Annotated in this window: 96 protein-coding genes and 1 riboswitch (1 of these 97 running past the window's edge); of the genes, 52 read left to right on the top strand and 44 right to left on the bottom strand. The window is 41.8% G+C overall.

All coding sequences use genetic code 11. The features are described from left to right. Positions 1–296, bottom strand: the 5' portion of a protein-coding gene (locus B5X76_RS11185; RefSeq protein WP_079643205.1) for a DUF2911 domain-containing protein. It extends 217 nt beyond the left edge of the window; only the first 296 of its 513 coding nucleotides appear in the window; its start codon is at positions 294–296; its stop codon lies off the left edge, out of view. An 87-nt stretch (positions 297–383) separates the two neighbouring features. Further along, on the bottom strand, positions 384–617 hold the full coding sequence (locus B5X76_RS11180) for a hypothetical protein (RefSeq protein WP_079643204.1): 234 nt from the start codon (positions 615–617) through the stop codon (positions 384–386). A 431-nt stretch (positions 618–1,048) separates the two neighbouring features. Here B5X76_RS11180 and B5X76_RS11175 point away from each other — a divergent pair, with 431 nt between their 5' ends. After that, positions 1,049–1,402 carry a hypothetical protein gene (locus B5X76_RS11175; protein WP_079643203.1) on the top strand — a complete coding sequence of 118 codons (354 nt, stop codon included), beginning with the start codon at positions 1,049–1,051 and terminating at the stop codon, positions 1,400–1,402. Positions 1,403–1,434: 32 nt separating this feature from the next. Further along, on the top strand, positions 1,435–1,902 hold the full coding sequence (locus B5X76_RS11170; RefSeq protein WP_217699649.1) for a ClbS/DfsB family four-helix bundle protein: 468 nt from the start codon (positions 1,435–1,437) through the stop codon (positions 1,900–1,902). 14 nt (positions 1,903–1,916) lie between these two features. Here B5X76_RS11170 and B5X76_RS11165 read toward each other — a convergent pair whose 3' ends face one another. After that, on the bottom strand, positions 1,917–2,249 hold the full coding sequence (locus B5X76_RS11165) for a DMT family transporter (RefSeq protein ID WP_079643202.1): 333 nt from the start codon (positions 2,247–2,249) through the stop codon (positions 1,917–1,919). A gap of 175 nt (positions 2,250–2,424) precedes the next feature. Between B5X76_RS11165 and B5X76_RS11160 the strand changes: the two genes are divergently transcribed. From B5X76_RS11160 to B5X76_RS11135, 6 genes are all read left to right on the top strand, one after another. Further along, on the top strand, positions 2,425–2,976 hold the full coding sequence (locus tag B5X76_RS11160; RefSeq protein ID WP_079643201.1) for a Crp/Fnr family transcriptional regulator: 552 nt from the start codon (positions 2,425–2,427) through the stop codon (positions 2,974–2,976). An 84-nt stretch (positions 2,977–3,060) separates the two neighbouring features. Further along, positions 3,061–4,296 carry an MFS transporter gene (locus B5X76_RS11155; protein ID WP_079643200.1) on the top strand — a complete coding sequence of 412 codons (1,236 nt, stop codon included), beginning with the start codon at positions 3,061–3,063 and terminating at the stop codon, positions 4,294–4,296. Between the two features lie 98 nt (positions 4,297–4,394). Continuing rightward, positions 4,395–5,042: an NAD(P)H-binding protein gene (locus tag B5X76_RS11150; protein ID WP_079643199.1), complete on the top strand. Its 648-nt coding sequence runs from the start codon at positions 4,395–4,397 to the stop codon at positions 5,040–5,042. Between the two features lie 96 nt (positions 5,043–5,138). Then, positions 5,139–6,419, top strand: a complete 1,281-nt coding sequence (locus tag B5X76_RS11145) for an adenylosuccinate synthase (RefSeq protein WP_079643198.1) — start codon at positions 5,139–5,141, stop codon at positions 6,417–6,419. Positions 6,420–6,468: 49 nt separating this feature from the next. After that, positions 6,469–7,041: a Crp/Fnr family transcriptional regulator gene (locus B5X76_RS11140; RefSeq protein ID WP_079643197.1), complete on the top strand. Its 573-nt coding sequence runs from the start codon at positions 6,469–6,471 to the stop codon at positions 7,039–7,041. Between the two features lie 100 nt (positions 7,042–7,141). Continuing rightward, positions 7,142–7,702, top strand: coding sequence for a DUF4256 domain-containing protein (locus B5X76_RS11135; protein ID WP_079643196.1), 561 nt, complete (start codon positions 7,142–7,144; stop codon positions 7,700–7,702). 43 nt (positions 7,703–7,745) lie between these two features. Here B5X76_RS11135 and B5X76_RS11130 read toward each other — a convergent pair whose 3' ends face one another. Then, complete coding sequence (locus tag B5X76_RS11130) at positions 7,746–8,312, bottom strand: NADPH-dependent FMN reductase (protein ID WP_079643195.1); 567 nt, start codon at positions 8,310–8,312, stop codon at positions 7,746–7,748. Positions 8,313–8,328: 16 nt separating this feature from the next. Then, a complete protein-coding gene (locus tag B5X76_RS11125; protein ID WP_217699648.1) occupies positions 8,329–9,408 on the bottom strand; it encodes an LLM class flavin-dependent oxidoreductase in 1,080 nt (359 codons plus the stop codon). A 306-nt stretch (positions 9,409–9,714) separates the two neighbouring features. Between B5X76_RS11125 and B5X76_RS11120 the strand changes: the two genes are divergently transcribed. Then, positions 9,715–10,356: a hydrolase gene (locus B5X76_RS11120; RefSeq protein WP_079643193.1), complete on the top strand. Its 642-nt coding sequence runs from the start codon at positions 9,715–9,717 to the stop codon at positions 10,354–10,356. A 99-nt stretch (positions 10,357–10,455) separates the two neighbouring features. On the opposite strand, the gene B5X76_RS11115 is transcribed toward B5X76_RS11120, so the two are convergent. After that, complete coding sequence (locus tag B5X76_RS11115; protein WP_079643192.1) at positions 10,456–12,324, bottom strand: TonB-dependent receptor plug domain-containing protein; 1,869 nt, start codon at positions 12,322–12,324, stop codon at positions 10,456–10,458. A gap of 81 nt (positions 12,325–12,405) precedes the next feature. Here B5X76_RS11115 and B5X76_RS11110 point away from each other — a divergent pair, with 81 nt between their 5' ends. Together B5X76_RS11110 and B5X76_RS11105 are read left to right on the top strand one after the other, a co-directional pair. Beyond that, on the top strand, positions 12,406–13,890 hold the full coding sequence (locus B5X76_RS11110; RefSeq protein WP_079643191.1) for an aminotransferase-like domain-containing protein: 1,485 nt from the start codon (positions 12,406–12,408) through the stop codon (positions 13,888–13,890). Positions 13,891–13,926: 36 nt separating this feature from the next. Next, on the top strand, positions 13,927–15,651 hold the full coding sequence (locus B5X76_RS11105; protein WP_079643190.1) for a tetratricopeptide repeat protein: 1,725 nt from the start codon (positions 13,927–13,929) through the stop codon (positions 15,649–15,651). A 26-nt stretch (positions 15,652–15,677) separates the two neighbouring features. Here B5X76_RS11105 and B5X76_RS11100 read toward each other — a convergent pair whose 3' ends face one another. Together B5X76_RS11100 and B5X76_RS11095 are read right to left on the bottom strand one after the other, a co-directional pair. Continuing rightward, entirely contained in the window at positions 15,678–16,322 is a 645-nt protein-coding gene (locus B5X76_RS11100; protein ID WP_079643189.1) for a hypothetical protein, read from the bottom strand. A 44-nt stretch (positions 16,323–16,366) separates the two neighbouring features. After that, positions 16,367–19,282, bottom strand: coding sequence for an FAD-binding and (Fe-S)-binding domain-containing protein (locus tag B5X76_RS11095; protein WP_079643188.1), 2,916 nt, complete (start codon positions 19,280–19,282; stop codon positions 16,367–16,369). 235 nt (positions 19,283–19,517) lie between these two features. On the opposite strand from B5X76_RS11095, the gene B5X76_RS11090 reads away from it, so the two are divergent. Together B5X76_RS11090 and B5X76_RS11085 are read left to right on the top strand one after the other, a co-directional pair. Next, positions 19,518–19,997 carry an Lrp/AsnC family transcriptional regulator gene (locus B5X76_RS11090; protein WP_079643187.1) on the top strand — a complete coding sequence of 160 codons (480 nt, stop codon included), beginning with the start codon at positions 19,518–19,520 and terminating at the stop codon, positions 19,995–19,997. A gap of 2 nt (positions 19,998–19,999) precedes the next feature. Then, positions 20,000–21,097, top strand: coding sequence for an EamA family transporter (locus B5X76_RS11085; RefSeq protein WP_079643186.1), 1,098 nt, complete (start codon positions 20,000–20,002; stop codon positions 21,095–21,097). Between the two features lie 86 nt (positions 21,098–21,183). Here B5X76_RS11085 and B5X76_RS11080 read toward each other — a convergent pair whose 3' ends face one another. The 4 genes from B5X76_RS11080 to B5X76_RS11065 are packed head-to-tail and all read right to left on the bottom strand — an operon-like array spanning position 21,184 to position 25,631. After that, positions 21,184–22,461 carry a M16 family metallopeptidase gene (locus B5X76_RS11080; RefSeq protein ID WP_079643185.1) on the bottom strand — a complete coding sequence of 426 codons (1,278 nt, stop codon included), beginning with the start codon at positions 22,459–22,461 and terminating at the stop codon, positions 21,184–21,186. Beyond that, a complete protein-coding gene (locus B5X76_RS11075) occupies positions 22,454–23,704 on the bottom strand; it encodes a M16 family metallopeptidase (protein WP_079643184.1) in 1,251 nt (416 codons plus the stop codon). The genes B5X76_RS11080 and B5X76_RS11075 overlap by 8 nt, the downstream gene beginning before the upstream one ends. A 21-nt stretch (positions 23,705–23,725) precedes the next feature. Then, positions 23,726–24,622, bottom strand: coding sequence for an oxygen-dependent coproporphyrinogen oxidase (gene hemF / locus B5X76_RS11070; RefSeq protein WP_079643183.1), 897 nt, complete (start codon positions 24,620–24,622; stop codon positions 23,726–23,728). Between the two features lies 1 nt (position 24,623). Beyond that, positions 24,624–25,631: an NAD(P)H-dependent glycerol-3-phosphate dehydrogenase gene (locus B5X76_RS11065; protein WP_079643252.1), complete on the bottom strand. Its 1,008-nt coding sequence runs from the start codon at positions 25,629–25,631 to the stop codon at positions 24,624–24,626. A gap of 115 nt (positions 25,632–25,746) precedes the next feature. Between B5X76_RS11065 and B5X76_RS11060 the strand changes: the two genes are divergently transcribed. From B5X76_RS11060 to B5X76_RS11025, 8 genes are all read left to right on the top strand, one after another. Beyond that, a complete protein-coding gene (locus tag B5X76_RS11060) occupies positions 25,747–26,367 on the top strand; it encodes a sugar O-acetyltransferase (protein WP_079643182.1) in 621 nt (206 codons plus the stop codon). A 270-nt stretch (positions 26,368–26,637) separates the two neighbouring features. Next, positions 26,638–26,735: riboswitch (TPP riboswitch) on the top strand. A gap of 75 nt (positions 26,736–26,810) precedes the next feature. Then, entirely contained in the window at positions 26,811–27,023 is a 213-nt protein-coding gene (gene thiS, locus B5X76_RS11055) for a sulfur carrier protein ThiS (RefSeq protein ID WP_079643181.1), read from the top strand. 12 nt (positions 27,024–27,035) lie between these two features. Next, on the top strand, positions 27,036–28,856 hold the full coding sequence (gene thiC / locus B5X76_RS11050; RefSeq protein WP_079643180.1) for a phosphomethylpyrimidine synthase ThiC: 1,821 nt from the start codon (positions 27,036–27,038) through the stop codon (positions 28,854–28,856). Next, positions 28,857–29,438 carry a thiamine phosphate synthase gene (locus B5X76_RS11045; RefSeq protein WP_079643179.1) on the top strand — a complete coding sequence of 194 codons (582 nt, stop codon included), beginning with the start codon at positions 28,857–28,859 and terminating at the stop codon, positions 29,436–29,438. 26 nt (positions 29,439–29,464) lie between these two features. After that, positions 29,465–30,082, top strand: a complete 618-nt coding sequence (locus tag B5X76_RS11040) for a thiamine phosphate synthase (protein WP_079643178.1) — start codon at positions 29,465–29,467, stop codon at positions 30,080–30,082. Next, the gene (locus B5X76_RS11035; RefSeq protein ID WP_079643177.1) at positions 30,082–30,858 is read left to right on the top strand and encodes a thiazole synthase; all 777 of its coding nucleotides are present in this window, start codon (positions 30,082–30,084) and stop codon (positions 30,856–30,858) included. Before B5X76_RS11040 ends, B5X76_RS11035 begins: the two co-directional genes overlap by 1 nt. Continuing rightward, complete coding sequence (gene thiH / locus B5X76_RS11030; RefSeq protein WP_079643176.1) at positions 30,858–31,970, top strand: 2-iminoacetate synthase ThiH; 1,113 nt, start codon at positions 30,858–30,860, stop codon at positions 31,968–31,970. Before B5X76_RS11035 ends, thiH begins: the two co-directional genes overlap by 1 nt. 153 nt (positions 31,971–32,123) lie before the next feature. Beyond that, positions 32,124–32,837: a HesA/MoeB/ThiF family protein gene (locus B5X76_RS11025; protein WP_079643175.1), complete on the top strand. Its 714-nt coding sequence runs from the start codon at positions 32,124–32,126 to the stop codon at positions 32,835–32,837. A 667-nt stretch (positions 32,838–33,504) separates the two neighbouring features. Here the strand turns inward: B5X76_RS11025 and B5X76_RS11020 are convergent. Both B5X76_RS11020 and B5X76_RS11015 read right to left on the bottom strand, forming a co-directional pair. After that, positions 33,505–34,152, bottom strand: a complete 648-nt coding sequence (locus tag B5X76_RS11020; protein WP_079643174.1) for a hypothetical protein — start codon at positions 34,150–34,152, stop codon at positions 33,505–33,507. A gap of 92 nt (positions 34,153–34,244) precedes the next feature. Further along, positions 34,245–34,856: a WbqC family protein gene (locus B5X76_RS11015; RefSeq protein WP_079643173.1), complete on the bottom strand. Its 612-nt coding sequence runs from the start codon at positions 34,854–34,856 to the stop codon at positions 34,245–34,247. 212 nt (positions 34,857–35,068) lie between these two features. Between B5X76_RS11015 and B5X76_RS11010 the strand changes: the two genes are divergently transcribed. From B5X76_RS11010 to B5X76_RS10975, 8 genes are all read left to right on the top strand, one after another. Further along, on the top strand, positions 35,069–35,941 hold the full coding sequence (locus tag B5X76_RS11010) for a lysophospholipid acyltransferase family protein (RefSeq protein WP_079643172.1): 873 nt from the start codon (positions 35,069–35,071) through the stop codon (positions 35,939–35,941). Next, positions 35,938–36,978: a glycosyltransferase family 2 protein gene (locus B5X76_RS11005; RefSeq protein WP_079643171.1), complete on the top strand. Its 1,041-nt coding sequence runs from the start codon at positions 35,938–35,940 to the stop codon at positions 36,976–36,978. Before B5X76_RS11010 ends, B5X76_RS11005 begins: the two co-directional genes overlap by 4 nt. A 100-nt stretch (positions 36,979–37,078) precedes the next feature. Beyond that, entirely contained in the window at positions 37,079–39,100 is a 2,022-nt protein-coding gene (gene ligA / locus B5X76_RS11000; RefSeq protein WP_079643170.1) for an NAD-dependent DNA ligase LigA, read from the top strand. Between the two features lie 36 nt (positions 39,101–39,136). Next, the gene (gene dapA, locus B5X76_RS10995; protein ID WP_079643169.1) at positions 39,137–40,015 is read left to right on the top strand and encodes a 4-hydroxy-tetrahydrodipicolinate synthase; all 879 of its coding nucleotides are present in this window, start codon (positions 39,137–39,139) and stop codon (positions 40,013–40,015) included. Between the two features lie 136 nt (positions 40,016–40,151). Next, a complete protein-coding gene (locus B5X76_RS10990) occupies positions 40,152–40,559 on the top strand; it encodes a hypothetical protein (protein ID WP_079643168.1) in 408 nt (135 codons plus the stop codon). A 36-nt stretch (positions 40,560–40,595) separates the two neighbouring features. Further along, positions 40,596–41,915, top strand: a complete 1,320-nt coding sequence (locus B5X76_RS10985) for a type IX secretion system plug protein (protein WP_079643167.1) — start codon at positions 40,596–40,598, stop codon at positions 41,913–41,915. Between the two features lie 8 nt (positions 41,916–41,923). Continuing rightward, positions 41,924–43,363 (top strand): amino acid permease, encoded by a 1,440-nt coding sequence (locus B5X76_RS10980; protein ID WP_079643166.1) that lies wholly within the window; start codon positions 41,924–41,926, stop codon positions 43,361–43,363. 265 nt (positions 43,364–43,628) lie between these two features. Further along, on the top strand, positions 43,629–44,054 hold the full coding sequence (locus tag B5X76_RS10975; protein WP_079643165.1) for a nuclear transport factor 2 family protein: 426 nt from the start codon (positions 43,629–43,631) through the stop codon (positions 44,052–44,054). 97 nt (positions 44,055–44,151) lie between these two features. Here the strand turns inward: B5X76_RS10975 and B5X76_RS10970 are convergent, their stop codons facing one another. Continuing rightward, a complete protein-coding gene (locus tag B5X76_RS10970; protein ID WP_079643164.1) occupies positions 44,152–46,344 on the bottom strand; it encodes a S41 family peptidase in 2,193 nt (730 codons plus the stop codon). 408 nt (positions 46,345–46,752) lie between these two features. Here B5X76_RS10970 and B5X76_RS10965 point away from each other — a divergent pair, with 408 nt between their 5' ends. Next, entirely contained in the window at positions 46,753–47,178 is a 426-nt protein-coding gene (locus B5X76_RS10965; protein ID WP_079643163.1) for a nuclear transport factor 2 family protein, read from the top strand. Positions 47,179–47,265: 87 nt separating this feature from the next. Here the strand turns inward: B5X76_RS10965 and B5X76_RS10960 are convergent, their stop codons facing one another. After that, entirely contained in the window at positions 47,266–47,985 is a 720-nt protein-coding gene (locus tag B5X76_RS10960) for a LytR/AlgR family response regulator transcription factor (protein ID WP_079643162.1), read from the bottom strand. A 1-nt stretch (position 47,986) separates the two neighbouring features. Beyond that, positions 47,987–48,994: a sensor histidine kinase gene (locus tag B5X76_RS10955; protein ID WP_079643161.1), complete on the bottom strand. Its 1,008-nt coding sequence runs from the start codon at positions 48,992–48,994 to the stop codon at positions 47,987–47,989. Positions 48,995–49,147: 153 nt separating this feature from the next. Here B5X76_RS10955 and B5X76_RS10950 point away from each other — a divergent pair, with 153 nt between their 5' ends. Further along, a complete protein-coding gene (locus B5X76_RS10950; RefSeq protein ID WP_079643160.1) occupies positions 49,148–51,289 on the top strand; it encodes an outer membrane beta-barrel protein in 2,142 nt (713 codons plus the stop codon). 365 nt (positions 51,290–51,654) lie between these two features. Here the strand turns inward: B5X76_RS10950 and B5X76_RS10945 are convergent, their stop codons facing one another. The 7 genes from B5X76_RS10945 to B5X76_RS10915 all read right to left on the bottom strand — a co-directional run bounded on the left by B5X76_RS10945 (position 51,655) and on the right by B5X76_RS10915 (position 60,138). Further along, positions 51,655–52,611 carry a Gfo/Idh/MocA family protein gene (locus tag B5X76_RS10945; protein WP_079643159.1) on the bottom strand — a complete coding sequence of 319 codons (957 nt, stop codon included), beginning with the start codon at positions 52,609–52,611 and terminating at the stop codon, positions 51,655–51,657. 2 nt (positions 52,612–52,613) lie between these two features. Continuing rightward, positions 52,614–53,813, bottom strand: a complete 1,200-nt coding sequence (locus tag B5X76_RS10940; RefSeq protein WP_079643158.1) for a M20 metallopeptidase family protein — start codon at positions 53,811–53,813, stop codon at positions 52,614–52,616. 22 nt (positions 53,814–53,835) lie between these two features. Beyond that, positions 53,836–55,401 carry an SLC5 family protein gene (locus B5X76_RS10935; protein WP_079643157.1) on the bottom strand — a complete coding sequence of 522 codons (1,566 nt, stop codon included), beginning with the start codon at positions 55,399–55,401 and terminating at the stop codon, positions 53,836–53,838. Beyond that, positions 55,391–56,770: a hypothetical protein gene (locus B5X76_RS10930; protein WP_079643156.1), complete on the bottom strand. Its 1,380-nt coding sequence runs from the start codon at positions 56,768–56,770 to the stop codon at positions 55,391–55,393. The genes B5X76_RS10935 and B5X76_RS10930 overlap by 11 nt, the downstream gene beginning before the upstream one ends. A gap of 4 nt (positions 56,771–56,774) precedes the next feature. Further along, positions 56,775–57,542, bottom strand: a complete 768-nt coding sequence (locus B5X76_RS10925) for an SDR family NAD(P)-dependent oxidoreductase (RefSeq protein WP_079643155.1) — start codon at positions 57,540–57,542, stop codon at positions 56,775–56,777. A gap of 10 nt (positions 57,543–57,552) precedes the next feature. Next, positions 57,553–58,731, bottom strand: coding sequence for a galactonate dehydratase (dgoD, locus tag B5X76_RS10920; RefSeq protein ID WP_079643154.1), 1,179 nt, complete (start codon positions 58,729–58,731; stop codon positions 57,553–57,555). Positions 58,732–58,815: 84 nt separating this feature from the next. Continuing rightward, a complete protein-coding gene (locus B5X76_RS10915; protein ID WP_079643153.1) occupies positions 58,816–60,138 on the bottom strand; it encodes an aspartate aminotransferase family protein in 1,323 nt (440 codons plus the stop codon). Between the two features lie 216 nt (positions 60,139–60,354). Here B5X76_RS10915 and B5X76_RS10910 point away from each other — a divergent pair, with 216 nt between their 5' ends. Further along, positions 60,355–61,155, top strand: a complete 801-nt coding sequence (locus B5X76_RS10910; RefSeq protein WP_079643152.1) for an SMP-30/gluconolactonase/LRE family protein — start codon at positions 60,355–60,357, stop codon at positions 61,153–61,155. 36 nt (positions 61,156–61,191) lie between these two features. Here the strand turns inward: B5X76_RS10910 and B5X76_RS10905 are convergent, their stop codons facing one another. Genes B5X76_RS10905 through B5X76_RS10880 form a run of 6 tightly spaced genes read right to left on the bottom strand, consistent with a single transcriptional unit; the run spans position 61,192 to position 71,120 of the window. Continuing rightward, positions 61,192–61,830: a GntR family transcriptional regulator gene (locus B5X76_RS10905; protein ID WP_079643151.1), complete on the bottom strand. Its 639-nt coding sequence runs from the start codon at positions 61,828–61,830 to the stop codon at positions 61,192–61,194. Between the two features lie 44 nt (positions 61,831–61,874). Beyond that, the gene (locus tag B5X76_RS10900; protein WP_079643150.1) at positions 61,875–64,634 is read right to left on the bottom strand and encodes a hypothetical protein; all 2,760 of its coding nucleotides are present in this window, start codon (positions 64,632–64,634) and stop codon (positions 61,875–61,877) included. A gap of 20 nt (positions 64,635–64,654) precedes the next feature. Next, on the bottom strand, positions 64,655–65,638 hold the full coding sequence (locus tag B5X76_RS10895) for a DUF4466 family protein (RefSeq protein WP_079643149.1): 984 nt from the start codon (positions 65,636–65,638) through the stop codon (positions 64,655–64,657). 12 nt (positions 65,639–65,650) lie between these two features. Next, the gene (locus B5X76_RS10890; RefSeq protein WP_139375279.1) at positions 65,651–66,049 is read right to left on the bottom strand and encodes a hypothetical protein; all 399 of its coding nucleotides are present in this window, start codon (positions 66,047–66,049) and stop codon (positions 65,651–65,653) included. A gap of 34 nt (positions 66,050–66,083) precedes the next feature. Further along, complete coding sequence (locus B5X76_RS10885; RefSeq protein WP_139375278.1) at positions 66,084–67,940, bottom strand: RagB/SusD family nutrient uptake outer membrane protein; 1,857 nt, start codon at positions 67,938–67,940, stop codon at positions 66,084–66,086. Between the two features lie 9 nt (positions 67,941–67,949). Further along, positions 67,950–71,120 carry a SusC/RagA family TonB-linked outer membrane protein gene (locus B5X76_RS10880; protein ID WP_079643148.1) on the bottom strand — a complete coding sequence of 1,057 codons (3,171 nt, stop codon included), beginning with the start codon at positions 71,118–71,120 and terminating at the stop codon, positions 67,950–67,952. Positions 71,121–71,498: 378 nt separating this feature from the next. Between B5X76_RS10880 and B5X76_RS10875 the strand changes: the two genes are divergently transcribed. The 4 genes from B5X76_RS10875 to B5X76_RS10860 are packed head-to-tail and all read left to right on the top strand — an operon-like array spanning position 71,499 to position 76,346. Beyond that, entirely contained in the window at positions 71,499–73,019 is a 1,521-nt protein-coding gene (locus B5X76_RS10875; RefSeq protein ID WP_079643147.1) for a PQQ-dependent sugar dehydrogenase, read from the top strand. A 5-nt stretch (positions 73,020–73,024) separates the two neighbouring features. Beyond that, on the top strand, positions 73,025–74,263 hold the full coding sequence (locus B5X76_RS10870; RefSeq protein ID WP_079643146.1) for an Nramp family divalent metal transporter: 1,239 nt from the start codon (positions 73,025–73,027) through the stop codon (positions 74,261–74,263). Positions 74,264–74,274: 11 nt separating this feature from the next. Beyond that, positions 74,275–75,294 carry an NAD-dependent epimerase/dehydratase family protein gene (locus tag B5X76_RS10865; protein WP_079643145.1) on the top strand — a complete coding sequence of 340 codons (1,020 nt, stop codon included), beginning with the start codon at positions 74,275–74,277 and terminating at the stop codon, positions 75,292–75,294. Next, positions 75,294–76,346, top strand: a complete 1,053-nt coding sequence (locus tag B5X76_RS10860) for a dihydrodipicolinate synthase family protein (RefSeq protein WP_079643144.1) — start codon at positions 75,294–75,296, stop codon at positions 76,344–76,346. Before B5X76_RS10865 ends, B5X76_RS10860 begins: the two co-directional genes overlap by 1 nt. Positions 76,347–76,429: 83 nt before the next feature. Here B5X76_RS10860 and B5X76_RS10855 read toward each other — a convergent pair whose 3' ends face one another. The 8 genes from B5X76_RS10855 to B5X76_RS10820 form a co-directional block, all read right to left on the bottom strand. Beyond that, a complete protein-coding gene (locus B5X76_RS10855) occupies positions 76,430–77,917 on the bottom strand; it encodes a redoxin domain-containing protein (protein ID WP_079643143.1) in 1,488 nt (495 codons plus the stop codon). Between the two features lie 19 nt (positions 77,918–77,936). Continuing rightward, positions 77,937–79,385: a PKD-like family lipoprotein gene (locus B5X76_RS10850; RefSeq protein ID WP_079643142.1), complete on the bottom strand. Its 1,449-nt coding sequence runs from the start codon at positions 79,383–79,385 to the stop codon at positions 77,937–77,939. Between the two features lie 9 nt (positions 79,386–79,394). After that, positions 79,395–80,102, bottom strand: coding sequence for a DUF4843 domain-containing protein (locus tag B5X76_RS10845; RefSeq protein ID WP_079643141.1), 708 nt, complete (start codon positions 80,100–80,102; stop codon positions 79,395–79,397). A 2-nt stretch (positions 80,103–80,104) separates the two neighbouring features. Beyond that, a complete protein-coding gene (locus B5X76_RS10840) occupies positions 80,105–81,538 on the bottom strand; it encodes a RagB/SusD family nutrient uptake outer membrane protein (protein ID WP_079643140.1) in 1,434 nt (477 codons plus the stop codon). Between the two features lie 16 nt (positions 81,539–81,554). After that, positions 81,555–84,857 carry a SusC/RagA family TonB-linked outer membrane protein gene (locus B5X76_RS10835; protein WP_079643139.1) on the bottom strand — a complete coding sequence of 1,101 codons (3,303 nt, stop codon included), beginning with the start codon at positions 84,855–84,857 and terminating at the stop codon, positions 81,555–81,557. 94 nt (positions 84,858–84,951) lie between these two features. Continuing rightward, positions 84,952–86,193: a FecR family protein gene (locus tag B5X76_RS10830; RefSeq protein WP_079643138.1), complete on the bottom strand. Its 1,242-nt coding sequence runs from the start codon at positions 86,191–86,193 to the stop codon at positions 84,952–84,954. A gap of 129 nt (positions 86,194–86,322) precedes the next feature. Continuing rightward, complete coding sequence (locus B5X76_RS10825) at positions 86,323–86,919, bottom strand: RNA polymerase sigma factor (protein ID WP_079643137.1); 597 nt, start codon at positions 86,917–86,919, stop codon at positions 86,323–86,325. Positions 86,920–87,105: 186 nt separating this feature from the next. Continuing rightward, positions 87,106–87,555, bottom strand: coding sequence for a GNAT family N-acetyltransferase (locus tag B5X76_RS10820; RefSeq protein ID WP_079643136.1), 450 nt, complete (start codon positions 87,553–87,555; stop codon positions 87,106–87,108). A gap of 257 nt (positions 87,556–87,812) precedes the next feature. Between B5X76_RS10820 and B5X76_RS10815 the strand changes: the two genes are divergently transcribed. From B5X76_RS10815 to B5X76_RS10775, 9 genes are all read left to right on the top strand, one after another. Next, the gene (locus B5X76_RS10815) at positions 87,813–88,238 is read left to right on the top strand and encodes a nuclear transport factor 2 family protein (RefSeq protein ID WP_079643135.1); all 426 of its coding nucleotides are present in this window, start codon (positions 87,813–87,815) and stop codon (positions 88,236–88,238) included. A 358-nt stretch (positions 88,239–88,596) separates the two neighbouring features. Continuing rightward, positions 88,597–89,190, top strand: a complete 594-nt coding sequence (locus B5X76_RS10810; RefSeq protein ID WP_079643134.1) for an RNA polymerase sigma-70 factor — start codon at positions 88,597–88,599, stop codon at positions 89,188–89,190. An 80-nt stretch (positions 89,191–89,270) separates the two neighbouring features. Beyond that, positions 89,271–90,419 carry a FecR family protein gene (locus B5X76_RS10805; RefSeq protein WP_079643133.1) on the top strand — a complete coding sequence of 383 codons (1,149 nt, stop codon included), beginning with the start codon at positions 89,271–89,273 and terminating at the stop codon, positions 90,417–90,419. A 235-nt stretch (positions 90,420–90,654) separates the two neighbouring features. Beyond that, complete coding sequence (locus B5X76_RS10800) at positions 90,655–93,918, top strand: SusC/RagA family TonB-linked outer membrane protein (RefSeq protein WP_217699647.1); 3,264 nt, start codon at positions 90,655–90,657, stop codon at positions 93,916–93,918. 11 nt (positions 93,919–93,929) lie between these two features. Beyond that, positions 93,930–95,372 (top strand): RagB/SusD family nutrient uptake outer membrane protein, encoded by a 1,443-nt coding sequence (locus B5X76_RS10795; protein ID WP_079643131.1) that lies wholly within the window; start codon positions 93,930–93,932, stop codon positions 95,370–95,372. A 37-nt stretch (positions 95,373–95,409) separates the two neighbouring features. Then, the gene (locus B5X76_RS10790; protein ID WP_176141044.1) at positions 95,410–96,240 is read left to right on the top strand and encodes a DUF4843 domain-containing protein; all 831 of its coding nucleotides are present in this window, start codon (positions 95,410–95,412) and stop codon (positions 96,238–96,240) included. A 19-nt stretch (positions 96,241–96,259) separates the two neighbouring features. Then, positions 96,260–97,822, top strand: a complete 1,563-nt coding sequence (locus B5X76_RS10785) for a PKD-like family lipoprotein (protein ID WP_079643129.1) — start codon at positions 96,260–96,262, stop codon at positions 97,820–97,822. Between the two features lie 21 nt (positions 97,823–97,843). After that, positions 97,844–98,959 carry a TlpA disulfide reductase family protein gene (locus B5X76_RS10780; RefSeq protein ID WP_079643128.1) on the top strand — a complete coding sequence of 372 codons (1,116 nt, stop codon included), beginning with the start codon at positions 97,844–97,846 and terminating at the stop codon, positions 98,957–98,959. Positions 98,960–99,046: 87 nt separating this feature from the next. Beyond that, complete coding sequence (locus tag B5X76_RS10775; protein WP_139375277.1) at positions 99,047–99,511, top strand: hypothetical protein; 465 nt, start codon at positions 99,047–99,049, stop codon at positions 99,509–99,511. Between the two features lie 552 nt (positions 99,512–100,063). On the opposite strand, the gene B5X76_RS10770 is transcribed toward B5X76_RS10775, so the two are convergent. The 3 genes from B5X76_RS10770 to B5X76_RS10760 form a co-directional block, all read right to left on the bottom strand. Continuing rightward, positions 100,064–100,342, bottom strand: a complete 279-nt coding sequence (locus tag B5X76_RS10770) for a hypothetical protein (RefSeq protein WP_245801025.1) — start codon at positions 100,340–100,342, stop codon at positions 100,064–100,066. Between the two features lie 14 nt (positions 100,343–100,356). Then, the gene (locus B5X76_RS10765) at positions 100,357–101,844 is read right to left on the bottom strand and encodes a hypothetical protein (RefSeq protein WP_079643126.1); all 1,488 of its coding nucleotides are present in this window, start codon (positions 101,842–101,844) and stop codon (positions 100,357–100,359) included. A gap of 210 nt (positions 101,845–102,054) precedes the next feature. Then, the gene (locus B5X76_RS10760) at positions 102,055–103,152 is read right to left on the bottom strand and encodes a hypothetical protein (RefSeq protein WP_079643125.1); all 1,098 of its coding nucleotides are present in this window, start codon (positions 103,150–103,152) and stop codon (positions 102,055–102,057) included. 313 nt (positions 103,153–103,465) lie between these two features. Between B5X76_RS10760 and B5X76_RS10755 the strand changes: the two genes are divergently transcribed. The 6 genes from B5X76_RS10755 (at position 103,466) to B5X76_RS10730 (ending at position 107,788) form a co-directional block, all read left to right on the top strand. After that, positions 103,466–103,849, top strand: a complete 384-nt coding sequence (locus B5X76_RS10755) for a hypothetical protein (RefSeq protein ID WP_079643124.1) — start codon at positions 103,466–103,468, stop codon at positions 103,847–103,849. A gap of 229 nt (positions 103,850–104,078) precedes the next feature. Next, positions 104,079–105,176: a hypothetical protein gene (locus B5X76_RS10750; RefSeq protein WP_079643123.1), complete on the top strand. Its 1,098-nt coding sequence runs from the start codon at positions 104,079–104,081 to the stop codon at positions 105,174–105,176. A gap of 119 nt (positions 105,177–105,295) precedes the next feature. Next, positions 105,296–106,015, top strand: coding sequence for a hypothetical protein (locus tag B5X76_RS10745; protein ID WP_079643122.1), 720 nt, complete (start codon positions 105,296–105,298; stop codon positions 106,013–106,015). A gap of 104 nt (positions 106,016–106,119) precedes the next feature. Continuing rightward, positions 106,120–106,503 (top strand): hypothetical protein, encoded by a 384-nt coding sequence (locus B5X76_RS10740; protein ID WP_139375276.1) that lies wholly within the window; start codon positions 106,120–106,122, stop codon positions 106,501–106,503. A gap of 414 nt (positions 106,504–106,917) precedes the next feature. Next, a complete protein-coding gene (locus B5X76_RS10735; protein WP_079643120.1) occupies positions 106,918–107,388 on the top strand; it encodes a MauE/DoxX family redox-associated membrane protein in 471 nt (156 codons plus the stop codon). A gap of 7 nt (positions 107,389–107,395) precedes the next feature. Then, positions 107,396–107,788: a hypothetical protein gene (locus B5X76_RS10730; RefSeq protein WP_079643119.1), complete on the top strand. Its 393-nt coding sequence runs from the start codon at positions 107,396–107,398 to the stop codon at positions 107,786–107,788. Positions 107,789–107,860: 72 nt separating this feature from the next. Here the strand turns inward: B5X76_RS10730 and B5X76_RS10725 are convergent, their stop codons facing one another. Genes B5X76_RS10725 through B5X76_RS10715 form a run of 3 tightly spaced genes read right to left on the bottom strand, consistent with a single transcriptional unit; the run spans position 107,861 to position 115,083 of the window. Continuing rightward, complete coding sequence (locus B5X76_RS10725) at positions 107,861–109,417, bottom strand: TlpA family protein disulfide reductase (protein ID WP_079643118.1); 1,557 nt, start codon at positions 109,415–109,417, stop codon at positions 107,861–107,863. A gap of 23 nt (positions 109,418–109,440) precedes the next feature. Next, positions 109,441–110,781 carry a RagB/SusD family nutrient uptake outer membrane protein gene (locus tag B5X76_RS10720; RefSeq protein ID WP_079643117.1) on the bottom strand — a complete coding sequence of 447 codons (1,341 nt, stop codon included), beginning with the start codon at positions 110,779–110,781 and terminating at the stop codon, positions 109,441–109,443. A 3-nt stretch (positions 110,782–110,784) separates the two neighbouring features. Further along, a complete protein-coding gene (locus B5X76_RS10715) occupies positions 110,785–115,083 on the bottom strand; it encodes a SusC/RagA family TonB-linked outer membrane protein (RefSeq protein WP_079643116.1) in 4,299 nt (1,432 codons plus the stop codon). On the opposite strand from B5X76_RS10715, the gene B5X76_RS10710 reads away from it, so the two are divergent. Then, positions 115,059–115,343: transposase (locus tag B5X76_RS10710; protein ID WP_139375275.1), on the top strand; the 285-nt coding region annotated here is incomplete at its 3' end. The two genes, B5X76_RS10715 and B5X76_RS10710, sit on opposite strands and share 25 nt — an antisense overlap.

The raw sequence follows: 115,343 nt of genomic DNA, 5'->3' as shown, positions 1-115,343 counted from the left end.
GTCGAAAGACTATATTTACCGGCTTTAAGCACTTTGTCATTCCACCGAATGTCCTTGTCAATCTCAATAGTAGTGGCTTCGTTGGCTCCTGTACGCCAGCGTTTGCCCAAAAAGACAATGTCGACCCCGATCTCCCTACCCTTTAACGAAGGTCTTGAGTAGTCTACACGGATAGCCACACCGTCTGTCGTAGTGATTTGAACAGAATCCGGTGGACTAGGTCGCTTGCTCTTGTCCGTTTGTCCAAAAGAAGTATGTGCTATCAAACACATCAGGGCGATTAAAAAAGTTCTCATAATTACAATCTTGTTGATTTACAGATAAATATAAGATATAGATTATAAAAACACAAATAGAAAGCCCTTTTTTACAATGGACTCAAATTAGTAATCGCGCTCTTCACCTGCTAAAGAAAATTTGATTGCTTTTTGTGGGTAATCTTCTATACTCTTTCCACTGGTATTCCCAACAATTTTTTTGATACTGACCTTATCGCCTAATTTAAAATTGGCTTCTGTCATTTTGTAGTCTAACAAGTAGGGACCACAGAAATAATTTCCCTTTTCATCACGTTCGATGAATCCTTGATATAGCCCTCTTTTTGTTTCTCTTGGCATGTTATTTTAATTATAGCTCCAAAGATACGAAGAGTAAAATCATTTATACTGTATTAAATTGTATTAGCATAGATCATAGCCCCTACTTTCAGAAATTGAATTAAATGGGATGTCACTTGCTATATAGAGGCAGAATAGCTGCAAAAAATATTGTACCATTAAAATCTTATTATTAATTTTAAGTTTCACATAACAATAATGTGATCCTATGAAAAACCTATTATTTTTACCGATGCAACGTAGATCATATCTATTTGTCGTTCTTAGATGTATACTTAGCAGCTAGCTATGAAAACATGTCATAGTCTTACTTTAGCTGATAATAAATGGGTTTTGGAGGAGGCGTATTTCGATATGCGAGCCCATATTTTAAGTATGTAAGGCAACAGTATTATTTTAATTAATAGTAACAGACATCAATAACCATAACCATGAATAAATACGGGCTTAAAATCAAAATCAATGAACAGTTAGTTTCAAACGCCGGATTTAATAAAGATAATTATGTACTGACAGGAGGTATCACATTTGTACGAAAGAAAGGTAGCTGTGAAGATTGTTATTTTAATATTGGAGGGTTGGACTCCGACGAAGGCGAACATGTAGACTGGTACCGTACCGAAGTCCGCGTCGGGGATGTTATTACGATGGAAGTTATTGATGGTCCCTTTGACGCCCCAAGTCATCGCTATAAAAACGAATTGAGTCCAGAGGAAATAATTCAAAATAAAATAGAGTGCTATAATAGGCTGAAAGAAGAATTGAAAGAACATATAAACACTTAAAAATTATGGCTAGACCAACAACTCGATAGGAATTGCTCAGACTGGGTGAAACGAGTTTTAACCATGTCTTAGATATAATAGCTACAATGCCTAATCCAGATGCCGAGTTTCCAAAGGGAACGATGAATAGAAACGTAAGGGATATACTCGCACATTTGCATTATTGGCATCTGTTGTTCTTAAATTGGTATGAAATCGGGATGGGCGGGCAAAAACCCATAATGCCAGAGGAAGGCTATAGTTGGAAAGATACGCCCGAACTGAACAAGAAAATATGGCTTGATGCGCAGTGTCTGTCGCTACCGGAAGTTATGATCTCAATAGAAAAATCCTATGCTAAGATTCGAAATATTATCGGGTCTCATACGAACGAAGAGCTTTTCGAAAAAAGACGATACAAATGGACAGGGAGTACTTCACTGGGCTCATATTTGATATCTGCAACTTCAAGTCATTACGACTGGGCTATAAAGTTGATCAAGAAAACGCAGCGAATATGATCTTAATCATACAATTAATGAGCACCTGACTTCGAAAACAGATTGATGATTACTACACCTGCCACGATAAAGGCTATCCCCAATATAGCTGGCAGATCCAGTGCCTCTCTATACACGAAATAACCAACTGCCGATATAATCACAATTCCAAAAGCCGACCATATGGCATAGGCTATTCCGATAGGTACACCCTTTAATGCAAATGTGAGCAAATAAAAAGAAAGTGCTAAAGAGCAGACAAATATGACTGATGGCACAGGCTTTGTGAATTGTTCGGTTTTTTTTAGAAAAGAGGTACCGATTACTTCAAAAAGAATAGCTGCTGCTAGAAATAGATAATGTTTCATATATGCTCCTATTGTAAATAGATTTTCCAAAGGTAGCCATTTCAGAATTGTATGAGGATGATCATTGTGTTTTATGGGCAGATCATTTTATCTATATTAGAGGCTATAAACATAGGAAATGGAAAAAAATAGCCGAAGATGGCTATCGATAAGAATCGATTTAACAGTATAAGCTATGGAGACATTGATCCCTATTTTGTGCCAAAAATATAACGTACGCTCCGAATTGATCTCTCTTCTTCTTTCTCATATGGAAAAGAAATACTTTAGCGATCATGAAATCGTTATGGGGCAGCATGAAAGAAAACAGTGCTATTACATCATCAATGAAGGCGTGTGGAGAGGGTATCGTGTTTTCGATGGAGATGAACGAACACTTTGGTTTGAGCGTTATGGAGACATTCTCTACTCAGAAGCTTCCGATGACTATATCATCGAATCCTTATCAGAAAGCTCTGCTTATGTAATTTCAAAAGCTGAGTTGGATGCATTATGTCAGGAGTCTCATGAAATATCCAATCTCGTACGTACTATCCTCGAAAAATACTATTTCCAGATCACCGAATGGTTGGTTTGGCTATGTCAACCTACGGCCAAAGCACGATATCTGACCATATTAGAAAAGGATCCCGAAGTATTTCAGCTTGTACCCCAGAAGTATATTGCATCATGTCTCGGCATGACTCCGCAGTCGCTGAGTCGTATTCGTCGACAACTTGTCAAGTAGCATCCGAAATTACCAAATGTTCACGTTGGTAGCTTTGTAAGATCCTAATTTTGTTGCCTTATCTCAGGAAAGGAATAAAATACAATGGAAGCAAAGGTTGAATTACATCATTGGAGGAAAAAATTTGTAATCATATGGTCGGGACAGCTATTTTCTATACTAAGCAGTGCTACAGCACAATTTGCCATTGTGCTTTGGATCGGTATACAGACAAATTCTGCGGAAGCTCTAGCGTATGCCACAATAGCGGGGCTGCTCCCACAGATACTTTTTGGTCCCTTCGCCGGGGTATTTGTTGATCGTTGGGATCGTAAGTGGACCATGATAGCTGCGGATCTATTTGTTGCATTTTGCTCCGCTTTAATCGCCCTCTTCTTTTACTGGGATATGGTCGAACTATGGATCATCTATATCTTATTAGGTCTACGATCCGTTGGTAGTGCATTTCACGCACCAGCGATGAAATCGTCTATACCTCTTCTCGCTCCACGCTCTGCATTGGTGCAAATTGCTGGAATTAATGAAGTTATACAGTCTATCTCTATTATTTGTGGACCCATTCTAGGAGCTGTCGGACTGCTGAACTTTGGCGTGGGTACAGTAATGTTGTTAGATGTAGTGGGAGCTGTTATTGCTTGCTCAACGCTAGGTTTTGTAAATATTCCAAAAGTCAGGCAAAAAGCAACTTCGGCCAAGCGTATATGGCGAGACATGGCCTCGGGCATTATCGTTATATGGAAGAATAAAGGTATGTCCTGGTTAATGGGCAGCGAGATAATTGTCAATTTTTTCGTTATGCCTATAGTCGCCGTGATGCCCTTGATGACCTTACAGCATTTTAAAGGAAGTCCCTATCAGGTTAGCCTGATAGAAGGGCTTTATGGGGCTGGCCTACTGATTGGTGGTCTGGTACTTAGTACCTGGAATCCCAAAATAAGAAAGACAGTACTTATCGCTATTGGCTTTTCGGCTTTAGGGATAGCATTGGCTATCTGTGGCACTTTGCCGCCATCCTATTTTGCAGTATATGCTATATTTACTGTAGTACAGGGGTTAGCAGTGCCTTTCTTTACAGGTCCATATACTGTACTCGTACAAACACAGTTTGTGCCGAAGTATCAAGGCCGTATTTTTGCTATTTCAAGTAGTGTAGTTCAATTGCCAGCTATGCTTGGGTTGTTATTTGCTGGCGTTTTGGCTGATCAGATCGGTGTTGAAAAGATATTTCTAATTGGTGGTGTCGTCGTTATGCTTACAGGACTGTTCCTGATAACCATACGGGTGGTTCAGCAATTAGAAGATCCTTCGAGGAAAATATAGAAATATTATAAATGAGCTATAAATGTGTTTTCATACAGCTAGGAATGATAGCCAAATACTTTTTGTATTTTTGATTTGGTCAGAAAACTAATGTCAACATGAAAGCTCTTTTAATAGGTGCCACAGGTGCTACTGGATCAGATTTATTGAAATTATTATTGAAAGATGAGGCTTTTGATCGCGTCGATATTTTTGTAAGAAGATCTATCGCTATACAACATGAAAAGCTCCATGTCCATATCATCAATTTTGATCAGATATACGAATGGCAACATCTGATACAGGGCGATGTATTATTTTCCTGTTTGGGTACTACACTAAAAGCTGCTGGAAGCAAGGAGGCACAGTGGAAAATTGACTACGATTATCAGTATGCCGTTGCAAGAGCAGCTCGAGATAACGGTGTGCAAAATATGGTGTTGGTATCTGCAGCGATGGCCTCTCTACACTCTAGGTTCTTCTACAGTAGAATGAAAGGGCAATTGGAGCTTGATATTAGAGAGCTGGGTTTCGCGCATTTGCATATATTCAATCCGCCAATGCTACTCCGTAAAAACAGTGACCGAAAAGCAGAAGTGTTTGGATCAAAGATAATCAGGGTATTGAACAGTATCGGTTTATTAAAATCACAGACTCCTCTTCCAACCGAAATATTGGCGCAGGCTTTAATCCGTGCTTCTAAAGATAGGAAAGGCAGTGTGCAGCAATACGAGGGCAAAGCCATTTGGAAATTGGCGGCAGTGTAGATCACGACCAAGCTCTAAATGTTTTTTTGTCAAATGACAATTGGTAGCTCATACACCTGACCTACTTTTGTGCTATCAATCAAATTCATATTTAAGATGGCTAAAATAGATATTCTTGTAGGTTTACAATGGGGCGACGAAGGTAAAGGTAAATTTATCGATCGTATGTGCCCTAATTACGATATTGTGGCGAGGTACAATGGAGGAGCTAATGCAGGACATACGATCTACTGGAACAATAAGAAAGTGACGTTAAAACTCCTGCCCTCAGGTATTTTCTATTCGCATATTACCAATGTAATCGGTAGTGCAGTTGTAATAGATCCAACACAACTGCGACAGGAAATAGAGCAACTGGCTGCTGTATCTCCAGAGATATCTTTCGAGAGTCAACTTATAATCTCCCAAAAGGCACATTTGGTGTTGCCTACCTATAAATATCAGGATATATACGCAGAAAATTCAGGAGCCTCCAGGAAAATAGGTACCACAAAAAATGGTATTGGTTATGCCTATTCTGCGAAGACTCTACGACAGGGGTTTAGGGTTGCTGATATCTTTGTTCCGGATTTTGCCGAGGAGGCAGCCACAGTGATGCGTCGGGAATATTTACAGTTAGAAGCTCTGGGACAAAAGATGATAGGATTTGATGAGTTACTGACAACATTTTTGAACGATGTAGCCTACCTCAAACAGTATACAATAGCAGATACTGAATTGTTGATCAATGCTGCCCTTAAGGGAAACAAAAGAATATTGGCCGAGGGCGCTCAGGCTACTATGTTAGACATTGATCACGGTACTTATCCCTATGTGACATCCTCAAATACGATTGCTGCAGCTGCATGTGTGGGCCTTGGAGTACCTCCGCAGAAAGTGGGAGAAATTTACGGCGTGATCAAAGCATATAATACCCGTGTAGGCGAAGGACCTTTTCCGAGTGAAATTAATGACCATATTGCAGAGACTATTCGAATAAGAGGAAATGAATTTGGCTCTAATACCAAACGTCCGAGAAGAATCGGTTGGTTGGACTTACCCGCATTAAAATATGCAATCATGCTGAATGGGGTGACCCAATTAATCATGACTAAATCTGACGTTCTGAATGGTATGGAGAGTATTGATCTATGTACTCATTATCAATTAGATGGAGGTTTGCAAGAAATCTACCCATCGGGACAGGACCTCGGTAAAGCGACACCCTGTTGGAAATCATTTCCAGGCTGGGACATTGATTTTTCAGCGATTACATCAAAAGAACAACTACCGTACGAGCTTAAGTCTTACATCGAATACATAGAGTCTGAACTAGAAATACCACTCGCTTATCTTTCAATAAGCCCTAAGCGTGACGATATTATCGAGATGAGGTAAAAACAATAGAATTATTCGTAAATTTCACATCAGAATCACAACGATTATTATGAAGGAGCTCATTTCTTTTGTTGAGAAGTTTGGGGGAATCAATGAGGGCGAAAAGGCAATCATTGGCAATCTATTCAAACGTACTGCTGTCAAAAAGGGTGATTATTTTGTTGAATGTGGCAATACAAGCAAGAAGATTGCCTTTGTAGAAGATGGTGTGTTTCGTTCGGTCTATTACAATAAGAAAGGAGATGATTTCACTCGTTATTTTATCTACGAAGGACGTTTTATAGGAGATCTTTACAATTTTCAAATTCAAGCTCCGTCTGATGATTGCATCGAGGCCGTGACAGATGCTACTATATGGTATATTGATTATGAAAATTTTTCAGTTTTAGAAAATCAGGTCGCGATATGGCCGTTATTAATCAGCAAACTCTATGCTTTTGTAGCCGAAAGCAAATTGAAAATGGCAAGCACGATGAAAAACCTAGATGCCAGTGCGTGTTATGAGCTGTTTTTACATCATTATCCCGGTCTTGCGAATAGAGTACCTTTGAGTATGTTGGCATCTTACCTTGGAATCACGGCATCATCACTTAGTAGAATAAGGCGTGCATATGACAGATAAAAGTTAAACCGATCCACCAGCTGGCGGATCATGAAATAAATGCGAAGCATTCATGAGTTCCATCGAGAAAACAATTAAATGAACGAATAATTATACATATATGAAAAACAGTATTTTATCCGCTGATCAGATCAACGAACTCGGAGTTGTATTAAAAAAAAGGTTCGAAAAGAATATGCATCGCCATCCAGAGTTATCCTGGGATGTGATCTGGGGTCGCATAATAGAGAATCCAGATAAGATACAGTCGCTCTACCAGATGGAACAAACCGAAGGAGAGCCAGATGTGATCGGCTATGACCCGAACAGTAAAGAATATCTTTTTTGTGATTGTGCTCCAGAAAGTCCTAAAGGACGTAGATCGACTTGTTACGATCAGAGCGCGCTAGACTCACGTAAAGAGCATAAACCTAAAGATAGTGCGGTGAATATGGCTGCGGCAATGGGGATTTCATTGCTTACCGAAGAAGAATACCGACTATTACAAGGGGTGGGCAAATTTGACAGTAAAACTTCCAGTTGGTTGACCACTCCTGAAGAAATTAGAGCGCTTGGAGGTGCTATTTTTGGCGATTGGCGATTCGGTCGTGTGTTTGTGTATCACAACGGTGCAGAATCCTATTACGCAGCCAGAGGCTTCCGTGGTATGCTGCGGGTATAAGATAAGTATGAAGGGTTAATAAGTTCTTATTAACCCTTCATACTTAAAAATCGTAAGAATCCTCTTTGCGTTGTAGTAAGATCTTATAACTATCTATACTATCCAATGTATCTTGCGCCAATCGCTCTAGTCTAAAGCTGATCTCATCTGCTACAATTTCACCCGCTCGGTAGTGTTTGTCTTCCAAAAACACATATTTTGGAACTACGATAGCTTTCATATAGTACAGTATAGGTTTTAGCTGATACTCCGCCGAAAGATAATGTTTTTCCGATCCAGCAGTAGAGATAATAGAAATGACTTTATCTTTAAAGCTATCTACTGGCAATAAGTCAAAAACATTCTTTAAGACTCCAGGGATTGAAGACTGATACGTTGGTGTTCCTATTACATACGCATCAGCTTGTATTAGCTTTTCGATAAGCTTTTTCGTATCTCCAGTATAATCCCGGTAATCTCTCCCATCACTGAACTCCATGTTGTAGTCGGCTAAATCAACAAGCTCTACCTCCATCTCGGGACTAAGTTCTTTTATCTTTTTTAAGGTATAATTTACCGCAATCCGTGTTTTATTTCCGGCAATTGAACCTGACAAACCGATGATCTTCATATTATCTCCTTTTCATTTATTTATTATCCACAGCAGGGGTTACTTTTGTCGCTTTTTTAACGACAGGCAATACTTCAGTCGCTAACAGTTCTATTGTATTCGCGACCTTGTCGTAGGGTACTCCTCCAAAATCTATCTGTAACAATATACGATCGTGTTTATAGAGCTCGTATTGGTACAACATTTTATCAATAATCTGCTGGGGGCTGCCGACCATCATAGCATTTTTTGTGCTAGCTGTTTCGGCAAAGGCAGATTTAGGGTAGTCTCCACCACGGATATGCTGCCAGGCATGATTTAAATACGGATAATATTCCCGCATAGCCTGCTGTGAATCTTTATTGATATAGGCCAATGTAGTGGTTCCAACGGGTAATAAAGCCGGATCGTGCCCAGACTCTGCTGCGATATGACGATACACATCGACCGATTCTTTAAAAACGGCAGAGTGCCCTCCTAGCGTTGTTAGCATCATAGGTACCCCTTGGTAGCCAGCCTTGATTGCACTAGAAGGCGGCCCTCCTACACCTCTCCATATCGGCAACTTACCAGCGTAAGGACGTGGATAGATTACAGCATTCTCCAATGAAGCCCGATACTTGCCTTCCCAATTGATTATCCGCTCGGTATTAAGCTTGATTAATAGCTCCATTTTTTCTTCAAAAAGAGCTTCATAATCATTTACATTATAGCCCAGTAATTCAAACGCTCCAAGGCGAGAGGCCCTGCCGGCGACGATCTCTGCTCTACCCTCGGACAATAGGTCTATGGTTGCATATTCCTCGTACACTCTCACAGGGTCAGCGGTACTCAATACAGTTACAGAACTAGCAATCTTAATCTTTTCAGTAGCTTGTGCTATAGCACCTAGTACAACTTGATTGGCCGACGTGATGAAAAACTCCTGATGGCTCTCTCCTATTCCTATAACGTCCAGGTCAGCATCTTCAGCCAGTTGGGCTGTCTTTATAATTTCGCGAAGTCGCTGCGCCTCGCTAACCTTTGTCTCCCCCTGAGCATCCGGAAAATGATCACCCAAAGAATAAAGACCTATTTCGATACCTTTGCTTCTATCTATTCTATATGATTCCATCATATCTACCTTTATATTTTATACTACAAATTTAAGGTCATTTGGCGCTCTGAAAATTAACCTACATTAATAAATCCGTAAACTAGACAATTCAATAGATCAATTGTTTATTAGGTTTTATTACCTCTTGTATTTTGTGTTTTTTCAAACAATATCCCATCCTAGCACCACGTTATAATACACCTGCGCGGATTGCAAAATAGATTTACATAATTTCTTATTCTACATTAATATTTGGAACCGCGTATCAACTTAGATTTGTTGTAAATAATAGAAATATACATTCATCAATTTTAATTTTTTAGACCAATGAGTTCATTACCAATTCGTAATCAAGTGGAAGATCACTTACTTACAGCACAGAATGCAGCCCTAATCGTTATCGATTACCAACCTGTACAGGTTAACTCTATTGCTTCCATGGATAGGCAGTTACTTATTAATAATATCGTTGGCGTTGCCACAGCGTCAAAAGTTTATAACTTACCAACGATACTATCTACAGTAAATGTTAAGACGGGATTTAACAAAGAGACGATACCTCAATTAAAATCTGTATTGAAGGATTTGCCTTCATACGACCGTACGACGATCAACTCTTGGGAGGATAAGGAATTTGTCGAAGCAGTTAAAGCGACAGGTCGTAAAAAACTGATCATGACAGCACTATGGACAGAAGCCTGTTTGACGTTTCCTGTACTCGATGCCTTAAAGGAAGGATACGAAGTGTACATCGTAGTAGATGCAGTGGGTGGTACCTCATTGGCAGCACACGATGCAGCTATTCGTAGGATGGAACAAGCTGGAGCTATTTCCATTAGTGTGGCGCAATTGTTCTGTGAGCTTCAGCGTGACTGGAATCGTTCAGATACAGTTCCAGACTTTATGAAGTTATTCATCGAAACTGGAGGAACAGCGGGGATTCAATTTTCCTATGATAAAGCCGAATAATCTTATCTCCGAGTGTTAGAAAATTGAAGCAAGTTTTTTTTATTTACCTGTATTGCTTTTACTAAGCAATACAGGTATTGGAAAAAAATCTTCTACTCCTTATCGTTTCCACTGATAACGTACTCCTACACTGTACCAGCGTTTTGGAAGGTATACAGCAGCAACTTCCTTATAGGTTTCATTCAACAAGTTATTGCCTTCTGCATAGAAATTCCACTTTGACAAGCTGTATCCGACCCGCAGATCTGTAATAAAATACGGGTCATTCAATTCGCGCTTTATCCATCTACCGCCCAGCGTAAAATCAAGCTTGTCGACTTGATACAACACACGTAGTAATGCTTGGTGTTTCAAACTCTCAACGATATACTTGGAGATCACATCCTCGGCATAGTGCATTTCTTTTGGCCGGAGATAGTTATAGCTGAGATCATATTTTAAACGCTGGCTGCCAGACAACGTAAACACTTGTCCAAGACTTAGATTGACACCTGTCGTCTTGTTTGTCCCGAAATTGAACGGCTGATAAGGATCACTCGAATTATCCCGTATCCAATCTATAAAGTTTTCTATATTCCGGTAGAATACTCCTCCTCGAACATAAATATTCTGTTTTTCATAGCGCATAGCTAATTCATATTGCCAAGCATTTTCCGATTTCAGGGCGGGATTGCCTATGTTTCCAGTTTGTTTGAGGTATAGATCCGTATACGAAGGAATGCGCTGACTAGAGCCAACGCTCAAAGATGCTTTCCAGTGACTGTCAATTGCATACCCAAGGTCTAATCCCGGAAATACCTGCCAACCATATTGCGTATTATAATTTAGATAAGTACCTATATTTAGCAAAAGCTTATTAATAGCTTCTGTTTTATACTCCGCATATACACCATGATTGTATCGGTTATGATCTCCTAGATTTGTACTTTCGATCTCTTCATAACGACTTTCTAATCCAAAGCCGAAATCTCCTATCCTTGTGTGTAGGGTGCTATTTAACTCAGCCGTATATACATTTGACTCGTGTTGCGAGCGCCCTTTGGTGAGATCATTTCTGAAATATCGATAGTCGTCTTTATTCCCTCTATAGCTAAGTCGTGGCTTAAGGTAAAAATTTTTGTGCAGCTGGTGTACGCTCCCTACCGATACAATTCCGGTCTTGACAATTTCATAGGATTCTTTGTCACCAGGTGCCGCATAATAGCCGTTTGCCCCAAACTCATTATGAATGTATCCGGCCATTACATCCATACTGTTTCTCTCGTCGAAAGTGTATTTACCTTGATAGAAGGCCTTAATATCTTCGGTGCGACTGTTGTAGCGCTGTCCATTTGACTTATGTCCCCCAACAGAAATTAGATTTTGCGTATTCCCTTTAGAAAGGTTCGCGACAGCTTGTACACTTGCTCCACCATATATCCCTTTGCCGTCTCCCTCCTCTTTAGATGCAAATCCAGAGCCACTTTCTACACGCACCGATAGATCCGTGTCCGAGCTGGTTTTTGTGATTATATTAATGGCGCCTGTCAGTGCATTAATTCCATAAATACGAGCTGCAGGCCCTTTTAGTACTTCGATACGCTCTATGGCGTCCAAGCTGACAGGTATATTCATGGAGTGATGAGCCGTCTGTACATCCGATAGCTTTACACCATTAATCAATATAAGTGTCTGCTCGAAAGAGCCCCCATCGATACTGATATCAGCCTGTGTACCAAATGGTCCACGTTGCCTTACATCCACTCCTGGGATATAGCTCAATACTTCATTGATCGAGCGTACGGGTAGCTTCGCAATATCTTCTTTTTGAATGATCTGTATGTTGCGGTTCCGCTTGTTGAATGGAATTTGTAATCTGTTTTCTGCAATAACGACCTCATTTATGGACGTAGTATCAGAGACACCAGACTGTGCATGGATCGCTAAGGAAATGCAACTTAAGGGAAGAATTAAAAATAATCGTTTCATTAAAGTATCAAAATGTATTTGTTTTATTGCTCGCAAAAGTCCTATCTTTCCGGAACATTTAGATAGTCCACTTTTTATAATATGGGTAGTCCGGTTTTACTTTCTTTATCAAGTTTTGTACATCTAGACAGAAATAGCTCCACACCTATTTTCGTTCAACTAACTCAACAGATCATTAACGGAATCCAACGAGGATTTCTTATCGTCGGTTCCAAAATGCCAGGCACGCGACAGGTAAGTTCGGCCTTGGATTTGCATCGCAAAACGGTAATCGCCGCGTACGATGAACTGCAAGCACAAGGTTGGATAGATATTGTACCGAATAAGGGAACTTTTGTATTGCAACAAAATCAGCGCAAGCCCCTTTCTCTACCGGTTCAAACTCCGATATCTTCGGCACAATATCCCGCAAAGACAGGGTTTGAAGTGCATAGTTCTAATATTTTGGACAATCCATTTGAGGAAAATACATCAACTTATTTCTTTTCCGATGGCACGACGGATATTAGACTTACACAAGTCAAGAACCTATCGTTGCAGTACAGTGCTTCAATGAATAGAAAAGGAAGTCTCAAACGAATGTCGCAGTATCAAGAAGATGGAAATATCTTCTTCAAGGAGCAACTTAGCAATTTTCTAAATCTGTCAAGAGGGCTTCATATTTCAAAGCAGAACTTATTAATTACAAGAAGTTCGGAAATGAGTCTCTATCTCATTGCCAAAGTACTACTACAGCTTAACGATAAAGTTGTCGTAGCAGAACTAAGTAACTTTGCTGTAAATATGACGTTGCTTCAAGCGGGGGCCCAGTTGGATACCATACCATTAGACAGTGAAGGGATTTGTGTAGCCTCTTTAAAAGACAAGTTAGAAAAAGGACCTATCCGAATGCTTTATATCACGCCGCATCATCATTATCCTACTACGGTGACATTGAGCGCACAACGACGTCTTGAATTATTACAATTGGCCAATCACTACGGATTTATAATCGTAGAGGATGACTATGATTATGATTTTCATTATGAAAAGTCTGCTGTGCTACCTCTTGCAAGCGCGGATCTAAACGGGATGGTCATTTATACCGGTACTTTTGGACAGTCATTGGCCCCTGCCTTTCGTACTGGATTTGTGGTAGCTCCACCCAACTTGATACAGGAGATGAACAAGTACCTCAGTATAATAGACAGGCAAGGTGATGTGATCATGCAACAGGCACTTGGCGAAATGATCGATGAGGGTGAAATCCATCGGAATCTAAAGAAATCGCTTAAGGTTTATAAGGAAAGACGGGATACGATGTGTGGGATCTTGCGCAATATCCTGCCGGATGAGGTCGCGGTAGACCCTCCCAGTGGCGGGTTAGCACTTTGGCTGGAGTTGCCTCAAAACAAGTCCTTGTTTACGCTCAAAAAGGAGTGCCAGCGCCAAGACCTATTCATCCCGCGACATATCCTCTATCAAAATAAACAGCTCTGCGCCATGCGGCTTGGCTTTGGTCATATGGACAACGAAGAGATGGAAAAAAGTCTTTATATCTTGAAGAGTGTATTGCAAGGTATTTGAGTTTTTTAATTTAAAAAGCTAACTTGCAAGCTATCTATGCATGCTATCAAACGCTTTATAACCTTACTTTTAATATGCTGTACATCTGCGGCTCATGCAGATGTTTTATTAGAGAAACTACAATCCATAGACAAACAGAAAGATCAAGTAGAATATTGTCTTGACCTTGGCTTGAAAAATGAAGGCAAGATCGATACGATATACCTTAAGAATAAACTGAAACCGCTGCTGCAGCATAAAAACGATGGTGTCAGATTATCGTATTACCTTCTTATGGCAGATGCGACCTCCATACTGTTCGATGGCGTAAATCAGACAACAAATTACTATTTTGAAAAAGCCGTAGCGATAGCGAAGAAGAGTGAACAAAAGGAGTATTTATTTATAACCTTGACCCGTGCTGGCTATTACAATTTTATTTATCGAGAGATATCCAATGCCCTTCCATATTTTTTATCCGCCTCCAAACTAGTGGAGCAGGTCGATTTAGAAAAGATACCCTTAGCTGCCGCTCATTTACAATATGTCGCAAACTTTTTCGGCTATATCGGCGAATCAAAGAAAGCACAGGAATACTACAAGATGGCATTGAAGCATGTGCCGACACTGAGCCGTCGAGCGATAGACCTTACAAATGCGATAGGCGTGTATTACTATCGCGATAGCCTTTATAATGAAGCCGAGCAATACTATAAAAAGGCCCTAAAGATCGCCCAAGCAACGAAGGATACCGTGTGGATAGGTATTCTGCAAGGGAATATTGGTAATATTCTGCTAGCAAAAGGTGATACGGTCGAAGCAACAAGACTTTCAGAATTAAATGTTGCCAGCTCAATCAAATATGGTGAATATAAAGATGCTATGCGTACATTATTGGGATTAGCTGAGATTGCAGTATCCCAAGGGCAATGGGAGAAAGCGAAGGCCTATGTCGCCCGGTCAGAAGTTTACTTTCAGCCTAAGCCCTATTTCGTTCCTTATAAAACAGATGCGTATCGTCTTAAAGCTAAAATCGCAGAAGCCCAAGGTGATCCGAAGCAAGCCGTCCAATATCTAAATACATTTATAGAATACAACAATGCGTTGCAGCAGCAAAAAGATGCAGAAAAACTGCAGAAGATTGTTTGGAAATGGGAATCAGAAAGATATGAACTGGCATTGGTAGAAGCAGATGATAAAAGAAAGCAGGATCGCATCCGTGATATTAGTATTGGTATGGTTGTGATCCTGAGCCTCCTGTCCATAACCTTACTGATCCATCGCTCCCGTCAAAAAATAAGGTTAAAATCTATTAAGCTAGAAAAAGAACAGTTGGCTCTGCTTCTTGAAAAACAACAGTTGGACGAAGAACTTCTTCAGTCCAAGCGAGATATGAAGGATTTTCTCGTTCGAATCAAGGAGAATGAAAATGTTATTCGAAGGCTCGAAGAGGATCTGTATAATGCACAGCAACAGCATCAAAAAGATAATGTTGTGGAGATCCAGAACAGCCTAAACCAAATGCTGGAATCACATATAATGACGGACGAACGGTGGTACAGGTTTAAATCATTATTTGAGACATCTAACCCCGGATTCTTCGATGAGCTGACATTTCGCTATCCCAATATATCGGAAAGCAATCTTAGGCTGCTAACCTTTAGTAAGTTAAACCTAAGTAATCAAAGTATAGCTCATCTTTTGGGGATATCATTGGATGGTGTGAAGAAGGCCAAACAAAGGCTGCGTAAAAAAATAGATTACGCTATAGATGATCTATAACGTAATCTGTTTTTTGATTGTAAAATCTATTTGCCTTCAAAGGCTGCTATGATCTGACTGCGGAAAGTGGCGTCTTTTTCAGATAATTCGAACGATTTGCGATAAGTATCTACCACAGCAAATACTTCCGCTGGCTGACCCGATCCATTATCAAGAAACAATTTAAAACTGTATGTAGCAGATTCAGAAAGGTCGACAGCACCTTTATTGGATGAAAATACCGTTGGTAGAATGACCTGACTAGTCATCTTGCCCGAAGTTGGTAGTTTAAACATCGTGCCTAGAGCTTTAACAAAAGCATCGGATTGCGCCCCTACCGAGGATATCTTTATCGATCCCCTTGCAAAGCCAGCTTTTTCGTCAACCGTACCGTCACTTTTCAAACCAGGCTTGATATTCTTTAGTACTTCAATTTTTAGGCCTACAGTATCTTTGTCAAACAGAGACTTTGTTGTATACACCATTGAAGAATCTGTACTTACTTCGTCTGTAAAGCGTAGGAACAAGTGCTGCTTCGCAGCATCTACCTGGTTACTTAGTTGTTCTATTGTAGGGTTTCCCTTTGTCGCATTACCGCTAGATGAATTGCCATCCTTTGGTGCGTTATTGCACGCGCTTAGTGCCAGAACAAAAGCAGTACCTAATCCTAAAAAAGAGTTAATCGATCTCATAAGCGTTGTTTTTTATTGTGAAACAATCAAGATACAATAATGTTTTATTTTATTAAAGCTTTGTACAGAATTTCTATCGGATGATATGACTTTCTACCTACGCCATCTTTGATCTGATGTCTGCACGAAGTACCAGCTGCCGCTATCACAACATTCTCTGCCGCACTGCGCACCGCAGGCAGTAAAACCAACTCCGCAACCTTCATCGAGATATCGTAGTGTTCTTTTTCATATCCAAAAGAACCAGCCATCCCGCAGCAACCTGAAGGAATCACTTCTACGGTATAATTTAGTGGTAAAGAAAGTAACTTTTCAGTAACCCCGACCAAGTGGAAGGCCTTTTGATAACAATGCCCATGCAATTTGATTACCTGTTGCTCCGAAGTGAACTGCTCTGGGTGTATATTTCCTTTTTCAACTTCTTGCATCAAGAATTCATCAATCATTAATGCGCTCTTAGCGACACGTAGAGCCTCTTCCATTTGCTCCTTATCCACCAAAGAAAGGTATTCATCTCTAAATGTAAGAATTGCTGAAGGTTCAATACCGATCAATGGCGTATGCTCGTTGATTAGCCCTTTTAATAAAGAGATGTTTTTATTTGCCAATACCTTAGCCTCTTTAACGAAACCTTTAGATAGGTACGTGCGTCCGCTTTCTTTATGCGGAGGCACGAGTACCTCATAGCCTAAAGCAGTCAATAGCTTGTAGGCTGTAATTCCTATCTCGGTATCGTTGTAGTCTGTAAATTCATCGCAAAAAAGATATACCCTCTTTTTTGTGTGTGTTGGAGACTGGCGCTTCACCCATTGCTTAAGTGTCGTCCCAGAGACTGTAGGGAGCGATCGAGCTGGGGCAAAGCCCACTATCTGTTTAATAATATTAGCGAATAAAGGCGTTTGCGCAAAGAAATTATATACAGGAGCCACCATAGATCCCAATTGCTGACTTTTGGTAAAGTTGGCAATTAATTTTGAACGGACTGGAGCTCCGTTGACATCGTAATATTGTTGAAGAAACTCCGCCTTCATTTTCGCAACATCCACACTAGAAGGACATTCGGTCTTACATCCTTTACAGCTCAAACAAAGGTCCATGACCTCCTTTATTTCTTCATGATCAAACCTATTTTTCTTTGTCGAATTGGTCAGGAACTGACGGAGCATATTCGCACGGGCCCGTGTCGTGTCTTTTTCATTTCTTGTTGCCATAAAGGAAGGACACATCGTTCCACCTGTTATTTCCGTCTTACGACAATCTCCAGAACCCGAACATTTTTCGGCTAATCGCAAGATGCTCTCGTCTTTTGTAAAATCAAAATAAGTAGGAATGGCTGTACCATCAACAGCTTTGTCATAGCGCAAGAAGGTATCCATAGGTGGGGCGTCCACAATCTTATTGGCATTAAATATACCTAGCGGATCAAAAGTATGTTTGACCTCTTTTAATAGACTATACACCTTATCCCCTAGTACCTTGCTAATGAATTCTCCCCGCAATCGACCATCACCGTGTTCGCCACTTAGAGATCCATTATATTTAAGTACAAGATCTGTTGTTTTCTCCAGTATACTGCGAAACTGCTTCTTCCCTTCGGCAGATTTTAGATTGATAAAAGGCTCGATGTGCAGCTCACCGGCACCGGCATGCGCATAGTAAGATGCATGCACGCCCTCTTCTTGCAATAGTTTTTGGACATCCGAGACATAAGCTGGTAGATCTTCCGGAGAGACTGCGCAATCCTCAATCAGATTGACAGGCTGACTATCTCCAGGTAAGTTACGAATCAAGCCGAGACCTGCTTTACGTACATCCCACACCAGATTGGTTTCCTTATCGCCGGTGATCAATGGATAGGCATAACCTAATTTTTTTGCTATGAGTTCTTCTTGCAGTCTTTGCGCCTTTTCCGCAATCTCCTGGGCTGTATTAGCCCTAAACTCAACAATAAGAAGCGCTTGAGGATCTCCCTCAATGAAAAAGCGGTTGTATTGATACGTGGGATGCCCTACTGTAAAATCTAGTATATACTTGTCGACTAGTTCGGACGCCTCAGGGGCGTGCTCCAATGCCACTACATTACCGCGCATACATTCTACCATGTCGTCAAAATGTACACATAAAAGACCTATTTCTTTGGGGGGCAATGGGCGCAATCGCAACACGGCCTCTGTTACAATGCCAATAGTTCCTTCGGAGCCAGCTAGAAGATTACAGAGATTGAAAGGTTCATCTTTATTAACCAAAAAATCCAGAGCGTACCCCGTGTTCCGTCTTGTTAAGGTCTTTTTGGGAAAACCACTTTCTATAGCTTCTATATTTTCGTTGTTGGTAAGGATTTCATTCAGTCGGCGATAAATATCACCTTCTCTCCCTTTTTTTGCTAGTTTTTCAAAATAGGCTCCTGGCGTTAGCTCTTCGAAGACTACTTCGTTAGAATCATTTAAAATAACATTTGCACGTATTAAGTTCTGACGGGTGTCTCCCCATACGATAGAGTGCAGGCCCGAAGAATTGTTACCAATCATACCGCCTATCATCGCACGGCTGGCGGTCGAAGTCTCTGGACCGAACATAAGTCCATATGGTTTTAGGTAGGCGTTTAGATCATCGCGAATCACTCCCGGTTCTACTTTTACCCAGCCTTCTTCGACATTGAGTTCGACTATTTTGTTAAAATACTTGGACACATCAACCACAATTCCCTTACCTACAACTTGGCCTGCCAATGAGGTGCCAGCTGTACGAGGGATTAGGGTTACCCTATTCTCTGCTGCAAAACGCACTAATTTGACCAAATCTCCTTTGGTATAAGGAATCGCAACTGCGACTGGTAATTCCTGATAAACAGATGCATCCGTTGCATAAGCCATACGGATGGTTTGGTGCTTAGGGTCTGAGGGGTTATAATAGAGCTCGCCCTCTATCTCATGGTTTAGTTTCTCTAACGTTGACAACATGAAGTTTGTTTATTAAATCCAATGGATAAACAAATCTAACGAATCTTAGACTATTATTTCGTATATTAGACTTAATGATTGTTATTTTTTGCAAGATAGTATATAACTATCGCAAAATAACGCACATCAACATATCCTCCCTTCTAAGCGAAACAAGTTTAATAAGTAGAATATAATTCATAAATAAATATAGTATTGTGAATTATATTCTAAAAAACGTTATCTTTGCAGAATTATGGCGAAAATAGAAATATCTTTAGATCATGTTGATTATCAAATCCTTCGTATTATGCAAAATAATGCGCGGACAAATAATGCGGATATTGCCCGCGAATTGGGCATGGCTCCTTCTGCTATATTAGAGCGAGTCAAGAAACTAGAACAACGTGAAGTAATATTGCAGTACAATGCAAAAATCAATCCATCTGCTTTAGATCAAAATTTACTGTCTTTTATTTTTATAAAGACTTCCGACATTATTGGCGAACAGGGAGTTGCTTATCTTTTAGCAGAAATACCAGAAGTCCAAGAGGTACATGATATCGCTGGAGACGACGGGTATTTAATCAAAGTACGCACCAATGATGCTGCTGGTCTAGTGGACCTCATGCGTAATACCTTAGGAAAGATAGAGGGTATAATTTCTACCCGTACCACTATCGTACTAGAGACTATTAAGGAAGAGCAAAAATTGGTAATACCGTCTAAAGATTAAGTATGAACGAAAAAAGTCCTTCTGTCGCTAGTATTGTCTTTGCATACCTCGTCGTATACATTGTGTGGGGATCAACTTTCTTTTTTATAGAGAAAGCATTGCACTCCTTTCCACCATTTGTATTGGGCTCGATCCGTTTCATCATTGCGGGATCCTTGCTTATGGGATATTGCGGGCTAAAAGGCTACAAAATATTTAATAGAAGTGATGTCAAACAAGCAATATTTGTAGGTTTCTTACTTCTGTTTATTGATATGGCTGCTATCATATGGTCTGAACAGTTTATATCCAGTGGTATCGTTTCTATCCTTTCAGCAGCTACGGCTATCTGGTTTATTATTTTTGACAAGCCCAAATGGAAGGAAAATTTCTCGAGTTTACCTATTGTTTTAGGCTTGATTTTGGGTTTCACAGGTGTTATCATGTTGTTTGCAGAACAGGTGTTCGGTCAGACCGATGATGGGGAAAGATCACAAAATCTAATTGCAATGGGAGTTCTTATCCTTGGGACCATCGGATGGACGATAGGTTCACTGACTTCGAAGTACAGCCAAAAGGAGAAAAGTGATAAACCCAAAGAACAGTCCTTGAATGTTATTGTCAAGACGGCTTGGCAGATGGTTACGGCCGGAACTGCATTTACTACTGTAGCACTGCTCAATGGGGAGTATCAGTCATTCGATTATTCAGCTGTTGCTCCTGCGGATTGGGGGGCTATGATCTATTTGGTTTTCTTCGGCTCTATCCTGGCATTTAGTTCCTATATCTGGTTGTTACAAGTACGTCCGGCTACTGAAGTCAGTACCTATGCCTATGTAAATCCTATTGTGGCTCTATTATTGGTCCATTTCTTTACCGATCATCAGGTTACCTCCTTGCAGATCTTTGGTTTAGCCGTCGTTTTATTCTCGGTGTTGTTAATGAATTGGAATCTGTACAAAAACAACAGAACTATCCGGGCTCTTCGTTATCGTAAAAAACTGAAGCGTGTAAAAAATATGGCGCCGAAAAGTAGTATACCTCGAATCATCGAAGTAGCAGATTTTAGCGCTAAAGAAAAGAAGAAACAAGCTGCCAAAGAGGCAAAAAAGGATAATTAAAAAAAACTTTCATGATCTGCCAGTTGGCGGATCATGAAAGTTTTTGATGATCTCTGAAAATATACACTTTCAGAAAAAGGGAACTATTAATACTTCCCTACAATTACTTTTACCATGTTTTCAAAATTGAAATACTGCATGGCGATCTCCTGAACACGTTTCGGAGTCATATCACGGAGGACATCCTGATAGTACCTATAATAAGAAAAGTCCAATCCGCTGAAATAAACAGCCTTAAATTTATCGACATGCGAAAAGATGCTTTCCAAACTACCAAGAAGGCTTCCCTGCATATAGTTACGTACCAGATCAATCTCTGTTTCGTCAGCTTGTTCTTCAGTCAAACGGCCAAATTCACGCTCGATTTCCACTAAAGTCGCTTTCGTAACATCAACACCCACTTCTGAGCTCAAAGTTATAAAAGCGCTGTGTTTTAGACTGATTACGGCCGACCCTATACTGTACGTGTAGCCTTTGTCTTCTCGAATATTACGCATTAGCCTTGAACCAAAAAAACCTCCAAATAGCGTGTTAACAAACTGTATAGCAGGAAAATCTGAATGATTCCGACCGACTGTATAGCTTCCCATTCGTATTGCAGACTGTAAGGCATCCTCTTTGGTTTCGATAAGTAGCTTGGAAGGGATTGATTCAGCCAGTACAATCGAACCATTCATAGCGGATTGCTTTCCTTCCCAATTTTCGCCAAATAGACGATCTACGAGTTCTCTAAGCGAGTCATCTATCTTACCGGCAATTAGCAAAGTGCAGTTTTTAGGTTGGATCTGGCGTTGAAATAAATCCAGTAATTGCTCTCTCTTTATAGAGTCGTAGTCTGCTACAGTAGCAACAGCACCATACTGATTGTCGCCGAATAGATTCTGGTAGAATAAACGACGGGCTACCACATCATTTTTTTGAAGAGCAATCTGTAAGTTTTGCTTGTTATTACGTATATAAGTATCTAGTTCCTCCTGCGGGAAAGTTGAATTGCAAAGGATGTCAGCGACAATAGGCAATACTTTATCCGCATACTTACGGATAGTGTATAGCGAGAGTGCTGTGTAGTCAAAGCTATATTCCGGCATCAGGTACGCGCCGTAGAAATCAATCTCTTCTGCGATCTGAGCACTACTCCTTGTTAAGGTACCTTCCTTCAACATAGACGATAACGCTACATTTAGGAGGGGGATTCTCGAGGTATCGTAGCTATTCTCAAACACAAATTCAAATTTCATCAGCTCTAGATCCTCTGCATGGAATAAGAAAGTGTGCAGACCGTTGATATGATTTACAGATTCTGGCTGTACCAAATCTAAGTTCTTTATCGGTTGTGCTAAAGGGGCTATTGATCGATTAAGCATTTGCGCCTCCTTTCGTTTGATACCATAATGTGGATGAGTTTTCCTTCCTGAAAATATCGGAAGAAACACGTAATAAATCTTCCGATTTGATGTTTAAATATCTAGCGCCTTCCTTATTATAATCATTAGCATCACCTAGCACTTCATAATATGCAAGGTTCATTGCTTTATCCAAGATAGACAGTTCTGCAAATAGCATGGTAGACTCAATTTTATTTTTTACTTTTTGTAGTTCGGTCTCGTCTACCAGCGTCGATTTAATATTCTCGATCTCTTCCCAGATCATAGCTTCAGCGTCAGATAGGCTTACATTTTCGGAGGGTTTGCCTTCAATTACAAATAGATTACTATCTATACTCCCCGTTACGTAAGCATTGATTTCCGAAAAGCACTGCTTCTCCTTGACCAGTGATCGATACAGTCTTGAGGAGGATCCTCTCGATAAGATATCAGAAAGCAGATCCATGGTCTGATAGTCTTCAGACGATCTTTCGTAGCCATGAAACGCGATATAGATACTGTCTACAGGAACTTCTGCCACTACAGTCTCCCGTTTAGCAATCGACTGTTGAGGTTCTTTAGGAAGATTACGTTGATAAGATTCGCCTTTAGGAATATCTGCAAACCACTTCTGTGTAAGCGATTGCACCTGCTCTACCGTAACATCTCCTGCGACAACCATGATGGCATTTTGAGGCGTATAGAACTTTTTGAAAAAAGCCTTGACGTCTTCCATCTTAGCATCCTCAATATGTTTGAGCTCCTTTCCAATAGTAGCCCATCGATAAGGATGTACTTTGTAGGCCATAGGTCTCAGTCGAAGCCAAACATCTCCGTATGGTTGGTTTAAGTAACGTTGTTTAAACTCCTCACACACAACTTGCCGCTGAACCTCTAGGCTTTGATCGCTAAATGCTAAGCTTAGCATACGATCACTTTCCAACCAAAAAGCAGTTTCCAGATTGTCAGCAGGTAGGGTAATGTAATAGTTAGTGATATCGTTGCTGGTAAATGCATTATTCTCACCTCCTACCTGTTGAAGTGGAGCATCGTAGCTAGGGATATTTACCGAACCACCAAACATCAAATGCTCGAATAGATGTGCAAATCCGGTTTGATCAGGAGATTCGTCCCGAGCTCCAACGTTGTATAAAATATTGACAACAGCCATTGGCGTCGTATGGTCTTCATGTACCAGTACAGTCAATCCGTTGTCTAAAGTAAACCTTTCAAAGTTTATCATAAGAGATCTTAAAACAAGAAATTAAATCCAGTTAATACCTTTTTTTAATAAGGCTAATGTTTTTGCTTCTGCCGAATCAGGCTTTGCAGTGAAATTGTAAAACCAATTGGCCTGAGCAGGTAAGCTCATCAAGATTGATTCGATACGACCGTTGGTTTCCAGTCCAAACCGAGTACCAGAATCATACACCAGGTTAAACTCTACATAGCGCCCTCTTCGTAACAGTTGCCAATCTTTCTCTTCCGCACTAAAGTTCTTATCACGGTTTTTATTTACCAGGTTCGCATACATTGGTGCAAAGCTTCGGCCTAGATCGCAAGAAAATTCAAAAATCTCTTCGTAGGTCAGTCCTGTTTTTTCAGGTGTTAGCTTGTCGTAAAATACGCCCCCGATACCTCTTGTCTCCTCCCGGTGCTTAATGAAAAAGTAATTATCAGCCCACGCTTTAAATTCTTCGTAAAAATGTGCTTGATGCTTATCACAAACTCCCTTTAATGTCTGGTGAAAATAGCGAGCGTCTTCTTCAACAACATAATGCGGCGTCAAGTCAATACCGCCCCCAAACCAGCGTTTCTCCTCGTTAAGCTCGAAATAGCGGATATTCATGTGTATAATAGGGACATGCGGATTATTGGGGTGGATTACGATAGATACCCCTGTCGCAAAGAAATCGTCACAATCTACACCAAAAGCTTTCTTTATAGCTTCGGGAAGCTTACCGTGCACCGCAGAGAAGTTAACACCTCCCTTTTCAAGGATATTTCCATTCTGAATAATTCGGGTTCTACCTCCGCCACCACCTTCCCTTTCCCAGATTTCCTCTTCAAATTTAGCTCCGCCATCCAGCGCTTCTAACGCTTGACAGATTTCATCTTGTATACGCTGATATTCCTCAGCGATCTTTTCTTTTAATACCATTCTATGTGAAGTCTTTGGCCAATTTCGCTACTTCCGAGCTAGCAGACTGATGATTATACAATACTTGGAATACCATATTACAGATAGGCATTTTCAATTCAAATCTCTGAATGATACTTTGTATACAGGCCGAGGCATAATAGCCCTCAGCCACCATGTTCATTTCCAACTGTGCAGACTGTACAGTGTATCCTTTGCCAATCATATTGCCGAATGTTCTATTGCGGCTGAACTGAGAATATGCTGTGACCAACAGGTCTCCCAGATACGCAGAAGCATTGATGTCCCTATATTGCGGATCCAGTGATTTCACAAAGTAAGCCATCTCCCGGATAGCGTTAGAAATAAGCACAGCCTGGAAATTATCACCATACCCCAGTCCATGGCATATTCCACCAGCCAAGGCGTATATGTTCTTCAAAACAGCCCCATACTCGATGCCGATAATATCATTGGAGGTGATCGTATTGATGTAGCGGGAAGCATAAAAACCAGCTACCAGAGCTGCTTGTTTTTCTTCACTGCAGGCAAAGGTCAGGTAGGATAATTTTTCCTGAGCGACCTCTTCGGCGTGACAAGGCCCCCCGATAGCTACAATTTGATCCAAGGGAATATCATATCGAGCGCGAAGGTATTCACCAACAATCTGATTTTCGTCCGGAATAATCCCCTTAATCGCAGATACGATCGTTTTTCCTTCAAAATCCGATGCTGTCAACCCATGCAATGCAGCTTTCAGATAAGTAGCCGGAGTATTGACAACCACGATATCACATTGTTGTACAATCCATTTTACATCAGAGCTGATGTTCGACTTTTTTACCTTGACTTCGACTGCGCTTAAATAACTCGGATTATGCTTATATTGTCGAATAAACGTTACGTCCTCGGGCTTACGAACCCACCAGAACACCTCCTTAGCCAGTATGTTGTCGGTCAACATCTTAATCATTGCCGTCGCCCAACTCCCGCTTCCGATTATACCAATCTTCAAATTTGAACTATCCATCATTCCAGGCAAAGATAATTAATATTAAATTAACAGCTGTTTTAGCCTTCGATTAATTGTATAAAAATGACTTTTCTTATCTTCACCGATATTTATCTATTGAAAGACGAATACTATGACTGAAAAGGAAAAAATGATTGCGGGCAAACCGTACTATGCCCATGTCAAAGAGTTGACCACACTGCGCTTAGCTGCACAGCGACTTTGTTATAGATATAATCAAATTGACCCCAAAAACTACAAAGAGCGTAAAGGGCTCATTAGAGGGTTGTTTGCAAAGACTGAAGCTATGTTTTGCGTCGAGCAGCCCTTCTACTGCGATTATGGATTTAACATTGAGATCGGCGAGAATTTTTTCTCCAATTATCACTTGACTATCTTAGATTGCGCACCTGTCAAAATAGGAAACAACGTGATGATGGGGCCTTCGGTCTCTATCTTCACCGCCGGACATCCTTTACATCATGAAGTACGAAATACCGGCTTAGAGTATGCGATGCCAGTAACTATCGGCGACAATGTATGGATCGGAGGTAATGTTGTGATCAATCCTAATGTAACCATTGGGCACAACTCCGTAATAGGCTCCGGTAGTATCGTGACCAAAGATATTCCCGCAAATGTTGTAGCTGCAGGAAACCCGTGCAAGGTTATCAGAGCTATAACCGACGAAGACAAAAACTTCTATTTTAAAAACCAGCGATTGGATGCCGAAAGCCTAAAAGACCTTTCATGATCCGCCAGCTGGAGGATCACCAATAGGTATGAGCCGAACCCGATTGTATCAGTACACTTTCAAAATAAAAAACCTGAAGCGGGGAGCTTCAGGTTTTTACCAAACCAATTATTAACCTAAATATGAAATTATGAAATTTTTACTTTTTGATATTAAAACGCCAACCCATCTGCATTAGTATAAAAGCCATGTGGTATTAACATTTTTTAACAACTGCGAATAAATTCTCGAAATATTTTTATTTCACAACAATATCCCTTATCCTTGTATCAAATACTTTAGGGGTGTCTGTGAAATAACAGGCTGAGATTTTACCCTTGGAACCTGATCTAGTTCATACTAGCGTAGGGAAAAGTAAGTGTACCATTCACTTTGTGGCTACCTATCTGTAGCGCTGCTTTTATAGCATTCCTAAAGTACTTTATTTAAAATTATTTAGTACTATGCAGATAAAAGTAAACAATCAACTCCATCAGTTTAGCGACGAATTTTCCCCTACGTTAGCAAATGTGCTATCCCTGTTGATGCCTGATCTAAAGACAAATGGGGTCGCTGTAGCTATTAACAGTAGCGTGATACCACGTGAAGACTGGCCCTCTACCCCTATTGCAGACCAAGACGATATACTGATCATCACCGCTACTCAAGGCGGATAAATACGATTAACTATGACAACGCAAAACACGACAATTACCACATTGCCCTTTCCTAACGCAAAGAAAGTTTACCTATCCGGAAGCTTACATCCCATCAAGGTTGCCATGCGCGAAATCACGCTATCACCTACCCGATTGAGCAATGGCCGCCTCGAAGAGAATCCACCGATAACCATATATGACACATCAGGTCCCTATACCGATGTAGACAAAGCCATTGATATCAAAAGCGGTATCGAACGTATTCGTGAGCCATGGATTCTAGAACGCGGCGATGTTGAAGTATTAGAGAATATCAGTTCAGAGTATGGCAATAAGAGAGCCAATGACCCTAAGTTAGCCGATCTACGCTTTGACTATCAGCATAAGCCCAAAAGAGCACTTGCGCAACACAATGTGACTCAGCTTCATTATGCAAAAAAGGGAATTATCACAGCCGAGATGGAATACGTCGCGATCCGTGAGAACCAGCGTATAGAACAACTGGAAAACAGTACCGAAGGGATGAACCACCAACATAGTGGACATAGTTTTGGTGCGAATACGCCGAATGGCAAGATAACCCCAGAGTTTGTTCGGGCGGAGATTGCAGCTGGAAGAGCCATTATCCCCAATAACATCAATCATCCGGAAAGCGAGCCTATGATTATAGGGCGTAATTTTTTAGTTAAGATCAACGCTAATATCGGCAATAGTGCTGTTACATCCAGTATCGAAGAGGAAGTCGAGAAAGCGGTATGGGCATGCCGCTGGGGCGCAGATACTATAATGGACCTATCTACCGGAAAAAATATCCATGAAACCAGAGAGTGGATTATTCGAAACTCACCCGTTCCAATCGGTACAGTACCCATCTATCAAGCGTTGGAAAAGGTAAATGGTATTGCGGAGGATCTCACATGGGAGATCTTCCGGGATACACTTATCGAACAAGCAGAGCAAGGTGTCTCCTACTTTACCATCCATGCCGGTGTATTGCTGCGATATATCCACCTTACTGCCAAGCGCGTTACGGGCATTGTATCCAGAGGAGGGTCTATCATGGCCAAATGGTGTCTGTTCCATCATAAAGAGAACTTTCTCTATACTCATTTTGAGGAGATATGCCAGATTATGAATCAGTATGATATCGCGTTTTCTCTTGGGGACGGTCTGCGTCCAGGATCTATTGCCGATGCCAATGATGAAGCTCAATTTGCCGAACTGGAAACATTGGGCGAGCTTACCAAGATCGCATGGCAATACGACGTACAGGTTATGATCGAGGGGCCAGGACATGTGCCGATGCATCTGATCAAGGAAAACATGGATAAGCAGCTGGCCTGTTGCGATGAGGCCCCCTTCTATACATTAGGCCCCCTTACGACAGATATCGCTCCCGGTTATGATCATATTACATCAGCCATTGGTGCGGCCATGATCGGCTGGTATGGTTGCGCAATGCTGTGTTATGTGACTCCAAAAGAACACCTAGGTTTACCCAATAAAAAGGATGTCAAGGACGGTGTGATAACCTATAAGATCGCGGCGCATGCTGCCGACCTGGCAAAAGGACACCCTGGTGCACAGTATCGAGACAACGTACTTAGTAAAGCCCGCTTTGAGTTTCGCTGGGAAGATCAATTCAACCTATCATTAGATCCCGATACAGCACGCGAATACCATGACGAGACACTACCCGCCGATGGAGCCAAGGTAGCGCACTTTTGCTCGATGTGTGGACCTAAATTCTGCTCGATGAAGATCACCCAGGAGATCCGGGAAAGCGTTGCCGAAGGAATGCAGCAGAAGTCCGAGGAATACATCGAATTAGGAAAGGAAATCTATCTCTAAATGCGTATCGTAACACTGCCTGGTCCTGTTGATAATGAAGATGCACTGATACGACAGTTTCTTTCCTGTCCTGAAGTTGTTATCCATATTCGCAAACCAGGGCTGGAATCCAAGGCAATGATGAGATTGGTAGATCAGTTTACCCCAGAAGAGAAAAAGCAGCTTGTGCTGCACAGCTGCCAGGATTTAAGCCACGAATGGGGCTTAGATCGAGTTCATTACCCTTCGTCCATTCGGGATGAAGGGCTTGATCTCGGTTTGCACAAATACGCCTACGTCAGTACTTCTACACATAGCTGGGCTGAATTTAACGCGTTGGACAGCCGCTATCACGCTGCCTTTATCAGTCCTGTATTTCCGAGCATTTCAAAGACAGACTACAGGGAGAACGCGCAACTGCATCGTACGGACAAACGTATGAATTTCTCGACTTCCCTCATTGCACTGGGCGGTATATCCAAGGAAAACATCCATTCCCTTAAATCAGATTTTGACGATGTGGCGTTATGTGGTGCAATCTGGCTTGTACAAGATCCTTTTGCAGCGTTCGAGACATGCTACACGTTGTGGCATAATCATTAAAACATAGAACACCTACTTTCAAGCATATGTACAGCAAAATACAATATATTTCTTCAGGTACCACCGAAGAACAACAACTAAACAACATTAAGTCCGTATTACAAAAAGGGATCCAATGGGTACAGCTGCGTTTTAAGACCGAAGATCATTCGGCGGTACGTAGAGTAGCTCACGCGACTAAGTTTCTAAAACAGGAATACGACTTCACCTTTATCATCAATGACTTAATCGATATTGCTCAAGAAGTGGATGCAGATGGGGTACACTTGGGCCTAGAAGATCAAGGAGTTGCGATAGCGCGACACCAGCTAGGGAGTGATAAGATTGTAGGAGGAACAGCCAACACATGGAGCGATGTACAGCAGCGTATCCTTGAAGGTTGCGACTATATAGGCTTAGGGCCGCTACGTTTTACCACGTCAAAGGCGAAGCTCAGTCCGCTACTCGGTGTCGAAGGTTACAGAGATATCTTTGATGAATTAAAAGGTAGCCCGGTACCACCTATTTATGCGATTGGAGGCGTGACATTGGAGGATATTCCATTGCTATCCTCCATCGGGGTATATGGTGTTGCTATATCAAGCTACCTTGAACGCGAAGACCTTAAGCATTTAACAATACATCACACTAACCTTACTATATAATGAAAAACCTAACAATAGCAGACCGTACGTTTCAATCCAGATTATTTATGGGTACCGGAAAATTTGGCTCCAATCAACAGATGCAAGATGCTATCACCGCTTCTGGTACGGAGCTGGTTACGGTAGCACTCAAGCGTGTTGACGATAATACTGATGATGATATATTATCCTATGTCAGTCCCTCAGGAGCACATCTTCTCCCGAATACGTCAGGTGCACGTACTGCGAAAGAAGCAGTATTGGCAGCGCAGCTGGCCCGCGAAGCCATGCAGACCAATTGGATAAAATTAGAGATCCATCCTGATCCTAGGTACCTTATGCCGGATCCCATAGAGACCTTGGCCGCATGCGAGCAGTTGGTCAAGTTGGGCTTTGTGGTTCTGCCTTATATTCATGCAGACCCGGTGCTTTGCAAGCGACTAGAGGATGTAGGTACTGCCGCCGTGATGCCTTTGGGGTCGCCTATCGGTACCAATCAAGGGCTAAAGACGATTGATTTTCTATCCATCATCATCGAGCAGAGCCATGTCCCCGTCATCGTGGATGCAGGTATTGGAGCACCCTCCGATGCGAGCAAAGCCTTGGAGATGGGCGCAGATGCTGTCTTGGTCAATACGGCAATAGCGGTATCAAATCAGCCTGTCGCGATGGCACAGGCCTTTGCCAAGGCTGTCAAAGCCGGTCGACTTGCCTACGAGGCTGGTCTAGGCTATGTCGATAAAACAGCGGCTTCCAGTAGCCCTCTTACCGCTTTTTTAAATCAAACCTATAGCTAATGGAGACTACATTCACCGGCGTATTCAACGATTACTCTTGGCAAGAGATAAAGGACAGGATATACGGGACTACGATAGATGAAGTCTACCGGTCACTACGTAAAGAAAAGCGCGATGTATATGACTTTTTAAATTTATTATCGCCAGTTGCCAAGCCCCTGTTGGAAGAGATGGCCCAGTTATCGCACAGGCTCACCATAAAGCGTTTTGGTAAAAATGTACAGCTGTATGCGCCATTGTACCTCAGCAACGAATGTCAAAATATTTGTACATACTGTGGCTTTAGTATGGACAATAAGATCCCAAGACGTACGCTGCAGCCCTTCGAAATAGAACTGGAGGCAGCAGCACTAAAGAAAATGGGATTTCACCATGTTCTTTTGGTGACCGGCGAATCCAATCACCGGGTGGATACCGATTATTTCGTACGTACGGTCACACAATTAACATCCATATTTTCAAACATATCCATAGAAGTACAGCCTTTGGATTATGAAGATTATATGTTATTGCATGAAGCCAAAGTAAACGCTGTCATGGTGTATCAGGAGACCTATCACCAGGCCGCCTATAAACGTTATCATCCGAAGGGCAAAAAGTCCAATTTTCAATATAGACTCGAAACTCCCGATCGCATCGGTAAGGCCGAAATCCATAAAATTGGCTTAGGCGTGTTACTGGGGCTGGAGGACTGGAGGGTTGATAGTTTCTTTACCGCATTACACATTGATTACCTTCAAAAGAAATACTGGAAGACCAAGTACAGTGTATCCTTTCCCCGACTACGCCCCGCGAGTGGCAGCGTAGAACCCAATTTCATCATGCAGGACGACGATCTGCTCCAATTGATATGTGCCTATAGGATCTGGAATCCAGATCTCGAGTTGTCACTTTCCACGAGAGAGCATGCCGTATTTCGGGATCATATCATTCCATTAGGGATCACCGCCATGAGTGCCGGCTCCAAGACTAATCCCGGTGGCTACGTTGTCGCTCCCGAATCACTTGAACAATTTGAAATTAGCGATGAGCGAACTCCAGCACAAATCGCTGCCTTAATCACACAAAAGGGCTATCAGCCCGTATGGAAAGACTGGGTGCCGGAGTATTAATCTTAACTACCATGAAATATCCATGTAGCAGACCTGCACAAAGAACAATAAACAAAAAATGAATATTCCATCCCGACCAGTCGGGACAGGTAAATGACAGCTAAAGAACAAATCGATCCGCCAGCTGGCGGATCATGAAATAATTTTACACATATGAAATTAACAAAAGAACAGATCTTACGCTACAAAAAGCAGATATCCTTTCCTCCAATAGGGATTCAGGGACAGACTCAAATCTGTCAGAGTCGGGTTCTTGTGATCGGTGCCGGCGGTTTGGGAGCGCCTAGCTTGATGTATCTGGCTGCTGCTGGTGTGGGGACCTTAGCCTGTATAGATTTTGACCGTGTAGAGATTCATAATCTTCACCGACAGATTATACACCGCGAAAAAAATATAAGTGTACCTAAGGTATTCTCCGCAATGGAAGCCATTCTTGCACTCAATTCAACGGTCAACTTTGAAGCAATAGATGAAAAAATAACCGAGGACAATATCGATGACTACGTAGCACAGTACGATGTTGTCTTGGATGGAACAGATAATTTTACGTCGCGCTACGCGATCAATGACGCCTGTGTCCGACAAAATAAACCACTTATCTACGGTACTGTGTTGAATTTTGAGCTTCAGCTTGCCGTCTTTAATTTGCAAGGATCCAAACATCTCCGAGATCTCTTTCCGCTCCCACCCGATCCGGATCAAGTCCCCAATTGCGAACTCAACGGAGTCTTAAATACCGTTCCAGGGATATTAGGTCTGATGATGGCACAGGAAGCCCTTGCTGTAATAACAGGTCGCCCCAGTCTGAAAAATCAACTGCTGATCCTGCGGACGGATACATGGAGTCTCAACAAAATTTCTTTCTAATACAGTTCCGTCAATCGCGATCGTAGCGCCTAAGCATAAAAAAATCCTGAAGCGGGGAGCTCCAGGATTTACCAAACCAATTATTAACCTAAATATGAAATTATGAATTTTATATTCGAAATACATATTACAAATGAGATACCAAATTGATGTTAGAACAATTATTTAACATTATTTTAACAAAAAAATATTGCCTCTCGATAAAGATATTTTCTAGCTGCTTTTTATAACGACCTTTTTTCATGCCAATGACAGTCAACTTATACTGCCAAAGCTTCATCAAATGACATTGTTCGGACTGACAAACTGCAATTAAGGCATAATAAAACTTTCATGATTTCTTTGGATCACCAACAGCCATGAACCGAACCCGATTGTAGCGGGTGAGCTCTTGAATGCCTACGATAAAGAACAATGTGATGAAAAAAGTTCTTGATGGCCATTAAACCGAGCGAAGAGAGCTCATTGATACCTTGAAGAGTTGAAACGAATCAATAATACAGACAGTTTCAGAAAAAAGAAAAATCCTGAAGCGGGGAACTCCAGGATTTACCAAACCAATTATTAACCTAAATATGAAATTATGAATTTTATATTCCCCTTAATAACGTCCACTTTTTTTTAAAATTACATAAACTGGCATGCCTTAACATTTTTTAACAAAAGACTAGGGTGCTAGGATATCCACCACCTTGTCGCTCAATCGTGTTATATCCGATTTCAATCCGACCATAAAAGTTAAGACGTGAAATGGTTGGCCCTCTACTTTGTTTACATTATACATGTAGCCGATCTCTGTTCCTAAGAAAAAGCCTTTAAACTTATAGTCCGCCCCTACGCCCAGTTTTGTGCCAAAAGCGATTGAGCGAAGGTATTCTACCTTCACAACATCTCCCACCAGATTAGATCGGGGTTCACTGGCCAATCCGATTGTGGGCCCGAGATAGACATACGTATTCAGTCTTTCAAATTGCCTTCTGCTCCCAGCCGCTAGGCTGAGCATGTAAAAACTCGATAAGCCATTTTCTATGATCGTATTAAAATCTGGATCCACATTCTTTTGATCGTATTTGAAAGACAACATGTACAGTGCGGGATACAGATAGTATTTAGGGTTTTTCAGCGTAATATCGAGTCCCATACTGCCCACAAAGAGCTTTGGCGATAGTACTTCCTTTGTTTTTCCGAGCGGGATCCCCAGTCCGGTTCCTGCAAAATAGTACACTTTTTTGTAGTGAATTGTATCCGCACCTGTCTGAGCCATCAGTCGTACAGACAAGCTGATGAGTAGTAAAATTAGTAAAATCCGATTCATTGTTCTAAAATAAAAATACCTTAACGGTTTCTATCCCTATTATAACAACGACATGGACTTATAGTTTTAGAATGAAAACGAGTTGTTAAAGACTATAAAAACATTTTACTTTGTGGTCCTTGGTTGAACAGTAAGTCGATGATACTCACCTGTGGCTGAAATCCTGTTCTGTCTTCGAATACCTGATAATATACTTTGGGATTAGGATAGACAGAAGGCCTTTTGGGGTGGATTGATTTTCTAAAATCCAATGCCTCGGGATAGCTTTCTTCGTAAGACTCCGTACGTTTTATTTCTCTCTGGATCTTTAACAATCGCAGTACTACTTGCAACTGCTCGAGATTAAAATCAAAAAGATAATCGTACTTCTTTTCATAGAATGGAGCGAATGCATCTTCGTAGTACTCAAAATATGCCGAGCTACGATACGCCGTCTGTATACTAGACCAGTGTAAGCGTTGCCAGTCATGGTCATAGCTTATCTTGACCTCTTTCATGGCCACATGTTCCTTCCTTCCATGCTGTATCGGGATGAATAGATCCAATATCCCATTGGCCGTAGCTATATGTGTTCTACTCCTATAGGTTTGTTTCGGAAAATGCTCGTGCTGATCTAAAAGGATATCTACAGGATTTTGTGCAATAGCATGAAAATACGATACCGGTGGAAGATAATTTGCAGATAATAGAACAGGGATAGACATTTTTTAACTATAATTTTGAATTTGTACGCAAAACTAATGTTATTTAGGGATATTTCCGATACAAAAAGCTTAGTAATAGTATTTAATCCTTTATCATAAAACAAGCGCCTCGAGCCAGCTGGCGGATCATGAAAGTTTTTATGGATAGGTACTGGCGAATGCTAAGCATTTTCTCTAAGTTTGCGTAACTTAAAACGTCACGATCGCTATAGATGAAGAAAAGTATATTACATTTTGTTTTACAGATGATGTCCAGGATGCCTTTTTGGATGTTATATGGGATCTCAGATGTATTGTATTTTTTGATTTATCATGTTCTCGGTTACCGAAAAAAGATCGTCTTCAAAAATCTACGGAACTCATTCCCGGAAAAAACCGAAGCCGAGATCCAGACCATCGCCAAGCAGTTCTACCGTTACTTTCCAGACATTATTGTCGAAGTAGTAAAGATGTTCAGCATCAACAAGGCGGATGTAGAAAAGCGCATCGAACTTCTTAATCCGGAGGAGGTATATAGACATTTCGATGCGGGCAAAGCGGTCATCGGTGTTACCGCGCATTACGGCAACTGGGAACTCGGTATACATCGATTATCACTGATGACAGAGTTTGCTAGACTCGTTATCTATAAGCCGTTAAACAACGAGGATATCAATCAGATATATAATGGTGTCCGAACGCGATTCGGCGCTACCATGGTTCCGATGAAGCAGATTTTAAGACACATCGTACGACTCAAAAACACACCGCATATTAGTATGTTTGTGGCCGATCAGACCCCTATGTACCAGGATTCAGATTATTACATGACTTTTCTCAATCAAGAGACATTAGTGTATACCGGTACCGAGCGTATAGCCAAGTTGACGAATAATCCTGTTGTTTTTTGCCATATCGGACGAAAGGCAAAAAGAGGATATTATTTTTGTAAATTTACCACTTTAGTAGAAACGCCATCTATGTGTGCGGATCACGAAATCACGAAAATTCATAATGAATTTACCGAGCAGATCATACGTGATACGCCGGCCTATTGGCTATGGTCACATAATAGATGGAAAAGACAGCGAAAAGATAAAGCATGACACAATACCCTAAGGTAGCCGTTGTAATATTAAACTGGAATGGCAAATATTTCTTAGAAAAGTTTTTGCCATCTGTATACAACAGTACCTACCCTAATATAGAATTTATACTGGGCGACAATGCCTCATCCGACGATTCCATCGATTTCGTGCGGGCTAATTTTCCACAGATTCGGATTATCCAAAATACGGAAAATCTTGGTTTCGCAGGTGGATACAATAGAATCCTCGAGCAAGTCGATTCCGAGTACTACGTACTGTTGAACTCGGATGTCGAAGTCAGTCCTGGATGGATCGAGCCCGTCATCGAAATGATGATCAAAGAGTCCTTCGTCGCTGCTCAGCCCAAAATACGCTCCTTTCACCAAAAAGAGTATTTTGAGCATGCGGGAGCTGCCGGCGGTTACATGGACGTCTATGGATACCCCTTCTGTCGTGGCCGTATCTTAAATACGGTCGAGATCGACTCCGGTCAATATGATACAGCAAAAGAAGTGTTTTGGGCCACAGGTGCTGCCCTATTTATAAAATCAGATGCCTGGAGAGAAGTTCAAGGCTTTGACGCAGATTTTTTTGCGCACATGGAAGAAATAGATCTCTGCTGGCGATTGAAAAAACTGGGTTACAGAATAGGCTACTGTCCGCAGAGTACCGTCTATCATGTCGGAGGTGGGACACTCAATACCAGTAATCCTAAAAAGACTTATCTAAACTTTAGGAATAACCTGGTTATGCTCCAAAAGAACCTGTCCTTTTGGTCAGCTTTATGGGTGATATTTGCTCGTCTTTGGTTGGATCTTATTGCGCTGATACATTTTCTGATTGAAGGAAAACCAAGAGACGCTTGGGCCATCAGCAGAGCGCATCAGTACTTTTTCCTGAATTTCTTTAGAAGCGCGGCAAAACGAAAAAAAACTCCTTCAACTTACAACAAAGTTGGTCTTTACAAAAAATGCATCATTTGGGAGCATTATGTGAACAAAATGCAGCGTTTCTCAGACTTGCCTGCAAATAATTTCCCTTTAAGGGACAAATAACGAATGCGACGATAGCTGCCGTCTTTTTTATGGAAAAAGACGATTAAAATAATGCCCTAAAATTATATTAGGGCATCAAAATTTCTTAATTTCGTTGCATATGTCGCAGGATATCCAATCGAAAATAGAACAATTAACAGCAGAACTTAATACATACAATTACCAGTATTATGTATTGGCAAATTCCGTAATCTCAGATTATGACTTTGATCAAAAGCTTAAAGAGCTGGAGGCTTTAGAATCTGCCTATCCCGAATATAGAGATGCCAACTCCCCTACGTTAAAGGTTGGGGGCGATATCACCTCCAAATTCAATACCGTACAGCATCGCTGGCCGATGCTCTCCCTTAGTAATACATACAGTGAGCAAGAGCTTATTGAATTTGACGAGCGCGTCCAAAAGTCAATCGGTCATGCCGTGCAGTACGTCTGTGAACTCAAGTTTGATGGACTATCTATCTCTTTGACCTATGAAAAAGGTAAATTGGTTCAAGCCGTGACCCGTGGAGACGGTGTGCAGGGCGACGATGTGACCAATAATGTACGGACCATCCGAAGTATCCCGCATCAGTTACGCTCCAAGGCAGCATATCCCGATCTATTTGAAATCAGGGGGGAGATTTTTATGCACAAATCTGCCTTTTTGAGATTAAACAACGAACGAGAAGAAAACGGTGAATCCACCTATGCCAATCCGCGGAATTTCGCATCAGGTACTATAAAATTACAAGACTCTTCCGAAGTTGCCAAACGACCTTTGGACTGCTTCCTGTACTTTCTATACATGGATAATCGGAATAGAGTATTTCAATCCCACTGGGATAGCCTGAATGCTGTACAAAGCTGGGGATTCCCCGTTTCTGATCACAGTAAACTGTGTGCTACAATTCAAGATGTTTTAGATTTTGTACACTATTGGGACACGGCACGCCATCAGCTCACTTTTGATATAGATGGTATTGTCATCAAGGTAAATGATTATGCCTACCAAGAAGAACTCGGCTTTACCGCCAAGTCTCCGCGTTGGGCTACTTCTTATAAGTTTAAGGCCGAACGTGCCGAGACCAGGCTAAATACTGTGAGTTATCAAGTCGGAAGAACCGGAGCTGTTACTCCAGTAGCCAACTTAGCCCCTGTTCTATTAGCTGGTACTACAGTAAGGCGAGCATCGCTGCATAATGCGAATGAAATAGAACGATTGGATCTACACCAGAACGATACGGTATATGTAGAGAAAGGGGGCGAAATAATCCCCAAGATAGTGGGTGTCAATCTGGAGAAAAGAATGCCGGGTGCCACTCCTATCCAATATCCGGATAGTTGTCCTGAATGCGGAGCCGGATTGGTTCGACAAGAAGGTGAAGCTGTACATTATTGCCCGAATGAAGACCATTGCGAGCCGCAGATCATCGGCAAGCTGCAACACTTTATAGGTCGCAAGATGATGGATATCCAAGGGCTGGGCGATGAGACTATCGTGTCGTTTTATAAGCAAGGCTTCTTGAGCCATATTTCCGATATTTATACCCTCAAGGACAAGCAAGATCTTTTGGTGAATATAGAACGCTTCGGTCAAAAGTCAATCGACAATATGATTGCCGGCATCGAACAGTCCAAAAACAAACCGTTTGAAAAGGTCCTGTTTGCTCTAGGTATCCGTCACGTTGGAGAGACTGTTGCCAAAAAATTGGCTTTTCATTTCAAGAGTCTTCTTCATCTTAAACAGGCTTCCATAGATGAGATTGCGGCTGTACAGGATATCGGAATACGGATAGCCGAAAGTGTCTACCATTATCTACAGCAACCGGAACATTTATCCGAACTGAACAAACTAGAAGCAGCAGGGTTAAATTTTGAGGTAACCGAAAAAGTAGTCGAACTGGCTGGAAATAGTCTCGAAGGAAAAACCTTCTTGATATCGGGTGTCTTTGCAACTCATAGTAGAGAAGATCTCACCGCATTGATCGAGTCACACGGCGGAAAGATGTTAAGCAGTATCTCTTCCAAATTAAACTATCTGGTGGCAGGAGATAAAATGGGACCTTCTAAATTAGTGAAGGCGGAAAAACTAAAAGTCCCGATTATCTCGGACGAACAACTATTACAAATGATTAATCAATAATAACTTATAACATAATTAAAATAAGTATCAACAAAAATGAATGAGATTCAGGGCGCGGGTGTAGCATTGGTTACCCCATTTAATGCAGATGGAACAATTGATTTTGAAGCTTTAGCACAATTAATAGAGCTACAGATCAATGAAGGAATGAATTACTTAGTGTCACTAGGCACCACTGGAGAGACGGCGACATTAAACTCTGAGGAACGAAAGAAGATCTGGAAATTTACAGCCGAAAAAGTAAATGGCCGAGTACCTTTGGTCGCAGGCATAGGTGGCAATAATACGATGGAAACCGTACATCAGATTGAAGAATTTGATAATACGGGATATTGTGCAATACTCTCTGTATCTCCGTACTACAACAAGCCAACTCAAGAAGGGATTTATCAACATTATAAAGCTATAGCAGAAGCTTCTAAACTACCGGTAATTCTGTACAATGTGCCTGGACGTACCGGAAGCAATATGACTGCCGAGACCACTCTCCGACTGGCGAATGACTTTTCCAATATCGTCGCTATCAAAGAGGCGTCGGGCAACTTTGCTCAGTTTTCAGAAATATTAAGAGACAAGCCAGAGGGATTCGTACTGATATCAGGCGATGATCCAGTGACGCTTCCTATGATGGCTATGGGGGCTGTTGGCGTCATATCTGTAGTTGGAAATGCCTACCCTCGTTTGGTGTCCACACTAACGAAACTGTGTAGTGAAGGTAGGTATGCCGAAGCTAGAAGTGTGCATAGTAAATTGCTTCGTATTACCGATTTATGCTTTGTTGAAGGTAATCCAGCTGGGGTCAAGTACATTCTAAATCGTATCCAAATTGGTCAGGACGCACTACGTCTTCCATTGGTTCCTGTCAGTGACAAGACTAAGTCAGCGATAGATGCCGAGATGAAAGTGTTGTCTTAATTGTCAATATTTATAAAAAAACTGTATCCTATGTTGGCGGTAAGTAAACATAGGATACAGTTTTTTTTAACATCGTTTTTTTCATTATTATAAACATTCTAGTATCTTTAATCTATCAAGTAATGGTTTAATAGATATGACGGATACAAATCTTACCCCTAAAAAAAGAGGATCTAAGTTAAAGAGCTTTTTAGGATGGACACTTCTAGTAATAGTATTAATAGGTAGTGGTGTTGTCTATTTTAAATACTATTTCGTATTTGGCGAAGGTGTCAAGTCAGGCTATCTCAACTATGCTGTAAAAAAAGGAAACCTCTTCAAGACCTACGAAGGCAAGTTGATTCAAGAGGGTTTCGGAAGTGGAAGAGCTGGTGCATTGACCAGCAACGAGTTTGTTTTCTCTGTCGAGAACGATTCTATATTCAATCAATTAGAGGCCAATAGCGGCAAGTTTTTCGATCTACATTATAAAGAATACCACGGGGTTATACCTTGGCGGGGCAATACCAAGTATATTGTAGATCGTATCGTACAAATGAAATAACAGTGTATAGACCCGCTATGAGCGTCAACTCTTCTTATGTTTAAAGTCAAACCATTTTTTGTCCTTTTCCTTCTTTTGCCGATGGCGTTGGTGACTCAAGCCCAGAAGAAGAAAAAAAAACGCGTGTATGTCGAGCAGTCTCCAAAACAGGAATTGCTGTATAAAGATGTCAACTATATTAACGACATAAAGTCGGTGCAACTCTATCCTATTGGCAAGGAGAGTCAGCTCCCCATATATACCCTAGGAGATGCCGAACTTTTAAAGCTGTCATTTGATGATCTGCGAGCCGACGTGCGGAGTTATTATTACAGTATTGAGCATTGCAATGCCGATTGGACACCGAGCCGTCTATCTTCCCTAGACTATGCCGAAGGGTACAACGAAGACCGAATTGTGGAGACTCAACAGTCTCAAGGTACCCTACAGCCCTACACCCATTACAAGACGGTATTTCCAAATGAATACGTAAGGCCCAAGGTAGCGGGCAATTTTCTACTCAAAGTGTATGAAGATGCCGACAAGCAAAGACTCATTCTGACGCGTAGATTTTACGTAGTAAAACCACTCGTCGCAATCGAAAGCCAGGTGCTGGCCTCTAGTTTTGCGAACAAACGCCTCACCAATCAAAAGTTAAATGTAACCATCAAAACAGGGCTGACTATTTCCAATCCCCACAGAGATATACAGATACATGTCATGCAGAACCAACGTCCCGACAATGCAATGGTTCTTAGGACCCCAATGTTTATAGGAACCAGCGAAATCAAATATAACAATAGCGAAACCCTTGATTTTCTCGGCAATAACGAGTTTCGATATGCCGATTTACGCTCCTTCAAAGGAGGCTCGGCTCAGATTCAAGATATCCAAATAGACAGTCTCGTCGACGTATTGTTGTTTACGGACAAGGACAATAATGGCGAGACCTACGCGACTACTTACGATGAGAACGGTAAATTCTATATACGCAATCTGGATTACGGTCAGGAGGACATCAGCGGCGATTATGCAGACGTTACATTTTCCCTACAGACAAAGGAAAATGTAGGAGGTTCTATTTATGTAGTGGGTGGATTCAACAACTATCAACACAGCCCGAATAACCAGTTAAAATACAATGTTAAAAATCAAAAATGGGAAGTAACACTAAAGTTAAAACAGGGACTTTATGACTATGAGTATGTTCTAGTCACGCCCGATGGCAATACCGTTACGGATGCTTTTTCGGGTAGCCATTTTCAGACCGGAAATGATTACCAGATTCTGGTCTACTACCGTCGCACAGGAACCTACTGGGATGAGTTGTTAGGTGTAGGGTCGGCTTCTATTAATAATAAAGAAAACAAAAACTAACCAAGATCGTGAACGATAATAATAAAGATCAAAAATTAAAACGGGGACTTACCAATAGACACATCCAGCTTATCGCCTTAGGCGGTGCTATAGGTACTGGTTTATTTCTGGGCATCGGAAAAGCTGCCGTATTAGCAGGCCCCTCGGTACTATTAGGATATGCTATTGCCGGCATTATTGCATTTTTCATTATGCGGCAGCTGGGAGAAATGGTGGTAGACGAACCTGTCTCTGGAAGCTTTTCCTTCTTTGCCAACAAATACTGGGGCGGGTTTGCAGGTTATGCATCCGGCTGGAATTATTGGGTACTTTACATTCTCGTCAGTATGGCCGAGCTGACAGCTATCGGCGTATACGTACAGTTTTGGTGGCCCGAAGTTCCATTATGGGCATCCAGTCTCTTCTTTTTTATTGTGGTCAATGCCATCAACTTGGCATCGGTAAAGGTATATGGAGAGACGGAGTTCTGGTTTTCAATCATCAAAGTCGTGGCTATTATTGCTATGATTATCTTTGGAACATACCTACTTATCTCTGGATCAGGAGGCGAGACGGCGACTGTGGCAAACCTTTATAACGATGGCGGCTTCTTCCCTAAAGGGTGGTTGGGTATGGCCGAGGATGGCAGTTATCATGGACTCCTGGCAGCATTAGTGATGATCATGTTTTCATTTGGTGGACTCGAACTTGTTGGGATCACGGCCGCTGAGGCCGAGAATCCAGAAAAAAATATCCCTAGAGCGACCAATCAGGTTTTGATCCGTATCCTTATTTTCTATGTAGGTGCCTTGTTTATTCTATTTTCATTAATGCCTTGGCGCAGTATTAATGCGGACACAAGTCCTTTTGTGGAAGTCTTCAACTCCCTTAACTCCTACCAGTTTACGCTGTCTGGCAAGACCTATTACTTTACCACTATCATAGCCAATGTACTTAATCTAATTGTACTTACAGCGGCCTTGTCGGTGTATAATAGTTCGGTGTATAGTAATTCCAGAATGCTTTATGGTTTAGCCGAGCAAGGTAACGCTCCTAAGTTTCTGAACAGGGTAAATAAGAACCACGCTCCTACTGCAGCCATATTAGTATCCGCAGCCTTGGTGGCAATCTGTATCGTTGTCAACAAGCTTATACCCGAAAAAGCATTGGAGATATTGATGTCCCTAGTCGTGTCCTCTCTGATCATTAATTGGATTATGATTAGCTGGACCCATATCTATTTCAAAAAGCAGAAGATAAAAGAAGGGAAAAAGACATTGTTCCCAAGTTTATTCTACCCTTTTAGTAATGTGATATGCCTTTTGTTCTTATTAGGAGTTTTGGTGATGATGTGGTTTACAGGTTTGAAGATCTCCGTCGAATTGATCCCGATATGGTTGATCCTCTTGTATGTCAGTTACCTGATTGTCAATGCCCGTAAGCAAAGAACAGAGAAATTGCCTCAATAAGTAAACGAAATTTTAGAAAGTTTAAAAAATCGCAAACAATGTGCGTTTGATTTAAAAAAGGTCTGCAGAAATACAGGCCTTTTTTGTGTCCTTCATATTTGATTAACCTCCTCGCTTTTTTCACCTAGCCAATCTCCAATTTCACCGAAAAATAAAACTCTTTGGTCGAAAGTCCATTTCCTACCTGCCTATTCTGCGCTACTTTTGAATCAACATTACAGCTAACAACAATTAAAAAAATATAACAATTAAAGAAATTACAACCATGAACAAGATTATCGCAACCATCGCAACTGTTTTCACATTGGCATTCGGATTGAATGCATCGGCAGCAGAAAACGCTAATCCACTTAAGAAGTTAGATAGTAAAGCTATTGCACTGACGTACCTTCAGACAATATCTACAGGCAATACGCTATACAATAAATACCTCTACACTTCGGATTTTGAATACTCCAATTCAGTGAATAATCAGACATCCAACAGATCGGAATACCTTGCCTTTCTAAAAGCCAACAAAGGTTTGGTGTACAACTGCAAGACGACCTACGAGATCATGGATCAAGCAGGTACTACTGCTGTAGGTAAAGCAACGATGAAATTTGAGAAATTCACACGTATAGACTATATCACGATGATACAGACCCAAGACGGATGGAAAGTCAGTAAAGTAGTAACTACATATCCATAAGCATTCAGGAATCCTCAAACTGAGGATTTCATTCAGGAAGAGTTTTGTTTCAACCTAGGCCTGCAGGAGTGCAGGCCTTTTTTATGTATCAAGAGTTCTAGTTCGATTTTGAGATAATTTCTAAAGCTTTTTCTATAAATGGATCTCTTTTTTGAATCACATCGTCTAGGGTATAATCTACCTCATAATCGGGTGTAATACCGTCGAGATGATGTTTAGTACCATCCGAGTTTACGACTTTTATTCCCGAAAAAGTAACCATAATTCCTCCTGGGAGATATTGATAGTTAATATTACCATTCGCCCCTGCTGTATGCTTTCCAATCAATGTTCCAATTTTCCAGTATTTGATCACGTCCAAGAAGGTTTCAGGAGCACTTTGTGTAGATTCAGCCATAAGGAAATAGAACTTTGCTTTGGGGTTCTTGTTATCTGGAACTACAGATTGCGGACGAGATACAAACTTTTTGTTGGAGGGCGATAAGATATGATATCCCAACATATTGTGCTGTACCACGGTATCCGTAATTAACTTGCTCAGCAATTCTTTTTGTTCGCTATCTAAAGTTAGATAACCTCTTATCTCAAAGATGATATGCTTCGTAGGGTCGTCAATAAATTTGAGTAAAGTATCCGTTAGGTTACTATCCGACAGGTTGAAATAGTAGGTACTATCATTCAACATTCTATTGTCGCTACGTTCTAAAAAAGAAGTGTACATGTGTTTTTTGGGGTGCTTAAAACTGCGAACTGTTGTTATTTTCTTGTCTGCCTTTGTATCGACGTCGCGGAAGCTAAGTTCCACATTCGAGTCCGACGCTCCATATAACAATCCAAAGACGCCAGCCCTGTTAATTATATTTGCTTCCGATCCCGTTCCGAAATACTGTTGCTTCTTCCACCTCTCCTCGACTGGTTCTCCATCAATAGCGGTCAGTTTGTCCCCAACCTTCAGTTTGCTCTTTAAGGAGTCGTCATGAAGCCTCTTTATATAGAACCCATCCTTGAGATAGATCAGTGTGATCGGTGCGGAGAATTCATACTTACCATCCTGCAATTGATTATGGTAGAAAATATGCGCATCCTTGTACGCGTGCAACATTTTTCGCAAGGTAAGGTCATAGTCATCGACATCCTTTCCATTCAGCACTTCATTCAGCGTACGCCGCAAGAACGCTGTCTCCGACTCTTCATCAAATGGATTGTAGACAAATGATATCCTAAATACGTTCCAGATCAAAATAATATTGGCTAGCCTTAGATTTAAGTCTTTCTGAGCGTCTGCATTAAAATATACCCTCGGCGGGAGGCCCTTGTTGTAGGGATAGGCTTTGGTCGACACAGTCGTCAATGGATATGTATGTTCTTTAGTAGCGTACACGGCCAGTGGAAATTCAGCAGAGATGCGATCGGTGAGTTGTAGTCGTAGTGTATCACCAATTACATTTGCCTCTTCAAATAACTTCTCGTCATTTTCAATAATTCGCCATTCCAGAGCTTTGATGGAATTTGGAACTTCCGCTACCGTAAGATCCTTGATTGGATATTTCTTTCCATCTATATTGATAGATCCATCGTGGGAAAGGCTAAATGGGTCTATATGACCTGGAAAACCAATTTTTACCACAAGAAAACCCGAATCTTTAGCAATGGTATCTCGATATATGTAGGTCGAATCACTAGCTTTTAACGAAATATCGCTAACAAATTTATTCGCCAAGTATTTTTTGATCAGTCTATCCTGCTCGGATCTGTAAGTGAGCTTTATTTCAAAGGGTTTTCCTGCCTCTGCTTGAGGCACTTTAATACGAACAAAGTCAAAATAATTCAAATCACTATCCGAAATCAAAGAACGACGGTTTGTTCGAATACTCTTAAAGGAGCCCGTACTTCCAGAGTAAAGTTGTAATCCGATATGTTGCCTAGCCACAGTCAGCTCTTTCTCTTCCCGCGGCGGAGCCCCAATCCTCTTATTACCGGCATAAGTCAGTTGTAGAGACGGGTCAATGGGCCTAAAATACTGTACTAACGAATCGACAAAATCCTTCTCGTTTGTGGTGATCCTTGACATACGCACACCGTTCCATATAATGTTTTCCCATCCAGAATGCAAGATCATGCTATCCACCATATCTGTTGGCGAGAAGTATTGGATATCCCCCGCCAATCGAGCAAAGGCAACGAGGCGATCCAATTCTTTGTCTCTATTCTGCGCAAAGGTAGGGACACCTAGAAGTAAAAGCTGCAGTAGTGAATACGCCAGAACCTTAAAAATATTTGCTTTACACATATGTAAATCGAGTCGGTTTATAAATTTTATTGAAATTCGTAATTAATGTTGCATTCAACAAATTCCTATAGCATTCTTAAGAGTATTTAACATCCTATATCTCTATTATCACCACCTTTATCCTCATCACTCGAGTGCCGAACTTGCTTCGGGACACCCCGTACTTTTTTCACCTAGCCAATCTCCAATTTCACCGAAAAATAAAACCCTTTGGTCGAAAGCTTATTTCGTACCTGTATATTCTAGCCTACTTTTGAACCAACAATTGCTACAATAGCAAGCATCAGGGGGTAGAGTTGATGGATGAGTAGTCGATGCAATAGAACGCAAATAAAAACAACTAGCAGGCGCAACCTCAGGAATAGAATGAGCGTCATATAGATAAAAAAACTACTAAAAAAAACAACCATGAAAAGGATTATCGCAACTATCGCAACATTATTCACCCTCGCATTTTCTTTTAATGCTTCGGCCAAAGAGGCCCTTAACCCATTGAAAGACATGAATGCCATGAAAATTGCCCTTACCTATGTCGAAGCTATTACATTGGGTAACACCGAATTCAACAAATACCTATTTACTTCAGACTTTGAATACCGCATCGCCTCCAACGAACAAGTACACAACCGGGCGACCTATTTAAAGTTTTTAAAAGGCAATCAGGGATTAAAGTACAACTGTAAGACTAGCTACGAAATACTGGATCAGACAGGGCCTACCTGTATGGCCAAGGCGACGATGAAATTTGAGAAATTCACCCGCGTAGACTATATTACCCTCCTCCAGACCTCAGATGGCTGGAAAGTAAACAAAGTAGTAACCACGTACCCTTAGTGTTTAATGATTTTTTACTGTAAATTATATGTTTAGGCCCCGAGCGATCGGGGCTTTTTATTTCTAAAAAACATAAAGAGCACTGTCTTAGCGCCTGGACTGCCATTTGACAAAGAAATGTGTTTTGTATGATGCGCTGATGGGAATCGTCTCCTCGCCTATCTGTATACTGTCCTTTTCTATGGACCGTATATGTGCCAGTGACACGATATACGAACGGTGCACCTGACAGAAATCATTTTCAGGCAATTCATTAACCATATCCTTCAGGTTCCTGTATGTGATGATGGGTGCCTCCGATACCCTATGGATGGCGATATAATTATTTAACCCTTTTACAAACGCGATATCAGCAACGTCCAGCTGATGATACTTTTGCTTGGCATCCCCCTTAACCACGATTGTACTACTTGTCTGTCCCGTTGCAACATGTGGAGACTTTACCAATGCTTTATATTTATCTATGGCTCTTTGAAACCGTTCAAATGCAATAGGTTTCAATAAGAAATCAACCACATCGTTTTCATATCCATCGATCGCATAATCTGAATATGCTGTTGTAAAGATAAATCGTGCCCTATTTTTACAATGTTTGAGAAAATCCAAACCATTCATTTTTGGCATCTGTATATCCAGAAAGACAAGGTCTACTTCATTGTTTTCTACGGTCGAGAGTGCAAGACCCACATCGGTGGTCGATAATAGAAGCTCGAGCTGAGGCATCTTTTCGATATAGGCACTCAATATTTTTGTTGCGAATAGTTGGTCATCCAGTATAACACAGGATATTTTACGAACCTTATCCATATTAAAAAGAAATTTCTAATTCCGTATAATACCAATCCCCCTCTTCCTTTACCTGCAACGTATGTCTATCTGGGAAAAGTATCGCTAATCTACGTCTCACATTATGGAGCCCTATACCACTGCTATCGTCTTTTAGCACGCTGTTGATTTTATTTTCCACCTTCATGCGCAGGGCCTTTGGGCTTACCCTGAGATCGATGGTTATAGGTGTAGAAGCATCATTGGCTACACCATGTTTGAAGGCGTTCTCCACGAAAGGTAAAAGCATACATGTCGGAAAGTAGATGGTATCCAATCCCCCTTCTTTTTTAAAAACACAGTAAAAGCCATTTTCGCTCTGCACGGCCTGCAGGTCGATATACTCTTGCAAGAACTGGACTTCATCTTGAAGAAGCATAAGCCTGTTCTCGGTCTGCGCTAGGGTATAGCGCATGGTAGCGGCCAACTTTAAGACCGTATGAGCTATTTTATCCGATATAGGTAGCGCTTCCGCATAGATGTAGTTAAGGATATTATAGAGGAAGTGAGGGTTGACCTGTGATCTGAGCATATGGAGCTCCGCTTCCTGTATCTTAGACTGAAGCTCTGTGTTGCGCGTTTCAATTTCAAAACTTCGTACCGTCAGAAATATAATGAGTGCAATAAAGAAACCTGGTAGCGTGTAGTAAAAGTTTTCGTAGGTGTAAAATAACAGATTGAGGTTTTCCGTCTTTGGAAAATCAAGCCACTGCACCAGCAGGATCTCCTCTATCGCATAGCGTAGCATCACGCAGGCCAAGTTCAATATGACAATGCTTGCCAGCAACCACAGCCATTTACCCCTCTTCCAGAATTTCGGAAAGATATACCGGGTACTGATCAGAATATTAACCAATAAAACGAGTTGCGACTGTGCAATCAGAACCACGCCTACGGCAGATGCCCGGCCGAAGGTAATTGCCCCGACCAGCAGATATGCGGTAGATAGCAACCAGATAATCCATATAGCTTTATATACTTTTTGATGCATAAATAGGATGACTTGTAAATCAGATGCAAGATAATGGAAAAAGACGGTACCCTCCAGCCTACAATTTCCGATTCACGTAATATTCCTTGGCATTCGCGTAATTCTCCAACAGCGGATAGCCATTAGTCGCTATAATTGATAGAAAAACAAATCATGAAAATATCCCCTCTGTTATTAAACTCCCTCTTTGCTGTTATCTGCATCCCCATTTCGCTGGTCGATATATATGCGCAGCAAGAGCTGCGAAAGATCGACACCGTAACCGTACATAAGCCAATTTCGTCTATAGAAAACACATCAGATAAGCTCCTATACCATGTAGATCGCGACAAAAATCTACGTGGAAACACGGCCGAGGATATTTTTAGGAGATTGCCTAGGGTTGCTCTACATGATGATGGTCAGGTGTCGCTGCGTGGCGACCGCAATGTAAAGATCTTGATCAATGGAAAACCATGGAGTGCTGCCAACAATAGTATTGATGTTGCCCTACGTATGCTATCCTCCGATCAGATAAAGACCATAGAGATCATGACTTCTCCCTCTGCCAAGTACGATGCCGAAGGTAGTGGTGGTATTATCAATATTATCACAAAACAGCCAAAGATCAGTGGCTTCACAGGTTCCCTATCCACAACCGTAAGTAGTAGGCAGAGCCAATCAAACGTCAACCTAACCGCACGTACCGGTAGGTGGAATCTCTCTTCCGGAGCTGGTACAACCTGGAGCTGGCCTATCAACACTGTTATCAGCTCCCAGCTATGGGGACAAGATAAACAGTTCATTTATTCTCAGGTAAATCAAAGCAAAAACCGGCGACGGGGTATCCAATCCAATACCAGTATCAACTATGAGATTGATTCGACTGCGTCTTTGCTTTCGACGATCAATCTAAACCAACTCGATATCCATACGGACAATCGTATTGTTAACGAATATAACTCAGCTATCCCTTATCTAGCCTACACGACCAATAAGCAGTCTACTCGCAATTTCGACATAGGTTTAGATTATCTGAAGCGTCTGCCATCCAATTTAGGGGAGCTTGACATCGCTTTTCAGTACCTGAGGGGTCAAAGCGAAACCAATTACAATTCCACATATGATATGATGCTACATACAGCCGAGCTGGGATACAATCTGGGCGATAACCAAGAGTTTACCCTGCAGGTTGACTACCAGACCAAACTCAAGCAAACGACCCTAAACATCGGGGGCAAAATAGTCGATAGATACCTACACTCTACGGTCGATATTGACAGCCTATTCAGCGATGGGCACTATACCGATAGCAAAGACCGCAGCTTTACCTTTAATTACCGTCAAACTGTACAAGCGGCATACGCCACTGCCAATTTTCGCCTTAGCACAAGGCTACAGGCAAGCCCAGGCATTAGATACGAACGAACAGTTCTCCGATCCACGTCGTACCAACATCTATTTCCTTATCTCGCTTTGGCACTTTCCAATGAGCGGGGCCACACTTACAAGCTGAAGTACGGACAGCGTATACAACGCCCCAGCCTCTATTTTCTTAATCCCTTTCGAAATACGGCTGATAAGATAAACCAGCAACAGGGCAATCCGGCACTGCGTGCCGAAACCAGTCATCACATTGATTTAGAGGGTAGCTTTAGCGCTAATGTGTACAATACTGTAGTCAACACCAGTTTATATTACAAAAGGCTCAATGATATCATCGAGCCCGTACTGCAGCATAACATGGAAAATGGAGGACCCATCACCTTACAATCTTTTGAAAATGTAGGTCGTGCCAGCCAGGTCGGGTTCAATTTGTATAGTTCGCATACGTTTTTTAAACGGTTGTCAATCCGGGCCAATGTAGACCTATTTACCTATCGGATATCCCCCTATTCTATATTTGCCGATCAGACCGAACAAGCCCATAAAACCTTTCTCAATTACAAACTATTTGGCGGGATGGATCTTAACCTTGGTAAAAGCTATGTTTTGGAAAGTGGTATCTTCTTTGATTCGCCACAGCGGACCTTTCACGGCTCTTATGCGGCATTTAACTTCTGGAATTTAGGTATTAAGAAGAAAATGCGCAAAGAATCCCTCACCGTAGGCCTATCCGTTGTAGATCCTTTTAGGCCTATCAAAAACCTGCGTAGCTATTCCAGTTCGCCCCTGTTTTTGCAGCAGAATAATTTTGCATTGCCATTCCGGTCATTTGGAGCATCGGTATCTTGGCATTTTGGTCGTCATAACCCCGATCTATCTCCAAGTAGGACGAAGAAAATCCTTAACGACGATCAAAAGACACAACCATAATTGATTTTCTTTAATAAGGCAAAGGGGTTCAGAAAAATCCGAACCCCTTCTAACTTTTTTACGAATACCCTTTTTTTCCGTGTCTGTGTTTCTTTTTTCGAATGTAGTCTCTCGACTATTTTTCTTTGCGGATATTATAATCAAGCATTTATCTTAATGATATCTCCTATTTGAGGAGCTATCTGCTTTTTGCTGCTCTTTGATATAATAACGCTGCGTATTCTATATTATTGTATCGATCGCTATTTTTTTTCAAAATGCTTAACGTTAATTATTTCAATTCTCCACATTCACCGAAAAATCAAATCGTCTTGTTTCAACAAATGAACATCTCAAGTTCTAATAGTCAATATTTCTTTTTGAGCCTATAAGCGAATCACTTTGCCACCCTTATTTTTACTTTTCTCAGCGGCATCTATAAAAGCACAGATAGCCAACGTTTCCTCCTGTGGGACGGGACTTATTCCCGTTTCAAAGAAAGAGAGTATTTTCTCCAATAAAGGTTGGTACCCTTTAAAATTTCCTAAACGCACGATCTCATCTTTCAAATAGACAGTTCCTCCAAAATCTTCTTTCCCTTCCCGAATCCCCCTCAACACCCCACATCGACCATCTGCCCAGACTCCGGTATAGATTGAGGTCCCTTCCACTTCTGTTGTCTGCACCGACACACAGTTCGGCCCCATTAAAGCAACCAACATTTCCACACCATGTATTCCATACCAATACAAATCCTTGTGAGATGCTTCTTTATGAGCAGGGCTATAAACATCTACGCCTACTATCTGCCTCTTGTCCAGTGCTTCTAAACCATCAATATAACGCAACGAACTACTTGAAAAAACAGGACAATTATACCTCTTCGCTTCCTCAAAAATCCGTAGTGCCCCTTGATAAGAATTCGCTATAGGTTTATCTATAAATAAAGGCTTCCCTGTTCGAATCACTTCAAGAGCCTGTTGTACATGAAGATTACCATCATTAGTTTCCAAAAGGACCACATCTACCCGCTCCAGTAATTCAGTTATACTTTGCACGATACTTACCCCTATGCCTTTCATCTCCTCCGTAAACTTAGGTATCCTCTCCTTACTCAGCTCGACTGTTCTACTTCCAAAAGGATACGCCGCGACAACCGCAAAACCATTCTGTTGGCTAGCCGCATTGATCGCTTTTGTAAAGGCCATTGCATGTGTCGAATCGAGACCTATTATTCCAATCTTGGTTAGTTTCTTGCGTTTCCCCGGCTTCATGTGTGCAGCATTCAAGCTCAGGCCGACTCCCACCGCAGATAGGGAAAGTAAAAAAGTTTTCCTATCCATATCTATCTATTTAACAAATCAATAGTGAAACTAATTATAGCAGGTATAGAAGTGAAGAATGCGCGCTCGTCCAAATTAAACCGATCGTTATGCAGACCGTAGCGGGTATCCGCTGAACCAGCATCAGTCCCTACCAGTACAAAAAGAGAAGGGTATTGATGTGAGTAATAGGCGAAGTCCTCCGCTGCCATCCACACGGCCGAATCTTCAACACTATCGCTCCCCCAGATATCTCTCCACAATTCCTTGGCTCTACCAGCTAGCTGTGGATTATTAAACAACGTAGGGTATCCTCGTCTGATTTCGAGATCCACCGTTGCACCTAAGGCAGTAGGTAAGGCATGAATTACAGCTTCTATCTGTTTTACAGCTTCCGCTCTCCATTTCTCATCCAGCGTCCTAAATGTTCCCTCTAGATACACCTCACTTGGTATTACATTTGCAGCCCCTCTACCTTCAAAACGACCAAATGTCAAGACAGAAGGCATGTTTGGGTCAGCTTTTCTACTTACAATCTGTTGCAGCGTACTCAACAGCTGCACAGCGATCATGATTGGATCTACAGCGAGATGAGGTTCAGCAGCATGTCCGCCCCGTCCCGATATCCGGATATAGAATTCGTCACTAGATGCCATAAACCGTCCACTACAGACTCCCACTTTACCTAGTTGCAGTCTTGGGCTCACATGCAGTCCCAGAACCCCTTTTATATTGTTGGCAAATGAATCTAAAATACCCGAATCCAAAACCTGAATCGCTCCACCCGGAATTTTCTCCTCTGCCGGTTGAAATAGTAAAAGCACCTTTCCGGCAAACTCGGATCTAAGCTCCTTAAGTAAAGCCGCCACCCCCAAGAGGTTCGCCGTATGAAAATCATGGCCACAAGCGTGCATCACACCCGTATTCGTGGATCGATAATCAAGCTCATTTTTCTCCAGTATCGGTAGGGCGTCAATATCGGCTCTTAAGACGACGACATTATCGGAAGCACCTTTTTTACCTTCTAAAACCCCGACAACACCCGTGCCCGCAACCTCCCGAAAAGGAATATCCATTTGCTCCAACCGCTTCTTTATATAAGCACTTGTTTCAAACTCTTGAAAAGAAAGTTCTGGATGCCGATGTAAATGTCTACGATCATCAATCGCAGACAAAACAACCTCTTTTAATTTTCGATCTATCAGACTTATCAATTGATTCATGCCCTTTGTAAACAATAATTTACTAAAAATATCTTACATAAAAATAAAGTACCATTATCGTAATTAGTAACCACCAAATCGTGGGATTGCGGATACCGCGGTACATCGCCCGATCGTTCGCATTAATCTTATACATATCCTTGGTCATCACTAGATTATGTAGTTTGTCAGCAGAGACGGCAGGCGTCGCTAAGCTTACCACAACACACACAATCATACAACTCCAGAATACAATACCCGTTCGATTAAAAAAGGGCATGTCAGGCAATGCATATTCCATAGCCAGCGAAAGAGGAATCGTTAATAAACCTGCCGCTAAGGCGCCCTGTGAAGTCGTTCTCTTCCAAAAAACTCCCATCAAAAACATCGTAGCGATACCCGGGGTGAACAATCCATAGAGATTCATCAGGTATAGAAACACCGGCTTGTCGGAATAGCTGATCAACATTACGGCACTCAAAATCCCCAGCACAATAATGGCTACGCCCGATCGCTTCCCAAACCGAACCGCCTGCTCGTCTGTCGCATTTTTATTGATGTATTGACTATAGACATCCACGGTCAAAATAGTAGTACATGAATTAATTGCACCCGAGATATGTGACATTATAGCCGAGATCAACCCTGCCATCACAAGTCCAATCAGCCCTTTAGGCAAAAGGGTCTCTACCAAAGTAGCAAAAATTAAATCAGGCTGATCGAGTTTTGGCAAAAACTTTGGCGCCACCAAAGCAGGAATTGTTATGATTAAAGGCACTAAAAATTTTAAATAATCACCAAAAATAACGCCCATCTTTCCGTGCCATTCGTTTTTAGCCGCTAGAACACGTTGTACGATAAATTGGTTAGTTGCGCAATAAAACACCGATATACACAACAATCCACCAAGGTACATTGTCCATGGAAAATCAGGGTCGCTCGCCGGGTAAAACATCTTCCAATCCTTTGCAGAGGCAGTGACTGCCTCGAATCCACCTGCCGCATTAATTGTTGCAAAAGTTAATACAACTCCCCCTAGCACCAGAATCACCAGCTGAACCATTTCTGTCCAGATAACCGCTTTCAGCCCGCCCAATACCGTATATACTCCAGTCAGGATAGCCATTCCGAAAATACTGTATAAGATAGGAATGCCAAATAAAGCGTGCAGCGAAAGCCCTCCGAGGTACAGCACAGCTCCTATTTCGACAAATACGTAGGTAAACAATATAAGTATCGCATACAACACCCTTGTGCCTCCACCATAACGTTTTTCGAGATACTCTGGAACCGTATAAAAGCCATTACGTATATAAAACGGCAAAAATATCCAAAGCAAGGCGTTGAAGCCTATCAAAATAGCACCCCATTCCAAAGTAATCGCTACAAATCCACGGTCGTAAGCCGCGCCCATTGCACCTACTAAATGATGACTACTGATATTTGCAGCGATGATGCTCCCTCCGATCATCCACCAGGGCAATTTATCGCCCGCGAGAAAATAATCCCTTTTAGAAGACGGTCCCTTTTTAGAGGCATATAGCCCCAATGCAACGATACCAACTATGTATACAGCGAAAATGACTATATCAATCCAATCAAGCTTCATCTAATAAGAGTTTTGTGATTCCAATCTTCGTTTTTTCTATTAATACTTCCAGGCTCCCGCTTGCATATGGACTTTGCCATACCGCGTAAATATCCTTATCGTACAAGTCCATTGGTGCGAGATAACCGACATAGCCGTTAGCGATATTTACAAAAGCAATACAATGGTTTGGGAATTCCGCCCGCACCGACTTCTGAAACAATGAGTATGCTTCATTTGCCTGGGCTACTACAATCGCATTTCCCAATTTCCATAACCATATTGATATCACGGCCTGTTGTTGATCTCCGATCGATTTACGGGTATTATATTTGCGCCACAAGCGATCTTTCAAAACTCTATCTGTACAGTTTTCGTACTCTTCAAATATCGAATCAAGGCTGGGTAACTTTTTGTAAGGAACCTCAATTTGAATCATTCGTGGTCTTAAATCCCTGTTCAATACCACCTCATTTATTTTCCAACAAGCCAAAGACGCTCCAGAGAGCAGCGGTCGGTCAAAAAACCAATTGCTATCCGGTGGATCCATCTGTGTCAATGTCGACAAGACAGCGTAGCCGAGTTGTCTACCGTTGGCCTCTACATAAGCAGGATCCTTCACATACTGTTTCTTAGGAGCCAAATCTCCCGAAGCTCCTTGTAAAAATAAGCAAGGGACTCCCGTTTCCTTCTCCACTATGTTTCGCATTTCGCCCACATAATCGGGCGAAATAAGATTATTCTCATGCGCAAAGCTCGTTGGGTGGCAGGCATAGTTACAGATTACCGCCTGCAGACGCTGTTCCGAATCTAGTACCTGTCCCACTAAAAGCGTATTATCAGGATCACCAAGTGGATTAAAGCCGATCAAATAACTAGTTCCAACCTGCAAGTCCCGGTTACACGCCAGGTCGCAAACACCATAACTCCAACTCATCTGCCCTTCAAACAATTGACCGAATCCTTCCTCTATACAGGCAATAGCTTGCTCTTTAATAAACTCCAAATAAGCCGGTATCAACTCACCTCCAGGTTGGTTTACATCCGTCGAACAAATACTAGGCCCGGCATGTGTATGAGACAGCGCAAATACCAATTCACTTTCCTGCAGCTGAAAATGCTGTAACAACTCATCCCTGATTTTGCGTTCATCGGAGGCATTTTTCCACCAGCCTAGATCTGCAGTCAAAAGGACTGTACGACTATTTTTGCCAACAATACATAAACAATGTATCAATAGCGGTTGATGTACCGCTACCGCCTGATCAAAAGAAGAAGCGCCCCAGTTGCGAGAATAAATACCAATTGGTGGCGTAATATCCCGTACCGAAATACCAAACCGGGCAGCGAAATTACTATTTACATCCTGTAAAGAATTCTTTAATTCCATAGCATCAAGGCCTTATTAATGAGAGTCCACCGTCCAATACTATAGAAGCTCCGGTCAAGTGTTTACATTGTTCCGAACACATCCAAAGCACCTGTTGCGCTATCTCATCCACTTCGAGAATCTTACCTAACGGGACCACCGATGCAGCCTCATTCTGCAAATCGGGATTTTGGGCCCACACCACTTTACTCAGTCCCGCATTCACATAACCCGGAGCGATCTCATTGACCCGGATACCACTTGCTGCATATTCCAACGCCATGCTTTGGCACAACATACGGATGGCTGCCTTGGAGACACTATATGCAGGTAGATTCACATGTACCGCATGTGCTGCCCAACTTCCCAAAAACAAGATATTCCCGGCCATGGAATCCGCTACAAAAAGCTTTGCACAGCCATTTGCCACATAAAAAGCGCCGTCTAGATTTACATTCATTTCGCTTCGCCATTCCGCATCCGAAAGCTCCCTGTAGTTCTTCAAAGTTACCTTCGCAGCATTGGCAATACCAATAGCAATCGGTCCCAATTGTTCCCTTACAGCCGCAATCCAATCCGAGACCTGCTCCGCCTGAGACACATCGACCTCGGCATAATGTAAGGCGACATTCTGATCCTTTAGCATCGGAAGCTTTTCGCTTGCGACTTCGGGAGAAAATCGGTCTGACAACGCTACAATTGCGCCTTTATCCAGAAAAGCTTGGGCTATTGCTTGACCAATATCCCCCAAACCTCCACTGATTAATACTACTTTATTATCAAATTCGCCCATTGCTTTTCTTTTACCAGTCCCCTATACTACCATCTTTATAAAATGTCCGTTGCAGTATCTCCTGTTGGAAAGGATGCTTTTTAACCTCTTCTTCGTTGATTTCAATACCCAATCCAGGCCGATTATTCGGCAATACAATTCTTCCCTTTTCCTGTACCGAAAACCCTTCAGTTACCACGTCCTGTCTCCACTCGACATCTTTATGTACGCTTTCACAGATAATATAAGAAGGAGTGGCAAAACCTAATTCTATAGAGGCAGCAGTACTTACCGGTCCTTGGGGATTATGAGGCGCCATCGAAACCCGATAGGCATCCGCCAAAGCGGCGATCTTACGTGCTTCCGACAATCCACCGCAGTGGGTAATATCAGGTTGAATCACACTTACAGCTCTTTTTTCCAACATATCCCGGAAAGCATGTAGTCCTACCAATCTTTCACCCGAAGCAATAGGGGTTTGTACAGCGCGTTGTATCAACGCAATATCCTCCATACTTTCTGGCCAACAAGGTTCTTCAAAAAAATACAAACCATAAGGTTCCAGGGCTTTGGCAAACAACATTCCCATACGAGGACTAGGCCTCGCATGGCAGTCTACCATAATATCAATATCATCTCCTACGGCATCGCGCATAGCGCGTACACAAGCTTCAGCATATTTAACCGGGCGCAATCCTTCAAGAGGCATAGTCTCTGGTACCGCCATGGATTTAAAAGCTGTAAAACCCTCGTCCACCGCTTTTAATGCAAGATCGCCGAAGCGCTTTGCATCATCAGGCGCTGTTTCATAAAAATCTTCCATACGTCCTCCACCCAAGTGACAATAAAGACGTATATAATCCCGTACACGTCCTCCCCAAAGTTCGTGACAAGGTACATTATGAATTTTTCCCAAGATATCCCACAGCGCGATATCAATTCCACTGATTGCCGTCCCTCGAACGATCCCGTTGCCGTGCCAAAAGTGTTGTCTGTACATCATCTGCCACAGATGCTCAATACGACGAGGATCCTCGCCAACCAATAATTGAGATATATCTTTAATTGCACCGACCACACTTTGGGTATGCCACTCTAACGTCGCCTCTCCCCAGCCCCATAGCCCCGGTTGGTCGGTAACAACTTTTACAAAAATCCAATTTCTCATGCGTGCGTGGCACACGTAGGTTTCAATTGCGGTTATTTTCATACTACGATTTTCTTATTTAACGAGCAAGTATATGTGCTTGATCCTTTTAATTAGCACCATACACTCGGTTTATTTGGTTTCGGGTTACAAACTTTTGACTACCCGTTCTGTTGCTTCCAGTGTCTTAATAATATCATCTTCACTATGCGCAAAAGAGATACTTCCTTGTTTTATCGCAGAAGGGAAATTAAAAATCCCCTCTTTGATTAGATTTTTACGGTATTTAATATCCCGATCAAAATCATGGTTATCCAAGATATCATGGTAATGAACAGGTGCATGATCCATAAAGTAAGTACAAAAAGCAGATCCCTGACGTGCAACATAAAACGGTACACCTAATTTAGGAAATATTTCATTATAACCCTGCTCCAAAAGAGCTCCCAAACGCTCTACATGCGTATAAACCTGATATTCTGTGCTAGAAAGTTTTTTAAGTGTGGCTATAGCAGCCGCGGTGGTCAATGGGAACGCATTAAAAGTTCCCGCAATCATAACCCTTTTGGCTTTATCAGGATCTACAAAATAGTCCATATATTTCTTTTTACCTGCTATCACCCCTAAAGGATAACCATTGGCTACAGCTTTACCAAATGTAGAGAGATCAGGAACCACTCCACAAAGCGATTGGTAACCACCCAACGCATGCCTGAAACCTGTCTTTACCTCATCAAAGATAAGTAAGAAACCCTTCTCATCTGCCAATTCCCGAAGTCCTTCCAAGTAGCCGGGCTGAGGTTTTACAATCCCTACATTCTGCAATATCGGTTCTAACAAGATACAAGCGACCTCGAATTTTTCGACCACATAACGCACGCTCTCTAAATCATTATAATTTACCACATGCACTAGGTCACTGTGGCTTTTAGGTACTCCGGCGCTTAACGAGTCAAAAGGATACTCACCAGGACTAGTAAAGGGACCTATGTGCTCTATTTGACTGATTACGTTACAAGCTACATCATTATGCCATCCGTTGTACCCACCTTGCATAACAATAATATGATCTCTCCGTGTCACTGCACGCGCAATACGCAGCGCATGATAAGTCGCTTCTGAACCCGTAGTTGTGACTTGTACGGCTTCTGCATTAGGTACCGAAGTACAGAATAGTTGGGCGAACTCCCCTTCCAGTAAGGTCGGTCCCGCGCCCATCAACACCTGCTGTTGTTCGATCGTACGCAACACCGCACCATTTACATCAGGATCATTATGTCCCAAAAAGGATGCAGCAAAACCCGCTTGATAATCGATATAAGTATTACCGTCAGCATCCACGACCTTACTTCCACTCCCTTTGACAAAACAGATGTTAGGATCTGATTTTCGATTCAGCGATACCACGCCTCCGGGTATCCACTTTGCATTCTCCCGCAAGATAGCGGCAGATTTTTCATTTTCTTGCATGCCTTATTATTATTTTGCTGTTACTGTTTTTATAATTGGATACTCACTTCTTAGCAAATGAGTACATACCATCATTGATTATTTAATGTATACTAAAATACAATAATAATGTATACATTTAAAATGTTTTTTAAAAAAAACATCAATTGACTGTAATACGATAAAAACGAGTAGAGCAAACTGCTTTTTACCGCAGAACACGTATATTTATAAAACATGACAACAGTACTCATTAGCGACTTGAACTTTCCTGAAGGCCCTGCCTTCGATCATCAGGGAGGGATTTGGCTTGTTGAAAAAGAAGCTGGAAACTTGATCTATTATAAAAACGAACAATATCAGCGGATACACGTTGGGGGCCATCCTAATGGGATAGCGATAGATTCGAAGGGTATTATTTGGTTCTGTGATTCCAAACAAAATGCGATCCGACAATATCATCCATCTGACGGAAAGGATATTACCATAGTCGATACGATTGAAGGTAGTCCATTAAAGATGCCAAATGACCTTTGTTTCGATCAAGAGGGGAACCTTCTTTTTACCTGCCCAGGGGATAGCCTGGATGATGGAGGCGGATATATATGCGCCTTATTTACAGATGGAACCGTTCACAAAGTACATCAAAAAATGTATTACCCGAATGGAATAGCCTTTTCATCAGACTATTACATCTTATATATAGCAGAAACAGGAAGCAAGTGGATATGGAAAGCCCGCTGGGACGGGTCTAACAAAAGGCTCAACGATGTTAAAAAGTTCGCCTATGTAGGCGGAGAGGTTGGTCCCGATGGAATGGCTTTGGATGATCAAGGCAACCTATACATTGCGCTATATGGCGGACAGAAGATCACCGTATTAGATCCGGTAGGGAATCTCATTGATGAGGTTCCACTTCAATATGCCAATCCGACCAATTGCGCCATAGACCCTATCGGAGTACAGGGTTTAATAATTACCGAAGCAGAAAAAGGCCAACTGCTTAAATTTGAGTCTAATAAAAAAGGCTTATTGTAATTACAATAAGCCTTTTTTATTAGACAATTACAGATACTATACCAACTCTAAGGCTTCTTGTTCGCCCCGGTCAAGATGACTTACCAATGTGGAGTGAGCCGTATCCCAATCGCCAGATCTTAAGGCATCTACTATTGCACGATGTTCTCGTTCCGTATCCAAGTAGTCTTCCATCTGTCCCAATATCGCGCCCAGCTTCATATGAAACAAAGGTATATTACTGTTCTTATAGATATTAATCAATCGCGAGTTACAGGTTCCCTCCATAATACGCTCATGAAAACGAACATCCGCTTCGCAGGCACCGCCGTAATAGCCCTTACTCACCATTTCTGAAAAATCGTTGCAGATGAGTTCCAAATCTTGGATCACCTCCTCATTTCTTTTGGCAAATAAGATCTTTAGTGCACCGATCTCCAACAACTCCCGAAGCTCGCGAATATCTTTTACATCTTCGACAGTCATCTTCTTTACAAAACAACCGCCTTTCTCACCAAACTCTACTAGACTTTCGCCAGCAAGGCGCATAAAAGCCTCACGTACAGCCACCCGGCTCACGGCCATCTTCTCCGCCCAGGCACTTTCTACCAGACGTGCCCCTCCTGCCAGTTGGCTGGATAAGATTTTCTTACGTACCTCTACATATACTTTGTTCGCCAGCGAATCTTCTTTCATATTGTATACAATTTAATGCAAATTTAAGAATACAAAATCATTAATTAAAATCCCTTTAAGAGCCTACCTTCCGACGCTCCATATACACGCTCTGGGGTTAATAGAAAGACTTCCCCTTTAGCTTTCCAACTGGTTGTATGATTCCCTTTCAAGATATTAATATTAAATTTACTATTTTTTGTCGTATTATTGATATTCCAGAATCCATCTTTCAATCCTACCACAACAATTTCATATTCTGCGTTATCTGGCACAGCTATCTCGAGGGTTTCTTGCAAAAAGCGATCAGGTTTGGTCACGACCAAGATACGATCGGCTATTCGTATCAGGTAGTAATCCCGATGTTCCTTGCATTCTATAGGCATTTTATTTACCCCATCTTCTGCCATCTGAAATATTGTCGCATAACTGTTGCGGGTATCCTTTGCTTTCGGTTGAACCAAAATACGGGTGCCTTTTGCTTCCGGCCAAGGTGACTTCACTTGATATAAATCACCGAAGACAAACGCAGACGAATCTCCCGAATGTAACAATACATTTCTATCTTCGAAGCTCGGTGCCAACATATCCACATAAGTTGTACCTTTTTCTCCTTTAAAGGCGCTGTTCAAAACAAATCCAGCTTCATTCACGACGGGTTTATTAAGCGTATTAATCTGCCAGTAAGGTGTAAAATCAGAATTATTGGTTTCCAACTCATCCAATAGTACGATTGCCGCCGGAATATCCTCCCGTCCAAGATTTAAGAATAAAAAACTCCGTGCATAAGATTTTACCTTTGCAGAATAGGCAGCAGTCAGATCCACATTAAAATAACTATAACTTGGCTTAATAGGATCTATCCCTGTTGCGGAGGCTCTTATTTCCCCCGTGTGGTACCAAGAATCATTAAGCACCTCTTCTTTTGTCTTTGGAAATCGTTGGCTAAACCTTGTTCCACCATCGTTTGTTTTGGTACGAAACAAGAGCGGCTCGGCCGGATCACGTACCAAAAGCATACTATGCGCTGCAGAACGTTTATTAAAGTTAAAATCATATGGCGATCCATACGAAAGATACAATCCCAGATCCCCCACCTGAATTCCATGATGATATATCTGTAAAGCTCCAGCATCAGCGTGTTGGTGATTCCCAAAATGATACCCTCCACCTTTTATCTCAGCCACCACATCACGGCTTGTCTTTTCTTCGTTCCAGCCTGTACGTGCTACCATGGATCCCAATATAGGTCCAAAATCTTTCGTCAATGGCAAATCCGAACGATCATAATCCGCTTTTAGATTTGGGTCATTCAGCAATAAAAATAGAACGGGGTTGTCCGGTAGTCCTCCTTGCTTCAAAAATTCGGATTTGACCACCGCATTGCCTGAGTACGCATAACAAAGTAACATGGTCTGTGGATTCTTCCAGTAAAAATCGTCGTTGGAATTATACTTCACATTAAACATATCGCCGTCTCGAAGCATCTTGCCATCTGGCGTACGCATGTACAACCAGTAATAGGGCATGTTTTTGATATTATCGTCAAAAACCGGATACCCCAACATCCGATAGAATAACCACGCGCCATGCATCTCCCAGCCAAAACGATACCCGCCATAGTCGATTCCCTGATTGTGTCGAGGCGATTGGTATTCAAACTTCCGCATAGGTACCAATTGCTCTAGTACACTATAGGAGATATATTTATACGGTTCAGGATCTTCATCATAGACGGCTATACTCCACGAAAGCATATCCCTACATACCTGCGCTTCATTACCATGTCCATTGATAATACTTTCTAAACCATAAAACGGAGGCCAACCAATTTCCATATCGTCGACCAATCGCATTAGGTTTTTCCTCAGGTTTACTTTGACGGTTTCATCCAATAGGTCGTAGCACCAGTCATACGTCAGGGCTCCTGTATAAATTGCCCGTCCGAGCTCTCTTGTAATATCACCATAAGTGACATTTCCGAACTCCAACATATCCAGATACTGTGAAGTTAATTTAACAGCCTCATTTCCTATACCCTTATCGCCTGTCATTAAATAGTAAAATGCTTTCGACTCGATAGCTTTCTCTAACTTTTCATCATAAAACATCTCTCCTTTTGAGTCGTATTCAAATACAACTTTTTCTGAGGCCAAACTCTTAACCTTATCCCATGCCTGTTTATTTTCAGCAGAAAGTAATCTGGATTTTACAATTGGTAAGGACTCCTGATTAACCCATAGACGAGGATGCATAGGAGGAGGTATTACTTTTGGCTTGTAGTTTTCCGCATCGGCAGGGGGCACCGGTGCCACGTAAGGCTTGAAGCCGATTCGATTCAATTGAAAATCAGCAGGAAGTCTTATTCCAACGTACTGTTTGCCCTTTGAGAAGGAAAACTTCCCCAGCTCTTGGCGACCACCCTTAAATGTATCAAACAAGATCCGCTTTGTAGCTTTTCCGCCTTGTGCTTCAAATTGACCATACAAAGTTTGCATTCCAGATTTATCCTGCTGCTTTATTTTATCTAGATTTAAAGGAGCTCCTTCTGACTCTAAAATATAAACGCCTTTCTCCGGAATATTTAATTCGATTGTTATATCGTAGTGACGATTTTGATTATCCGGAAAACCAGCAAATCCACTTTTTAAACTTACCCCTTTTGTACCACCCACAGCAGTAACAGACAACACTTTGGTCTGTTTAATATGCGATAAAGTTTTCCATTCAATTTTAGCCTCTTGCGCCACAATTATTCCTTGGGTTCCTAATAAAGAAATCCCAAGGAATAATATCGTAAACCATCTACTTAAACGTAACCTCATATAAAAAATCTGTTTTCAGTTTATTTTACTTTTAATCTTTTGATACTGATTCTAATTTCCTTAACAGCTGGAGTATTCGTTACAGCATTGATAAATACAAGTGCTCGATACGTGCCATCTGCTGTCTCTACCCAAGCTCCATATTCGGCCCTAAGATCGGTTATGAAATTGGGTGCAGTGGAAAAATCTTTGGTCTTAAGATCGATATCATCAACATAAACCCCATATTGCAATCTTGCTAGTTGTTGATCACGTACTGTAAATGCCTTAATTAGTTTTGTATTATTACTGACACCGGTTGGCAAAGTTACACCAGGTAAATACATCGGGTCAGTAGCGGGAGCTACTAATGCATGTCCAAAACTGGCGGGCGTAGCACGGTACAGGTACACCAAATCAACTTTGCTCGGACTAGCTGCTGCTTCCGCTGCTGTATACAGTTTCAAATCAGCAATCGAAATGTATGCAGCGCTCGGATCTTTGGCCACCAAGTCCAATACCATATCCATGCTACTGATCTCGTAAGGGCCGGCATCATACGTCACTACTTGGCCGTTACTCGATTTTGCCGAAAACTTAAACGTTAATGACTTCCCTCTAGCTTCTTCCGGGATAACATAGTTATAGCGCAATGTCGCTGCCGATGTATCTTTAGTAAAGGTAACTTTCGTCAGCTTTCCATCTGTAGTTGATGGAGATCCAATTTCCACACTACCTCCGGTGTTAAATGATTTATTTTGAAGTACAGTCCCTGTGGCACCGCCTATAGAAGCCTCGACCGATGCTTCTACGATCTTACCTTCTGTTGGCAATTGCGCCATTGCATAAGCAAACTCGATTGCTCCACCTACAACATTAGGGCCCAGTGATCGTTTTATTAAATCATTGTGTAGTCCCGATTTAGCATCAGGTATTTCATAAGTTCCATCATCAGAACAAGATTGGAACCCCCATGCTAGCACCATTACGGCCAACCAGCTCGCGTGTTTAAAATATCTTTTCATAGCTACTACCTCTTATTTTTGAACAGTTAAGAACACTTTATACGTCTTCTTGATTTTTCTATTGCCAGATACCACAGTCCATTCTCTCGGCTTACTCAAATCTGAGAAATCTTCTTTTCCGACAATTTTGGGATCGAGTGCGGCATCCAATACCAATGAAAATTGCGGATAAAGATTCTTAAGATCCGTACCAAACTTAACTTCTACATTGATTGTTTGCGCCACGGTATCAATTACAGCCGCCTTTGTACGGACGGTTAAAAAATCAGATCCCAGCAATTCAAAAGCACTCACATAACATGAGGTATTCGTGGTGATAAGCATCCCATCCTCGTCAATGGGATAGTTGTCTTTGCAGGATGAAGAAATCAATCCCAGAAACAACCCTATATATATTAGCTTCAATTTCATATGTATATAACTATTTAAATGTACAGTCTAAGAATTACATCCAAGGTGTATTTTGTGATAAATTGCTATTTCTAGCACGTTCATCTTCCGGGATCTGGTAGATATAGCAGCGTTGGTATACGAGTTCAGACGCCTGGAAAAAGAACCTTTCCCATTGTACCCCATAACTGTCGTAAAACCATTTACCCTCACCATAAGGCTGACCAAAAACTGTTTCTAGTTTACGCCACCTTCTCAAATCAAATGCACGCTGTCCTTCACCAAATAGCTCTACAATACGTTCCTGCTCTATAGCATCAAAAAACACATTTTTATTAGCTGTTTTGGCGGCAGATAAAGCTGGCAAGTTACCTCGTCTACGGACTTTATTTACCAATTCAATAGCATCAGCCTGAGGACCATTTACTTCATTTGTAGCTTCTGCATACATTAAATACACGTCTGCTAATCGCATCAAAGGCCAGTTATAATTACCTTCATTTCTAGCTAAACCAGCATAGTTACGTACAAACTTGCGGGACTGTAAACCAGAAAGATTAGTACCGTTATCAGCAAAGGCTGGATAAGTTACGCCATCTACAACAATATTGCCTGTCCAAGTTTTATATCTAAAAACTAGATAACCAGTTTCTGCTGTAGGACTCATGCCCATTATTTTTTCATAATCCCACAATAGGGTTGCTTTCATACGATAGTCCCGATTACGATACGACTCAGGGTTTAAAGACGAATTGGGTCTTGTCCGTGCATCCGCTACGGTTCCAGGATTCAACTGTGTCATTTTAGGTAAAAAATCACCTGTAATAGTCGATTGATATCTGTCTGCAAGCTCCCAACGTGGTATAGCCTGGTTCTGGGACAGAGCCACCCCTGGGCCAGTCCATACCCGTACATACTCCTCCGCTTGGCCTTTTGCTGCAATATCACCATGTGTAAGCACCATTAACATTTCCCCGCCCAAATAAGGGTTCGCAGTCGATACATTTCCTGTCGATGGGATAAACATGTAAAAGTAATTAGGCAAGATATCTGCCTTTCCCATTTCTCCCCACTGCCCTGGATCACCATTTCTAAACAAAGCCATTTTAGGATTCGTAATAATACTCTTAAAATCTGCTGCAGCCGCCGCGTATGATGCTTGTGCCTCCGATGCAGACTGCGTGAATCCTTCTAACTCCGGCCAACCATTCTTTTTCCAAGAGGCCCAATACAACTGCATCTTACCACGGAATGCATAAGCTGCAGGTCTTCCAGCTCTTCCTACTTCAACAGGATCTTCTGGTAAATGATCGACAGCATACGTAAAATCTGCCATTATGGAGTCTTTAATCTGTGTAATCGGCATCCGAGAGATGGTATCGGCGTCAATTGGAGCAGGAGAACCTTTCCACATATAAGGAACATCGCCCCATAATGAAATCAATCTAAAGTAAGCTATTCCCCTTAGTAATTTAGCTTCGCCAATAACAGTTTCTATTGTCGCTTTTGCTTGTGGTGTTGTAGCTTTAGGGAGCAATCTATCTCTTGCATTTTCAATAATATAGTTAGAGTTTGCTATACTGCCATACAATGCACGATATAATGCAGACGCACCGTTACCATAACTGCTTGGGTTATTGACCGTCATCGAAATCGGAGCTGCTCCTACATTCCACATTTTTAAAAAATCACCATGACCATCGAAATGATAATCCCGTTCAAAACAAGGTCGGAATGCAGCATAATTACCAATGAGAGCCAATCTCGCATCTTCAGGCCTCGTCCAAAATGTATTCGTACTCGGATCCGCTTCCGAATATTGGTCCAGTAAGTTTTTCCTGCAGCTTGTCATAAGCAAGGGCAATCCTAATAACAGAAAAGACAATGCTTTTATATATTGTATATTTTTCATAAATAAAGTCTATAAATCAATATTTAAACCAAATACAAAGCTCTTTGTGATGGGATAAGCATCATTCGCGTAAGAGCTTTTTTCCGGATCCAACCCGGTAAATTTGGTGAATACAGCAAGATTATCTGCTGATCCAAATACTCGTACGTTTCCAACTCCGATTCTATTAAGTACATTTTGCTTAAAAGTATACCCCAACTGTAGGTTCTTAACGCGTAGATAAGACAAATTCTGAAGCCAAAACGTACTCAAATAGGCGTTACCCGGCGCACCAGCTCCATTGATCATCAGTCGTGGATAATCTGCATCTCTGTTATCCAGATTCCAGGTGTTATCCATCTGATCTGTAGTTATCGCTTGGTTATTCCTTCCAATATAATTGCTGTTTGATCTAGCCATCCAAAACTCTTTCCGCCCAGTAGCTCCTTGTAATATAAAAGAAAAATCGAAGTTTTTCCAAGCTAGACTACCATTAAAGCCAAAGTTGGTTTTAGGTCTACTCAATTGATATTCCGGATATGCTACTCGGTCAGTCGCATCAATTCGACCATCACCATTTACATCTTTTAATAGAATATCCCCCGGCGCAGCACCTTGTGGGGCAGCTTTGTACACATCTTCCCATGTCTGCGCAATTCCCAATGATTCAAACGCATATACGAAATTAAATGGCATATCAATAAACGCTGGCCCACGCTGTAATTTCTCATTCCAAGACAGCAATTTATTTTTATTATAACCTACATTAAAATTGGCCGTATATTTCAAATCTCCAAACCTATCGTTCCAGGTTATATTTGCTTCAACACCCCTATTTACCATATCACCTATATTTCGTCTTGGCGCTGGAGTGTAAGCGCTTGACAAATGAATCGAAATATCGGAAGGTCTGTTCATTCCTATAGTCTTACGGTTGTAATACTCCAACTCGGCCGTCAGCCTATTGTTAAAGAAAGCAAGGTCCATTCCGATGTTAAGTGCACTTGTTTTTTCCCAAGTTAGTTCATAGTTAATTAGCTTTTTATTGGTCAAACCTGTTACCACCGATTGATTCCAGTAATAATAAGTCTTTGTCAGATTTTCTTGTTGTTCATAGAATCCTACGCCGCTATTATTTCCAAGAGCTCCATATGATGCACGAAGTTTTAATAAATCCAACCCAATGGCAGGTTTAATATTTTGAAAGAAGCTTTCATCCGAAATCTTCCAACCTACCGAACCCGACGGAAAAAATCCATACCGATTTTCAGGCAAAAAGCGAGAAGAACCATCTACCCGAAAACTTCCTTCAAATAAATACTTTCCAAAAGCCACATAATTCATCCGTCCAATGTAAGAGCGTAAGCCTTCCGTACTGGTAGAGCCACCAACCGTTTGGAATTCATCCTGTGCCCCCGCATCAATGTCGGTTAGGTCCGGATGTATTCGTTGACGTCTTGTACCTGATAAAATCCTGTTATTCCAATATTCTTCACTGTACACACCCAATACCGAAAAATCATGATCCTCACCAAATTTGGTGTCATAACTTAGCCTAAAGTTCAATTGCGTCTTATAGTTTTCTCTATTGATATTGGATATGCCTTCATTATCTGCGACTAGAATTTTATTGAACGAATTCGTTTGAAAATTATACAATGTAGTAGGTAGATCAGCTTTCCATTGAAAGCGTGTATCATAATTTAATATATACTCCGCTTTTGCCAAAAAGCCTTTAAATGGTCGCCAACCAACAAAGCCATTCATTAAAGCCTGTTTTTGGTTCATATTATTCTGGTTTCTACGCATATAATCGGCATAGATATTATTCGTCAACGAAGTTTCACCTGCTGCCATAGCGCCACCGTAATAGCCTGTAACCGGATCATAAGGCAAAACTCCTGCCGTCGAAGCAAACAAATCCACGCCACTTGGTCCATCAGCAGTCATACCATTTTCATAATTATATTGATATTTCGACCAGTTTCCCGAAAAACGCAAGCCAACATCTATATTGTTACCAACACCCGTCTCAAAATTCAGTGCTGTATTATAACGTTTAAAATCATTTCGAATCTGAATTCCCTTCTCATCTAATACACCTGCCGATAAATAGTATTTATTTTTTTCTCCCCCACCAGTGATGGACACATTATAATTGCTACTTTGCCCGTCCCTTAGAACAACATCCCACCAGTTTGTACTAGGGTACAATTTAGGGTCTATCAGACTTAAAGCTAGCCACTCATCTATAGTACCATTTTTATAATTGAAATTTGAGGATAAAGTATTAAAATTTTCCGCTCTTTGGGTTGCATCCATAGCTTTTGCATAGTTCGTCACAAAATCAAATGACTGCGTAGGCTTGGTCAATTGCCAATTTCCGGAAGCCGATATTTTAGCTTTAGTTCCGAGCTTTCCAGATTTTGTGGTAATTAACACAACTCCATTTGCCGCGCGGGATCCATACACTGCTGCCGAAGAGGCGTCTTTTAACACGGTAACACTCTCAATATCGTTAACATTAAGACGGTTCATATTTACATCGGGCATTCCATCTACCACGATCAAAGGGCCGGCACTATTAACGGTGCCCAACCCCCGGATTAATAAATCTGCAGCATTATTACCAGCCATCCCCGAATTTTGGCTAACAGCCAGGCCTGGTATTGCTCCCTGCAGTGCTTGTGAAATATTAGACAGGCCTCTACTAGTAGTCTTCTCATCGAATTTTACGCTGGACACCGCACCGGTAATATTTGATTTACGTTGCGTACCATAGCCCACGACCACTACTTCTTCCAGTTCGCTTTCACTAGCCTCCAGCACCACCGCCTGCACATTTGTGCCGTCCAGCACTTTGCTCTTGAAGCCGATTGAACTAAATTGAATCTTGTCCGAAGCAGATCCGCTCAAGCGAAACTTGCCCTCGGCATCCGTGACAGTAACTAGGGAGCTTTTAAGGTTCTTGACCTCAACTCCTTGTACCGGTCTGCCCGACTCATCCAATACCTGCCCGACTAGCTGTTGTTGAAAATTGGTTAAAGATCCTGACGAATTCAGGACGGAAGATAAAGAGGTGTTATCCTTGTGGATCGCTGACCTCGTGCTGGCTAGAGCACTTAATGTAATAAATGGAACCGCCAATAGCAGGTAATTCCTATTTACAACATCCCTGATTTTAAACTGCTTTAGTTTCATCGATACTCAGGTTAAAATGATTAAAATTAACGATTTATAATTCTTAAGTTACATTGGCTCACGCCAAAAAATCAAAACAAACACGCGGGATAATCCTTGGTTGTCATTTTGATTGATATCATAATGAATACAATTATATGTATATTATGTATACAATCAAATGTTTTTTTTAACTTTTTACAATTCATAACGTCAAGCTACAAAGCATAGAATAAGTAAAACCGCACCGAAAGCTTGTTAAAGGGCATTTTGTAAAATTGGCTTTTTATTAAAAACAAATATTGTATACAATTTATACTATTTTTTGTATATTTATTTCAAATACATTAGCTTTGAATCAACCAAAATGTATTAAAGCATTGTAGCCGTTTAAACCACATGATAAAGAATAGATACACCCTATTACTAGCAGCAATAGCCTTTCTCTCCGCCTGTGGCGGCAATAAAGAGAAAGAGACTCCCGTTATTAGTGCAGTACAGGTCGGAAACACCCTTCTTTCCTTAACCCAAGAAGCTTCCGATCTACATGTGCCCTGGGATCTTCAATACGACCGACTAAACGACGCAATCCTATTTTCCGAAATCGGCGGGAATATTAAACGTCTTGATATCAAAAGCAAAAAGGTCACACTGGTCGACAGCCTCACCGATGTATACCATCAACGTACACTAGGACTATTAGGTATGGCTCTTTACCAGCCAGAAGGACAGCAGGCCTATCTTTACCTCTCCTACACCAGTAAGAAAGACAGTTCCATCTATTCCAATTTATATCGGTACAATTACAGCAAGGAAGGTCAGATCTCTACGCCCAAACTATTGCTTCAGATTCCGGGGAATACCGGGCACAACGGCTCCCGAATTATCGTCTCTACCGATCAGAAGGTTTATTGGGCTACCGGCGATGCCGCCATCGATACCTATGCACAGGATAGTACCGGCTTAAACGGAAAAATTTTACGGCTCAACCTAGATGGAAGCCTCCCCAAAGACAATCCTATCTCAGGAAGCTACGTCTATGCCTGGGGATTCCGTAATATGCAAGGGCTCACACACAATGAAAAGGGAACAATATACACCTCCGAGCATGGCGATGCGATCGAAGATGAAGTCAATCTAATTCTACCGTTAAAAAATTACGGTTGGCCCCAGATAGAAGGCAAAATAGATACCGAGTCCGAAAAAACTATTGCCCAACTTTCTCCACGAGAAGAGCCCATCCGTTCCTGGACCCCTGTCATTGCACCTTCAGGCATGGCATACTACGGTTCGGACGTAATCCCCGATTGGAAGAATAGCCTACTTTTAGCTACACTCAAGAACCAATCTTTACGCATTCTCAAGCTGTCTAACGATGGATTACGGATTATTGACGAACAGGTCTTATTTGCCGACCAACTTGGGCGTCTACGTTCCGTACTCACATTGCCTAATGGCGATATCTACTTCTGTTCCAGCAATCGCGACTGGAATCCCCAAAAAGGTTTTCCAAAGCCACAGGACGACATCATTTATCGCCTGCGCAAAAGCGATAAAGCCGTAGGCACCCCTATTAAGCCGCAAAACGTAACAAAAGCTCCCGTGGAGGTCAAGAACGGGCAGCAGCTATACGAAGCCTACTGTGCTTCCTGTCACAAAAGCGATGGTAAGGGACTGGATAATACCTTTCCTCCTCTAGCCCAGTCTACACTGGTCAATGGCGACGAGACAGCACTGCTAAAAGTTCTGTTACAGGGCATGCAACAGACCGCTATCAATGGCGTAAAGTACGAAGGCGCCATGCCTGCTTTCCATTTCCTTAAAGACGAAGAAATCATTGCCATCGGCAATTATATCCGCAGCAATTTTGGCAATAAAGCCACGCTAATTAAAACAAATAACCTGAAACCCTTACGCTAACCGCCATGGAGCAACAACACAATACAAGCAAAAATTCCCTAGCCAAGAGATGGCTGTCTATCCTTGGTCCCGGCATCATTACAGCAGCTCTAGTATTCGGACCGAGTAAAATGACCATTACTTCCAAAATGGGTGCAGATTACGGTTTTGCGCTTACTTGGATCATCGTTGTAGCTATTTCCTTCATGATGGTATTTACCAATATGGGTGCCCGCATAGGCATAGCGCGCGACGAGTCCCTGCTGACCTTAATACGCAATAAGTTTGGCAAACCTACCTCTATTATTATCGGTCTGGGCATATTTCTGGTAGCCACCTCTTTCCAATCCGGCAATGCTACGGGAGTCTCCCTCTCCGTGTCCGAGGCAACAGGCAGTGATCCCAAAATGTGGATCGTTGTGTTTAATGTCATTGGTATTCTGCTCCTATTTTTCAAATCCTTTTATGTGCTGTTAGAAAAATTGATGCTTGCGCTCATTATCATTATGCTATTTGCGTTCCTTTCCACTGCCGTAATGATACAACCGGCCTGGGCCGATCTAGCGGCAGGTTTTATACCTAGCATCCCGCCAGGATCCATTGGACTCGTTATTGCATTTACCGCTTCCTGCTTTTCGATCGTAGGGGCCTTTTACCAAAGCTACCTCGTACAGTCCCGTAAGAAACTTTCGGCTAATACAGAAACTGCCCAGCGACAGATCTTAGGAAGCCGTGTAGGCATATTTATCCTGGGTATTATGAGCGCTGCCGTTATGGTATGTGCGGCCAATACCCTGCATCCCCAAGGTGTCAAACTCAATTCTGCTGCAGAGATGGGCAAAGCTTTGGAACCTCTATTGGGTAGTTATGCCTCGCATCTATTCTACATCGGTCTCTTTGGTGCTTCCTTCTCCTCCCTCATCGGCAATGCTGTATTGGGCGGTTCGTTATTGGGAGACACCTTCGGTTATGGCAATAACCTGAACCATCCTATGGTCAAGTTATTTATTTCTCTGGTCATGATATTTGGATCCGCCATTGCGCTGATTTTCAACGGACTCCCACTCGAGCTTATCGTATTTGCACAGAGTATCACGATATTTCTAGTCCCAATCATAGGTGTCGTCATGTTTCTAATCGCCAACGATAAAGGGCTTATGGGCGATCAATCGAACAAACCATTGACCAAAATATGGGCTATCCTCGGTCTACTGATCCTGATCACCTTAGCATTCAGCAACCTATACAATCTATTACTAAAATAAACACACAAGAGATGGATAATAAATTACAACAACTCGAAGACGAAATACTCGCTCCCTCGGCAGCGCTGATTGCTGATATCAAACAGATCAAAGGTGATATCATGCTTCTAGGTATTGGTGGCAAGATGGGACCTAGCATGGCTAAGGCCGCGATTAGAGCTATAAAAGCAGCCGGAGTTGATAAAAAAGTATACGGGGTATCCCGATTCTCCACGACCGAGCTACGCGAAGAACTTGAAAACATGGGCGTCCATACCATCGCCTGCGATCTTCTTAACGAAGACGAGTTAAAAGAACTGCCACAGGTTGAGAATATAATTTACCTCGCAGGACATAAATTTGGTACGACGGGCAATGAAGATTTCACTTGGGCGATGAATACCTATCTTCCGGGGATGGTAGCTTCTCACTTCCAGAACTCCAACATTGTCGCCTTCTCTTCGGGCAATGTACTTCCCTTTGTACCGATCAGTGATGCCGGTGTTTCGGAAGAGACCAGTCCCGAACCCATAGGCGAGTATGCGCAATCCTGCTTAGGCCGTGAGCGTATTTTCGAATACTTCTCCAAAAAGAATGGTACCCCCACACTGATCTACCGCCTCAACTATGCCGTTGATTTCCGCTATGGCGTATTGGTCGAGATCGCTAAAAATGTAAAAGCCCAACAACCCATAGACCTCACCTCCGAGAATGTCAACGTTATCTGGCAGGGCGATGCGAACGAGATTGCCTTACGCGCCTTACTTCATTGCCAGTCACCGGCCAAAATGCTGAACGTGACAGGACCAGAGATCTTATCCACACGTTGGATTGCCGAGCGCTTTGGCGAGCATTTTGGTACCCAACCGTTATTCACCGGACAATCGGCGGGCACTGCCCTGTTGAATAATGCCTCCGAGTGTCACCGTTTATTTGGATACCCCCGCACCACGATACGCGAAGCCATAGCGATTACGGCCAAATGGATGACTGAAGGTGGCGAACTATGGAGCAAAGACACACATTTTCAAGAAAGGAAAGGAAAATTCTAATGAAAGAACTAAAAGAACAACTCAGACAGCACCTCTGGCAAGGCACCGTTATTCCTGCCCATCCCCTTGCTTTGCACGAGGACCGAAGTATAGACGAATATCACCAACGTTTACTCACCCGCTATTATATGGCCAGCGGCGCAGGAGGTATAGCTGTAGCCGTACATTCCACACAGTTTGAGATTCGTGATCCACAGATCAACCTGTTTGAGACTGTACTCAAATGGGCCAGCGAAGAGATTGACAAGGCCAATCTGGATCGGCCATTCGTTCGTATCGCCGGTATATGCGGACCTACCGAACAAGCGGTACAAGAGGCGCATACGGCTCTAAAATACAACTATGATATTGGCCTGTTAAGCATGGGAGGTTTGCAGGGTTGGACCGAAGAGGCTATCCTAGATCGGGTACGTGCAGTCGCACAAGTAATCCCTGTATTTGGATTTTACCTACAGCCTTCCGTCGGTGGGCGCATCTTCAGCTATGATTTTTGGTGCAAATTTGTAGCCATCGAGAATGTTGTAGCCATCAAATGTGCTTCCTTCAACCGATACCAGACCTTAGATGTGATGCGTGCACTTGCTAATTCGGGACGTCACGACCAGATAGCCATGTATACCGGCAACGATGACAACATCGTCAATGACCTCATGACCACCTATCAGTTTCCTGTGGCGGGCAAAACAATCCATATAGACTTCAAAGGTGGACTATTGGGCCATTGGGCCGTATGGACACAAAAAGCGGTCAGGCTCTTAGAAGAAATAAAGTCTTATAAAACAGAGCCATCTACTACCAGTGCAGACTATCTACTGAGCAAAGCCATTGCCGTAACAGACAGTAATGCCGCTTTTTTCGATCCAGCTCATAACTTCCACGGTTGCATCCCTGGAATACACCAGGTGCTACACCGCCAGGGATTGATGAAAGGTATCTGGTGCCTCAATCCGAACGAAACCCTGTCGCCTGGTCAAAAAGAAGAAATTGAACGGGTATATCGCGATTATCCAGACCTGAATGACGATGATTTTGTTCGCTCATTTTTAGCATAAAAACTTTAGGCCGTGGTATCATCCACGGCCTATGTTATCTTAGCTATCTATGGTACAAAAAGGGTATAAATAGCACTAAATAATTATTTTCGAGCAAATTCGATCATTGTCGAGAGTTCGTTCACAGCTTTCTCTTCATCAGCCGAAAACCCGGAGGTGACAAAACGTATCTGTCCTTTTGGATCAATAACCACTTTTGTAGGTATGCCACTTACGCCATAAGCCTTTGCTACCGCCGATTCTGTTGTTTCAGGGTTTCGTAGATCCATCAATACTTCAAAACTATAGTTGTTATCAACTATATATTTTTTAGCACCAACAGTAGCATCACCGCTTCCCTTCTCCCAGGTGTGCAAAAACAAAAACTTAACCCCTTGATCTTCTTTGTATTTGTTTACAGCCTTCTGCATAGCAGGGAATGACGCCTTACATGGTCCACACCAAGTAGCCCAAAAATCAAGGACAACGACTTTTCCTCTTAGATCAGCTAGATTAACAGTGTGACCATCCACATCTTTCAGCTCAAAAGTAGGCGCCTCTTTTGATATTGCTTTATTTAAAACCTCTTTAAGTGCCAAGGCATCCCTTTCTGCATTTACGGCTTTTTCAAACTCTAGGTATCCCATTTCCGAGCCGTTCTTAGCTATGTAGGCGTTCTTTAGATTTTCTTTGACCACCGACGAGGCCGTCCCCGATCTTATAGCCTTTTCTATAAACGGGAAAGCTTCTTTGTAGCGCTTGGTTGTAATTAAAGCATTAGTATAAGCACTTTCTGCCAAAGTGATTGCATTAGCATTTTCACCATCTTTAACCTCATTGTACAAGGCTAGTGATTGCTTATATGCTTCTTCCGGATTGCTTCCTCGTGTTAGCGCTCCCAAATACGAAGTCATTGCGCCATAATAATTACCTTGTGCTCGCGCCAAAAGATTATAGCGCGGATGTGATGGCGTATTTATTTCATCCATAGACTCTTTTGCATAATCGACTGCCATTTTTAAATACTTAACGGCAGCATCAGGGTTTTTAGCTATCAGACCAGTAGCAACCTGACCATATAGCGTTCTCTTGTCTATTTTGTTTCCTCTACCATCGCTTAGCGACTCAGCATAGCTATCAATATACTCTTTCATTTTGGCATCATTTCCAGCCGCCGCATATTCCGAAGCCATCATACTACCTATCATATAATAGCTTTGGTTCGGAAACTCAGCTCTCAACTTTTGAAAAGCCCGATCCCTTTCTTCCAGACCTGTCAATTCCTGAAAGGCTGCGAGTCTTTGTTGAAATGCCAGATTTCCCTGCGGAAACTGCTTTATTGATTTCTTGTTTAAGGCTTCGGCTTTTTCCTCCTCGCCTTTGCTTTTGTAATATTCAATAGCTAAAAAATGATCATCCTCAGATTTGCTATTGCTCAATATTGAAAGTCTGTTTTTTAGCTCTTTCTGATCTTCTATTGTAGATAATGCAGACAGTTTACCTTTAAAGCTTTCGACTCGCACCGCACCTTGTTGGGCTTTAGCTAAGAGCAGAGATGCAGCTAAACCTATCGTAAGTATTGTTGTTTTCATGATGTTTGTATTTTATAGTCTATGAAGGATTTCTATAGCTAATATTTGTTATCGTACCAAAGCCCGTATATATTTTATCAGCTCTGTTAGTATCGACGTTACCAAATTCGTCGAGATAAACATAAATTACCCGGCCCTGGCCGCCATTATTGACGGCTACAGCTAGTACATGATCGGCATCATCACCATCCCTCAGCATTTGCATATCCACGATGTCTCCAGGCTCTTTCAGTGTATAGATTTGCTCCACAGAGCCGTTCGCACCAGAGATTTTATAGATTTTATTCTTAGAGCTATAGTACCCCCTCGCCGAGTTAGTTGCTCCCGCAAAGGCAGTCATTTGACCTATTTCTTGTGCATTGGATAACGCATAAAACTCACCTTTACCTAAGCCCGTATAGAACTTGAACAAATACACATAGTAGGCATTTGCATCATCCTTCATTAATCCAATGAAGTCGTAAGCTCCAAATGCGCCACCGATCGTGTAGTCTGCCGCGACCATTGTTTTACCAACAGCATCCAGCTTATACATTCCGGCTTGAGAGGTTGGATACGTTAATTCCCGGGTGTTGTACGCGGTAGAAACAAAGCGCTTATTTTTGTTATCGTAGAAATAAGCATACAGAAAATTATCTCTAAACACGTATGGAAACAAGTCATAATCGCCCTCAAAGCGGTCCGAAAATTTACCGAAGTCAGTAGCACCAGCAAAACCAGGCCCATTCGCGGCATATAAATTGCCTTCACTTACAAGATACTGGTCTAGGTTGTAGTAGTTTGTTCCATAACCTGGTTTAGATTGAAAACGCTTTTGATCGTAAAAATATTCGTTGTTGTCCGAGATCTGTAGCATTGTTTCGGGATCGAAAACCCGTAAGCCGTCCTCTGCGAAGTATAACAACTGCTTAAAACCACGCCCGAATATGTCAAGAATCACCCCCGATTTTACATAGGTTAATTTACTCGTGTAGGAAGTCTGGTTAATATCCTCCAATGGCTGAAAGAATACCTTGTCATCCGTAGTTCGGATGAACGACATCTGTCCCTTATTTCCTACGTTATTGCCTACTAACCAACCTTGAGGAAAAGCACCTGTAACATCTAATGAATATAAAGGACTAATCGCTTTAATTCCTGTAGATACATCCTTCACAGAGAATACAAAGCTATAAGTCTTTCCCGCAGGAAAATTTACACCAACATCCAGATCTTTGTCCGTAGATAGAATATTTTCTGCGCCATCATCAAACAGTTTCCATTCGTATTGGTATTCCTTTCCCTGCTCTAGTCCATTTATATCCGGTATTATTTTTAAGTTTTCCTTTTGTGCAACAGTGAATGAATTTGCGGGCAGCGCCGCAATGCTCAATTCAGGAATAGGCTTGTAAGTAGTTAGTTCATTTTCTTTACAGCCCCAGAGGCCTAAGGCCAATAATAGAAATAGGGTACTAATTTTATTGCTCATAGTTTTAGATTAAAAGGTTACTCTTATCTCATTCTCATCGTACAATGGCCCGTTTTTAGCTTCATAAGCGGCTAATTCGGTACGTAAACGTAACCGCATGTTTAACCGCTCCGCAGTGGAAAGGCTTGCAAAATCAAAATCAGAACCATACACAGAGAACATAAATTGAAACTTTACAGCAGAAAACACGCCCACATATCTTTCCAATGAAGACCAATAAGTAGGTTTTGACAAGAAATCATTAAAATGAATGGTGTAATAACGCAGGCTATTCGTTTTCGCTAATTCTTCACCAGGTGCACCTTTCTCGAAATACTGATTTTCTTTAATAGCGATTTTAAGAGTTTTAGTTTGCGTTTTTAAACTTTCGTTTCTCAGTAGCACTACAGGATAGAGATCAGTGGTTTTACCGGCTTTGAATGTAAAGGCAGGTAGTTGAAAATCCACTCCCTCTGATGCCGTAGTACCTTCTACGGTCTGCATTTCTACGGTTCTATCTTCTTGTCTTACGCCACCCTGAGCACGTATTTTTATCCATACGGTATCTTTTACTACATCCTGAAGATAATAGGCAAACGAGAAGGATGTACTATCTGCTTCATATTGATCGACATATATGCTCATGGCGTCTTTGCCTTCAAACACCATGATCTCCTCCTGCTTGCACCCCAATAGAGCAAATAAGCAAACGCATATTATAATATATTTCTTCTTCATAACTAGTTATAATTGGGATTAAATTCCAATTCGTCCTGAGGAATTGGAAGAACATAAAACTTGGTATCAAACGATAGATTGCTAGGTGTGAATGGTATGCTTGTTTTATTCAACCTTTTATAATAGTAAAACAATTGTCCCTCAGCATACATTTCCTTTTGGTATTCTTTAGTAATCTCGTTCTGAATAAAATTTCTATCCAGATTTGCCGGATTTGAAGGTAGTGCTATAACAGTACGCCCCAGTCGTACCGTATTCAGCATGTCGAGTGCCTCTTGGGGCGAAGGTGCCGTCTCTGCAATAATATATCGCATTTCGCTCATACGTACCACAGGAACAGTTTGGTCTAATCGGAGACTATCTATCGTTGTCGTAGAAGTTTGCCAGAATTTAGACGGAAACTTAAAGCCTTGATTGTCCTCAAATAGATTCTTATAGCGTATATCATCCTGTCCCACAGTTGTATATTCGTATATTGATCTTAGATCTGCATCGGGTCTAGTCAGACGGTAGTCAATGCTGCCTCTAAAAGTGAAGTATTGATCTTCTGCCCAGGTTTTAATATCACGGTTTCGGATAGCGAAGATCAATTCCTGTCTAAACAATCTATCTTTAGTTCCAGCAGCAGCAGCTACCGCAGATTTTGTTACAAATGGAAACTTGCCCGAATCTATTACTTCTTTTGCAGCTTTATAAGCTTCAGCCGTCGCATCTTTATAGAGATAGGCTCTCGCCTGTACAGCTTTGACTGCGTAATAGTTCATCTTATAACGTCTATCCATGGTATTTGAAAGCACGGGATCCACCTGTTTTAGCAGATTTTCGGACGATTGGAGATCTCTAATAATGAAATCCAGAACCTCCTCTACCGTGGATGGGCTAACGGAATACTTATCTACATCGACTTTATAAGGTATGGATTTGCTTTTACTGCCTATGGTATACGACGGTGCAAAAAGACGGAGAACTTCAAAATGAAATAACCCGCGTAAGGCATAAGCCTCGCCCAAAATCTGCTTATAGGATTGTTCGGTCAGCACGGATCGATTAATTTCGGCATATTTTATAATATTATTAGCTCCGGAGATACCGTTGTATGCGGCTTTCCAGATTTGATTGGTGTATGTTACGACCTGATCAGAGCTGTAATCATAATTACGGGTAGGTACAAAGAGCGGTGCTGTTCCGTTACCCGAAGTATTGTAATTTTGCGCTAGTGCCGAGACGAAGCCCATCGTTAGGTTGTCGCCATACAGCGAGCGACTCGCTAGCGTCGAGTATACACCGGTCAAAGCTTGTCTAAAACCGATTTCAGAAGAAAACATTTCCTCCTCGGGAATACTAGATTTAGGTGCGACATCCAGGTACTTGTTACAGCCAGATAATGTCAGCATGGCGACCGATATATATAGAATAGATTTAAATTTACTTTTCATATTTTTCCTCCTTAATTTAAATACCCACTCGAATGGATAATGCGAAAGTTCTTGCAAATGGATTGCTTGTGCCCCTTTCAATTTCTATGGAACTAAATCGAACCAGATCATTGGTCAGTGCTGTGAGCTGGAAACTTCTTAAGCCCGCCCTCTTGACCCAATTTTGTCTATAAAAATTATAGCCAAATGATAACGTACTCAAAGTTAAATTGTTGTTGTCCTGAACAAACCTGGACGTAAGTCGAGTAGGAATCGTATTAAGCCCAATTCTTGTAAATTGACTAATATCTCCAGGGCCAGTCCACCCAAGATCATAGGCTCGTCTATCCACGTTGTTTGAAGGAATGACAGATTCCACCTTATTGATCAGCGTTTGATTATACAATTGACCGCCGAACTGGTAGTTGAATACGACACCTAGTTCAAATCCTTTATGATTTAAATTTGTTCCAAAATTGCCATTCCATTTAGGTATAGATACACCAAAAGCAACTTTATCCGAGGCATCCCAATCGTAAGTTCTTTCTCCATTTTTTGTTATAAAAATTTCGGATCCTGTTATCGGGTCTACACCGAGCGACCGTACAACATATATCGCGTCCATTGAATTGCCTTCCTGCAACAGGATATTAGGAACGGTCTGCGCTACATTATTTTCGTTGAGGCGATCATTAGATGCTTTGAGCGCATTTGATATTTCCTTAAGCACATTGCGATTGGTAAATCCATTTACAAACAGGGACCAAACTGTTCCTGTGTTTTTGTTCTCGATGACTTTATACCGTACTGCATACTCAAATCCTTTGTTTTCTACTTTACCCAGATTTTCGGAATAAGAAGAGAAACCCGTAGATGGTGCCAGCGTAATTTGGGTTATCGCGTCATTTGTCAAATCTCTATATGCATCCAGACGTATATCCAGACGTTCATTAAGCAACATGATATCCAACCCCAAGTTCAGTTTATAAACAGTTTGCCAACTCAGAAGCTTATTCCCAAGATTGCCTATGTTAGCTCCTAATTCATTATAATAGCCACTGCTTACCCCAAAATTATATCTTGTCTGTCCCGAATAGGCCGGTATATTTAACGATCCTGTGGTACCGTAGCTACCCCGAAGTTTTAAGCGGTTTACAAAGTCATTTTGCTGAAAGAATTTTTCGTTGTGAATGTTCCAACCTAAACCAGTTGACCAGAATGTTCCAAACCTCTTGTCAGTGCCATATTGTGATGAACCGTCGTATTTAACCGATAGATCAACCAAAAACCGATTGTCATAGCTATAGTTTCCACTGTATAATAGACCTACTCTTCTTACGGTACTTTCATCGCCAGTAGGTCTGCCATTTTGTTGGTACTGGTTGGCGAAAAGTAGGTTGTCCAAGCGGTCATAAGGAAACCCTTCTGCGACAATTTCGGTATACGCATTGGAACTGTTGGACATGTTAAAGGAAGCGGTTGAAAACCATTGATGCTTTGCCCGCTTGAAGTTGTAGTTTAAATTTGTGACACTTTCATAGGACGATGATTCATCATTTCGATCCGTATACGATCCTTTCCTATTGATGTCCGTAGTATTCTCAAAGCGGCTATCATCTGCCGAGTAAAACTGGTCCGTCCCTCCATTTTGTCTGGTTAATCCTAGATTAGATTCTATGTAAAGTGAAGGTGTTAGATTATATCTAATTTGAAAATTATTCGTGAATCCGATGTATTTGCTCTGATTTACGCTATGCAAAGTCGCGTTATACATCGGGTTTGTCGTACGGTAAGACTGACCGATAAAGGTATAGTTTTCTAAGTACCTTTGAACGTTACCGTCTACATCATATGGAGTCCAGTACGGATTCATATTTAGGTAAGTACTGAAATTTCCGTAGGGCGATTCGTTGGCTATATTCTGATATACTCTGATGGAGTTTTTAAATTGTAGCTTATTAACTAAATATGTTAAGTCGAATTGCCCCGAATAGTTTTTGCGGTCTTGTCCCTTCATCACTCCCTGCTGGAGATCGCTCGCGGCAAGTATTCCGTACCTAATATGCTCATCTCCGCCCTGCAAATTTACGGACGTACGGTTATTGTAACCTATTTGAGTTGGTATTTTTTTCCAATCGGTATCGATTCCGCGTTGTGTATTCTTATATCGTTCATTATATAGATTATCCAATCTATATTTTGTCTGATCAAAGTCAGAGTTATAGACGCCTACACGTTGTTCAAAATCCAGCTTTTCTACTGCATTTAGATAATTGTATACGGATAAATCAGGGGTGGATAAACGAAAGTCATTATTTAAGGTTACTTGTATCTTACCCGGCTTTGGAGCGATAGTGTTTACAACCATTACACCATTAGCACCGCGCGATCCATAAATTGCTGTTGCAGACGCATCTTTCAAAATAGTGATAGAAGCGATCATATTCATGTCGAGATCCACGATCCGTTGCAGTCCCACTTCAAATCCATCCAAAATAAATAGCGGTTGATTCGGATTTGACGCTAGCTCCCCTCCCAAATTAGGTAATGAGTTCTGCCCTCTTAATTGTATATCTGGCAGCTGGTTTATATTACCACCTAGTACGTCATTTGGAAGTATTCGGAAGGAAGGTTCAATAGCAGAAATACCTGCAAAAATATTATTAGTGGATATCTTCTTCAGTTCTTCTCCAGAGATAGTTCTTGCTGCGCCAGTGAAATTCTCGGCCTTACGTTCGAATATCCCCGTTACCACCACTTCATCAATATCCTCTGTAGATTCTTCCAGCGCTATTTCATATTTTACAGATGCTGTGATAGGCACAAGCTCTGTTTTATATCCCATAAAGTTGACTTCCAACTGTTGGGCATACTCGGGTATATTTAATAGGAAATTGCCTCGAGCATCTGTTTTTGTACTTATCTTCTTTTCTTTAATAGATATGGTCGCTCCCGCTATAGGTTGCTTGTTTGTGGCAGACAATACCTGTCCCTGCACAATCTTATCCTGTGCTTTGTCCTCGTCAATAAGGACGATGGTTTTATTTTTGATAATATAAATAACCCCGGCATTGGCATTGAAATAATTGCTTAGCACAGCCTGCATAGGTGCGTCCTTAAACTTGGGGCTTACCTTTCGGTTGAAGTCAAGTTTGGACGACGTAAATACGAAATCGTATCCCGTCTGTTTTCGGATTTCGGACAATAATTCATTCAGCGTGATGTCCTTTGCTTCCATTGTTACTCTAGCAGTCTGTCCATATACGATCTGGATAGAAGAACAGCTCAAGAGTATACTTAGTATACAGCATTTGCCTGCATTCTTAAAAACTTTATTCATCAATTTTTGGTTAGTTAAATTGGCAACAGAATGAAGAGTTCTATTGCATTGTTAGTACTGTTTAAAATATTTTGACTGGTTACCTCGGTAAATTTTACTTCATACGCACCATTACCTCCTTTCCGCTTATATCAAAACGTATATCATTTGTTTGGGCTAGTATATCCAGTACCTCAGAGAGTGTCTTGTCCCTCGAAATTTGTCCCCATATACTAATCTGTGGTGCATTTCCTTTGTAGCTTACATCCACATCATACCAACGTGCGATTTCGAGCATCACATTCTCAAGCTTTTCGTCGGCAAAATAAAATAGCTTATTTTTCCAGGCTAAATTTGCCGTAAGATCCGCTTTATGAACCTGAAGGTTTCCTGTGCCCCATGTAGCCTGTTGGTTGGGAACTAAAAACGATTCTTTTTTCGCAGTGCCAGCGACCACCTTTACAGAACCTTCCAATAAGGTGGTTACTGTATGAGACTTTTCGGGATAGGCCATCACATTAAATACGGTACCATAGACGATGACCTGTTGCTGTCTATCTGCTTTACCACTATTGACGACAAACTGTTTCAATCTATCTTTACTAACTTCAAAATAGCCCTCACCCTCTAGCGATACCTCACGTTGATTTCCTGTAAAGCGAGAAGGAAATTTAAGTGTTGTAGAAGCATTAAGCTGCACTTTAGTCCCATCTCCTAAGGTTACCCAATACAATCCACCTCTGGGGGTACTGATGCTATTCATTTTGTTATTGGCGAGTTCCGTATTTGTATTCTCAAATACAATGGCCAGATTCCCTTGTTCTAGCTTTTCTATTTTAAGACCTCCACGGGTAAAAGACTCTCCTTCCTTGAGGACCGCTAGATCAACCTGGTGTCCATCAGCAAGGGTTAAAATAGCTTTCTCTTCGGCAGGCTTAGGATCTTTTGAAAAGGGTTTGTGCAAATCACCGGTGTCTATAGAGGACCATTCAATGTTAGAGACTACATTTTGAGCAAGGTTGTTTTCAATCTTATCCTTTTTGAATAACAAAGGGGTGCTGCATAGTAGCAAGATCGCTGCTGCAGCCCAAGGGAGAACCCGTTTCCAAAGAGGTTTAATAGCAGGCTTGGCATCCAACTGCCTTATAGCCGCCAGTATCTGCTCTTGTTGGCCACTGTTTATATCCGTAAGTGGCTTTTGCATATAAAAAGCTTCGACCAGTGCCTTCTGAATAGATTCTTGATGCTGCTGTGAATCCTGATAACCAATCAGTTCTTCACGTTCCTCGGCAGTTTCACTTTGCAGCATGCATTGCTTTATCAAATATTTTATGCGATCGTAGTTAACGTCTTCCATATCATCTTTGTATGTACTTCTATAAGGCCCATCATTGGGCTATAGTTTCTATAATTTTCGTTTATAACCCTGAATTTTGGGTCGCTTTGAAGTAAAGACAATTGGAAAATACCTTTGGGGGGGTACGTACTAAAAATATTTTGTCCAAAAATGTAGAAGAAGGACAAATGGGATATCTTTCATGTTAGAAACACAATATGCACGAATAGATTTCATAGCTTGATCGAGGTTCCATTTAACGGTTTCAGGCGATACGTTAAGTAAAGCGGCTACTTCTTCACGCTTATGATATTCCTCTTTAATTAACCTATAAGTCTCCTGTTGTTTTGGAGGTAACCTTCGGATAGCCTGCTGTAGCATATCTTGAAACTCTTTATCCTGTACTAGATAATCTGCTTCAGGAAAATAACGTAGCAGCGCATCTTTAGCTTCTTCCTGGTAGAATGCTTTATAATTATCTCGTTTTTTTAAGACGTTCAGCGTTATATTTTTAGCTAAAATATAGAGCCAGCCCTCAAAATTATCCAAAGTGGGCAACAGTTGCTTATTAAGCCATACTTTCACAAAAGTATCCTGTACAATATCCTCCGCCATCCATTCATTGTTGGTAAAACGTAGCGCGGTTGTAAATATATTAGGCCTAAAGCTGTCAAACAGGGATTTAAAAGCCTGCTCATCTCCAGCCGCAACCTGCTGTAAGAGTTCGATTAGCTCCTGATCTGTCATATTGCCTATTGTTTAACCTGTTTAGTGTACAGCAAACTTATATAAAATGTGGGTATAAATAAATATGCCTTTCTAAAAAAAGTCAAAAGCAATAAAATTTCTTGTGCTTTGCAGTCTATTGTACCATTCGACGCTAGTTAGTCTATTCTTTATAAAATACTGAAGCTATCGCAAATGGTTTAGATACTAAGTATCCAGTACAGGCTCGTATTCGAGATGCAGTAACGGATAAGGCTTGCCCATTCCGTCCCTTTCGGAGCGCCCTTTTTGAGCGTAGCCCATGCGTAGATAAAACTGTATAGCCTGTGGATTTTGCTCGTTTACATCTACCCTGTACACCTGAAGACGGTCCAATACATAACGTACAGCTATCTTTCCTAGCCCCTGTCCATGGCAGGCTGCATCGACAAATAGCATTTCCAGATTATCAGCCGATACGGCAAAGAAAGCTACAATCTCACCGTTCCTTTCCAGCAGATATACCTCCAGTTGCGGAAAGAACTCTGTAGGGATAAGCGTAGCGAACAATTCAAAGTCCGTTGGGTTTAAGAAATCATGTGTCGCCAATACAGCGCTAGACCAGATTTCCATCAATCGGTCATAATCTGCTGCATTAGCTTTTCGGATATTGATCATATTATATTATACGTTTTGGACGAGCCGTACACTTGCATTGTTCTGCAAACATACAGAATGTTTCACCGCCTCGTTTACCGATTTCACCGAAAAATAAAATCGTTTTGTCGAAAGCTTATTCCGTAGTCGCGTATTCTGCTCTACTTTTGAATCAACAACAAAAACAAAGAACAGACGCAACCTTAGGAAAAGAATCAGCGTCTTATTAACAAAAGGATTAAAGACAAAAAAAATAACAACTAAAACACCTCAACATCATGAAAAAGTCTATCGCAACCATCGCTACCTTATTCACTTTAGCGTTTACCTTCAGTGCTTTTGCTAAAGAAACCGTAAATCCATTGAAGGATGTTAACGCGAAGAAGATCGCTCTTACCTATGTAGAAGCTATCACCTTGGGCAATACGGAATTCAATAAGCACCTGTTTACAAATGACTTTGCGTACCACAATTCAGCAAGTGATCAAGTAGCCAGCAGATCAGAATACCTAGCGTTCTTAAAAGCCAATAAGGGATTGAAATACAACTGCGAGACGACATATGAAATATTAGATCAGGCAGGTAATACCTCGGTAGCCAAGGCGATCATGAAATTTGAGAAATTCACCCGTGTAGATTACATCACTATGGTACAGTCTGTAGATGGTTGGAAAGTCAACAAAGTGGTAACGACATATCCATAGGCATTCAGGAACCCTTCAATAAACTGAAGGAGTCTTCATAAAGAGTTTATACCAAGAGGCATTCAGGAATCCTCAAACTGAGGATTTTATTCAGGAAGAGTTTATTTTTCAGAGGACTTCAAGAACCTTCAATAAACTGAAGGAGTCTTCATAATGAGTTTATACCAATAGGCATTCAGGAATCCTCAAACTGAGGATTTTTGTTTCAACCTAGACCCGCAGGAGTGCGGGTCTTTTTATTTGAGCGGTATAGAGGTTTTGGAAACTTCATAAATAAAATATAGCTTTGCCTTCAAGCTAACCCCGTAATCTAAACGAAGTAAATCTTCCCGTTTTATTTTACTTGTAATTGGATATAATGGTATCATATCAAGAATTGTCTGATCAAGATTTGTCTGAGCTTCTAAAGAGCAATGATAAGAAGGCGTTTACAGAAATCTATGAGCGTTACCACAGCCTACTATACATTTACGCCCATAAAAAATTAAACAACAACCTCGAAGCACGTGATATCGTGCAAGATACGTTAATGAATGTTTGGAATAGGCGAGCTACACTTTCTATTTGTGGCACGCTTCGCTCCTATCTATTTACATCTGTTCGCAATCGAATCTTAGATATCTTCTCCCACCAAAAGGTTGAAGAAAAGTATATGGATAGCCTTCACAATCTGATGCAGAGCAGTTCTTCGACAGACCACATGATCCGGGAAAAGGAATTGAGTGCTATGATTGAGCACGAGATCAACGCTTTGCCACCACGCATGCGCGAAATATTTATCCTTAGCCGCAGAGAGTGGTTAAGTAATAGCGATATTGCAAGCAAGCTTGATATCTCCCAGCACACCGTGGAGACACAGATGAAACGCGCATTACGTCAGTTACGGCTTAAATTAGGACATATCACTCATCTATTTCTCGATCTATTACTACTCCTATTATTTCTGTATTAAATAAATTCATATTTTTTTTAGTTTCCCTGTACCCACAACGGTTTCTCTTACCGTCTTAGTAATATAAGGCCCTAAATCACATGAAGGAACCAAAGGAACTATTAGAAAAATACAAATCGGGATTATGCAGCCCTGAAGAGCTGGCGTTATTACACCGATGGATTCATCATATTCATCTTAATCAGCCCTCTTCGCTTTCCGAAGAAGAGCTAAATCGTGCCAAAGTCGATTTTGAAAAACAGTTTGCCACGCAAACCACCGTTGTCCGTTCTTTGGTCAACTGGAAGACAATTGCGGCGGCAGCATCTGTAATCCTACTTTTGGGGGGTGGTTTCTATTTCATCAGTGGCCCGGTTGCTCCCGATATTGAATCTACTGCCCTTGTATCCGAAAATGATGTATTGCCTGGAGGCGACGTGGCAATTTTGACGATGGAAGACGGCAAGAAAGTCAATCTAGATAGTATATCAGAAGGCAGCGTGATATCCCAAACGGGCAGTAAAATCACAAAAAATGAAGAGGGCGCGTTAGTATATACAGCCGATCCGCAGTCTGCGCTATCAATAGCTTACCATACTGTCGAGACTCCTTCCAAAGGCCAGTACCGTATCGTGCTACCCGATGGTACCAAGGTCTGGGTTAACTCCGAATCTTCCTTGAAGTTCCCTACCCGATTTGCAGGTGCTGCCCGTGAAGTCGAATTGGATGGCGAAGCCTATTTTGAAGTTGCCAAAGATAGTTCACGTCCATTTTTTGTACAAAGTAAAAGTCAAAAAGTGGAAGTACTGGGTACACATTTCAACATAAAAAGCTACAGAGACGAACCTTACGAAAAGACAACATTGCTTGAAGGAGCCGTAAAAGTAAGTTACGCTAATCTCTCTATATCTAGGATATTAAAACCCGGAGATCAAGCCACAGTGAGTGATGACCGATGTGCCGTACGTGCTGTCGATGTAGAGCAAGCCATCGACTGGAAAAACGGTGATTTTATCTTTCGCGAAGAGAGCCTTGTTCACATCATGAAGCGGGTTTCGAGGTGGTATGGTGTGGATGTAGCGTACGAACGAGGTGTTGATCTCAGCCAGACTTTCAGCGGTCAGGTGTCACGATCTAAAAATCTTTCTGAAGTGATTGCCTGTCTAGAATCCACTGGCGATCTAAAATTTGTAACTAAAAACAATAAAATATGGATAACCAAAACTAACCCCAAAACCAATGAAATATGACCTGAAAGATAATTAAAAAAGCCGAAGGCATTGGCGTGCCTCCGGCGAGCGTTTAATAACGTCATCCAGCCCCTTTAAAAGGGCTTATTGTGCTAACAACTAAATTGAATGAAACCCCAAACGTATGTTCTTGGCGGAACATGCCGTTTGACCATTAAACACTATCAAATGTATGAAATTTTACATTAATTTTTTGTGTCGCGCTCCTGTCGGCATTTCCAAATTATTTGTCATAATGAAGCTAACTATATTCTTACTCCTGCTTAATATGTTGCATGTGACGGCCAGTTCATTTGCGCAGCATCTTACGATTAAGAAAAGCAATGCCGCCCTAACCGAGGTATTTAAGGAAATCCGAAAGCAATCGGGTTACGATTTTATTTACAGCGACAAGCTCATCAAGCGAGCCAATCCTGTCAGTGTTGATCTTCGACGAAGAGACCTCAAAGAAGGGCTCAACGAAATTTTCAGTGGTCAACCTTTTACGTATAGTATCCAAGGTACGACGATCACCCTTAAGGCCAAAGCTGGGGTCGCAGCCATAACCGATGCTGTACAAGAGCAGCGCCTCACCGGAGTCGTTACCGATGAATCGGGCAAACCACTGGCCGGAGTCAACGTATTGGCGATCAAGAGTCGCCTCAATAGCGTAACTGACCAACAGGGGGCATTCCAGATCATGCTACGAAACGAAAGCGATTCCCTTCGGTTTACCTACGTCGGGTATCAGCCCAAAATCGTTCGGATCGATGGCCCACGGCATATAAAGGTAAAACTGGAATCCGCAGATACTAAAATGCAAGACGTTGTCGTAACTGGTGTGTATACACGTTCAAAAGACAGCTTTACCGGTTCGGCTACCACCTATACAGGTCAGGAGCTCAAAGCAGTGGCCAATACCAATATCATTCAAAGTCTAAAAACACTAGATCCTGTATTTGCAGTATTGGAGAACAATCAATTTGGTTCAGACCCCAATCGGCTTCCTGATCTAGAGATACGTGGCAAATCCAGTGTCGTAGGATTGAAAGAAGAATTTGGCGTAGATCCCAATCAGCCTCTATTTGTGTTAGACGGTTTTGAAACGTCGCTTCGAACAGTAATGGATCTAGATATGGAGCGGGTAGCTTCCATCACTATTCTTAAAGATGCTGCTTCGACAGCCATTTACGGTTCTAAAGCAGCCAACGGTGTGGTTGTCATCGAGACCAAACAGCCACTTCCGGGACAATTAAGGGTTTCTTACAACAGCAATTTCAATGTATCTGTTCCCGACTTTTCCAGCTACAATTTGATGGACGCAAACGAGAAACTCCAGTTTGAATTGCTTGCCGGAAGGTATGATTTCGGAGCTTGGGACGGTACCGGCGTAAGAAAGATGGAACTATACAACAAGCGTTTGGAGGATGTACTCAGTGGTGTAGACACTTATTGGTTGAGCGAACCGGTGCGTACTGGCATCAATCAACGTCAGACTATCTACGCTGAAGGGGGCGACGCCAGTATGCGCTATGGAATTGGAGCTAACTATAATGGTATCACCGGTGTAATGAAGGACTCCAAGCGAAATACCTTTAGTGGCAACATCGATCTGATCTACCGTAAAAATAAATTCCAGTTTTCAAATAAATTGACAGTCAATTACGTCAGTTCTAGTGATCCAGTGGTTCCCTTTTCTTCCTATTCAAGAGCCAATCCCTATTACCGTAAATATAATGCAGAAGGATTTGTAGAGAAGTGGTTAACAAATGTCAGTGATGAACAAGTTGAAAACCCTTTATGGAACGCACATTTAAATAGTCGCAATCTGACTAAAGGCAACAGTATAAATAATAATTTTGCAGCCGAATATACGGTTCTACCTTCCTTACGTCTTCGCGCTAGATTCGGGGTGACCAAATCTATTGACGAGACAGACAACTTCATCTCACCGGAGAGCACGCAATATGACCGCATTGATCCGTTACTACGAGGCTCGTTAACTTATAGGAATAGCAACAACTTACAGTATGAAGGTGAATTTACCGCTACTTACGGCATGGTGTTTAAGGAGAAGCATCGTATTAATGCTGTTGGTGGTGGTCGTCTTGCTGCCAACGAATCCTTGCTTAATGGATATACTGCGCAGGGATTTTCCAAAGGCAACTATACGACGGCAGCATTTGCCAAACGTTTTCCTGAAAACGGTAGACCTGCTTACAATGAAAATGCTTCCCGATCAAACAGTTTTTATCTAAATGGTGGATATTCTTTTGACGAACGATACTTAATGGACCTGACTTATCGGTTGAGTGGATCTTCGGTATTTGGATCTAACAAGCGCTATGCCAATACCTGGTCCACAGGTTTAGCATGGAATATGCATAATGAAACTTTCCTTAAGGGAGTCGATTGGATCCATTTATTAAAACTAAGAGGATCCGTTGGTAATCCCGGTAATCAGAACTTCAGTTCTTATCAGACCTATACCACCTATATGTTTTCCAACAGTACTACCAACTTCTTTGGAGAAGGCGTCGTCCTATCGGGGCTGGGCAATCCGGATTTGAAATGGCAGACCACGTTAGACAAAAATATCGGTGTTGATGCGGGTTTTATGAAGAGAAAACTCTTGTTTAATGTAGACTATTTTCATAAAACTACCGACCCATTATTGATTAACATCGGTGTCCCGGCATCTTTAGGTATCAATACAGTTCTTACTAACTTAGGAAATCAAGAATCCAAAGGCTTTAACGGCACGATTACCTACTCGCCCATTTACGATCCTGTTAACCGTAGGATTTGGTCCTTCCGATATAATTTCAGGACAGAATCGTCCAAAATAGACAACATTGGCAATACGTTGGACAAATTCAATGAAAGCGGTAGGAATAATAATTTACGAAGATATTACGACGGGGCCAATCCCGACGCACTTTGGACGGTTGTCTCCGCCGGTATAGATCCTTCGTCCGGAGAAGAGCTTTTCATAAAAAAAGATGGTACCTATACATTAGACTACAATTTTGATGACGAGATTCAGGTGGGTATCAATAGGCCGAAGTTGGAAGGCACATTCGGTACCTCGTTTACGTATAAAGGGTTTTCTGCCAATATAGACTTCCGTTACCGCTGGGGCGGACAGGCGTTCAACAGTGCGCTATATAATAAGGTAGAAAACATCACGTTTGCTGGGCTTCGTAGTAATCAAGACAAACGAGCATTATACGATAGATGGCAAAATCCTGGAGACATCAGCCCCTACAAAGGCATATCACTATCCAAGAAAACGCAGATGTCTTCCCGCTTTGTTGAAGATGATAATTCCATCGCCTTAGAATCTTTTCGTGTGGGATATGAGTTTATGGGCGATTGGATGAAGCGATCGCGTATACGCAGCCTAAGATTAAATGCTTACATGAATGACCTTTTTGTTATTTCAACTATAAAAACGGAGCGCGGGATAGATTATCCTTTTGCACGCACAGTTTCATTTTCTGCATCCGTGTCCTTTTAATTACTTAAACTATGAAAATAAAAAGAACAACTATATTTTGCGTAGCACTAGTGGCATTAAGTCTATCCAGTTGTGACAAATGGCTAGATATTAAACCCGCTGACCGTATTGTTGAAGAAAATGTATTCGATACCCCAGCCGGTATTCTCTCCGCCTTAAACGGCACGTATAATGAGTTATTAAATAGCGAATTATATGGATCTACGCTAGGGAGCGAATTTATAGAAATATTGGGGCAGCAGTATAATATCCGCACGACCAATGTTAACTATACAGAAGTATCCAATTACGCTTATCCCGCTGATTATACCAAAGGCCGGTTAGAACGGACCTGGGATGCCGCTTATAAAGTCATTTTAAACAGCAACAAAATCATCGAAAATGTGGAAAAAAGGAGTTCCACCCTGCCATCCAACATACAGGATATTGTCCTGGGAGAATCACTTGCCATACGTGCATTCGTACATTTTGATATGCTGAGGTTATTTGGTCCTATATACAAAACCTCAGCAAGTCAAAAAAGCATTCCTTACGTGGACGAGATTTCGGTGTCCCCCGCTCCACTTTTACCTGCAGAAGAGGTGATTAAGCATATTATTAATGATTTAGACAGAGCCGAGTCCTATCTATTAAAATCAGATCCTATTGTCAATGAAGGTCCGCAGAACACGGTATTAGAAGGTGCAGACAATACCTTTCGTTACAGGACATTCCGTTTCAACTACTATACCATCTTAGCGTTAAAAGCTCGTGTACATCTTTATGCCGGGGATAAAGGAAATGCCTTGAAATATGCTAAAATGATAATTGAAGACAGCAAACGCGAGAGCTACTTTCCCTTTATAAAGCATACCGATATTGCGGGTAATTTTGCAAATCCGGACCGAGTTTTTTCTACAGAAATCATTACCGGTTTATACCATAGCGGGCGCAATCTAATATTCCAAAACTATTTTAATCCAGGATCTGCACAATCTGCAAACCTTTTGATTCCGAGAGCAGGCAATATTGCAGCCCTATTCAGCGGAGAGGAAAGCGACTATAGGTATTCCTATTTGTGGCAAGATTACGATCTAGAAGTTAATACCCTGTATAGCTTAAAATTCAGAGTTGGGGAGACCTCTACCCTTTATCGCAACAGCATATTGCCATTAATTCGCTTAGGAGAAGTGTATCTAATTGCTACCGAATCAGAATCAAATGAGCAGTTAGCATACGCTTATTTAAATAAACTACGCAATCAGAGGGGGCTCCCCAGTGTAACGGACAATCTAGCCGTTCGTCTACGCAATGAGTATGTTAAAGAGTTATACGGCGAAGGACAGTTGTTTTTTTACTATAAACGAACCAATACTGCAACTATAAAATCTGGAATTACCAATGCTAATATTTCCATGACTGCGGCCCGTTATGTACCCATGTTGCCCGACAGCGAAAATCGCTATAGAGATTAATAAACAAATTAGAACTAAATTAAAAGCAGTTATTCTAATGAAAAACTTCATATACACTTCAGTCTTAGTGGCATTCGGCGTATTTCTACATTCCTGTACAAAAGAGCCACTACTCTATCAAGGAGAAGACGACAATTCAAGTGGCATATATTTCTATTCAGTTGCCACTTTTACTCCCGACGGTATGCCCTTAAGTTATACCGACTCCCTATCCTACAGTTTTCAGAATGATCCGGCTCGGTTTACGGATTATACAATGAATGTGCCTGTACGTGCATTAGGACATGTTAGTGATAAGGATCGCCCCTTTAAAGTGAAAGTTATTGGTGGTACAGCAAAAGAAGGAGTAGATTTTGAACCTTTAAAGGAAACGTACATCATGCCTGCCGGAAAGTCTACTGTTCGAATTCCGATCAAACTGTTCCGCACGCCTATTCTACTCGAAAAATCGATCAACATCCAGTTACAACTGGTCGAGTTTGGAGATTATAAGCTATTACTTCCGTATTTATTGAATATGGGCAATAACAAATTACTCGATGCAACGAAGTTTAAGATTGGTTATTCCGAAATAATTACCGAGCCTTCCTATTTCACTAGTCCAGGTAGAGATTACTTTGGAGATTGGTCCGTTAAAAAGTTCAAAATACTTAATGATTTGATGTCCTGGAAAGCATCAGATTGGAGATATGTGAATTCTGGTGGTAACTTCTATCCTGTTGCCACGACAAGATTTCATTATGCCGCCAGCATCTTTAAAGTTTACCTGGAAGAAAAGCTTCAGGCGGGTACTCCTGTATACGAAGACGATGGTAAGACATTAATGCAGTTGGGTCCAGCTTACCTCGTTGACTACAGCAAATTATAGACTATTCAATTAAAGCAATATGAAGAATCAAACCTATAATATATTTCTATTAATAACAACTTTGTTGGTAGCATCTTGCTATAAAGACAAAGGCAATTATGATTACACCGAGTACAATGCGATACAGATCAAGGACATACCCGATCAGATCAATGTATTAGGTAATATCGATACATTAACTCTTAACCCAAAGATTGTTTCCTTACATGAAGGCGAGATAGCGGCAGATAATGAAAACTACTCGTTTGCCTATGTCCGAGACCTGAATGTCAGTACTGGGAAGATGGAGTTTATTCCTTTAGACTCGACATTCTCTAAAAACTTGAATTATTTTGTCAATTTGACTCCCAAGATGTACGATATCAGTTTTGTTGTGACCGACAAGCGCACGGGCGTACAGACATTCAAGCCTTTCAAGCTCAATGTTGGCTCTGCTGTCACCGAAGGTTGGATGGTATTATGTAATGAAGGGGCCGAACAGCGTGTTCGTTTGGATATGGTTTCCGTTATATCTCCTACACGTTCGGTACAGGCCTTTGATTTAGCAGAGCCATTAGGTTTGCCAAAACTTAATAAGGGGACTAGGATGTCGTATTTGTATCGTAATCCGATTACCGCCAAGATCACTATCATAACCGAGAATCAAGGTGCTTATGATTTACTGCAACAAAATCTCCAATCGGGACCAACGTTTAATTTATTGTATGAGTTTGGAAACAAAACTGAAAATTGCAAACCTCAAAATTTACAGCGCACAGCATCCGGTTATTACCTTATCGTGGATGGTGATAATAACGCTTATAACCAGCTGTACTCTTCTGTAGGCCCGTTGTTTGAATTCCCAGTGAATACAAGCTTGGGAGATCGTAAACCCGAATTCAAAATGTCCAAATACATTGTTGCAGATGCCAAAGCTTCTGGCGGCAGCAATGCTGTTTTAGGCTACGATATAACCAATAAGCGATTTGTCAATTGGTCTTCCGGCAGACGTACTTCTGTGTTGCCATTTACCGATCCCGAGCAAGCACTTTTCAGTTATAATACCGGAAAGGATATTGTTTATATGGAAAGCACCTTGTTCGCTAATAGTACAGCTTATTCGATCTTAGAAAAAAATGGCAAACGCTCATTACATGGGATACGTTTTGTTGTAGCCAGTCCTGTGGGCAGATTTGAACAAAGTCTCTATCGAGATCTCGATCTCCCCAATATCCAGCAAGCGAAGTTTTTTGCATTTCATTCTACGCTACCATATATGTTCTATGCCAGCGGTTCCAAGCTCTATCAGTATGATTATGTAGCCAATACCAACAAGCTCATGAAAGATTTTGGTAAAGAAAATATAACTATGCTCAAATTCAATCTTTTTCGATTTAATATCACCACCAAACCACAGACGATGTTAAACCAGCAATACGACTTAATTGTTGGTACAGCTGATGCTGATTTACCTGAAAAATCCCATGGTATATTACGGTTTTTTAATGTTCCTCCCCTAAATGGAGATTTAACAATGATTAAAGAGTATAAAGGCTTTGCAGACATTGTTGACGTAGCCTATAAAGAAGTACCCACATTTTAAGCTTCAAAACCAATATATAATATGAAAACAAATTTATTGATACCTGCTTTACTCTGTGTTTTAACAGTTAATGCACAGCAAAATAGCTTTAATATTCAGGGTAAAGTAGGGAATTCTATACTTCCGAAAAAAGTTTACATGCAATATGCATCAGGCGGAGCCACACGCGTAGACTCTACTTTCCTGATCAACGGTAGCTTCACATTCAAAGGTAAGGTAGAGAACCCAGTTCCTGCTAGAATCTATTTCGATTACAGCCAGAAAGGATTTAGTGATATGGAAAACCGAAAAGATGTCAAAATCGTTTATTTAGAACCTGTAACAATCCGTCTAGAGACGATAGATTCTTTAAAGAAGTCTAAGGTAATCGGATCGGAACTAAATGACGATTTTAACAAATATATGTTTATGTCAGATTCGTTGAGAAGTGTAGAAATGGATCTAAGACGTGTTGGCGCAAAAGATGCCACGGTCAGAACTAATTTTAGAACACATATGGCAAAATTGGAAGCCAATAGTATTATTGCGTTTAAAAAATATGTTAGGGATAATCCTACATCGTTCTTTAGCATAGATGCACTTACCTACTTGATTAATAACGGTGTGAATCCTGCCGAAGTAGAAACATTATTCGACGGTATATCTGCCGATCTTAAAGCATCTACAGCAGGCACACAGATGAAACGTACTTTGCATTTTGACAAACTTACTGCAGTAGGTAACCCTGTGATGGATTTCACGCAGAATGATGTAAATGACAAACCCGTGAGCACTAAAGACTTTAGGGGCAAATATTTGCTGATCGATTTTTGGGCGTCCTGGTGTGGCCCTTGTCGAGGCGAGAATCCAGCCTTAGTGAAAGCTTATGCAGCTTATAAGGAAAAAGGATTTGAGATTTTAGGTGTATCCTTGGATGATGCCAATAAGCGTGACGCCTGGCTTAAAGCTATAGCCGATGATGGATTGCCGTGGACTCAAGTATCCGATCTAAAAGGTTGGAAAAATGAAGCCAGTGTCATGTATGGCATTCGCAGCATACCCTCCAATTTTTTGATCGATCCTGATGGCAAAATTATCGCCAGAAATTTAAGAGGTGCACAGGTTGATGCCAAATTGAAAGAGATCTTCCATAACTAGGTATTAGATTTAAGTGATACGGCACTACTGTATATGCCGTATCACTACCTTTTAGTCTTGTAAATAACTTTGTAAATTTTAAATACAATGATGAGAAAAACAACTTTTTTATCCAGTCTGCTTGTCGTTAGCTTATTTTTGTCCTGTACAAATAATAGCGATACCGAGCCTCTTAATTCAGCTACGTTAAAAAATATCTCTTCCGAATCCGTAATGAGTCTCGCGCTATCTGATCAAAATATTGATCTTTCGACCGCGGACTTGCATCAGATCCAAACTGACAATGCTATCGGTGATTCCACAAGAAATTACGAACTAACCAAATTCAAAGCTGCAGTATACCGGTTTTACAAGCCTTTAAACATCAAAAACAAATCTTTACACAATCCAATAAAATCTGGAAGTGAGATTGGGTTAAGCGAAGATGTTTTTCAGTTTTTCAATGCGGGTATTCTACAGTTAAACAGCGAAATCAGTCACTTGGAAGATTACTCTAACGATCGGTTAAAAGCTGATGTTGAGGAGCAACTAGCAAACCTATTAAAAGAATAGTATTTAGTTTTTAAACGCTCACAAAAGCAAAAGGGTTCAGACTTATCTGAACCCTTTCTAACTTTTTTACAAATACCCTTTTTTTCTGAAAATGTCTGTTTTCAAAGGCCATCAAGAACTTTCATACCTGTTGTTGATTCAAATGAATCATGAAAGTTTTGTCTGTGTCTGTGTTTCTTTTTTCGAATGTAGTCTCCCGACTATTTTTCTTTGCGGATATTATAATCAAGCATTTATTTCAAATGTAAGCAGTTTGATTTACAATGGCCATTTGGAATATCCAAAGTGTTTTATTGTAATTGAACAGTCCTGCTACATGGATATTTTATAAAGTGATATCTCCTGCTCCAGGAGCTACCTGTCTTCTGCTGCTCTTTGATATATTAACGCTGTGGATTCTGGATTATTGTGTTATTGCGTGTTTTTTTTCGATAAATAGGCACAGACTAGCGTAAATTAGGAGCAATAAAGGAAGAAAACAGACTGCTTCATTTCATTCGCAGTGACGTGTTATAGCTACAGCATCTTCCAAGCCACAGCGCTCTTATCGTTTTATTTGCTGGTAAGCTTTAGCTGTTGTCCTTCCTTCGCAAGGTCGAAGGTCCTATTTTTTGATGGTTTGAAAATCTGTGTCGGGGCCATACAGGTTCCTGATGTGCGTATACTATCCACTTCCATTTTTATCTGTTTAGCTTCTGTAAAATAGTACCTTCCGTACACCTCTGTAAAGCAATCATTGCCACATTCCCAGCTGTCGTAACTCCTGAATCGCTCTTCGTCTAGAAAATCGATCGAGTGAAAGTTAAACAACAGTATAGAATCTATCCGCATTTCCTATGCATTCGCTATTCTTCCCGATATTCCTTGCCTGTGTAAATATCGATATAATAATAGATCAATTCTCCAGCATCCGATTTTACAGTAACCAAACCGTCCGAATTAATAGCTTGATAAGCTTTTGACCCTATATGCTGTTTGGTCGTATTATCATAAAGCATATATAGACCCTCTTTATCCTTTTGTACCGCATAGATACCTTTGTCTGTATCCAAAACGGAGATATCCTGGTATTCCGGTTTTATAGCCCAAGATTGGGTGCGGCTGTTCCATAGTCCTTTGGTCCGGACTTCTCGTTGATCTTCGATAGGAATGATATATAGATCCTCCATCCCACTATAAGAGCTGATCTTGCCAAATTTCCACTTTTCCGTATTCAGCGCATCCGGCAGAATCATCTTTCTATCAGGCCACACCAGGTTGCCGACTTGGTCCAGTACCTTAAAATTATATGTGCGCTCCAATCGATCTACCACATTGCCATTGGTGTCGATATATAACCAATCGTATGCCCATACCGCATGATCGTAATTGAACACGCCCAGGAGAAAGTAAGGCGAATTGTTGATCGAGTATACCAGCGATGTTTTCTTTATAAAGTCTATCTGTGCGGCAGTCGCCTTTTTGATTTCTTTCGGAAATGCCTTTTCATATTGGGGAAAAGCATATACCTCATCCGTTTTGCGGTCTACCAGTAGTTTAGGAACCTCTGGCTCATAACGATCTTTGTTGACTTCCTCGAGCGTTATGGTTTCCGTTCCATACCGGATAGAAAGCGATTGCGTTCCTTGCATGTTGCTGCGAACTGCTTTTTTTTGCTCAAATCCATACATGGATACACCTGCACTCGAAGTTTTGATAAAACGTTTATCTTGCAGTACATCAGTAATATTATAATCTATCTTTCGAAGACCATTCTTTTTGATCTGGTAGAGATCGCCGTTCCAATAGATGTGTTTATCATCTACAGCCACCAGATTTAAATAGACATTATCTTCCAGATACGGGAGATCTTGTTTTAACAGAATTTGGTTCGATCCCAGAATGCCGACCTCTATTTTACGGTAGGTCTGTTCTTTCTTGATGCCACCTCCCATGATATTCCAGTCCCATTTCCATACGGGCATTTTCTTTTCGTGCTCCGTTTCTTTTTTATAGAACGTCAGTCCGTTAACGCTGTTCAGGTTGATTTGCTGGGGCGAAAAATCTAATACCATTTCTCCCTTGCCATCTATCACCGCGTATTCGTACTTTTCATTGACCACCACCGCAAAGCCTGTGGGTGTAAATACAGATCCCCGTAGGTATTGTCGATCCGAGATAGGTTTGAGATCTGTTCGATCTACATAGATATACGTATTTTGCTTTGTTAAGAAAGGAACCGCATTTGTCATCTTCGCGTTTGAATATAAGGGTAGTCTGACCTCTTTTTTGTCCTGTGTACAAGCCGTCATTGCTGTCAGCATGAAAAGGATACCGCACATTGCTGTTTTCATATGTGTATAATTATTTCATGAGCTCGCAGGCTCGGTTTGACTTTCAATGGCCATATGGAATATCCAAAATATATTATGCACGAATTGTTGTAATTGGTGTGCATACTGCTTCGCGGTCATTCGTGTTTGTGTAGGTTCTACTACATGGATATTTCATACCTCAATGTTACGGACAACCATCGAATAAACATATCCCCGATATTGGCTATATTAAAAATTAGCGGTCGCATCTTCCCAGCCGATTTCTTCGAGCTCGGGGATGCGGTTCAAGAATTCCTTTACGTCTTCTGAGAGGCGGCGGCTTACGTTTAGCATGGACTCGTTGTAGCGGCTGTCCGTGTGGAATAACACTTGGGCTACGGTCTCGTCTAGCTCTAGTTTGCGCAAGTTGGATATGGGGTACCGTACATACAGCATATTGATATAGCGGCCGCTTTTGATCTGTACAAACCATCCTCCTAGTGTCCATTCGGACAGCATTTTTTTAGCAAATCTTATCTGGTACTTCTCACCGTTGGTCAGTATTGCAAAATAGCTGTTGTTTTCCTTCACGATATATACGATATCAAATAGGCGTATGCTGTGATTGACAAAGCGTACGGTCAGATCCAATTGGACTCGCAGATCAGCCAGTAACATATGTGGCAGACGATAGGTCCTCCATCCTGCAGAGACTTTCTCTGGAGCCTCTACGCTCTTTTCCACCTCGATGAAGACGGGTTGCTCGACCAGTACTTCTACTGGTTTTTCGACCGTAATAAATACCGGACGATCTACTAGCACTTCTACAGGCTTCTCCACCTCCACAAATACCGGACGATCCACCGGAACCTCTACCAGCACCTTTTTGAGTTTAACCAGATTATACTGCGGGTAGCGATAAAAGAAGGCTACTGTAGCCACTACCGGGATGAGCAGGAAGATAAAATCGGTCTTCCAATATGCAGGGGCTAGCAGTTCGTCCCACAAACGCACTGGTTTGGGACTGGCCAGTGCGACCGCTGCATGTAGAAACAAGCGGTGCACGAAGACCACCGACAGCGTAGCGGCTGCAAAATAAAACAATGTCGCGCGGCGCGATCCGATCTTGCTCTCGAGCGTGTCATTGCCCAGTAAAGAATGATAGATCTTACTGATACCATAGGTATATATCCCAAAGAGAACTACGGTGACAAAATATACAATGCCAAATTTATAGTCGGTTATGCGTTTCTCCGGATCGAGTATTTTGTCCGATATATTGATCAGATAGGCGGCCATCATGCTCCATAATAAGAGCAGAGCATACTTGATGAATCGTGCTTTCATAAAGGTCAGAGTTTGATGCGGTATGCTGTCTTTATCTAAAAATGCAGCATACCAAAAAGCAATTTAATAAAAATTATTCAATTTTATTTACTAATAAATTAAATGACTGGTTGCAGTATTTGCATGATTTTGACAAACCATGCGGACATTTCCGTGTTGAGTTTGTACAAAATGTGTACAAACAGACTTTTCGTCCGCCAATTTCTTGGAATGTATAGCAAGTGTTCTCTAAATTCGAGGTTATCAATTAAAAGAAATGAGAATAACTGGTAATTAACATGTTACCAGTTGAGTAACCAAGCTATATATGCATATGAAAGAGAGTTTTGACAGTGTTGGATTCTCCCGTGTGGAGACCCAGCTATTGAGCCTATCCCCAAGTGGCCGTCGTCTAGAGACCGACTACCTACGGGCCAAACCTGTATTTTGGATCGAAGAGCATTTTATACTGGCGCCACGGCAGTACGAGCAGTTGCGGACTATGGATCCTATATTTTTACAACGCATGGCTACGGCGGTAGCCGACAGCTGGGATCAGGGTCGGTTGGTGAGTTTTTACAAAGAGAGCCGCCCGGCAGAAGAAGATAAAAGCCCCAAAGACATTATCTTCTCGCGGCAGGCTACGCAGAGTCTCACCTTTGGAGCCGAACCTACAGGACCCCTCGATCAAGTCGCTATATGGATACGGTATCGGTAGTGAGCCGATTTACAGTTCTGCTCCTTAGGTTACCAATGACAGCTTGTAAACTGTATCGTCCTTCCGCTGCGTCCCGATGTATCGGGGACCGAAGTGGAGAGATCTAGAAACTATATATTAATCCTATACAGTTCATAGACCTCTCCACGAGGTCGAGGTGACGACTATTTTTTACTTTTAGACAGCATCATATCTAACAAACTATTAACCGAAAAATATTACTTTAATTATGATATCTACAATAACTCCTTTACAAGAGGCTGTTGAGCAGCAGTTATTGGCTTCGAGGAGTGAGCTTTCGAAGCCAGACCTTTCCATCGACGAGATATGCGCCAAGGTCTTGGACGATATGTTTGTCTTATTCCGACAGATCAAAACCCCCGAGATGGCCAGTCAGCTAATTAATCAATGCTATGTCCTCATTCGCAATTTGCTGGATCAGCTTTGGTCCGCACCCGATCTGTTTTCCTCTTTCGAGGCTGTTGAGAAATTATATTTCCGTTTTGAACTTTCTTTCGGCTTCTATATACAGCCGGGTAATACGCCACCTTTATTTCTACAACAGCAATTGTCCGAGGAGATAAAAAGGCGGCTCCCTGCTATCAGTAGCAAACTCTTGGAGAAAGCGATACCCGAGCTTTATATCTTAGAGCTCGGGTATGGGATTGAGAGTCTTTTGAATCCCGGTAAGCAGCCACAGCTTTGTTATGCCCACCTCGACTACATTCCGAAACTACTCGGTGGACTAGAGCAGATAGCACGTGACAATAGGGACAAAGTCTGGGTAGACCGGTACGTATTCTTAATGATCCGTTTTAATTTTAACTATCCCGGCTTCTTCAACCGTTGGAGCGAACATCTAACAAAAACCTTGAAGGAGCTGGATACAGGTCGTGCACAGAAGCATTTATTCCATATCGAGCGGCAGCTGACGTTCAGTTATCACAGTGGCGACCTTTGTTACAACCTGTCTCAAGAACCCTTGCTCGAACAGATGCTTCTGTATGTCGACGACCTCCTTGAGAAATTCACAGACAGCGTGCAAGACAATACGACATTTGAAGAGACTTCGCTATTGACCAAATTAAACGGAGACGAGTTAAATCTCATCTTCTACTACTTTTATAAATTTCGAATTTATGATTACCCCAATAAACGGGAAGCCGCCAAAGCATTTTCCAATACGATCCAGAGCATCAGTAAGCAAAATATATCGTACAAGACATTGGAAAAGTTTGAGAAGAGCCGTCTGGAGGCGTCGGCTATCAAAATGAAGCGCTTGCTGAAAGCCGTTGTGGAGGCCATTGACCAGGATTTTAAACATTAAGTACCAGGTGAAGGTAAATATCTTAATACAAATCGCTTGTAATCAATAAATTAAATTTGTATCTTCATAATTACAGACCAATTAGCGTGAAAGCGCTATAAAAATCACATTATTTTATAATGGAAAAGCATTTAACAAGAATAGCTTCCATGGCGCATGCCTATAGAACCTGTATCGAGAATCTCCATCAAAAAAGAGAAAGAGAAGAGGCAGAAGCACTCGATTTAAGTACGAGGCAAGACATTTACATGAAAAAACTAAAAGACATCCGACGGCGATTCATGGAGTGTCGAGATACGCTGAGGCCTATCCTGGAAGAAGTTAGTATTGATATCCGTGTTGAAAGTTGGGAACACGCAGCGCAAATATTACGGCTACGACATGGTTACAAAAATTATATCCTATTTGCGATAGCTCCCAAAGAAGTAAAACACATTCAACGATGGCGGTATTCCGGGTTTATGGCTATCCTAGGCGATTTTGCTAGAAATGAGATTACTTTATACGAATACTCAGATGAAATAGATAGGAAAAATAGCGCAGATACCGCGACCAAGCGCAATGAATTTGAAAAACACGCATGGCGATTAGTCAACATACCGATCGACCATTTCGATTTCGAAGCGGTGAAACCTTTTATCAAAGAATACCTATCCAAAGAACTCAACTACATTGCTCTGCAATACCCATCTCTAAAACTACCCACATTTGATACATTAAAATCATGCAACACCAGACTTCAGCAAACGACGAGCAGCAGCTATTATCAGACATGGAATCCAATATTATCTCTTACAAAATACTTAAAGAATCAATTCGCGCGAGCAAAGAAAAAATAGACCAAATCGCTACTGTGGAACGGAAAAAGCACTCTGTGTTTTCCCAAAAATTTGCGACGGTGCTACGACAAATACGAACATATCAGAGTTTATTGAGCACCATCATGAGACAAGTCAATATAGACGTCCGAATAGAGCATATACGAACAAGGTTACTAATTTGTAAACCATGTTATGACTCTCCCCATTATGTGCTATTTGCTATTGCAAACAAAGCAGATCCGCTGTCGCGCAGATTCTTCAACAGTGGCTTTTTGGCCTTCTGCGGCGATCCCAAAACCGACCATATCAATGTTTACGAGTATAACGGAAAATGGTGTAAGACAGTGGGGCCTCCACCTCCCCCTCATCTTGAGCGCTCTGTCTTCAGGGAATACGCATTGCACCTAGCCGACGATCACATTGATAAATTCAATATCGAAGAAATGGCGTACTACATTGAGCGCTACATTGACAAAGAGCTCAAATGTATCATCGCAAGCAGCTAGCATAACCACAGCAAGAATAAGGTTTGCCCTTGGTGGCCTCATATACAAAAAGCACTTTTTTTAAAATAAGGGGGTGTACACCCTTTTACACCCCCTAGCACACCTCTCAAAACCAGCTAAAAACAGCGATTACGCTGCACAAATCGCGTTTTGCACAAGAATCCGAAAAGCAGTAGGAATCACCTTTTCGCACCCCCACCCCTCTTCATTGGCCAGAAACCGCGTTGCCCCTCTCAAATCTCAACCCCCGACCCACTTCCTATTTGCTATACCTTTGATTTGAAGGCACACGAGAGGTAGCAAATTGGTGCTTCGGTAGGCAGCTATCCCGAATCAGGTTCGGGATAGCCCCCTATCTGAAACATCACCTTCATCACCCCGCCTAAAGTCGGGACAAGCTTAAAAAACAAAAAAATGAAAACATTACAAATACAAACCAGCAAAATAGATTATCGTAGCCTAGCGGTTAGGATCTTAGCGATAGCACTGGCAGGGATCCTGCTTTATACCGCGACCAAGAAAGTAATGGATTTTCGGGCTTTTGTGGCCCATATTGAGACACTCTCTATCGGGGCGGGCGAACTAAACTACAGTCTTGCGGCTTTTATCGTTTTTATAGAGTACGGCCTGGCATTCATGCTGCTATTCGATCCTTTAAAGCGTTGGCTTTATTGGAGCATAGGCGGTCTTATGCTACTGTACAGTGCCTATATCTATGCGATACTGAATTTTGCGATAACGCTCCCTTGCTCCTGTCAGGGTGCATTCAAAAGCCTGAGCTGGCAGCAGCATTATCTGGTCAATCTTGTCGTGCTACTGGCCGCTGTAGGCATACTCTTATTAATCAGAAAACCAAAAGGTCATGATAACCTAAGAAATAAATAGAAAAGCTATGAAAAGAAATGCTCAAAACAACCCCGTAACTCCAGGAGCCATCGGGGCAGAACAAAAAACACTAAAAAACCTTTTTAAACTAAAAGCAATGAAAACATTTAGACTTTTGGCCTTCTTTGCCCTATTCGGCAGTGTTGGCTACGCACTCGCTAATAATCAACAAAGTATCTGTGAGGATAGAACAGTAGAAAGCTACAGACAGATTGATGATGAATTACCTGCACCTACCCTTCCTCCGGGAGCAGATCCCAATATGGAATCTGTAGGTTTCTATCAAACGAACTTCACCTGTACTGAAAACGAAAACATCACTTGTCATTACGTATATGATGAACAAACGAACACTTGGGTGCAGTGTACAGGTGATTATAAGCCGAATCTATTAAAATAATTAACGTTCTTAGGTAATCATGATCTAAAATAGCGGAGCTCTACACTCCGCTATTTTCTTTTGTCTCACCATCTAGTCCTGCGCCAATGCTTCTTCAATTACAGCTATCAGTCCCTGCTGACTGCGCAAATCTCTGTCCGACCGGGCAAAAATATTCCCGTCTTTACCGATAATCATCGGGTTTGGATAAGCCTTTATTCTATAATGCTGAATCAATGGATGCTTAAAGGTAAGAGCCCCTGTATATAAATCATACGCGTTATTACCATGCAGCGCTGCCCACTCCAACCCCCTCAAATAAGCTTTTCTATCTTCGGCAGCGACAGTAACAAAGACTATCCGTTCATCATTTTTATACCTTTCATAAACCGGTTTGACCGTTTGCTCGATATAACTGTGGCAGTTATTACAGGCTAGAAAATAGAAATCCATAAACACCACCTTCCCTTTAAACCGATCGGAAGCAACGACTTTACCGTCTTTATCAAAGAGTTCAAACGTTGCGCCCGGCTTACCTATAGCCAAGTCATCAAGCCCCTCTAGTTGTAGCAAAAGATAGGGGTCTTTAATAATACGCAGGGCATCCTCAAGGATTTGTGGATTTTCTCTCTGCCCATACATTAAGAGCACCTCCTCCGTCAATAATGCCTCTCTCAGCCCTACAGGAGCTTTATCTCTGATCAATTCATACTTATTCGCATAAATCCCATTTTCCCTATGCTCCACAGAATATAAATTATCTAACCAATAGCTAACATAAGCCATATACTTCGGTGAACTACGCAGGTATTTTATAGGTATATCTGCTCCTTCCAGTCCAGCATAATGATCGAGAAAGTTATCCCTAGTTCGTTCCCAAATTTCCTTTCTTTCCGGGTGATATAAAGAAAACCGAAAAGGATAATTCAATGCTTCATAAAACCCGCCCACATAGTCGGCATACAATTGATAATATACATCGTCCGTAAGATAGGGTCTGTATAGTTGCAAAGCATCACGCAGTACGTTCATTCGGAACTTGTACTTCCTTGCATTCCAAGACTTAGCGTCACGAGCATTAAATAAATCATCAACATAATACGGGGGAGGATATTGCTTAACATACCGGATATCACTGAATTTATACTTTTGCCCCCACAAACTATCTACCGTCCATTTAACAATGAACTTTTCAGCTCCTATTCCCCTAAACATTAACCCAAAAGCATCCTTTAAAGGCTTCTCCCCATTTGTCATTAAAATACCTACATTATTCCACCCCTGCTTTGGATAGGCCTGAATTTGTATAGAATCCCCAGGGCTCAATAAATACCCGTCTAATAAAGCCATTGCAGGATTATTGTTAAACTCTTCCCCCTTTCTCCACAGGTATACGCGCGTCAGATGAGGAATCGAGTCTATCTGAAATCCATAAAACCCAGCCTTAGCACCTGATCTGATCTCCTCGTAAGGATTTTGATGAATCTGTCCAAAATGATATTTCCGAAAAATCCGAAGCACCAATGTATCATTCCTATTATAGTGTTTTGCTTCTACTGTAATAGAGGCTCGACCTACCTCCTGCGCACTCAGCGAAACTATGCCAAGCAATGCTAGAAGAAATAGCCAACACAGATATATTTTTTTCATTATTATTCCTTAAATTTTAGTTCTTAGCGTTCGTTTTGTTGGATGCCTGTTATTTTAATTTCATTGGGCGGTATGGGGAATACCCATCGCTTGTCACCGGCCGGTAAGGTATAGATCTCTCCACTTAGATTCCTTTGTAAACTAATAGCATAGCCATCACGGTTCAATCGTTTTAGATCTGACCAACGCAATCCACGAAATACGAGTTCTTTGCGACGTTCTTCCAAAACCCACTGCAACACTTCTTCTTTGTTCGTACTTGTATAGGGTACAAACTCATCAGTTTCAAAACGATGTTCTAGCAGATGATTCAAATCCGTCAAAGCTTTATCCTTGTCTCCGGCACGTGCGTAGCACTCTGCTCGAATCAAGTATTGTTCGTCGGCATCAAAACCATTAAAAATGAGGACCCCTAAACCATGATAATCCTTCTTTACATATTTTGACTGACCGATATTCTCAAAGAAATACCTCTCCCTTAAATCGCCCGGAACATAGCTTTGCATTAAGACAGAGTCCATAATGGTGGTTTTCATAATGCTGTTATAGAAATCATTTGTTGAGCCCAGATACCGAAATAGTAATGTCTGTTGATAATCCCTTTTACTTACTACATTAAGATCAACCAAATCGTTAAAATCTCTTAGGGAATAATCTGAATGCAGACCTGCTTTGTCATATTCGCCCATATACAAATACACCCTTGCCAGTAGCGCATTAGCCGCGGGCTTCGACGCCCGGGAAAAATCTGCGGTAGATTTAAGTAGAGGCTCCGCCTCCAATAAGCTATTAACAATAAAATCAAAAGTATATCGATTGGTCGGCCGCTCCATTTTCTCATTGACATCTGCCGTCATCGGGATAGGGATACCTAGATCTCTCGTTGCCATTTCCCTATCATATACCGGAGAAAACAATTGCACTAATCCATAAATCGCCTCTGCTTTCAGAAATAGAGCCTCCCCTTTTATTTGATCATAACGTATACTATTCTTCGTTGTACGTTCCAATTTCGTCAGCCCATCCAGTACCGCATTGGCATAAAAGACTTTGCTATACAGTAGACCCCAAGCCGTATTCGATTCAGACGTACCATAGATATCCTCCGCCCAGATATAGGTGTTTTTTTTCACCTGATTCTGCGTACCCAACCAATAATCGGTATCAAAATAGAAATCATCAGCCTGCAATTCCATCAAATCTGTACTATTTGTTGCCACCGTACTATAATTCAGTAACTGCTCAAAATCATCCAACGTCGATGGCACCACCATATTCGACCTCGGCTTTACGTCCAGATATTGCTCACAGGATGAAAACAGGAGCAGGAATATGAAAAATATACTAATTGTAAAGTTTCGCATGATTTAAAATTTAAGATTAAGACCTAAAGCGTATGTCCTTGGTGTGGGATGGGTTAAACCCGTGTCCGGGATTGCCAAGGGATCAAACCCACTGTCATTCGCAGCCCATAGCAGCGCCACATTGTCCACATAGCCGTACACTTGTAGATTCCTGATCAGACCATTTTTTAAGCTGGGAAAAGAATACGACAGCCGGATATCCCGAAAGCGGATATGGTCGCCCGGCTGTACATGATCCTCCGCCATACTATAAAAAGACTCTCTGTTACCATTCGCTGGATACGTGGCTCTCGGCACGCGGGTGGTCGCCTCATCTCCTGCCTGCTGCCAGCGCTGTGTATAGTCGGACTGGAATACCGCACTGCCATAACCTGTAAGCGAATACAGAGATGAAGACGAAAAAGCTTTTTGGCGGAAGTAATAGCCCAAGTGATAGGACAACATAAAAGATAGCTCTAACCCCTTATAAGCAAAGCTATTGCGCAAACTCCCGAAGGTGCTGGGCGTAGCCCGTCCATGGTAGATATACTCCGAAAGTGGGGTATTGTTATAGATATTAGCATAATCTGTACTAAGCTCGCCATCCAGATACCCCATGGGGTCCCCCTTACTGTCCAAACCAGCATAGGGCAAAGAATATATGGTATTTAAGGGCTTTCCTTCAATGGGGTACTCCCCGATACTGGAAGTCAAATACAATCTATCATTGGTCGGCTTCTCGTAGTAGTCCGTGACCCGATCTTTGATATGGCTAAAAACAAGATTACCAGTCCAAGAGAAATCCGAATAGCGCAAGCGACTATTGACACTGATATCCCAGCCTGAAGATTTCATAGCCGACCAGTTGCCGTACAGCGTAGATATCCCCGAGGATGGATTCATCGGATTATAGCTCAACAGATCGGTAGATGTCCGGTAATAACGCTCTATCGTGCCAGAAAGCTTACTGTTAAGCAACGAAAAGTCCATAGCCAGATTCAACATACGTACCTTTTCCCAACTCAATAACGGATTGGGAGCTGTTACAATACTTTGGAATTTCCTACCATTATCTGAATTTACCGAACCCCCAACCTGCGAGGTCAAATAAGCCGATGCTGTACTCACATTCCCCATAGTTCCCACTGTACCGCGCAGCGAAAGCTTCTGTAGCCAAGGGAACTGTACAAAGGACTCTTCATGCAGATTCCAGAGCACACCCGCCGACATAAAAGGTTTTCCCTTTTTATTCGCCTCTACGCCGAAGATATTAGCACGGTCTTTACGCACCGAAAAAGTAGCTGTATATCGCCTATCATAGCTATAAGACGCATTTCCGAACATCAGGACATTCCGATTGTCCGTCGTCTCCCGTTGATTCTGCGTAGGCGACACCAACAGACTCCCCAATGATGTCACATGATACTGCGGATAGCGTGCCGTCAAATCCATTGGTGTATACGTCTCGGTAGCGGGCTGATAGCCCAGCATGGTTTCCTGTACATTGCGGAAAGTCTGCCGTTTATTCAGTTCTCCGCCCATAATCATGCTAAACTGGTGGACACCCCAATCCTTATGGGCCGCAAGCTGTATCCGGCCATTGTGATTGGAAAAAGTGGACTGCGTCACATTGAACTGTCCACCCTCGGGGATAGCCGATGTAGCTGTCCCTGCAGCATGGTTGATCCTGGTAAACTGGTTGTACAGGTTACGCATCTGGAACGACTCAGCATCCCACAACCAATTGATCTCGGACGTCCCCGAACCGTACTGGTATTTACCCGATAGGGTAAGCCAGTCCAACGCTTTATATTCAAAGCCCGTACTCAATTGATAGCTTAGTCCACTGGTCCTAGCAGGATTCAGACCTATCTCCTCTACTGGGCGATAGTTCCAATCTTTGAGCAATCCATTACCGGCCGTATCGATATAGCTTTGGCGAAATTTATTCCCCCCGCCGATCGATAGCGGATTGCCGACCTCATCGACCAAGCGGTCGTAGAGTACATTGTAGCCAACGCTTGTATTCCGGGACGAACGGTCCAGGGCTTTGGCAAACAGCAGACCTACATCCAGTTTTAGCTTATCCTTCCACAGCTCATAACTGTTGCGCATGTTAATACTGATACGCTGATTGTCCGCCCCCACTTTATCCGATACGTTCTGATCATAGCCTGCGGAGAAGTAATACGTGTTCCGCTTGCCTCCACCGTTGAAGCTTAAAAAGGTCTTCCGAAACGATGACGGACGATAGAAATACTTTTCTAAATCCCGACGTACATCCTGCCCCTTCAGCACATCTAGTGCTTCTTCCAACTCCATATCCATAAGCTTCTTATCGCGATGCTGTTTAAGCAACTCTATAGCAGGCGTGATATAGCTGTATCCCTGATTGATGTACGGATTCCAGGCGTTCTTGTTAAACAGAAAACGCTCCACCTCGATAAACTCATCCATGGGAATAATAGGTGCGTAATACAGATCCGGCTTGGCCGAAATAGAATAATCCGAACGCCAGTTGACCTGCATAGGCTGCTCCCGATGCCCCTGTTTGGACGTCAGTACGATTACCCCATTTCCTGCACGCGCTCCCCATATCGAAGCTGCGGCAGCATCCTGCAATATCGTGACCGATTCGATATCCTCGGGATTGATATCTTCAATTGCGCCCTCGTAGGGGAAGTTGTCCAAGATGACCAAGGGCTCCGCATTTCCACGAATGGTACTCCGACCACGTATGGAGATACTTGGTTCTTTATAAAAATTAGATTTACCAATTTTTGTCTGGTTAAACGTAATCCCCGGCACGACATCCTTTAACCGATCAATCACATTAGATCCCACCGACCTACTCAATAGTTCATTATTCACATGCGTGAAAGAACCTGTAGCCCTTTCTTTAGGCACACTGAAGAACCCCGTAGAGACCACCTCTACTTCTTCGATCTGTGTTTCGTTGGCTTCAAGCCGCACTTTTATTAATGTAGATGTTTTATCATAAGCAACGCTTTGCTCTTTATATCCTATATGTTTAATTATTAACGATCCATGCGGTTTATCTACAGCGATTCTGAATGTGCCATCCTTGACCGAATGCACCGTCTTAGCCCCTACCGAAATGGTAGCATTTGCCACTGGCATCCCATCCACCTCCGACAGCACCACGCCGCGCAACACAGACTCCTGCTGCTGCTGAACAACACCCCGATGCTGCGGAGACTGCGCAACAGCCCCCGACAGCCCGAGACCACTAAACAACATGAAGATCATTGTAGCTATAAGCTGTATGCGAATAGCAAATGGCTTATAACCGGCCTTTGAATGCACAGCCGTTAAGAATTTCGGATCTGGAGGCGTATAAAATCTCAAACTGTTTGATCCCAATTTATTGGGAGAGTTTTTGAGATTTAGACGACTGCTTCGAAATTTAGGTGAGCATTCAACGCCTTGAGTTCTTTGCATACTTTCTTTATCAAGTAAGAAAGTATGAGCCTCTCGCGGCTTGAGCGAGAAAAGTATTGAGCCACTCCCGGCTTGAGGGAGAATACTAACAAATTTGTTATCGGCTTGTTTTAAAGCGATTTGCCGATCTCTATTTTCTTTTACAACCATAGACTCCACTTTGCTCCTAAACTCCTCACAGAGCGCACGAAAAGACCTTAGAATCAATCGATTCATGCGAAGATCATTTACCACAGCTTCGCCATTGCGAGAAGTAGGAATTACGCCGAAGCAATCTCCATCCCTATCATAACCTACCACAGACCTACTACCGGTTAGTACCTCCTTAGTACCTCTTTGGTAGCTCTCTAGTACCTCTCCAGTACCTTTACCCCCACTATTCAGTACCTTTCCCGTACCTTTACAGTACCTTTCGGGTAGCTTTTTGTGTGCAGAAATATAACTTTCTTGTTCTATCCTTGTTCCGTTCTTAGGTGTTTCTTGTGTTGTTGCTAGTTCAACGTTAGTCCGTTCTAGGTTCGTTGCTAGTTCATCCTTAGTTGTTTGGTAGTTCATTTCTAGTTCAACCCTAGTTATAGGCTGGTTATAGGCTAGTTCAACCTTAGTTTGAGCACCTTTTTGAAAAGTAGCACTTTCCCACCCGCTTCGAGCGGACTTTGACTCCTCTTCGACTAGGCTTCGAGAGCTCTTCGGCAGACCTTCGACACCGCTTCGAGACTGGTTCGGGACTGCTTCGAGACTCCTTCGGGTGGTGTTCGAATCGCCTTCGACTGCACTTCTGGAGTTGCTACCTTTAATGCGAGACAGATTTAATAAGTAATTATAAATTTGTAGAGATGCATAGAAAATTTGATGATTCATTTAAGATAATGGCGGTCGATTTGAGCGTTGTTAAAGGTTCAGTAGCAGAAGTTGCAGGCGAATTGGATATTGATCCCAGTTTACTTAGTAAATGGCGCAGGAACCCACGTTACAATGGTAATAAGGTTCTCCCGGACAATCCTAAGATAAGCCCCGAGGAACAGGAACTGAGGGTTTTGCGTAAGCGACTTAAAGATGCGGAGTTAGAGCGTGATATTCTAAAAAAGGCCATAGCCATCTTCTCCAAGGGAGACGGTCCA

This window comes from Sphingobacterium nematocida (genome assembly GCF_900168125.1).
GTDB lineage: Bacteria > Bacteroidota > Bacteroidia > Sphingobacteriales > Sphingobacteriaceae > Sphingobacterium > Sphingobacterium nematocida.
Note: the sequence above shows the minus strand (reverse complement) of the source record. Positions and strands in the feature narration are given on the sequence as shown.

Bases quoted from the DNA above. Each gene is read 5' to 3' on its own strand.
- B5X76_RS10715 (WP_079643116.1), bottom strand. From the start codon at position 115,083: ATGAATCATCAAATTTTCTATGCATCTCTACAAATTTATAATTACTTA.
- B5X76_RS10880 (WP_079643148.1), bottom strand. From the start codon at position 71,120: ATGAAACTAAAGCAGTTTAAAATCAGGGATGTTGTAAATAGGAATTAC.
- B5X76_RS10805 (WP_079643133.1), top strand. From the start codon at position 89,271: ATGAAGGAACCAAAGGAACTATTAGAAAAATACAAATCGGGATTATGC.
- B5X76_RS10730 (WP_079643119.1), top strand. From the start codon at position 107,396: ATGAAAAGAAATGCTCAAAACAACCCCGTAACTCCAGGAGCCATCGGG.
- B5X76_RS11180 (WP_079643204.1), bottom strand. From the start codon at position 617: ATGCCAAGAGAAACAAAAAGAGGGCTATATCAAGGATTCATCGAACGT.
- B5X76_RS10940 (WP_079643158.1), bottom strand. From the start codon at position 53,813: ATGAATCAATTGATAAGTCTGATAGATCGAAAATTAAAAGAGGTTGTT.
- B5X76_RS11165 (WP_079643202.1), bottom strand. From the start codon at position 2,249: ATGAAACATTATCTATTTCTAGCAGCAGCTATTCTTTTTGAAGTAATC.
- B5X76_RS10970 (WP_079643164.1), bottom strand. From the start codon at position 46,344: ATGTGTAAAGCAAATATTTTTAAGGTTCTGGCGTATTCACTACTGCAG.
- ligA (WP_079643170.1), top strand. From the start codon at position 37,079: ATGTCGCAGGATATCCAATCGAAAATAGAACAATTAACAGCAGAACTT.
- B5X76_RS10865 (WP_079643145.1), top strand. From the start codon at position 74,275: ATGGATAATAAATTACAACAACTCGAAGACGAAATACTCGCTCCCTCG.
- B5X76_RS10840 (WP_079643140.1), bottom strand. From the start codon at position 81,538: ATGAAAAGTAAATTTAAATCTATTCTATATATATCGGTCGCCATGCTG.
- B5X76_RS10750 (WP_079643123.1), top strand. From the start codon at position 104,079: ATGATATCTACAATAACTCCTTTACAAGAGGCTGTTGAGCAGCAGTTA.
- B5X76_RS10895 (WP_079643149.1), bottom strand. From the start codon at position 65,638: ATGAAAAGATATTTTAAACACGCGAGCTGGTTGGCCGTAATGGTGCTA.
- B5X76_RS11005 (WP_079643171.1), top strand. From the start codon at position 35,938: ATGACACAATACCCTAAGGTAGCCGTTGTAATATTAAACTGGAATGGC.
- B5X76_RS10960 (WP_079643162.1), bottom strand. From the start codon at position 47,985: ATGGATAAGGTTCGTAAAATATCCTGTGTTATACTGGATGACCAACTA.
- B5X76_RS10855 (WP_079643143.1), bottom strand. From the start codon at position 77,917: ATGAAAACAACAATACTTACGATAGGTTTAGCTGCATCTCTGCTCTTA.
- B5X76_RS10795 (WP_079643131.1), top strand. From the start codon at position 93,930: ATGAAAATAAAAAGAACAACTATATTTTGCGTAGCACTAGTGGCATTA.
- B5X76_RS10785 (WP_079643129.1), top strand. From the start codon at position 96,260: ATGAAGAATCAAACCTATAATATATTTCTATTAATAACAACTTTGTTG.
- B5X76_RS10735 (WP_079643120.1), top strand. From the start codon at position 106,918: ATGAAAACATTACAAATACAAACCAGCAAAATAGATTATCGTAGCCTA.
- B5X76_RS11105 (WP_079643190.1), top strand. From the start codon at position 13,927: ATGCATGCTATCAAACGCTTTATAACCTTACTTTTAATATGCTGTACA.
- B5X76_RS10985 (WP_079643167.1), top strand. From the start codon at position 40,596: ATGTTTAAAGTCAAACCATTTTTTGTCCTTTTCCTTCTTTTGCCGATG.
- B5X76_RS10725 (WP_079643118.1), bottom strand. From the start codon at position 109,417: ATGAAAAAAATATATCTGTGTTGGCTATTTCTTCTAGCATTGCTTGGC.
- B5X76_RS10835 (WP_079643139.1), bottom strand. From the start codon at position 84,857: ATGAATAAAGTTTTTAAGAATGCAGGCAAATGCTGTATACTAAGTATA.
- B5X76_RS10875 (WP_079643147.1), top strand. From the start codon at position 71,499: ATGATAAAGAATAGATACACCCTATTACTAGCAGCAATAGCCTTTCTC.
- B5X76_RS10790 (WP_176141044.1), top strand. From the start codon at position 95,410: ATGAAAAACTTCATATACACTTCAGTCTTAGTGGCATTCGGCGTATTT.
- B5X76_RS10740 (WP_139375276.1), top strand. From the start codon at position 106,120: ATGAGACAAGTCAATATAGACGTCCGAATAGAGCATATACGAACAAGG.
- B5X76_RS11110 (WP_079643191.1), top strand. From the start codon at position 12,406: ATGGGTAGTCCGGTTTTACTTTCTTTATCAAGTTTTGTACATCTAGAC.
- dapA (WP_079643169.1), top strand. From the start codon at position 39,137: ATGAATGAGATTCAGGGCGCGGGTGTAGCATTGGTTACCCCATTTAAT.
- B5X76_RS10975 (WP_079643165.1), top strand. From the start codon at position 43,629: ATGAACAAGATTATCGCAACCATCGCAACTGTTTTCACATTGGCATTC.
- B5X76_RS11065 (WP_079643252.1), bottom strand. From the start codon at position 25,631: ATGGATAGTTCAAATTTGAAGATTGGTATAATCGGAAGCGGGAGTTGG.
- thiS (WP_079643181.1), top strand. From the start codon at position 26,811: ATGCAGATAAAAGTAAACAATCAACTCCATCAGTTTAGCGACGAATTT.
- B5X76_RS10925 (WP_079643155.1), bottom strand. From the start codon at position 57,542: ATGGGCGAATTTGATAATAAAGTAGTATTAATCAGTGGAGGTTTGGGG.
- B5X76_RS10810 (WP_079643134.1), top strand. From the start codon at position 88,597: ATGGTATCATATCAAGAATTGTCTGATCAAGATTTGTCTGAGCTTCTA.
- B5X76_RS11040 (WP_079643178.1), top strand. From the start codon at position 29,465: ATGTACAGCAAAATACAATATATTTCTTCAGGTACCACCGAAGAACAA.
- B5X76_RS11175 (WP_079643203.1), top strand. From the start codon at position 1,049: ATGAATAAATACGGGCTTAAAATCAAAATCAATGAACAGTTAGTTTCA.
- B5X76_RS11085 (WP_079643186.1), top strand. From the start codon at position 20,000: ATGAACGAAAAAAGTCCTTCTGTCGCTAGTATTGTCTTTGCATACCTC.
- B5X76_RS11080 (WP_079643185.1), bottom strand. From the start codon at position 22,461: ATGCTTAATCGATCAATAGCCCCTTTAGCACAACCGATAAAGAACTTA.
- B5X76_RS10760 (WP_079643125.1), bottom strand. From the start codon at position 103,152: ATGAAAGCACGATTCATCAAGTATGCTCTGCTCTTATTATGGAGCATG.
- B5X76_RS10945 (WP_079643159.1), bottom strand. From the start codon at position 52,611: ATGGATAGGAAAACTTTTTTACTTTCCCTATCTGCGGTGGGAGTCGGC.
- B5X76_RS10915 (WP_079643153.1), bottom strand. From the start codon at position 60,138: ATGCAAGAAAATGAAAAATCTGCCGCTATCTTGCGGGAGAATGCAAAG.
- B5X76_RS10955 (WP_079643161.1), bottom strand. From the start codon at position 48,994: ATGCATCAAAAAGTATATAAAGCTATATGGATTATCTGGTTGCTATCT.
- B5X76_RS10720 (WP_079643117.1), bottom strand. From the start codon at position 110,781: ATGCGAAACTTTACAATTAGTATATTTTTCATATTCCTGCTCCTGTTT.
- B5X76_RS10770 (WP_245801025.1), bottom strand. From the start codon at position 100,342: ATGCGGATAGATTCTATACTGTTGTTTAACTTTCACTCGATCGATTTT.
- B5X76_RS10905 (WP_079643151.1), bottom strand. From the start codon at position 61,830: ATGAAAGAAGATTCGCTGGCGAACAAAGTATATGTAGAGGTACGTAAG.
- B5X76_RS10825 (WP_079643137.1), bottom strand. From the start codon at position 86,919: ATGACAGATCAGGAGCTAATCGAACTCTTACAGCAGGTTGCGGCTGGA.
- B5X76_RS11010 (WP_079643172.1), top strand. From the start codon at position 35,069: ATGAAGAAAAGTATATTACATTTTGTTTTACAGATGATGTCCAGGATG.
- thiC (WP_079643180.1), top strand. From the start codon at position 27,036: ATGACAACGCAAAACACGACAATTACCACATTGCCCTTTCCTAACGCA.
- B5X76_RS11035 (WP_079643177.1), top strand. From the start codon at position 30,082: ATGAAAAACCTAACAATAGCAGACCGTACGTTTCAATCCAGATTATTT.
- B5X76_RS10830 (WP_079643138.1), bottom strand. From the start codon at position 86,193: ATGGAAGACGTTAACTACGATCGCATAAAATATTTGATAAAGCAATGC.
- B5X76_RS10965 (WP_079643163.1), top strand. From the start codon at position 46,753: ATGAAAAGGATTATCGCAACTATCGCAACATTATTCACCCTCGCATTT.
- B5X76_RS11125 (WP_217699648.1), bottom strand. From the start codon at position 9,408: ATGATGGAATCATATAGAATAGATAGAAGCAAAGGTATCGAAATAGGT.
- B5X76_RS10990 (WP_079643168.1), top strand. From the start codon at position 40,152: ATGACGGATACAAATCTTACCCCTAAAAAAAGAGGATCTAAGTTAAAG.
- B5X76_RS10755 (WP_079643124.1), top strand. From the start codon at position 103,466: ATGAAAGAGAGTTTTGACAGTGTTGGATTCTCCCGTGTGGAGACCCAG.
- B5X76_RS10820 (WP_079643136.1), bottom strand. From the start codon at position 87,555: ATGATCAATATCCGAAAAGCTAATGCAGCAGATTATGACCGATTGATG.
- B5X76_RS10890 (WP_139375279.1), bottom strand. From the start codon at position 66,049: ATGAAATTGAAGCTAATATATATAGGGTTGTTTCTGGGATTGATTTCT.
- B5X76_RS10870 (WP_079643146.1), top strand. From the start codon at position 73,025: ATGGAGCAACAACACAATACAAGCAAAAATTCCCTAGCCAAGAGATGG.
- B5X76_RS10860 (WP_079643144.1), top strand. From the start codon at position 75,294: ATGAAAGAACTAAAAGAACAACTCAGACAGCACCTCTGGCAAGGCACC.
- B5X76_RS11155 (WP_079643200.1), top strand. From the start codon at position 3,061: ATGGAAGCAAAGGTTGAATTACATCATTGGAGGAAAAAATTTGTAATC.
- B5X76_RS10900 (WP_079643150.1), bottom strand. From the start codon at position 64,634: ATGAGGTTACGTTTAAGTAGATGGTTTACGATATTATTCCTTGGGATT.
- B5X76_RS11100 (WP_079643189.1), bottom strand. From the start codon at position 16,322: ATGAGATCGATTAACTCTTTTTTAGGATTAGGTACTGCTTTTGTTCTG.
- B5X76_RS10935 (WP_079643157.1), bottom strand. From the start codon at position 55,401: ATGAAGCTTGATTGGATTGATATAGTCATTTTCGCTGTATACATAGTT.
- hemF (WP_079643183.1), bottom strand. From the start codon at position 24,622: ATGGTATTAAAAGAAAAGATCGCTGAGGAATATCAGCGTATACAAGAT.
- B5X76_RS10780 (WP_079643128.1), top strand. From the start codon at position 97,844: ATGAAAACAAATTTATTGATACCTGCTTTACTCTGTGTTTTAACAGTT.
- B5X76_RS11130 (WP_079643195.1), bottom strand. From the start codon at position 8,312: ATGAAGATCATCGGTTTGTCAGGTTCAATTGCCGGAAATAAAACACGG.
- B5X76_RS11060 (WP_079643182.1), top strand. From the start codon at position 25,747: ATGACTGAAAAGGAAAAAATGATTGCGGGCAAACCGTACTATGCCCAT.
- B5X76_RS11025 (WP_079643175.1), top strand. From the start codon at position 32,124: ATGAAATTAACAAAAGAACAGATCTTACGCTACAAAAAGCAGATATCC.
- B5X76_RS10765 (WP_079643126.1), bottom strand. From the start codon at position 101,844: ATGAAAACAGCAATGTGCGGTATCCTTTTCATGCTGACAGCAATGACG.
- B5X76_RS11160 (WP_079643201.1), top strand. From the start codon at position 2,425: ATGGAGACATTGATCCCTATTTTGTGCCAAAAATATAACGTACGCTCC.
- B5X76_RS10745 (WP_079643122.1), top strand. From the start codon at position 105,296: ATGGAAAAGCATTTAACAAGAATAGCTTCCATGGCGCATGCCTATAGA.
- B5X76_RS11120 (WP_079643193.1), top strand. From the start codon at position 9,715: ATGAGTTCATTACCAATTCGTAATCAAGTGGAAGATCACTTACTTACA.
- B5X76_RS11015 (WP_079643173.1), bottom strand. From the start codon at position 34,856: ATGTCTATCCCTGTTCTATTATCTGCAAATTATCTTCCACCGGTATCG.
- B5X76_RS10800 (WP_217699647.1), top strand. From the start codon at position 90,655: ATGAAGCTAACTATATTCTTACTCCTGCTTAATATGTTGCATGTGACG.
- B5X76_RS10885 (WP_139375278.1), bottom strand. From the start codon at position 67,940: ATGAAAAATATACAATATATAAAAGCATTGTCTTTTCTGTTATTAGGA.
- B5X76_RS11140 (WP_079643197.1), top strand. From the start codon at position 6,469: ATGAAGGAGCTCATTTCTTTTGTTGAGAAGTTTGGGGGAATCAATGAG.
- B5X76_RS10850 (WP_079643142.1), bottom strand. From the start codon at position 79,385: ATGAGCAATAAAATTAGTACCCTATTTCTATTATTGGCCTTAGGCCTC.
- B5X76_RS11090 (WP_079643187.1), top strand. From the start codon at position 19,518: ATGGCGAAAATAGAAATATCTTTAGATCATGTTGATTATCAAATCCTT.
- B5X76_RS11150 (WP_079643199.1), top strand. From the start codon at position 4,395: ATGAAAGCTCTTTTAATAGGTGCCACAGGTGCTACTGGATCAGATTTA.
- B5X76_RS10775 (WP_139375277.1), top strand. From the start codon at position 99,047: ATGATGAGAAAAACAACTTTTTTATCCAGTCTGCTTGTCGTTAGCTTA.
- B5X76_RS10815 (WP_079643135.1), top strand. From the start codon at position 87,813: ATGAAAAAGTCTATCGCAACCATCGCTACCTTATTCACTTTAGCGTTT.
- B5X76_RS11095 (WP_079643188.1), bottom strand. From the start codon at position 19,282: ATGTTGTCAACGTTAGAGAAACTAAACCATGAGATAGAGGGCGAGCTC.
- thiH (WP_079643176.1), top strand. From the start codon at position 30,858: ATGGAGACTACATTCACCGGCGTATTCAACGATTACTCTTGGCAAGAG.
- B5X76_RS10910 (WP_079643152.1), top strand. From the start codon at position 60,355: ATGACAACAGTACTCATTAGCGACTTGAACTTTCCTGAAGGCCCTGCC.
- B5X76_RS11045 (WP_079643179.1), top strand. From the start codon at position 28,857: ATGCGTATCGTAACACTGCCTGGTCCTGTTGATAATGAAGATGCACTG.
- B5X76_RS11135 (WP_079643196.1), top strand. From the start codon at position 7,142: ATGAAAAACAGTATTTTATCCGCTGATCAGATCAACGAACTCGGAGTT.
- B5X76_RS11075 (WP_079643184.1), bottom strand. From the start codon at position 23,704: ATGATAAACTTTGAAAGGTTTACTTTAGACAACGGATTGACTGTACTG.
- B5X76_RS11020 (WP_079643174.1), bottom strand. From the start codon at position 34,152: ATGAATCGGATTTTACTAATTTTACTACTCATCAGCTTGTCTGTACGA.
- B5X76_RS11145 (WP_079643198.1), top strand. From the start codon at position 5,139: ATGGCTAAAATAGATATTCTTGTAGGTTTACAATGGGGCGACGAAGGT.
- dgoD (WP_079643154.1), bottom strand. From the start codon at position 58,731: ATGAAAATAACCGCAATTGAAACCTACGTGTGCCACGCACGCATGAGA.
- B5X76_RS10930 (WP_079643156.1), bottom strand. From the start codon at position 56,770: ATGGAATTAAAGAATTCTTTACAGGATGTAAATAGTAATTTCGCTGCC.
- B5X76_RS11115 (WP_079643192.1), bottom strand. From the start codon at position 12,324: ATGAAACGATTATTTTTAATTCTTCCCTTAAGTTGCATTTCCTTAGCG.
- B5X76_RS10845 (WP_079643141.1), bottom strand. From the start codon at position 80,102: ATGAAGAAGAAATATATTATAATATGCGTTTGCTTATTTGCTCTATTG.
- B5X76_RS10950 (WP_079643160.1), top strand. From the start codon at position 49,148: ATGAAAATATCCCCTCTGTTATTAAACTCCCTCTTTGCTGTTATCTGC.